This window comes from Variovorax sp. GW821-FHT09D04, assembly GCF_059416405.1.
In genome coordinates this window covers 722433-831227 of sequence record NZ_JBWKPA010000002.1, presented here as the reverse complement: position 1 = coordinate 831227, position 108795 = coordinate 722433, and the positions used below count along the sequence as shown (strand labels likewise).

Below are 108795 nucleotides of genomic sequence, written 5' to 3'. Positions count from 1 at the left end.
GACGTCGATGCCCGCGTGGCCCACGCCCAACGCCTCGAGCACCTGCGGCAGCAGGTCGACCACCACGCCGGTGGAGGTGCCCAGCCGCACGCGGCCCGTGCGGCCCTCGGCCTGGCGCTTGACGGCCTCCACCGCCTCGTCGGTGTCGCGCAGCAGCTTGCGCCCGCGCTCGACCAGCGCCGCGCCGGCCGCGGTGGGCGTGACGCGGCGGTTGCCGCGCACCACCAGCTGCGCGCCCAGGCGCGATTCGAGCTCGCTGATGTGCAGGCTCACGGTGGGCTGCGCCAGGTGCAGCGCCTGCGCCGCCGCCGAGAAGGTGCCCAGGTCGGCGATGGCGATGAGCGTGCGCAGTTGGTCGAGGTTGAGCTGTCGCATCAGGAATGCTGATTGAAGGTGTCAGAAATCTCAACTTCCACAATAGCATGCGCCGCCGGAAGATGAGCGCTCCCCTACCAGGAGCCCACCGTGACCGCGCCGAAGCCACCGTCTTTTCATCAACGCCTGCTGCATGCCCTGCACGACTGGCGCCGCCGCGCCGTGACACGCCGCCGCGCCCGCGACGACGTGCTGCTGCTGGCCGGCATGAGCGACCACGACCTGCGCGACCTGGGCATCGGCCGCAGCGAAGTGCCCGAACTGGTCGACCGCAGCCGCTACTGACCCGCTGGACCTCGCCTGCGGTTTCTTCAGGAAGCCGCGGACAATTTGAGGTTCAATCCGGGGCGTGCCCTCCACCGCCTCCCCTGCCCTTCTTTCCATCGAACTCACCTCGCCGCAGTCCGTCGACGGACGGCGCGCGGCCTTCCAGTCGCTGTGGCTGCTGGTGCGCATGCAGCACGCCCACGCGCACGGCGGCGGTGTCGTGCGGCTGGCCGACCTGCGCGGCGAGGTGTCCGACGCCAGCACGCTGCGGATGGTCGTGAGCCGCGCGTTCCGCGACTTCAAGGCCTGGGGCCTGGAGGTCGGCTGGGGCGAAGACCTGCAGCGCGAGCCGCGCTTTCTCAACGCCGAGCGGCGCAGCCAGGGTCCGTTCTGGCTGCCGGCCGCGCAAGCCAAGCGCCTGCGCCTGCTCGTGGACAACCGGCCGGCCACCGCCGCCGAGGTGGCGTCGTTCCTCGGCCTGCGCGCCCGCAAGGCGCAGGCCGCCGGCGCGATCACGCCGCCCGACGCCGTGCACCTGCAGGACGCCGCCTTCTGGAAGCAGCTGGTCGCCTCGCAGCAGGCCGCGCGGCAGGGCCGGCTGATGTCGCCGGTGGCAGGCGGCAACGGCAACGGCAGCGCGCTCGAAGCCATCCGCCTGGCCGGCACGCTGGCCGCGAGCGACTTCCAGCGCGCGCTGGTCACGCTCAACGAGGCGATGCTGTGGCGCCGGCTCGGCGACAACGAACAGGCCCGCCGGCGGCTGCAGGCGCTCAAGAAACAGCGGCTCGCGCACCACGTGGCGGGCAACGACTACCTGGGCGCGATGGAATGCATCGTCTCGGCCTGGTGCGCCTACACCGCGCGCGACCTGCCGCTGGCGCAGTCGCTGCTGGGCGGCATGGCGCAAGACCCGGCGCGCGCGCTGGTGCTGCGCCACCACCCCGACGTGCGCTTCGAGTGGTGCAACCTGTGGGCGCTGGCCTGCCGCTCGCGCGCCCTCGCGCTGGCCGCCGACGACCGCCCGGCCGCCGCCGCGCTCGCCGAAGAGTCGCTGCAGCGCTTCGGCGAGGCGCTGGCGGCGGCCTTCGAGTCGCACTCCTTCGACGCCGCGCAGCACGTGGCGGCCAACATGGGCATGGCCGCGTGGCTGTTCGACCGCGTGGGCCTGGGCGACCTGCCGGCGCTCGCGCACGACGGCCACCGGGCCGACACCACGCGCCGCGCGGTGCAATGGATCGCCTTCAGCGAATGGCTGTGCGGCCACACCGACGGCCAGGGCCGCTCGGCATGGAACGCGATCTACCTGATGCGCATCGCGCGCGGCCACTGCCGGCCCGACGCGCAACCCACGCTCGCGCAGTTCCGCGCGCAAAAGCCGCTCGACCCGGCCGCGATGTCGAAGCTCGCGGGTCCGCTCGCCGACGCCTTCGACACCGCGAACTGGCCCGCGCGCTGGGTCGACGTGGCGCAGGCGCGGCTGGCCGACCACCAGGCCGGGCGACGCCGCTACCCCGGCCTGCAGCAGGGCAGCCTGCTGTTCGAGCACGCGTGGTACGCGGCGCATGCGGGCGACCTGAAGGCGGCCGAGCACTCGCTGGGCCTGTTGCGCGAAGTGCTGCCGCAGCTGGTGCCGAGCGACCGCGCCTACTTCACCGAGTCGTGGAACGATGCGTTGCCGGCCGAGCTGGTGCTGGAGGCGAAGCCGCCGCGGCGGCCGGCGGCCCCTCGGAAAAAGGCGCGCTGAGCGCCTGCTGCACGCGCTCGCGCAGCACCGGCAACACATCGCGCTCGAACCACGGGTGGTGCTGGAACCACGCGGTGTTGCGCGGCGACGGATGCGGCAGCGGGACGAAGCGCGGCGCGTAGTCCGCAAAGGCCTCGACGGTTTCCGTCACGCCGCCGCGCGCGGTCTTGCCGAGGAAGTGGCGCTGCGCGTACTGGCCGATGAGCAGCGTCAACGCGATGTGCGGCATCTGCGCCAGCAGGCGGTCGTGCCACAGCGGCGCGCACTCCTTGCGCGGCGGCAGGTCGCCGCTGGTGCCTCGGCCCGGGTAGCAGTAGCCCATGGGCACGATCGCGATGCGCGTCGCGTCGTAGAACAGCTCGCGGTCGATGCCGAGCCAGCGGCGCAGCTGGTCGCCGCTCTTGTCGTTCCACGGCACGCCGGTCTGGTGCACCGTGAGGCTGGGCGCCTGGCCGACGATCAGCAGCCGCGCGCTCGCGCTGGCCTGCACGATCGGGCGCGGCCCGAGCGGCAGGTGCGCCTCGCATGCGCGGCAGGCGCGGATGTCGGCGAGCAGCGCATCCACGACGTTGGAGCTAGTCGGCGAACGGGCGGAAGAAGGCGTTCAGCTCGGTGCCCGGCGTGGCATCGGCAAAGCCGTCGAAGCGGCCCTCTTCGGCCAGCGTGCGCGCGGCGCGGATGAAGCCGCCCCAGGCCGCGCGCGCCATGCCGCCGCCCACGCTCACGCGGCGCACACCGAGCGCGGCGATGTCCGCCATCGTGAGCTCGCTGGTCGCGCCGACCAGCAGGTTGACCGGCTTGGGCGCGACGGCGGCCACCACGGCCGCGATCTGCTCGCGCGTCTTGATGCCGGGCGCGTAGAGGCAGTCGGCGCCGGCCTCGGCGTACGCACGCAGGCGCGCGATGGCGTCGTCCAGGTCGGGGCGGTTGGCAAAGAAGTTCTCGGCGCGGCCCACGAGCAGCGTGTCGCCGCCCGCCGCGTCGATGGCCCGGCGCGCGGCGCGCAGGCGCTCGACCGCGACGTCGATGGGAAACAGCGGATCGTCGGGGTTGCCCGTCGAATCCTCGATCGACAGGCCCGCCACGCCGGTCTCGACCGCGAGGCGCACGCTCTCGGCCACGCCCTGCGCGTCGGCGGCGAAGCCGTTCTCGAAATCGGCGTTCACCGGCAGGTCGGTGGCGGCCACGAGTTCACGCAGGTGCGCGAGGATCTGGTCGCGCGACAGGGCACCGTCGGCATGGCCCTGCGACCACGCGAAGCCGGAGCTGGTGGTGGCCAGCGCCTGGTAGCCCAGGCCTTCGAGGTAGCGCGCGCTGCCGGTGTCCCAGGGGTTGGGAATGACGAAGCAGCCTTGGGTGTGGAGCGCGCGAAAGTCTGCGCGCTTCTGCGCGATGGAGCGGGTCATGAGAGCCTCATCTTTCCTTCGGGGTTCAGGGAGGGGTGGCGGCCACAGGTGCGGGCACCGGTGCAGCCGCGAGGATGTGTGCCGCGAGCACGGCGAACTGGTCGGTGCGGACCTCGCTGCGTCGCAGCCAGCCCTTGCTGTTGTCGACACGGTGCACCACGACGAGGTCGCGCTTGCGATCGACCATCATGAACTGGCCGCCGGCACCCACGGCCAGGAGCAGCTGGTTGGGCCCGCGCTGCCAGAACGGAAAGCCCTTGAGCGGCACCCACCACAGATAGCCATAGCCGCTCCAGCCGGGTCCGACGGTCGTGTACGAGGTGGTGCTTTCGGTCACCCAGCCGGCCGGGACGATGCGCTTGTCGTGCCACATGCCGTCGCGCGCCATCAGCAGGCCGATGCGGGCCAGGTCGCGCGCCGACAGATGCATCACTTGGGCCGGGTGCTCGGAGCTGCGTTCGAGCCGGGACTCGGTGTCCTGCGGGTAGCGGAAATCCTGGAACTGCAGCGGTTCGGCCAGGTCGGTCTTCAGCGCCTCGAAGACGCTGCGTCCGGTGCGGCGTTCGAAGATGCTGCCCAGCACGTTGGCGTCCCAGTTGTTGTAGTACCAGAACTCGCCCGGCGCATGGCTGCCCCGGGCCGGTCGCTCGGCCTTGGCCTGGGCGGTCTCGTAGGCGGCCGGATGGTAGACACCCGAGCGCAGCTGCAGCAGCTGCCGCACGGTGGCCGTGCGTTCGGTGTCGCTGAGCCCGTCCTTGTCGCCGATGCCGAGCTGGCCCAGCGTCTGGTCCAGGTCGATCTCGCCGCGGCCGACGTGAATGCCGTAGAGCACGCTCTGCACGCTCTTGCGCACCGAGGCCAGGTTCATCGGCTTGTCGATGTCGCCGTAGGCATGCACGAGCACGCCCTTGTCGATCACGAGGTAGGCGTCGGACTTGATCGATGCGGCAAACGCGTCGGCCACCTTGAGCTTCGCTTCGGACCAGTGGCTCGGTTCAGCCGCGCTCGGGGTGGCCCACTGCGCGGCGGGGAACACGCCGGCCGCGGGCACGGCGTGCGCGGCGCACAGCAGCAGCACGGCAGACAGCGCGGTGCGCAACACGCCGGGCAAGAGACTGCGCGGAAGACCGGCCATGGGCATCTCGACTCCTGAAAGTCGTGCGCCTTGGAAACGACGTGGGAACCTGGGGGCTGCGGGGCCCGGCGCGACGAGCCTCGCATTCTGACGCAGCGACGCCAGCCTTGCTGCCTCAGCACTCCACCACGTTGACCGCGAGCCCCCCGAGCGAGGTCTCCTTGTAGGTGGACTTCATGTCCTCGCCGGTCTGCTTCATGGTGCGGATCACGGCGTCGAGCGAGACGTAGTGGCTGCCGTCGCCGCGCAGCGCCATGCGCGAGGCGTTGATGGCCTTCACGGCGCCCATCGCGTTGCGCTCCACGCAGGGAATCTGCACCATGCCGCCGACCGGGTCGCAGGTCAGGCCCAGGTTGTGTTCCATGCCGATCTCGGCCGCGTTCTCGACCTGCGCGGGCGTGGCGCCGAGCACCGCGGCGAGCGCGCCGGCCGCCATCGAACAGGCCACGCCGACCTCGCCCTGGCAGCCGACCTCGGCGCCCGAGATGGAGGCGTTGGTCTTGTAGAGCATGCCGATGGCCGCGGCGGTGAGCAGGAAGTCGACGATGCCCTCGTCGCTGGCCTGCGGCACGAAGCGCTGGTAGTAGTGCATCACGGCGGGCACCACGCCGGCCGCACCGTTGGTGGGCGCGGTGACGACACGGCCGCCGGCCGCGTTCTCCTCGTTCACCGCCATCGCGAAGGCGTTGACCCAGTCCATGGCCGCGAGCGGATCGGCGGCGCCGGCCTGCGCCAGCAGCTCGCGGTGCAGCTCGGGCGCGCGGCGGCGCATGCGCAGCGGGCCGGGCAGCGCCTGCGCGGCCAGCGGGTTGTCGATGCCGAAGCCGCGCTGCACGCACTGCTGCATCACGCCCCAGATGCGCAGCAGGCCCGCGCGCACCTCGGCCTCGGGCCGCCACACGCATTCGTTGCGCAGCACCAGCGTGGCCACGGAGATGCCGTGCGCGTGGCACTGCGCCATGAGTTCGTCGCCGGTCGTGAAGGGATGCGGCACGGCCGCTGCAGCGGCGGCCGTTTGCGCCACCGCCTGCCCGCCCTCGACGACGAAGCCGCCGCCGACCGAGAAGTAGGTGCCTTCGGCCAGCACGGCGCCGTCGGCCGCGAAGGCGGTGAAGCGCATCGCGTTCGGGTGCTCGGGCAGCGACTCTTCGCCGCGAAAGGCGATGTCGCGCACGCGGTCGAAGGCGATGGGCGTGGTGCCCAGCAGCGCGAGCTGGCCGGTGCGGCGCAGCGCGTCCAGGCGCGGCTGCACGGTCTCGGGCCGCACGGTGTCGGGGGCGTCGCCGAAGAGCCCGAGGATCACGCCCTGGTCGGTCGCGTGGCCGTGGCCGGTGGCGCCGAGCGAGCCGAACAGGTCGACGTGCAGGCGCGCCACCTGCGCGAGCAGGCCGCGCCGTTCGAGCGATTGCGCGAACAGCAGCGCGGCGCGCATCGGCCCGACGGTGTGCGAACTGGACGGCCCGATGCCGATCTTGAAGATGTCGAAGGCGGAGAGCATCAGCGCATCATGCGACCGGAAGCTGCTGTTTGACCAGCGCCACCCAGTAGGCCGCACCGAGCGGCAGGATGTTGTCGTTGAAGTCGTAGTACGGGTTGTGCACGTTCGGGTCGTTCGGGCCCTCGCCCGCGCCGATGCCGATGTAGGCGCCGGGGCGCTTTTGCAGCATGAAGGCGAAGTCTTCCGAGCCCATGGCGGGCGGGATGTCGGTGTGCACCTGCTCGATGTCGACCAGGCTGGCCGCCGCTGCGATGGCCGCGTCGGTCTCGGCCGGCGTGTTGACCACGCCGGGGTAGCCGCGGCGGTACTCCAGCGCCACCTTGGCGCCGTGCGTGGCGGCCACGCCGTCGCAGATCTGCTGCATCGCCGCCTGGGTCTTGTCCTGGATGGCGGCGTCGAGTGTGCGCACGGTGCCGCGCAGCACGACGGTTTCGGGAATGACGTTCCAGGTGTCGCCGCCGTGGATCTGCGTGACGCTGACCACGGCCGCGTCGGTGGCGCCGGTGCGCCGGCTCACGATGGTCTGCAGCGCGTTGATGAGCTGGGCCGAGATCACCACCGAGTCGATGCCGGTCTCGGGCATGGCGCCGTGGGCGCCCTTGCCGGTGATGACGATCTCGAAGGTGTCGAGAAAGGCCGTCATGGTGCCCTTGCGGATCGCGAAGCGCCCGCGCGGCAGGCTCGGGAAGTTGTGCATGCCGTAGACGGCGTCGGCCGGGAACTGCTCGAACAGGCCCTCTTCGACCATCACGCGGCCGCCGCCTTCGTTTTCCTCGGCAGGCTGGAACACGAAGTGCACCGTGCCCTGGAAGGGCTTGTGGCGCGACAGGTGCTCGGCCGCACCCAGCAGCATCGCCGTGTGGCCGTCGTGGCCGCAGGCGTGCATCTTGCCGACGCATTTGGAGGCATGCGCCTGCGTGCCGAGCTCCTGCATGTTGAGCGCGTCGAGGTCGGCGCGCAGCGCGATGCTGGGGCCCTCGCCGTTCTTCAGCGTGCCGACCACGCCGGTGCCGGCCAGGCCGCGGTGCACGGGCAGGCCCATGAGCATCAGCGCATTGGCCACCACGTTGGCGGTGCGGTGTTCCTCGAAGGCGGTCTCGGGGTTGGCGTGGATGTCGCGGCGCCAGCTGAGCATGCGGGCACGGGTGTCTTCGGCAATCTCGGGGTCGCGGTACATGGCGTGAATCTCGTGGAGTGGGATGAAACGAAACGGTCTTTTCGGGGAACACCGCGGAACCGGCTTTGCCGGGCCGCTGGTGTTGCCCCCGGTAGGGGGTTGGCGAAGCGACACGAAGTGCGCGTAGCCTGGGGGCGAGCTCTATTTCTAGTGGAAGAACTCGGCGATGAAGGTCGCGCCGAGGAAGGTGCCAGCCGTCGCGGTGAGCGACACCACCACGATGCGCCAGCCGAGGCGGCGGAACACGGGCAGGTCCTTGGCGACCGAGAAGCCGGCCAGCGCCAGCACCGGCGTCGTGAAGGCCAGGAAGTTGAGCTTGGCGGTGATCGCGATCAGCGCGTCGGAGAAGGGGAACAGCCCCGGGATGCCGACCACGGTGGCCACCACCGAGAGCACCAGCACCATCGGCAGGCGCGGCACGAAGCGCTTGATGGCTTCGACGGCGCCGGCAATCGCCACCACGGCGAGCACGCCTTCGAGCGACACCAGCACCGGCACCTTGTAGGTCACGGCATTGCCGATGAGCACGCCGCCGCCCACCACCAGCCAGGCCAGCAGCGTGTCGCGCAGCGAGGTCGGCGCGGCGTGGGCCACGTCGGCGCTCGAGACGTTCGCGCCCGCGTCCACGGCGGCGCCTTGTTGTGCGCCATGCTTTGAGAAGCGGCCCAGCACCGGCTCCAGCTTGCCGTAGAGCCACGAGCACAGCGGCAGCGACAGGAACAGCGTGAAGTAGAAGCCGGCCACGGTGGTCAGCAGGTTCGACGCGGCGGCAATCGCCGTGAGCTGCGGCAGCATCTCGGGCGGGCTCTGCGCGGCGATGGCGCCCAGCGCCGCCGCCATCAGGCTGCCCGAGCCCACGCCGGCGCCCATGGCCAGCGAGCGCGGGTCGAAGATGTGCAAGCTGGCGATGAAGCCCGCCAGCACCGCGATGAACAGCGCGCCCAGCACGGTGCCGGTGATGTACTCGGCCAGCACGCCGCGGCCTTCGGGCGAGGCCATGCCGTACTTCTCGCCGATGATCACGAGGTTGCCCTCGCGGCCCACCGAGAAGGTGGCGCCCACGGCCTCGCGCTTGATGCCCAGCAGCAGCGCCAGCGGCAGGCCCAGCGCCAGGGTGCCCAGCGCATGGCCGAACTCCTGGAACAGCAGCGCCCAGCCGGCCTGCTTGACCTGCGGCAGCGCGGCGCCGACCGTGAGGCCCAGCTTCACCACGAACAGCAGCAGGCCCGCGTTGAGCAGCCCGCCGGCCAGCGACTGCTGCGCCGTGGCCACGCGCACCACGCCCGGCACGCGCCGGTGCGCGATGCCCCAGGCGGCGGCCATGAGCAGCGCCCACAGCATCGGCAGCAGCACCACCTTGCCGGGGCCGACGCTGAACTGCGTCGGGCCGATGAGTTCGGCCACGGCCACGAGGACCAGGGTGACGACGAGGAGCTTGAGTTTGCCGGCGGCGGTGGACGGCGCGACGGCTGCAATCGTGGAGGCGGCGGAGGTCATGGGTGGGGCGGGATGGGCGTTTTCGAGGGGTGCCGACGAGTTTCGGGCGGCGAGCCTCTTGCATCAATGACCGCAAATAAGGATATTCGTTGCATTGAATGCAACACTCGGAGACGACCGCCATGGACGACAAGCTCGACACCCGCCGGGTGCGCTACTTCATGCAGGTGCTCGAGAGCGGCTCGGTGCGCGGCGCGGCCGACGTGCTCGACATGGACCCGTCGGCCGTGAGCCGCGCCATAGGCATCCTGGAGACCGAGTGCGGCCTGCCGCTGCTGGAGCGCCACGGACGCGGCGTGGTGCCCACCGACGCGGGCCAGCTGCTGGCCGGCTACGTGCGAAGGCAGCAGGGGCAGAAGCAGCACCTGCTGGCGCAGATGGACAGCATCCGCAAGATCGAGAGCGGCCACATCGACATCGTGGCCGGCGAAGGCTATGTCGACTGGCTCATGCGGCACAGCCTGCGCATCTTCATGGCCAGCCACCCGAAGATCACGGTGAACCTCGATGTGGCCAGCACCGACGAGATCGTGCGCCGCGTGATCGAGGAACGTGCCCACATCGGCATGCTGTTCCAGCCGCCGAAGGACGAGCGGCTCACCTCGCACCAGTCGCACGCGCAACCGATCCAGGCCATGGTGCTGGGCTCGCACCCACTCGCGCAGCTCGGGCGCCCGCTGAAGCTGGCCGACCTGCTGCCCTACCCCGGCGCCACGCTGCACCGCAATTTCGGCGTGCGCCAGCACATCGAGGCGGCCGAGATCAGTGAGGGCGTGCGGCTGCCCGCGCTGCTGACCACCACCTCGTTCAGCGCGCTGGGCCACTTCGTGTCGGCGGGCCTGGGCTACACGCTGGGCACGCGCATCTCGCTCACGCCCAACGCCGACCACCCGTCGCTGGTCGAGCTACCGATGAAGAACCCGCTGCTGTCGCAGGGGCGCTCGCACATCGTGTCGCGCCATGGCCGCCTGCTGCCGCCGGCCGCGGCGACGCTGCTGCGCCAGGTGGTGGCGGACATGAAGCGCTATGCCGATTCGATCGCGGGCACGGGCATCGGCAAACCCCGCGCGAGCACCCGCGGGCGCGGCGCGACAGGTTGAAGGGCATGGGGGCTTGCGTTGCATGCGCGCACGGTTCGGTGTTCTGATCGGAGCCCATGTCCTACCTCGCTCCCCTCTTCATTCACCTGCTGTGCGCCGCCTTCTGGGTCGGCGGCATGGCCGTCATGCACTTTGCGGTGCGCCCCGCCGCCGTCGCCACGCTGGAGCCGCCGCTGCGCCTGCGCATGATGGCCGCGACGCTGCGGCGTTTCTTCATCGGGGTGGACGCGTCGGTCACGCTGCTGTTCGTGAGCGGCTTCGCGATGATCCTCGCGACCGGCGGCTTTCGCGCCGTGCACTGGCGCGTCGAGGCCATGATGGGCATCGCGCTCGTGATGGCGGCGATCTACGTCTACATCCGCGCTTCGGTGTTCCGCGCCCTGCGCCGCGCGGTGGACGACAACGCCTGGCCCGTGGCGGCCGCGCGGCTCAATACCGTGCGCCAGCTGGTGACGCTGAACCTCGCGCTGGGCGTGGTGGTGTTCGCGGTGGCGGTGATGGGGCGCGGCGGCTAGCCGTTGCCGCGGTCGAATTCGACCTGCGGCTCGCCCGTGCAAAGCACGGAAACGCAGTCGGTGAATCCGGCCACCAGGTATTCGTGCACATCGCCGTAGAACAGCCCGACACAGCTGCCGGGCCGCGCCGACTCCTGCGACAGCCAGCCACCCGACTGAATGGAGAACACCCAGCCGTTCGGCAAGGAGCACGCGGGCCAGTACTCGCCGAGATCGCGCTCGTCCATGACGCGGTAGGCCACCACATCGTCGAAGCGGACCCGGAGGGACGCGTCGCTTTTTGCATCCTGGGCGACGACCGTGAGTTGCTTCACTGCATAGTCGACACGCACGATCTCCCAGGTGCCTGCACCATCGAATGCAGTGGTCACCGCGACGGCCTCGACCTGGACCGTTTCAGTCATCGCCCGACAGCCCTCAGCGTTCGCCCAGCACCGCGCCGTCCACCGGCTTCTGCAGCCACTGCGCGATGTCCTCGCCCAGCTTGTAGGTGACGACACCGACCATGCTGCAGGTGCTGCGCGGCATGCCGAAGTAGATGAACATCTGGCGCTGCGCCGTGAACTTGGCGGGCGCCGCGCCGTCGCGCTCCAGCGTGCCGCGCAGCTGGACGATCTTGGGGCCGCCGTAGAGGCCACCCGCATTCGCGAGCAGATCGGTGATCTCCAGCTTCAGCACGGGCGCGCCCTGCGCATTGGCGGGCAGCGGCGGTGCAAGCAGGAACTCGTAGGGCGCGAGCAGCTGGTCTTGCACGGCCTGGCGCAGCGAGGCGGGCACGTCGCACGAATCGTCCGCCTTCGACAGCGTGACGCCCTTGGCGGTGGTGCCGTAGGCCACGGGCGCCATGAGCACGCTGTTGCGCGCCGTGGCCTCGGGCGGCGGGGGTTCGGGGGCCGCAGGCTGGCGCGTGCCGCAGGCGGCCAGCAGCGAGGCGGCGCCCGCGAGCGCAAGAAGCCGCGCGGCAACGCGCGCGGTGAACGGATGTTCGGTCATGTGGAATCCCCCTGAATGATTTGTTCCGCGCCAGGTGGCGCGCGCCGATTCTGCGTCAGCGGCGGCGTGTCAACGCGACGCAGAGTCTAGGCCGCGGGGCCCTTCAGCTCGACGCCGTTGCCATCGGGGTCTTCGAGGTAGATCGAAGGACCACTGCCCTCGGCCCCGAAGTTGTTCTGCACCTCGCCCTGCACCGGCACGCCGTGCCGCGCCATGCGCGCGCGGATCGCGGCTTCATCGAAAGGCTCGATGCGCAGGCAGAGGTGATCGACGTTGCGCCCCTCGCGCCCGGCCAGCGCGCCGCCCTGGCGGCCCAGCTTGCCGTCGTGCGTGACGAGGTCGATGAGGCTGCTGCCGGCGCGCAGGTGCACGAGGCCGAGGTCGTCGCGGCGCTTCTCGAGCGTGCAGCCGAGCACGTCGCAGTAGAAGGCCATGGACCGCGCGGCATCGCGCACGCGCAGCACGACGTGGTCGATGCGCAGCACCGCGAACGGCGGCACATCGGCCATGGAAGAAGCTGGAGACGGAGCAGGCGGGCGCGTCATGCCCGCCAGTGTGTCAGACCACCCCGGCCGCGCGCAATGCCTCGAAGCGCGAGGCGTCGACGCCCATCTCGGCCAGCACCTCTTGCGTGTGCTGCCCGAGCGCGGGCGGTGCGCGGCGCAGCACCGGCGGCGTGGCCGTGAGGCGCAGCGGGCTCGCCACGCCGGTGATGCTGGCGATGCCGTCGCCCGCATCGCGCGGCAGCGTGACGGCCAGGCCGCGCGACTTGACCTGTGCGTCGTCGAAGGCCTGCGCGATGTCGTTGATGGGGCCGCAGGGCACGGCCTTGTCTTCGAGCAGCGCGACCCAGTCGGCGGTGGTGCGGGTGCGCGTGAGTTCTTCCATCATCGGGATCAGGACGCCGCGGTGTTTCACGCGCAGTGTGTTGGTCGCAAAGCGTTCGTCGGCGGCCCACCCGGCATGGCCGGCGGCTTCGCAGAAGCGCGCGAACTGGCCGTTGTTGCCGATGGCCAGCAGCATCGCGCCGTCCTGCGTCGGAAAGTCTTGATAAGGCGCGAGGCTCGGGTGCGTGTTGCCCTGGCGGCCCGGCGCCTTGCCGGTGTTGAGAAAAGCGCTCGCCTGGTTGGCGAGGATGGCCATGCCCACGTCGAGCAGCGCCATGTCGATGTGCTGGCCTTCGCCGGTGCGGTCGCGCACCTGCAGCGCCGCGAGGATGGCGGTGCTCGCATAGACGCCGGTGAAGAGATCGGTGAGCGCCACGCCCACGCGCAGCGGGCCGCCGCCGGGTTCGCCGTCGGGACGGCCGGTGATGCTCATCATGCCGGTCATGGCCTGGATCATCAGGTCGTAGCCGGCGCGCTCGGCGTAGGGGCCGTCGTGGCCGAAGCCGGTCACGCTGCAGTAGATGAGGCGCGGGTTGGCCGCGCGCAGGCTTTCCTGGTCGAGGCCGTATTGCTTCAGGCCGCCGGTCTTGAAGTTCTCGACCACGATGTCGGCCTGCGCCGCCATCTGCTGCAGCAGCGCCTGCCCTTCGGGCGTGGCCATGTCGATGGTGACCGAGCGCTTGTTGCGGTTGCAGGACGTGAAGTAGCTGGCCTGGTCGGTGTCGTGGCCGTTCGCGTCCTTCACGAAGGGCGGGCCCCAGGTGCGCGTGTCGTCGCCGACGCCGGGGCGTTCGATCTTGACGACATCGGCGCCCAGGTCCGCGAGGATCTGCGTGCACCACGGGCCCGCGAGCACGCGGGACAGATCGAGGACCTTGATGCCGTCGAGTGCAGCTGCCGGTTTGTTCATCGTCATCTACGTCGGTGTTGTCTCGCAGTTCGCGGGATGCCGCGGAACCGGCTTTGCCGGGCCGCTGGCATCGCCCCCTGGAAGGGGGTTGGCGTCTACACGAAGTGAGTAAGACTGGGGGTCAGTTTGAAAAAGCTGCGATGCCGGTGATGGCGCGGCCCAGGATGAGCGCGTGGATGTCGTGCGTGCCTTCGTAGGTGTTGACCACTTCGAGGTTCACCAGGTGGCGCGCCACGCCGAACTCGTCGCTGATGCCGTTGCCGCCCATCATGTCGCGCGCCATGCGGGCGATGTCCAGCGACTTGCCGCAGTTGTTGCGCTTCATGATCGAGGTGATTTCCACCGCGGCGATGCCTTCGTCCTTCATGCGGCCCAGGCGCAGGCTGCCTTGCAGGCCCAGCGTGATCTCGGTCTGCATGTCGGCCAGCTTCTTCTGAATGAGCTGGTTGGCGGCGAGCGGGCGACCGAACTGCTTGCGGTCCAGCGTGTATTGGCGGGCGCGGTGCCAGCAGTCTTCGGCGGCGCCGATCGCACCCCACGAGATGCCGTAGCGCGCGCTGTTCAGGCAGGTGAACGGGCCCTTGAGGCCTTGCACTTCGGGGAAGGCGTTTTCTTCGGGGCAGAACACGCCGTCCATGACGATCTCGCCGGTGATGCTGGCGCGCAGGCCCACCTTGCCGTGGATGGCGGGGGCGGTCAGGCCCTTCATGCCCTTTTCGAGCACGAAGCCGCGGATCGGGCCGACGGTGCCGCTTTCGCTGACTTCCTTGGCCCACACGACGAACACGTCGGCGATGGGCGAGTTGCTGATCCACATCTTCGAGCCGCTGAGCGAGTAGCCGCCCGGCACCTTCTTGGCGCGCGTGGCCATGCTGCCGGGGTCGGAGCCGTGGTCGGGTTCGGTCAGGCCGAAGCAGCCGATCCATTCGCCGGTGGCGAGCTTGGGCAGGAACTTCTGCTTCTGTGCTTCGGTGCCGAATTCGAAGATCGGCACCATCACCAGCGAGCTCTGCACGCTGGCCATCGAGCGGTAGCCCGAATCGACGCGCTCGACTTCGCGGGCGATCAGGCCGTAGGCCACGTAGTTCAGGCCGGGGCCGCCGTACTGCTCGGGGATCGTCGGGCCGAGCAGGCCGAGCGCGCCCATTTCGCGAAAGATCGCGGGGTCGGTTTCGCCAGTGCGGAAACCTTCGATGACGCGGGGCGCCAGGCGCTCCTGGCAGTAGGCGTTGGCCGCGTCGCGGATCATGCGTTCTTCGTCGGTCAGCTGCTGGTCGAGAAGAAGGGGGTCGTCCCAGTGGAATTGCGCTTTGGCGGCCATGTGGATGTCTCCGGAAAAGGAAGAAGAAACAAAAGAAGGGGGAATGCGGTCGATCGTAGCCACGCAGGAGGCCCGGCGCAAACGATGAATCCTCACCCAGATATGCGTCCGGCGCACATCTTGAGAGATACATCTTGTTGATTTACTGGTGAAACCAATCCGCCAGTCATACACTCCCGGCATACATGCGCCGCAAGATCCCGCCCCTGCAGACCCTCGTGTGCTTCGACGCCGCCGCACGCCACGAGAGCTACACCCGCGCCGCGCAGGAACTGGCGCTCACGCAGAGCGCGGTGTCGCGCCAGGTCGGGGCGCTCGAGGCCTTCCTGGGCGTGGCGCTGTTCCGCCGCACGCGGCACGGCGTGGCGCTCACGGCCAGCGGCGCCGCCTACGCGCGCCAGATCGCCCGCCGCCTGGAGGCCATGGAGCGCGACACGCTCGACGCCATGGCGCACCAGGGCGAAGGCGGGTCGCTGTCGCTGGCGGCGGTGCCCACCTTCGCCACGCGCTGGCTGGTGCCGCGCCTGCGCGGTTTTGCGGCGCTGCAGCCCGACGTGGTGGTGCACATCGAGACGCGCACCCGCCCCTTCCTCTTTGCCGACGCGGAGTTCGACGCCGCGCTGTACGCCGGCACGCCCGCGCAGGTCGAGAACTGGGCCGGCACGCGCGCGCTGCTGCTCATGCATGAAGACGTGGTGCCCGTGTGCAGCCCTTCGCTGCTGCCCCACGGCAAGGCCGTGTCGCCCGCGGCCATCGCGCAGATGCCGCTGCTGCAGCAGAGCACACGCCCCGACGGCTGGCGCCAGTGGTTCGACGCGCAGCAGGTCGACGCGCCCACCGCCCGCGGCGGCCCGCGCTACGAGCTGTTCTCGATCCTCGCCGCCGCCGCCTCGCACGGCCTGGGCGTGGCGCTCATGCCGACCATGCTGGTGGCCGACGAACTGGCGCGCGGCGAGCTGGTGGTGGCCTGCCCGCGGCCCTTGTCGGGCGAGCGCAATTACTACCTGGTGACGCCGGAGCGGGCGGACCAGCGGCCGTTGTTGAAGTTGTTCAGTGATTGGTTGCTGGGGCAGGCGCGCGAAGGTTGAAGTGGCCAAAAGTGCATCTCATACTGGACATTTTCTTAGGCTTGCCTAATATGAGATACACATATGCCATCCACCGCCCCTCCGACCTTGGACAAAGCCAACCGACGCCTTGAAGCGTTCGGCCGGCATATCCATGCCCGTCGGAAGTCGCTCAGGATCAGCGCCACCACGGCCGCCGAGGCGGCGGGCATGTCGCGCATGACGCTGCATCGCATCGAACGCGGCGAGCCCTCCGTCACGATGGGGGCCTACATGAACGCCCTGGCGGCACTGGGTCTGGATGTCGAAGTGACGGCGCCGATCGAAGGTATCGCCAAGGAGATGGCGGCGCCGGCCTCTTCGCGCACGCCGACGCAGACCGTCCGGGTGGGCGACTTCGCGCAGTTGCGCCGCCTCGCATGGCAATTGCCCGCGGACGCGGAGCTCACCCCCGAAGAAGCCTGGGGCACCTACGAGCGCAACTGGCGCCACGCCGATCCGTCCGCGCTCGAGGCCAACGAACGCCAGCTGCTGGCCGAGCTGGCCCGCCTGCTGGGCCGGAAGCCGCTGGATGTTTGAGCGCGCCCACCATCGCCAGGTGGCCGAGGTGCTCGCGGCGCTGAATGCACCCCTGCTGGCGGACAACCATTGCCTGTTCGGCGGCGGCACGGCCATCGCGCTGCGCCATGGCGAATACCGCGAGTCGGTGGACATCGACTTCCTCGTGTCCGATGTGGCGGGCTACCGTTGCCTGCGCCAGCTCGCCACCGGCAGCGAGGGACTGCGCGCGTTGGCCCGGGAAGGCGCGACCTTGCAGCAGGTCCGCGAGGTGCGCGCCGATCAATACGGCATCCGAAGCGCCGTTCGCGTGGGCGAGACGGACATCAAGTTCGAGATCGTGCTCGAGGCACGCATCGCACTCGAAGCTCCCGGCGCCGCAGACCGCATCGACGGCATCGCCACCCTCACGCCGCTGGACATGGCGGCAAGCAAGCTGCTCGCCAACTCCGACCGCTGGGCCGACGACAGCGTGTTCAGCCGCGACCTGATCGACCTGGCCATGATGCAGCCCGGCAAGCCCCTGCTGCAGCGCGCGGCAGGCAAGGCGCGGCTCGCCTACGGCGACAGCATCGATGCCGATCTTGCGAAGGCCGCCGATGCGCTGCTGGCGCGGCCCGGACGCATGGAGCGGTGCATGCACATGCTGCAGATGACCGCGATTGCGCCGGCCTTGCTGCGCAAGCACATCAAGGCCCTGCTGCCGCGCGCGAAGCGCGACCCCGGCACTTGAGAGACACCCGCTGCGATGTACGACCAGCGGCCGTTGCTGAAGCTGTTCAGTGACTGGTTGCTCGCGCAGGCCCGCCAAGGTTGAGAATGCGCGCCATGCCGCGCGACAGCCGCTCCGAGTACGAATGGCGCATGCACAAGGTGCTGACGCACATCGACGACCACCTGGACGAGGCACTCGATCTCGCGGCGCTGGCCGACGTGGCGCATTTCTCGGCGTACCACTTCCATCGCCTCTTCGCAGCCTGGGCCGGCGAGACGCTGGGCGACTACATCCGGCGCCGCCGCGTGGAGGTGGCCGCGCTGCGGCTTGCGACACAGCCGCGCCTGTCGGTGCTCGAGGCGGCGGTGTCGGTGGGCTTCGGTTCGGGTGAGGCGTTCACCCGCGCGTTCCGCGCGCATTTCGGCAGCGCGCCCAGCGCGTGGCGTGCATCGCACGACTGGGCGCTGCCCTGCGACGATCCCGCACGCAAGAGCAATCCTGATCAGATCGCCCTGCACGGCTTCACGAAGAATGGATCTCCAACGCGCAACGCCGCGCATCATCAGGAGCCACCCGTGAATGTCCAGCTGATCACCCGCTCTCCCGTCACCATCGCCTACCTGCGCTACACCGGCCCGTTCGGCGCGCCGGTGGGCGCGTTCTGGGCCGAGAAGGCCGCGCCCTGGATCGGCGCGCACAAGCTGTGGTCGCATGCGCGCTACGGCATCAGCCACGACGACCCGAGCATCACCGCACCCGAGCACTCGCGCTACGACGCCTGCGTGGAAGTGCCCGACGATTTCGTGCCCGATGGCGGCTTCCAGAAGACGGTGCTGCCGGGCGGACGCTATGCCGCGCTGAGGTTCCAGGGCCTGCCCGAAGAGATCAACGACGCATGGACGCGCCTCATGCGCGACTGGCTGCCCGCGAGCGGCTTCCAGTTCGACAGCCGGCCCGCGTTCGAGTACTACGCGCCCGACATGGCCTTCGACGAGAAGACGAGCGCGTTCGAATGCGACATCTGCATTCCGATCGCGCCGCTCTGAAAGGCGCGGGCTGGCAACTGGCTGGCGCGGCGTGATCAGCCCTTCGCGGGCCGGGCGCCTTCCCGCGCATAGGCTTCGATCATCGCCGGAAAGGCGTCCATCGCAGGCAAGGTGCCGAAGCTGTGCTTCGCGGGCGTCGTGGCCCACGGCAACTTCTCGTCGGTCCAGGTTTCCGCAAAGGGCGCGACCCATTCGTGCCGGTCGAGCATGGTGGCGCGCAGGTTGACGAAATAGTCCATGCCCTCGGTGCGCGTGAACATCCAGCTCTTGCAGTGCGGGCAGAAGAAGTGGTGCGACTCGTCGCCGTGCAGGCCGCCGATGACGGGCTCGCCCGACACCACTTCGAAGCCCGGCGCGGGGATGGCCAATGACAGCGAGAACGCACTGGCGCTCATGCGCTGGCAGCCTGTGCAGTGGCAGGCCATGGCCAGCAGCGGCGGTGCGGTGATCCGCAGGCGCACCTGGCCGCAGCGGCAGCCGCCGGTCCAGGGGAGTTGCCAGTCGTTGGCGGTGTCTTGGGGGGTGTGGTTCTGGGTGCTCATGGAATGCTTTCGGGCTGGGTCGTCAGGATGATCGCTCAAGCCGGGCCCGGCCCCACCGAAACCCGCGTCCGAAAACGGCGAGCCCCCATCCCGCCGCCGCGCGACACTGCCCGCATGAGTTCTTCCGTCGCCGCCCGCATCCATGCCCTCGACTGGCCCCGCATCGATGCCGACCTCGCTGCCCGCGGCTGTGCCATCACCGGGGCGTTGTTCACGCCCGCGGAATGCGCCGCGCTCACGGCCATGTACGACGAAGGCGCGCGCTTTCGCAGCCGCGTGGTCATGCAGCGCCACGGCTTCGGCCAGGGCGAGTACCAGTACTTCGCGAACCCGCTGCCGTCCAGGCTCGTGGCGTTTCGCAGCGCGCTGTACGAACGCCTCGCGCCGCTGGCCAATGCCTGGGCCACTGCGATGGGCCAGCCGGCCGACTACCCGCCGGACCACGCGGCCTACCTCGCGCGCTGCCACGCGGCGGGACAGCTGCGCCCCACCCCGCTGCTGCTGCGCTACGGCGAAGGCGACTACAACTGCCTTCACCAGGACCTGTACGGCGACCTGCAATTTCCGCTGCAGCTCACGGTGCTGTTGAGCCGGCCCGGCGAAGACTTCACGGGCGGCGAGTTCGTGCTGACCGAGCAGCGTCCGCGCATGCAGTCGCGCGCCGAGGTGGTGTCGCTCGCCCAGGGCGAGGCCGTGGTCTTCGCGGTGAACCAGCGGCCGGTGGCGGGCACGCGCGGCAGCTACCGCGTGACGATGCGCCACGGCGTGAGCCGCGTGCGCAGCGGACAGCGCCACACGCTGGGCCTGATATTTCACGACGCGCGCTGAATAGAACGAACGTCCGTTCGCAAGCAAGCCCTCGGGCGCAGCAACATCGCACCAAGCGTGCAAAGTTGCACACATGTACCAAATACAGGCGAAAATCCCGCGCGCATCCGGGGGATTGCCAGGATGGCCGGCGCACACGATCGGCCCCGCAACACCCTCCGGACGCCGGACCACGACCTCGTGAGGAGGAGCCGGGGTCCGTTCCGAGTTGTCGTCAGGGAGCTGTATGTACAAGGAATCGTCCGGGCCACCGGATGGGACGGGTCGCCCGTCTTTCGCGCACGTCACCACGCCGGTGCCACCATCCCCGTCCCCTTCCACCGCCGAGAGTCCGCCGCCCCGACGCCCGCGTCGCTTCCGGGTCGATGTCGGCTCCATCGTCAGTGCCGTGGCGCTCGCGCAGTCGCTGCTGCTGGTCACGCTGGGCTACTGGGGCTCGCAGCGGCTGGTGACGACGATCGGCACCTCGGCGCACAAGTCGAACCACGACCGCACCGAGGACAAGGTGCTGGCCTTCCTGGCCAAGGCCGAGTCGGCGGTCGGCGCGATCGGCAGCTCGCCCAGCCTCACGCCCGCGGGCGAGAACGTGGACCGCACGGCCGAGCTCCTGTGGACGCTGCTGCAGCAATCGCCCGAACTCGACAGCGTCTACGTGGCGAACGTCGAGGGCAAGATGCTGATGGCGCTGCGCTACCCCGTGCCGGCGATCCGCCACATCGCGCGCGGCGACGGCTTCACCACCGAGACCTGGCAGTACAAGCTGCCGCTGGGTTCCGAGGCCGACGTGCAGCAGCGCTTTGCCACGCAGCGCGTGGAAGCCTACCGCAGCAACTACAACCCGACGCAGCGCAGCTGGTTCGTGCAGGCGCGCAAGACGCAGGGTCCGGTCTGGACCGTCCCCTATGTGTTCGCCGCCGCGCAGGAACTGGGCGTGACCTACGCGCTGCCGAGCCAGCGCCGACAGGCCGAGGGCAGCCCGCAGGCGATGGTGGTGGCGGGCGACGTGTCGCTGGGCCGGCTGTCGGAGTTCGTGCGCCTGTTCAGCCGCAACGGCAACGGCAACAGCGCGCTGCTGAGCGCCGACCACAAGGTGCTCGCGCGCAGCGACATGCCCGGCGTGCTCCACACGCTGGAAGCGCCCACGGGCGCGCTCGGTGCGCTGGACGCGCAGATGACGGCCGACGGCATCGCCGGCAGCGGCAGCGACAAGGCCTTCGCCTTCAGCCACGAGGGGCGGCGCTACCTGGTGCAGGCCTCGCGCATTCCCGCCACCGGCTGGCAGCTGGTCAGCTGGGTGCCCGAAGACGTGCTGCTGGGCGGCCTGCGCCGCGCGGTGGCGTGGTCGCTGCTGCTGGCGCTGGTGTTCCTGGGGCTGGCGCTGTACATGTCGCTCAAGCTCTCGAAGCTGGTGACGGCGCCGGTCGAGAACCTCTCGCGCATCGCGCACCGCATCGGCCGGCTCGAACTCGACGACCTGCCGCGCGAGCCCAGCCGCGTGCTCGAGATCCAGCACCTGGACCAGGCGCTCGACGACTCGGCGCGCAGCCTCAAGGCCTTCAGCAAGTTCGTGCCGGTGAACGTGATCAACCAGCTGGTGGCACAGGGCCACGCGCTCGCACCCAACGGCTCGCCGCGCCAGGTGACGGTGATGTTCACCGACGTGGAAGGCTTCACGTCGATCTCCGAATCGATCGCGGCCGACGTGCTGGTGCGCCAGCTGACCGAGTACTTCAACCTCGCGGCCGCGGTGTTCGCGCGCCACGGCGGCGTGATCGACAAGTTCATCGGCGACGGCATCATGGTGCTGTGGGGCGCGCCGGCCGACCTGGAAGACGCCGAGTACAAGGCCTGCTGCGCCGCGCTCGAGCTGCACGCCGAGATGCACCAGCTCAACCGGCAGTGGGCCGAACAGGGCCTGCCCGAGTTCCGCACGCACATCGGCATTCACACGGGCGTGGTGGTGGCGGGGGTGCTGGGCTCGAACGACCGGCTGTCGTACACGGCGTTCGGCGACGTGGTGAATGTGGCCAGCCGCATCGAAGGCGCGAACCGCCAGCTGGGCACGCGCATGCTGATCTCGGAAGTCACCTACGCGGCGCTGAACGGCCGGCTGGCCACGCGGCGCATCGAAGAGCTGGTGGAGCTGCGCGGCCGGCAGACGCGCATGGTGCTCCACGAGTTGCTGACCTGATCCGCGCGAGCCTGTCGCGCGGGTTGGCGTCGATCAGCGCGAGGGGCGTGGCGGCGGCGGTGGCGTGGCCACGCGCACCAGCATCAGGTTGGCGGTGGTGCCGTTGCCCTGCGTGAGCACCGAATACTGCGTGTCGTTGATGAACAGCAGCTGCTCGCCGCGCGTGATGCGCGCCGCCACGGCATAACGCATGCGCGGGTCGATGCGCGCGGCATCGACGCTGAGCTCGAAGGCGAAGGGCGGCTGCTTGCCGTTGGCGGGAATGCGCTGCTCGGCGAGCACGACCGAGGGCGCGTCCATGCGCGACACGTCGAGCAGTTGCACGCGCACTTCGGCTGCGGGGTCGAGTGCGATGCGCTCGCGGTAGGCCACGGTGCCCGTCACGCGCAGCGGTGCGGCGGCGGGTTGGGCCGGCGTGCCCGGCGAGCCGCCCGCGCAAGCGCTCAGGACGGAGGCGCCGGCAACGGCGGAGAGCATGAGGAGGCTGGTGCGTCTTTTCATCGCCCCATTATGCGGAGGCCCGCTGTGCGGCGAAAGCCACATACCAGTCCAGGCTGCCGGGGTTTGCCATCGCCTCGCGGTTCACGACCTTCTCGATGGGCTGGCCCAGCAGCAGCTTCTTGATCGGCAGCTCCTGCTTCTTGCCCGAGAGCGTGCGCGGAATCTCGGCCACCTGGAAGATGTCGTTGGGCACGAAGCGCGGCGACAGCGAGGTCTTGATCGCATTGTTGATGCGCGTGCGCATCGCGTCGTCTAGCGCCACGCCGGGGCGCAGCACCACGAACAGCGGCATGTAGCTGTCGCGGCCCAGGTATTCGAGGTCGACCACCATCGAGTCGAGCACCTCGGGCAGGCCTTCGACCGCGCTGTAGATTTCGCTGGTGCCCATGCGCAGGCCCTGGCGGTTGATGGTGGCGTCGCTGCGGCCGTAGATGATGCAGCCGCCGTCGCTGCCGACCTTGATCCAGTCGCCGTGGCGCCACACGCCCGGATAGGTGTCGAAGTAGCTCGACACATAACGTGCGTTGCCTTCATCGCCCCAGAAGTACAGCGGCATCGACGGAATGGGCTGCGTGCACACCAGCTCGCCGACCTCGCCGATGACCGGCTGGCCCTGCTCGTTCCAGGCCTCGACCGCATGGCCGAGTTCGCGGCACTGCATCTGGCCCGGCACTTCGGGCAGCTCGCGGTTGCCGCCGACGAAGGCGCCGCAGAAGTCGGTGCCGCCGGAGATGTTGCACCACCAGACTTCCTTCGAGCCTGCGTCGAGGATCTGCTGCGAGCCCCAGCGCTGCACCTCGTCGGGCAGCGGCGAGCCGGTGCTGCCCAGGGCGCGCACGCGCGACAGGTCGCCGCAGTCTTTCGCGACGAGCCCCGCCTTCATGCAGTTGGTGAAGTAGGCCGCGCCCGCGCCGAAGAAGGTGACGCGGTGCTTCGCCACGAAGCGCCACAGCACGCCCCAGTCGGGCTTGTCCTTGCTGCCCGCCGGGTTGCCGTCGTAGATGCAGATGGTGGCGCCGAAGGCCAGGCCCGAGAGCTGCGAGTTCCACATCACCCAGCCCGTGGAGCTGTACCAGTGGTAGCGCTCGCCGAAGTTGTTGGCGCCGTAGCTCGCGCCCACGTCGTTGTGCAGGCCGCAGGCGTGCATGGTGAGCAGGATGCCGCCCTGCCCGTGCACGATGGGCTTGGGCAGGCCGGTGGTGCCGCTCGAATAGACGATCCAGATCGGGTGGTCGAAGGGCAGCCACTCGGGTTCGAAGGCTGCGACCTGCGCATCGTCGCGCGCGATGGCTTGTCGCCATTCGACGTCGTGCGCCACCGCGTTCGCAGCAAAGGGCGACTGCACGAGCAGCAGCTTCTGCACGCTCGGCAGCTGGCCGCGCAGCTCCTGCAACACGGTGCTGCGGTCCAGCGGCTTGCCGCCGTAGTGCACGCCGTCGACCGCGATCAGCAGCGTGGGTTCGATCTGGCGGAAGCGGTCGGCCACGGCGGCCGTGCCCATGTCGGGCGCGCACACGCTCCACACCGCGCCGATGCTGGAGCACGCGAGAAACGCCACCATGGTCTCGGGCACGTTCGGCATGTAGGCGGCCACGCGGTCGCCGCGGCGCACGCCGAGCGACTTCAGCGTGAGCGCCACCGAGGCCACCTGCCGGCGCAGCTCGGGCCACGACAGCTCGCGCACCTCGCCGCGTTCGTTGTCGCTCACGATGGCGGGCAGGCCGGCCGCATGGGCCGCATCGGCGTGGCGCAGCACCTCGCGCGTGTAGTTGACCTGCGCGCCGGGAAACCAGCGCGCGCCGGGCATGCGCCGTTCGGCGAGCACCGCGGTGTGCGGCGTGGGCGAGTGCAGGCCGGCGTAGTCCCAGATGCTCTGCCAGAAGGCATCGAGGTCGGTGACGGACCAGCGCCACAGCGCGTCGTAGCTGTCGAAGGCCAGGCCGCGCGTGTCGCGCAGCCAGTTCTGATAAAGGCGGATCTGGGGGATGTTGGGAGCGGGCATGCCACGAGCGTAGCGCCGCGAACGGCCGTGCTCAATGAGGGTTGACCTCAGGGTTTGTACGTGTGTTCAACATTTTTGTACAGCCGTTCAATACGCCCCCATGAACGCTCGCACACCGCCGGCCCGCAAACGCAGCGCCTCTCGAGGCTCAGGCCCCTCAGGCGCCCCGACCGTCGCGCCCGAGCCCGCGCGACCCGACCGCCGCCAGGCGATCCTGCTGGCGGCCGAGAAGCTCTTCGCGCAGCACGGCTACCACGCCGTGACGATCCGCCAGATCGCCGAAGAAGCCGGCGTGCCCCTCGCGCTGGTGGGCTACTACTTCGGCCCGAAGCACGAGCTGTTCCACGCGATCTTCGAACACTGGAGCCACAGCATCGACGAGCGGCTCGCGCGCCTCGCGGCCGTGACCATCGACCCCGACGACGCGCGCACGCTGCCGCGCATCATCGAAGCCTTCACCGCGCCCGTGCTGGCGCTGCGCGCGAGCACCGAGGGCGAGTACTACGCACTGCTGGTGGCACGCGAGCTGTACCACGCCACCGAAGAAGCCGACCGCGTGCTGCGCGGCTACTTCGATCCGCTGGCCGAGGCCTACATCGACGCACTGCACGTGGCGCTGCCGCACGCCACGCGCAGCCAGGTCGCATGGGGCTACCAGTTCGCGCTGGGCGCGCTGCTGCACCACCTGACCGACAGCCGCATCGAACGACTCTCGCGCGGCGAGAACACACGCGCCGACCCGGCCGTGGCGCCGATGCTCGTGAACTTCATCGCCGGCGGCCTGCGCGCCGCGCTGCCGAAACCGAAGGCGACGTCGAAGGCCCCCGCCGCCAAGTCCTCACGCACGAAAAAGACCATCCCCAGGAGACCCCAGCCATGATGAATAGACGCACCCTGCTGTCGGCGCTCGCGGCCGCATCGGCCACCGCCTCGTTGCCTTCGCGCGCCCAGCAGGCCCACCCGAAGATCGTGTTCGGCTACACGGCGGTGACCGACTTCGCCTCGGTCTTCGTGGCGGCCGAAGAGGGCTACTTCAAGAAGCGCAGCCTCGACGTGGAGCTGAAGTTCATTCCGCTCAACTCCACCATCCCGGCCGCGCTGCAGTCCGACTCGCTGCAGATCGGCGGGCCCACGCCCTCGGTGTTCCTGCAGGCGGTGGACGGCGGGCTCGACCTGGTGCTGGTGGCCGGCGGCGGCCTCACCTCGAAGACGATCACGGGCTTCGGCCTGGTGGCGCGCGCGGGCTCGGGCATCAAGAGCGCGCAGGACTGCGTGGGCAAGAAGATCGGCGTGCCGGGGCTCGGTGCCTTCCTGCACGTGACCTTCCGCGCGTGGCTGAAGGACAGCGGCGTCGACTACCGCAAGGTCAACTTCATCGAGGCCGCGTTCCCGCAGCATGCCGACCTGCTGCGCGGCGGCTCGGTCGATGCGGTGGTGTCGGCCGACCCGTTCATGAGCCGCATCACCGAGAGCGGCGCGGGCTACGTGGCCTCGTACTACTCGACCTTCCTGCCCGAGAACAACCAGACCATCGTGCATGCGGCCAAGCGCGAGTGGGTGGCGAAGAACCCCGCCACGGCGCGCGCCTTCCGCGAGGCGCTGGTCGAGGCCGGCGCCTTCATCCAGCAGCAGAAGAACGACGCGAAGGTGCGCACGGCCATCGGCAAGTACATCAAGCTGCCGCCCGAGGTGCTGGCCAAGGTGCAGGTCTCGCCGCCCGGCCCGGTCGTCACCGACAAGCAGCTGGGCTACTGGACCGGGCTCATGAAGGAGCAGGACATGCTCAAGACGAACATCGACGTTGCGAAGCTGATCGCCAAGTGAGCGCGGCCGCCGATTCCTTCTTGCGCTTCGACGGCGTCACCATCCGCCTCGGCGGGCGCGAGATCCTGTCGCCCACCTCGTTCGACGTGGCGCGCGGCGAGTTCGTCTGCATCGTCGGCCCGAGCGGCTGCGGCAAGACCACGCTGCTGCGCGCGGCCAGCGGCCTCGTCACGGCCAGCGCCGGCGAAGTGCGGCGAAAGGGCGTGCCGATGACGGCGCCCTCGCGCGAAGTGGCCTTCGTGTTCCAGGACTACGGCCGCGCACTGCTGCCGTGGCGCACGGTCGAAGGCAACGTGAGCCTGGCGCTCGAAGCGGCCGGCGTGCCCGCGACCGAGCGCGCGCCGCGCATCGCCGACGTGCTCGGCAAGGTCGGGCTCGCCAAGCATGCGCACAAGTTTCCGGTGCAGCTGTCGGGCGGCATGCAGCAGCGCGCGCAGATTGCGCGCTGCCTCGCGCAGAAGCCCGAGCTGATGATGATGGACGAGCCCTTCGGCGCGCTGGACGCGCTCACGCGCCAGAGCCTGCAGGACGAGCTCGCGCGGCTGGTGCGCGACGACGGGCTCACGGTGCTGTTCGTCACGCACGACCTGGAAGAAGCCATCTACCTCGGCGACCGCGTGATCGCGCTGCAGGCCAATCCCGGGCCGGGACGGCCGAGCCTGGCGCGGATGATCGACGTGAAGATCCCGCGTCCGCGCGACCAGCTCACGACGAAGGAGCATCCGGAATACCTGCAGTTGCGGCGTGAGCTGTTCGCCTTCATCGAGCAGGGCCATGACTGAAGGCCGCGTCTTCCGCTGGCTGCGGCCGTGGGTGTTTCCCGCGCTGCTGGTCGGCGCCTTCGAGTGGTACGCGCGGCGCGCGGCGGCGTTGGGCAGCGATGCGCTCGCACCACCGAGCGCGGCGGCCAAGGCCTTCGTCGGCGCGGCCATGGACGGCTCGCTCTGGCAGGCCACGGGCTTCACGCTCGGCACGGCGGCACTCGGCCTGCTGCTGGGTGCGGTGTTCGGCATTGCATTCGGGCTGGTGCTCGGGCTCTCGCGCCGTGCGGCGCAGCTGGGCGCCGTGTCCATCGAGGTGCTGCGCCCCGTGCCTTCCGTCGCGCTGATCCCGCTCGCGATGCTGGGCTTCGGTTTCGGCGTGCGCATGGAAGTGGCCATCGTCGCCTTCGCCACCTTCTGGCCGCTGCTGGTGCTGGTGCAGTCGGCGGTGCAGCAGATCGAGCCCCGGCTGCTCGAGCTGAGCCGCGTGCTCGGGCTGTCGGCGCGCGAACGTGCCTTCAAGATCGTGCTGCCGGCCATCGTGCCACGCCTGTTCGTCGCGCTGCGCCTCGGTGTGGCGGTGGCGCTGGTGGTGGCCGTGACGGTCGAAATCGCCGCCAATCCGCACGGCATGGGCTACGCGATGATGATCGCGCAGCAGAGCTTCGACCCCGCGCTGATGCTCGCGTGGCTGGGCTGGATCGGCGTGGTGGGCTTCGCGGTCAACGCGGGCATGGTGCGGCTGCAGGCCTGGGTCGCGCGCCGCATGGGGGTGCAGCCATGAACAACCGCAACGACCGACTGGGTCTGGGGTGGCTCGGCTCGGTGGGCGTGCTGCTCGCACTGGTCGCGCTGTGGTGGGTGGCGAGCAACGCGGGCTGGGTCAGCCGCGTGTTTTTGCCGACGCCGCAGGCCACGCTCGCGAGCCTGCTCGAAGGGCTCAATCTCTCTGCGGGCAACGATGGCAACGGCGAACTGCTCGCCTTCACGCAGGCCACGGTGGGCCGCATGGTCGAAGGCTGGCTGCTGGCGTCGCTGTTCGGCGTGCTGCTGGGCGCGGCCATCGGCGTGTCGCCCGCCGTGCGCGCGTGGGTGCAACCGACGCTGGAGTTCATCCGTCCGCTGCCTGCCTCGGCGCTGCTGCCGCTGGCCATTTCGATCTTCGGGCTGAACCCCGGCATGGTGCTCTTCGTGGTCGCCTTCGGCGCGATGTGGCCGGTGCTGCTGGCCACGGTGCACGGCTTCGCGGCGGTGGAGCCGCGCCTGTCGGAGGTGGCGCGCTGCCTGCAGATGTCGCGCACCGCGTACATCTGGAAGATGGGCCTGCCCAATGCCATGCCCGACATCCTGGCCGGCATGCGGCTGGCGCTGACCATCGCGCTGATCGTCGCGGTGGTGGGCGAAATGATCGCCTCGCAAAGCGGCCTGGGCCAGGCCATCCTGCTGGCGGCACGCGCCTTTCGTGCCAGCGATCTGTTCGCCGGCATCGTGCTGCTCGGGCTCATCGGCTTCGTGAGCAACGCGCTGCTGGCCTTGGCCGAGAAGCGCCTGCTGCGGTGGCAGCAACCCTGACCGATTCATTCGACCGATTCCTTCAAAACCTACACCCCACAAGGAGCCTCGCCATGCCACGCAAGTTCGTCGACCTGTCGATCTTTCTCGAAAACGACGTGCTGTCCGATCCGCCGGCCTTCGCGCCGAAGATCCAGTATTTCACGCACGAGCACACCTTCGAGCAGATCGAGCCCTTCTTTCCCGGCCTGAAGAAAGAAGACCTGCCCGACGGCGAAGGCTGGGCCGTGGAGCTGGTGCAGCTGTCCACGCACAACGGCACGCACCTCGACGCGCCCTATCACTTCCACTCGACCATGGACAAGGCGCTGGGCGAGAAGAAGCCCGCCATCGCCATCCACGACGTGCCGCTCGAATGGTGCTTCCAGCCCGGCGTGAAGCTCGACTTTCGCCACTTCGCCGACGGCTACGTGGTCACGGCTGCCGATGTCGAAGCCGAGCTGAAGCGCATCAACCACACGCTGAGCCCGCTGGAGATCGTGGTGGTCAACACGCGCGCCGGCTCGCGCTACGGCAACCCCGACTACGTGTCGGCCGGCGCGGGCATGGGCTACGAAGCGACGATGTACCTGCTGGAGCGCGGCGTGCGCCTCACGGGCACCGACGCGTGGAGCTGGGACGCGCCCTTCGTGCACACCGCCAAGAAGTACGGCGAGACACACGACGCCTCGCTCATCTGGGAAGGCCACAAGGCCGGGCGCGACATCGGCTATTGCCACATCGAGAAACTGCACAACCTCGAGGTGCTGCCGCCCACGGGCTTTTTCATCAGCTGCTTCCCGCACAAGATCCGCGGCGCGTCGGCGGGCTGGACGCGCGCGGTGGCGATCTTCGACGACGCGCTGATGGCGTCGGTGTGAACATGATCGAACTCAACCACACGCACGACGCCGGCGCCCGCAGCTGGGTCGCTTCGGCCAACGCCGCGGGCAGCGACTTTCCGATCCAGAACCTGCCGTATGCGATGTTCCGCCGCACCGGCAGCCCCGAGCCGTTTCGCGGCGGCGTGGCCATCGGCGACCAGGTGCTCGACCTCGCGGCGCTGGCCGCGGGCTCGCACGTCGACGGCCTGGCGCTCGATGCGGCGCGCGCCGCTGCCCTGCCCGCGCTGAACGATTTCTTCACGCTCGGCCCGCCCGCCTGGCAGGCGCTGCGCCATGCGGTCTTCGCGCTGCTGCACAGCGATGCGCCGGCCGCGACGGTGGACGACCTGCGCGGCTGCCTCGTGCCGCAGGCCGAGGTCGAATACACCGTGCCCGCGCGCATCGGCGACTACACCGACTTCTACACCTCGATCGACCACGCGCTGAACATCAGCCGCCTGATGAACCCCGACGGCGACGTCACGCCCAACTTCCGCTGGGTGCCGACGGCGTACCACGGGCGCGTGTCGACCATCGGCGTGAGCGGCCAGCGTTTTCACCGGCCGATGGGCCAGGCCATGGCGCCCGGCGCGAAGGCGCCGACCTACCAGGCCTGCGCGCGGCTCGACTACGAGCTGGAGCTGGGCGTGTGGATCGGCCAGGGCAATGCGCAGGGCGAGGCGATTCCACTCGCGCGCGCGGAAGACCACATCTTCGGTCTCTGCCTGCTCAACGACTGGTCGGCGCGCGACATCCAGTTCTGGGAAATGGCGCCGCTCGGGCCCTTCCTTGCAAAGAACTTCGCCACCACGATCTCGCCGTGGATCGTGACGATGGAAGCGCTGGCGCCCTACCGCCAGGCGTGGACGCGGCCCGTGAACGAGCCGCAACCGCTGGCCTACCTGGAGAGCAGCGCGAACCGCGAAGGCGGCGCGCTCGACATCCGGCTCGAGGTGTGGCTCGAAAGCGAAAAGGCGCGCGCGCAGAAGACCGGGCCGTCGCGCCTGTCGGGCACGAGCTTCAAGCACCAGTACTGGAGCGTGGCGCAGATGGTGGCGCACCACACGGTGGGCGGCTGCAGCCTGAACCCGGGCGACCTGTTCGGCAGCGGCACCATCTCGGGCCCCGGCGAGGGCGAGGCCGGCGCGATCATCGAGCTGACCCGCGCGGCCCAAACCCCGGTGACGCTGGCCAACGGCGAGACGCGCGGTTTCCTGGAGGACGGGGATGCGGTGCTGCTGCGCGGCTGGTGCGAGAAGCCCGGCCATGCGCGCATCGGTTTCGGCGAGAGCCGGGGGACCGTGCTGCCGGCGCGGGGCTGAACCCGGCGCGCCAATGAAAAAGGCCACCTGGTGAGGTGGCCTTTTCATGCGATTTGGAGCGGGAAAAGAGTCTCGAACTCTCGACCTCAACCTTGGCAAGGTTGCGCTCTACCAACTGAGCTATTCCCGCGTGAGCCTCAGATTATAGGGTGGTTTGAGGCGGTTTGCCATCTTCCCCCGAAAAAATTTGAAATCAGGCGCCGAACACCAGCGCGCGGTGCATCGACACCCCGGCGAACAGCCCGTCGGCCGAGGCCAGCGTGGCGTTGGAAAAAGCCATCGCCACATCGCCCGCGGCGTACACACCGGGCACCGTGGTCGTCTTCATCGCATCGACGCGCAGCACCGGGCCGGTGGGGCCGTCGTCGAACGCGCAGCCCAGCTGTTCGGCCAGCGGACTGGTCGGGCGCGTGTGCGGCGCCACGAACAGCGCTTCGATCGGCACGCGCCGGCCGTCTTCCAGGCGCACGGCCGCCAGGTCCGTCCCCTGCCCTTCGAGGCCGGCGATGCGCCCGGGCTCCACGGCCACGCCGCGTGATTGCAGTCGGGCGCGTGCCTCGGCATCTGGCCCTGCGTCGCCATTCAGGAAGAGCGTGGTCGGGCCCCACTCGGCGATCAGCAGCGCGTGGTCCGGCGGGTGCGCGCTGTGAAAGAGCACGCCCAGCGGACGGTCGCCGAACTCGTAGCCGTGGCAATAAGGACAGTGCAGCACGCTCTTGCCCCAGCGCTCGCCGAGGCCCGCGATGTCCGGCAGGCCGTCCTGCACGCCGAAGGCCAGCAGCAGCTTGCGCGTCGACAACTGTTCCCCACTGTTCAATGAGACCGTGAAGCCCTCTGCGCCATCGGCCGCTGCCGCAGTCACTGTGCCGTCGACGAAGGTGACCGACGGATAGGCGAGCAGCTTGTCGCGCGCGTCGGCAATCATCTGCAGCGGCGGCATGCCGTCCTGCCCGAAGAAGCCGTGCGAGGCCGCGGCGAAGCGGTTGCGCGGTGCGCCCGCGTCGACCACGCAGACCTTCCTGCGAGCACGCGCCAATTGCATGGCGGCGGAGAGGCCGGCAAAGCTGCCGCCCACGATGAGTGCGTCATGGCGCATGTGCGATGTCCTTCGCGGTGAAGCCGCCACCCGTCATGCGGCGATGAAAGTCCCTGGAAAGATCGGCCAGCGTGATCCCGTTGAGCCGCCGCAGCAGCAGCGCCTCGGCCTCCTGGCAGGCGCCGTCGAGCGCCGCGTTCACCGCCTGCTCGACGATGCAGCCCGGACTCTCGGTGCGGTTGCCCATGGCCAGCAGCGCGGGCGCGCCGACGGCGTTGTGGATGTCGCCCAGCGTCACCGAACTCAACGAGCACGACAGCACCCACCCGCCGCCATGCCCCTTGGCCGAGCTGACGAAGCCGGCCTGCCGCAGCCCCGCCATGAGCCGCCGCACGACCACGGGGTTGGTCTGCATCGCCGCGGCGAGCGCCTCGGAGGTGATGGGGGCGTCCAGCTCGGCCATGTGCAGCAGCACGTGGAGCACACCGGAAAGCTTGCTGTCTTGTTTCATGCAACATTATTTGTTGCATGACTTTTCACGGCACGCCGAAGGGTCTTTCGGTGCCCGGCACTCCGCGTCCGCTTGCCGCGGCGCAGGCACGAGAATCGGCCTCGCCATGACGCCCACCCCGACCACCCTGTTCGACACCGCCCTGCGCGGCGTGCTGCTGGCCTTGCTGCTCGTGCTCGCGTTGGTCCTCGGGCGCGACCGCCCTCGCCTGCCGGCCGCGCGTGCAGGTGCGCTGCTCGCGCTCGGCCTGTGCGTGCAGGTCATCGGCGCCACGCCGCTGTTCGAAGCGCTCGTGCCGCGCGGGTGGCAGGCACCGTTTGTCGCGGTGTCCGTCGGCAACGGCGTGCTGTTCTGGGTGTTCGTGCAGGCTTTGTTCGACGACGACTTCGTGCTGCGGCCGCTGCATGTCGTCACTTGGTTGGCGGTGGCCGCGGTGGCGGCGCTGAATTGCGCGCTGGTGGCGGGCAGCGCCTCGGTGCTTGCGCCGCTCACGATGGGTGTGCAGCGCGCGGTGCCGCTGGTGTTCGCGGTGCTGGCCGCGATGGCGGCGGCTTCGCAGTGGCGCGCCGACCTGGTGGAAGGACGGCGCCGGCTGCGTGTGTTCATCGTGGTGACGGGCGTCGGCTACAGCGTCGGGATGCTGGCGGTTCGTCTAGCCTCGCCGCGCGGACAGCTGTCGGACCTGTCGGCGACCGCGGACGTGGCGATGCTGCTGCTGATCGTCGCGGTGGTGGCGTGGCGGATGCTGCGGCTGGCGGGTTCGGAGCTGTTTCCGGCTGCGCAGGCGCCGGTCACGATGCCAGCCATGACGCCAGAAGCGCCACTGAAAGAAGAAGCGGTCGCACCGGCGCCGGTCGAAGCACCGCCGCCGCCGGCAGCAGCCGAGCCGCCTCCGCCACCTGAACCCGCCCCTGACGCCGACCCCGCCGAAGACCGCCTCGCCGAAGCCCTCCAGCACGCCATGGCCGTCGACCGCGTCTACCGCCGCGAAGATCTGAGCATCGCCAGCCTCGCCGCCCAGTTGTCCGTCCCCGAATACCGGCTGCGCCGCGTCATCAACCAGAGGCTCGGGCACCGCAACTTCAACGCCTTCGTCAACGGCTTCCGGCTGGCCGAGGCGATGGCAGCACTGGCCGATCGGTCGAAGCGCGAGCTGCCCGTGCTGACCCTCGCGCTGACCGCCGGCTTCCAGTCGATCGGCCCCTTCAACCGCGCCTTCAAGGCTGCCACGGGCCTCACGCCCACCGAATTCCGCAAACAGAAGCTGGCCGAATCCTGAAATCTCTGGCCGAAAGCCGCGCTTGCGGGTTTCGGCCAGACGCGGACACTGCCGCGCGGCATCGTCCATGTCGCCGAGGGCATGGGCCTTCGATGACAAGGAGTTCGATGCGAAGACGTCTGTATTTGATCTGCCTGCTGGCGCTGGGGGCCGGCTGGGTGCACGCCGCGATGGGGCTGGCGGAAATTCCCGCGGCTACCGGCGACGGCCCTGTCACCGTGTTCTATCCCTCCAGCGATCCGCCCCAGCCGGCACGGCGTGCGCGCTTCACGCTCGACGTGGCGGCGCAGGGAGCGCCCGTGCGCGGCAACGGCCGGCTGGTCGTGATCTCGCACGGCTCGGGCGGCGCGCCGTGGGTGCATGCGGACCTGGCGCGCAGCCTGGTCGACGCGGGCTTCGTCGTCGCCATGCCCGAGCACAGGGCCGACAACCACAAGGACGACAGCAACCCTGGCCCCGACAGCTGGACGATGCGCCCAGCCGAGGTGTCGCGCGCCATCGATGCGGTGGCTCGCGATGCACGCTTTGCGCCGCTGCTGCAGTTCGACAAAGTCGGCATGTACGGCATGTCGGCGGGGGGTCACACCGCGCTGAGCCTCGCGGGCGGGCGTTGGTCGCCGGCCGGATTCAAGCAGCACTGCGAGGCGAACCTGGTGGACGACTTCCAGTCGTGCGTGGGCCTGGTCACGCGGCTCACGGGCGGGCCGTTCGACGGCCTCAAGAAGTGGGTTGCACGGCTCGTCATCCGCCATCGCTTCAACGACGCCACGTGGCGCCTGCACACCGACCCGCGCATCGCCGCCATCGTGGCGGGCGTGCCCTCGTCAGCCGATTTCGACATGGCCTCACTGGCCACGCCCCACGTGCCGCTGGGCCTGATCACTGCGCAGCAAGACCGCTGGCTGGTCCCGCGCTTTCACAGCGACCGGGTCCTCGCGGCCTGCCTGCCGCGCTGCGAACTGATTGCGGACATGTCGACCGGCGGCCACGGTGCGCTGCTGTCGCCGCCGCCACCGAACCTCTCGGGCCTGATCGGCGACATGCTGAACGACCCGCCGGGCTTCGACCGCGCGGGCGTCCTGCCCGAGGTGAACCGCAAGACAACGGCCTTCTTCAGCGCGCATCTGCCGCCGCCCCGATCCGCAGACATGGCGGCGCCGCCCTAACGCACGACCCCTTCATTCCGCCGACGGCCGATTCCCACAGCGTCGAGCGAACGCGCCGCACATGGCGACAACCTGCCGGCCCGTCATGGTTGCCCCCGAATCGATCGAACCCCGGTCGGTTCTGCAAACCGTGACTCAGCAACGAAAGGAACTGTCACTCATGACTACACATGCAACCAACCGCATCTTCATCGGCGCCATGCTGGCGGGCCTGCTGGCCCTCGGCGGGACGGCCCAGGCGCAAGGCGTCGGGGTCGGCGTGGGGGTCAACGCCGATGTGAAGGCCTCGGGCAGCACCGGCGCGACGCAAGGCGGCGCCGCAGGCGCACGCACGCAGACCGGTGCGTCGGCCGATGCCAACGCGGACACCTCCACCTCCGGCGCGACCGGCGGCGTGGGCAATGCCGTCGGTGGCGTGCTCGGCACGGCCACGGGTGCGGTCGGCGGTGCCACCGGCGCCGTGGGCGGCGCGACGCAGGCCGTCGGCGGTGTGACCAACACCGTGGGCAGCACCGTGAACAGCGCGACCGGTGCCGCGGGCGCCGTGGGCGGCGCCGTGAAACCGGCCACGGCCGGCGCCAAGGCGAGCGGCAAGGCCCAAGGCTCGGGCGCGGTCGACCTGCACAAGAAGTAAGTCGCACCCCGCATGGTTGCAGCAGCCGGACGCGGCTGTTGCAGCGCATCGCTCCGCGAGAAATCAAGCCCGCAGTGCTAGCGCGTTGCGGGCTTGTGTCGTTCAGAGGTCGGGTGCCGGCAGCTTGAAGAGGCTGGTGACTTCGGTGTCGAGCACCACCAGCGCACGCTGGTTGAACAGCCGCCAGCGCCAGCGCAGGATGCCGAGCGTGGGGCGCTTTTCGGAGCGACGCACCTCGATCACGTCGGCCACGAGCCGCAGCGCATCGCCGGGCCGCACCGGGTTCGGCCAGCGCGCGTGCTCGAGCCCGGGCGACGCGAACGATTCGGAACCGGCCAGCGCCGCCTCGACCACCAGCCGCATCGCGATGGAGCAGGTGTGCCAGCCGCTCGCGATGAGCCCGCCGAAGGGGCTACCTGCCGCCGCCTCGGCGTCGGTGTGGAACCACTGCGGGTCGTAGGCCCGCGCGAACTGCACGAGTTCGGCTTCGGTGAGCACATAAGGCCCGGCCTCGATGACCTGGCCTGCGTGGAAGTCGGCGAACTGCATCCGCCGCAGCTTAGTACGTTTCGAGGTGCAGACGACCTTCGCGCTTGAGTTGCGCGCCGACGGTGTCCCAGTCGAGCCCCGCTTCCTTCGCCACGTCGCGCAGTGCGAGCACCACGCCCTCTTCCATGCTCTTGAGGCCGCACACGTAGAAGTGGCTGGCGCCGTCTTTCAGCAGCGCGGCCAGGTCGGCGGCGCGTTCGCGCATCAGGTCCTGCACATAGCGCTTGGGTTGGCCCGGCGTGCGCGAGAACGCGAAGTTGATGTCGATGAAGTCTTTCGGCAGCGACTGCAGCGGGCCGAAGTACGGCAGCTCCTGCTGCGTGCGCGCGCCGAAGAACAGCATGAGCTTGCCGCCTTCGAACTTGCCGCTCTTGCGCAGGCGGCGGCGCCATTCGGTCATGGCGCGCATGGGCGCGCTGCCGGTGCCGGTGCAGATCATCACGATGTGCGACTTGGGGTGGTTCGGCATCAGGAACGATGCGCCGAAGGGCCCCACCACCTGCACGGTGTCGCCCACCTTGAGGTCGCACACGTAGTTGGAGCACACGCCGCGCACCGGGTCGCCCTCGTGGTCCTCGGTGACGCGCTTCACGGTGAGCGAAACGTTGTTGTAGCCGGGCCGCTCGCCGTTGCGCGGGCTGGCCACCGAGTACTGGCGCGCATGGTGGCGCTTGCCGATGGCATCGACGCCCGGCGGCACGATGCCGATCGACTGGCCTTCGAGCACCGGGAACGGCACCACGCCGAAGTCGAGCACGATATGGTGGGTCTCGCTGTCGAAGCCGGCCTCGGTGCAGTTGAAGTTGCCCACCACGGTCGCGGTGGTCGGCGTCTTCGGCGGAAAGAGGTTGGTGTAGGCGTGCGCGGCCGACCAGGGCGGCACGCTGGCGCCGTACTGCGCGGAATTGAAGGCGGGCTCGGTGCCCTGCACGGCGGCCTGGGCCTGCGTCTGGGCAGGCACTTCCGCGGCCGAAGCGGCTGCGCCGGACACGCCCGCGGCTTCGAGTTCTTCGGGCGACAACTCGGCGGGAAGTTCTTCCCACGTGAGCTGCTCTTCGATGGTGTACGCGCGCACCAGCGGCATGGTGCGCCAGTTGTCGATCGAGCCCGTGGGGCACGGCGAGATGCAGGCCATGCAGCCATTGCAGACGTCCGCACGCACGACATAGTTGTTGTCGTCGTGCGTGATCGCGTTCACGGGGCAGGTCGCCTCGCAGGTGTTGCAGCGGATGCAGATCTCGGGGTCGATCAGGTGCTGCTTGATGACCCCGGCTTCAACGACCATGTCCATGTTGTTCTCCATGCCCTCGCCGTGGGGACGAGGGCTTCATATCCAGGTGCTCAGCCGAAACGCACGTACTCGAAATCGACGGGCTGGCGGTTGATGCCCATCACCGGCGGCGAGATCCAGCCTGCGAACTTGCCCGGCTCGATCACGCGGCCCATCAACGATGCCACGAAAGCAAAGTCTTCGGAACTCGGCAGCCATTCGTCGCGCTTGGCGGCCCATTCGATGTCGTTCACCACGCGGCCCTCGGGCGACATCTTGATGCCGGCGAGTGCGCCGATCTGGCGGTTGAAGGCCTTGTGCGGCACGACCAGGCGGGTGGGAATGCCGGCCTTCTCGAGCACCTTGTTCCAGCGGCCGACGCCGGCCACCGAGTCCTTGATGAAGTCGTCGCGCAGCACTTCATTCAGGGCGTTGAGCATCGGCACGTCCTTCTCGACGAGCTGGCCGTCCTTCACCTCGAGCACCTTGTAGGTCTGGCCCTTGAGCACGTGGTCGTCGTCGCGCTTGCCTTCTTCGTAGCGGCCCTTCAGGCCCGAGCTGTAGAAGATGGCGGCGTTGCTCGACTGGTCGGCGCCGAACAGGTCGATGGTCACCGAGTAGTGGAAGTTCAGGTAGCGCTGGATGGTGCCCAGGTCGATGCAGCCGGCGGCGCGGATCTTCTGCGCGTCGTCGGTCTTGAGCTCGTTCATGACCTGCGCGGTGCGCGCGATGACGCGCGACACGCCGCTCTCGCCCACGAACATGTGGTGCGCCTCTTCGGTCAGCATGAACTTCGTGGTGCGCGCCAGCGGGTCGAACGCGCTTTCGGCCAGCGCGGCCAGCTGGAACTTGCCGTCGCGGTCGGTGAAGTAGGTAAACATGAAGAACGCGAGCCAGTCGGGCGTCTTCTCGTTGAAGGCGCCCAGGATGCGCGGGTTGTTGGCGTCGCCCGAGGTGCGCTGCAGCAGCGCGTCGGCCTCTTCGCGGCCGTCACGGCCGAAGTGCTTCTGCAGCAGGTAGACCATGGCCCACAGGTGGCGGCCTTCTTCGACGTTGATCTGGAACAGGTTGCGCAGGTCGTACATCGACGGCGCCGTGAGGCCCAGGTGGCGCTGCTGCTCGACCGACGCGGGCTCGGTGTCGCCCTGCGTGACGATGATGCGGCGCAGGTTGGCGCGGTGTTCGCCGGGCACGTCCTGCCAGACCTTCTCGCCCTTGTGGTCGCCGAAGTGCACTTCGCGGTTGGCGTCGCCCGGGTTCAGGAAGATGCCCCAGCGGTAGTCGCGCATCTTCACGTGGCCGAACTGCGCCCAGCCTTGCGGGTCGACGCTCACGGCGGTGCGCAGGTACACCTCGTGGTTGGTCGAGCCTTCGGGGCCCACGTCGTCCCACCAGTTGATGAAGTTGGGCTGCCAGCCTTCGAGCGCGCGCTGCAGCGTGCGGTCTTCGCCGAGGTTGACGTTGTTGGGGATCTTCTCGCTGTAGTTGATCGTGCTCATCGTTGTTCCTTGGGTTGTGCGGACTGCTCTGTGCTCAAACGCGGTTCAGGTCGAAGCCGGCTTTCTGGCCGGTGCCGTAGACCTTCAGCGCGCCCTTCTCGCCGACGGCGTTGGGGCGGTTGAAGATCCAGTTCTGCCAGGCCGTGAGGCGGCCGAAGATGCGGGTGGCCATGTTCTCCTTGCTGGCGAAGCGCAGGTTGGCTTCGAGGCCGGTGAGCGCGTCGGGCGACATGGCGGCGCGCTCTTCGATGGCGATGCGGATCTCGTCGTCCCAGTCGATGTCGTCGGGTGCGGCGGTGACGAGGCCGAGCTTGACGGCCTCGTCGGCGTCGAGCGCCTGGCCGGCGGCGGCGCGCGCGGCTTCGAGCGGTGCGGCCTCTTCGTAGAAGCGGCGCTGCAGGCGGCTCTGGTCGTTCACCATCGGGAAGAAGCCGAAGTTGAATTCGTTGAGCGTGAGCTTGGGGGCGCGTGCGGCGTCGTCGGGCAGCGCGAGCATGTAGGTGCGGTCGGCCGCGAAGGCCAGCTCGGCCAGCGTGCCGGCGAAGCACGAGCCGGCCTCGACCAGCGCGAACAGGCTGCGCGACGACACATCGAGGCGCGCCAGCGTGCGGCGCAGCGCGCCGATGGTTTCGCGCACCAGCCAGTGGTCCTTGTTCGCGAACATCACGGCATCCGATGCGAGCACGGCGGCGGCATCGCCTTCGGTCTTGAGCAGCCAGGTGCCGACGTCGAGTTCGTTGGTGCGCAGGTTGAGGATGGCGTCGTCGAGCTCGCGGCACACGGCCAGCGGCCACCAGGCGGCGCCCGCGGCTTCGATGGCGGCGATGTCGGCCGGCTGCGCGCCGGTGGGCGCCTTCACGGTGATCGTCGCGGTGCGCTTGCTGCGGTCGATCTGCACGTTGACGTTGGCATACGCGATGCCGTCGGCGCTGTCGGTGCGCTCGACGCGGGTCAAGGCCACGCCCTTGGCGCCGGCGGGGCGGTCGCTGCCGGCGGCGAGTTGGGTGGCGCGTTCCTGCACGGCGGCGGGGAACTGTGCGGGCTTGGCCACGGCATCGACCAGGCGCCAGTCGACCGCGCGCTGGCCGCGCACGCCTTCGACGCTGGTGCAGAAGATGTCGGCGAGGTCATGGCGCACGTGGCGCTTGTCGGTCACGCGGGTCAGGCCGCCGGTGCCGGGCAGCACGCCGAGCAGGGGCACTTCGGGCAGCGAGACGGACGAGGAGCGGTCGTCGACCAGCAAAATTTCGTCGCAGGCCAGTGCCAGTTCGTAGCCGCCGCCGGCGCAGGCGCCGTTCACGGCCGCGAGGAACTTCAGGCCCGAGTGCTTCGAGGTGTCTTCCATGCCGTTGCGCGTCTCGTTGGTGAACTTGCAGAAGTTCACCTTCCAGGCGTGGCTGGAAACGCCGAGCATGAAGATGTTGGCGCCGGAGCAGAAGATGCGGTCCTTGCCGCTGGTGACGATCACGCTGCGCACTTCGGGGTGCTCGAAGCGGATGCGGTTGAGCGCGTCGTTCAGCTCGATGTCCACGCCCAGGTCGTAGCTGTTGAGCTTGAGCTTGTAGCCGGGGCGGATGCCGCCGTCTTCCGCGATGTCGAGCGTGAGGCGCGCAATGGCGCCGTCGAAGCTCAGCGACCAGTGGCGGTACTGGGCGGGTTCGATGCGGTAGTCGACGCGCTGGGGCGCCTGGAGCGTGGTGTCGGTCATGCGGAAGTCTCCTGTGGGGCTGTGTTCAGAAAACCGTGAACAGGAATAATAATGCACTTCCTTGTTCCGATGACATGCATCATGCTGCATGCAAACAGGCAAGTCAATGCCTGTTGTGCTTTTTTTCAGATTTCAGGCAGATGAGAGATCAGGGGGCGTGCACAGGACACCGGGTACTTCCCTCCGCGAATGTCCCCCGGGCTTCGCCCTCCTCCTTAATTTCGCTGCGGGAAGCACCCAGTGCCCTGCGCACGGGGCACGCGGTCGGGTCACGGCCGATCAACAACTGCTCTGAAATGCTCACGCCGATGGGGTGCCTTGCGCAGCGAAATCAAGGAGGAGGGGCGAAGCCCCGGGGGACATTCGCGGAGCAAGGTACCCCGTCGGCGGGAGCGTCGCCCTGAACAGCGAGCGCCCCAACGCCAGCAGCAAGAAACTCAGGCCAGCCCCATCGACTGCCGGGCAACCGCGCGCAGTGCCTGAAAGCTCTGCGGCAACGTCTTCCCACTGGTATCGACCGACAGATCAGCCTTCGAATAGAAAGCGGCGCGCCCGTTCAGGATGCGCCGCAGGTCTTCCATGGCTTCCTTGCTGGCCGCCATCGGGCGGGTGTCGCCCTGCGCGGCCACGCGGCCCATGTGCTCCTCGGGCGCGGCCTGCAGCCACACGGTGGTGCAGTGGGCCAGCAGCTCGTTGAACGTGGCCGGGTCGGACACGATGCCGCCGGGCGTGGCAATGACCACCTCGCTGTAGATCTGCACCGCCTCTTCCAGCGCGCGACGCTCGTAGCGGCGGTAGGCGTTGGTGCCGTACAGGTCGTGGATTTCGCGCACGCTGCAACCCGCCAGCTTCTCGATCTCGCGGCTCAGTTCGATGAACGGAATCTCCAGGTCTTCGGCCAGCATCTGCCCCAGCGTCGACTTGCCCGCGCCGCGCAGCCCCACCAGCGCGATGCGCCGGTGCCGCGCCGGGTCGACCGAGGCCGTGCCCAGCATCTCGCCGAGCGCCACGCGCACGCGGCGCAGGTCGGCCTCGCTGCGGTGCTCCAGCAGTTCGCGGATCAGCAGCCACTCGGGCGAGCTGGTCGTCACGTCGCCCACCAGCTCGGCCAGCGAGCAGTGCAGCGCCCCGGCCACCTGCTGCAGCACCAGGATCGATGCGTTGCCGATGCCGTATTCCAGGTTCGCCAGGTGGCGCTCCGACACGTCGGCCGACAGGGCCACCGCCTTGCGCGTGAGGCCGCGCTGCGCGCGCAGGTTGCGCACGCGGTCGCCCAGTGCCACCAGCAATGGGTTCTTGGCCTCCCCGGCCACGGCGGCGCCGTGGTTGCCGGTGCCGCCCTCGGGCGCGGTGGCCAGCACCGCGTCTACATGCTCGTTCATGCCATTCCTCGTTCTTCGCCGGGATTGTGCGCGCTCAGGGTAAACACCATAGATGCACTATATTGCTTGACACCTGTTGTCTCGCTGCTTATTGTTCGATCACACGCAAGATACTGCACACGCAGACTTCCTGCAAGAAGTCGATAGTTCATCCGTTCGAGGCCCACGATGTCCGACACCCCCACGCCCGCCACCGGCAAGGCGGCATTTCACCAGCTGATCGCCGACCTGACCGCCGAGATCGCCGGCCAGCCGCTGGACGCCACGCTCGACCAGTGGCTCAACGCCACCCACGGCGCCGGCAGCGCCCGTTTTGCGCAACTGCGTCAGGCCTGCATCGGCGGCGTCGCCGAAGGCTGGCTGTGCGATCGCGAAGGCGGCGGCATCAAGTACGGCCGCGTCTTCAAGGCCGAAGACGCGCTGCACCGCTTCTCGGTCGACGTGGTCGACATGCAGGACCTCGCCGGCCCGCACCACACGCACCCGAACGGCGAGATCGACCTGATCATGCCGCTGGACGACACCCCCGCCGCCACCTTCGACGGCCGGCCCGCGGGCTGGTGCGTCTACGGACCCGGCACCGCACACCGCCCGACCGTGGCCCAGGGCCGCGCGCTCGTCCTCTACCTGCTGCCCGAAGGGCAGATCAAGTTCACGGCATGAAGCACACCCCCAGGCTTGCCCACTGCGTGTGGCCTCCAACCCCCTTGCAGGGGGCAACACCAGCGGCCCGGCAAAGCCGGTTCCGCGGTGTTCCCCGATCGACCCCCATTGAGACCCTATCCAATGACTGAGCTTCTCGCCAACCACGTCGCCGGCCGCTGGCAAAGCGGCACGGGCGCCGGCACGCCCCTGTTCGACCCGGTGCTCGGCACCGAACTCGCGCGCGTCGACGCCACCGGCCTCGACCTGCCCGAGGCCTTTGCCTTCGCCCGCGACCAGGGCGGCCGCGCGCTGCGCGCCCTCACCTACCGCCAACGCGCCGGCCTGCTCGCTGCTCTCGTGAAGGTGCTGCAGGCGAACCGCGATGCGTACTACGAGATCGCCACCGCGAACTGCGGCACGGTGAAGAACGACTCGGCCGTCGACATCGACGGCGCGATCTTCACGCTGGGCCAGTACGCCAAGTGGGGCGACGCACTCGGCGACGTGCGCGCGCTGCGCGACGGCGAGGCCGTGAAGCTCGGCAAGGAGCCCGTGTTCCAGTCGCAGCACCTGCAGGTGCCGACGCACGGCGTGGCGCTGTTCATCAACGCCTTCAACTTCCCCTCGTGGGGCCTGTGGGAAAAGGCCGCACCCGCGCTGCTGTCGGGCGTGCCCGTGATCGTGAAGCCCGCCACGGCCACCGCCTGGCTCACGCAGCGCATGGTGAAAGACGTGGTCGATGCGGGCGTGCTGCCGGCCGGCGCGCTGTCGGTCATCTGCGGCAGCTCGGCCGGCCTGATGGACCAGCTGCAGCCTTTCGACGTGGTCTCGTTCACCGGCTCGGCCGAGACGGCCGCCATCATCCGTTCGCACCCGGCCGTGGCCGAGCGCTCGGTGCGCGTGAACATCGAGGCCGACAGCCTCAACAGCGCCCTGCTGCTGCCCGGCGCCGCGCCCGGCAGCGAGGCCTTCAACCTGCTGGTGCGCGAAGTGGTGCGCGAGATGACGGTCAAGTCGGGCCAGAAGTGCACCGCCATCCGCCGCATCCTGGTGCCGGCCGAGGTGTACGACGCCGCCGCCGAAGCCATCGGCGCGAAGCTCGCGGGCGTCACGGTCGGCAACCCGCGCAACGAGGGCGTGCGCATGGGCTCGCTCGTGAGCCGCGCGCAGCTGAACGCGGTGCGCGACGGCCTCGACGCCCTGGCCACGCAGACCACCGTGCTGCACGACAGCCGCAACAAGCCCCTCATCGACGCCGACCCCGCCGTGGCCGCCTGCATCGGCCCCGTGCTGCTGGGCGCGCGCGACGCCGACGCGGCGCAGCGCGTGCACGACGTCGAAGTGTTCGGCCCCGTCGCCACGCTGCTGCCCTACAACGACCTGGCACACGGCATCGCGCTCGCGCACCGTGGCCAGGGTTCGCTCGTCACATCGCTCTACGGCAGCGACGATGCCGCGCTCGCCCAGGCTGCGCTGTCGGTCGCGCCGAGCCATGGCCGCGTGCACGTCATCACGCCCGAGGTGGCGCAGGCCCACACCGGCCACGGCAACGTGATGCCGATGTCGCTGCACGGCGGCCCCGGCCGCGCGGGTGGCGGCGCCGAACTGGGCGGCCTGCGCGCGCTCGATTTCTATCACCGCAGGAGCGCGGTGCAGGCGAGCCCCGGCGTGCTCGCCGCCCTCGGCCTCTAGCGCCACGCACAGGCCCCAAGGAGACACACGATGAACAGCAGCCTGCCCGCACGATTCAACTTTGCCGAACACCTGTTCGCCCTCAACCGCGGCCGCGCCGCACGCGCCGCCTACATCGACGACCGCGGCACGCTGGGCTACGGCCAGCTCGAAGACCGCGCGCGCCGCCTGGCCGCCGCGCTGAAGGCCGCGGGCATCCGCCGCGAAGAGCGCGTGCTGCTGCTCATGCTCGACGGCAACGACTGGCCCGTGAGCTTCCTGGGGTGCCTGTACGCGGGCATCGTGCCCGTGGCCGTGAACACGCTGCTCACGCCCGACGAATACGCCTACATGCTCGACCACAGCCGCGCGCAGGCGGTGCTGGTGTCGGGCGCGCTGCTGCCGACCCTGCAAGATGCGATGGCGCGCGGCGGCCATGAAGTGCAGACGCTGTTCGTGTCGCAACCGACCGGTGCATTGCCCGAGGGCGCGCAAGAATTCGAGGCCGCGCTCGCCGCCGCCGAGCCCCTGCCCGCCCCCGCGCTCACCGCGTCGGACGACCCGGGCTTCTGGCTCTATTCCTCCGGCTCCACCGGCAAGCCCAAGGGCACGGTGCACACGCACGCCAACCTGTGGTGGACCGCCGAGCTCTACGGCAAGCCCGTGCTCGGCCTCACCGAAGGCGACGTGTGCTTCTCGGCCGCCAAGATGTACTTCGCGTACGGCCTGGGCAATGCGCTGACCTTCCCGCTGTCGGTGGGCGCCACCGTGGTGCTGATGGCCGAGCGGCCCACGCCCGATGCCACCTTCCGCCGCTGGACCGAGCACAAGCCCACCGTGTTCTTCGGCGCGCCCACCGGCTTCGCCGGCATGCTCGCCTCGCCGAAGCTGCCCGCGCGCGAGGCCGTGGCGCTGCGCATGTGCTCGTCGGCCGGCGAGGCGCTGCCCGGCGAGATCGCGCAGCGCTTCAAGGCGCACTTCGGCTGCGAGATCATCGACGGCATCGGCTCGACCGAGATGCTGCACATCTTCATCTCCAACCGCCCCGGCGACGTGCGCTACGGCACCACGGGCAAGCCGGTGGACGGCTATGAGGTCGAACTGCGGGGCGAGGACGGCCGCCCCGTGCCCGACGGCGAGGTGGGCGACCTGTACATCCGCGGCCCGAGCTCGGCGCTCATGTACTGGTGCAACCGCGAGAAGTCGCGCGACACCTTCCAGGGCGGCTGGACCAAGAGCGGCGACAAGTACACGCGCGACGCCGACGGCTACTTCACCTACGCCGGGCGCAGCGACGACATGCTCAAGGTCAGCGGCATCTACGTCTCGCCCTTCGAGGTCGAGGCCACGCTGATGCAGCACCCCGCCGTGCTCGAGGCCGCCGTCATCGGCAAGGACGACGCCGACGGGCTCACGAAGACCAAGGCCTTCGTCGTGCTGAAGGACGGCGCCGCCGCCACCGAGGACGAGCTCAAGGCCTTCGTGAAGGAGCGCCTGGCGCCCTACAAGTACCCGCGCTTTCTGGAGTTCGTGAGCGAGCTGCCGAAGACGGCCACCGGCAAGATCCAGCGCTTCCGGCTGCGCGAACGCGAGAAGCAGGCATGAGCACGCCGACGGTTGCCACCGACTTCGCCACCATCGACTGGCGCGGGCGCACCGTGCGCATCGAGTGCCGCTGGATCGCCCCCGAACGCGGCGCCGACACCCCGCTCATCGTGTTCCTGCACGAGGGCCTGGGCTCGGTCGCGATGTGGAAGGACTTCCCCGCCCAGGTCTGCGAAGCCGCTGGCGCGCGCGGGCTCGTGTTCTCGCGCCCCGGCTACGGCCGCTCCACGCCGCGCGCCGAGGACGAGATCTGGGACGTCGACTTCATGCACCGCCAGGCGCACGAGGTGCTGCCCGCGCTGTTCGACGCGCTGAAGCTCGGCGACGAAAAACCCTGGCTCTTCGGCCACAGCGACGGCGGCTCGATCTCGCTGCTGTACGCCTCGCGCTTTTCCGACAGGGTCGCGGGCCTCGTGGTGCTCGCGCCGCACATCTTCGTGGAAGACAAGACCGTCGCGAACATCGAGATCGCGCGCACCGCCTACCGCACGACCGACCTGCCCGCCAAGCTCGGCCGCTACCACGACAGCGCCGACTCGGCCTTCTGGGGCTGGAACCGCATCTGGCTGCACCCGCCTTTTCGCGACTGGAACATCGAGGCCGAGCTGGCCACGATCCGCTGCCCCGTGCTCGCGGTGCAGGGCATCGACGACGCGTACGGCACGCTCGCGCAGATCCGCGACATCGCACCGCGCGTCGGTGGGATTTGCGAGCTGCTCGAAATCCCTGAATGCGGGCATTCCCCGCATCGCGATCAGCCGGATCGTGTCATCGTCGCGACCGCTTCTTTCATCACCAACAACAGGAGACAGACACCATGACGAACCTTCGCACCGCGCGCCTGGCGCTCACGGCCATCGCCCTCGCCGCCCTGGCCTCCGCGGCCGGCGCACAGGGCACGGCAAAGCTCAAGGTCGGCCTCATGCTGCCCTACAGCGGTACCTACACCGCCCTGGGCGTGGCCATTGAAAACGGCTTCAAGCTCTACGTGGAACAGCAAGGCGGCAAGCTCGCCGGCCGCGAGATCGAATACTTCAAGGTCGACGACGAGTCCGACCCCGCCAAGGCCACCGACAACGTCAACAAGCTCATCAAGCGCGACAACGTCGACGTGATCGTGGGCACCGTGCACTCGGGCGTGGCGATGGCCATGGCCAAGGCCGCCAAGGAAAGCGGCACCGTGCTGATCGTGCCCAACGCCGGCGCCGACGCGGTGACGGGCCCGATGTGCGCGCCCAACATCTTCCGCAGCTCGTTCAGCAACTGGCAGCCGGCGTTCGCCATGGGCGAGGTGGCGGCCAAGCAGCAGGGCAAGAAGAAGGTCATGACCATCACCTGGAAGTACGCAGCCGGCGAAGAGTCGGTCAACGGCTTCAAGGAAGGCTTCGAGAAGAACGGCGGCAAGGTCGACAAGCAGCTCACCCTGCCCTTCCCCAACGTGGAGTTCCAGGCCCTGCTGACCGAGATCGCGGCGGCCAAGCCCGATGCGGTGTACGCCTTCTTCGCGGGCGGCGGCGCGGTGAAATTCGTCAAGGACTACCAGGCCGCCGGCCTGAACAAGACCATCCCGCTGTACGGCCCCGGCTTCCTGACCGACGGCACGCTCGACGCGCAGGGCGAATCGGCGCAAGGCATGCTCACCACGCTGCACTACGCCGACGGCCTGAACACCCCGCGCGACAACGCCTTCCGCGTGGCCTATGCCAAGTCCTTCAAGCTGCAGCCCGACGTGTACGCGGTGCAGGGCTACGACGCCGCGCAGATGCTGGGCGTGGGCCTGAATGCCACCAAGGGCGACATCTCGAAGAAGGCCGAGTTCACGGGCGCGATCGAGAAAGCGAAGATCGACAGCCCGCGCGGCACCTTCACGGTGAGCAAGTCGCACAACCCGGTGCAGGACATCTACCTGCGCAAGGTCGAGGGCAAGGAAAACAAGCTGGTGAGCACCGCGATCAAGGGTCTCTCGGACCCGGCTCGCGGCTGCCGGATGTAAGCAGCGGGCCCCAAGCCCCAGCGTTCGTCTCGTTCCCTCGCGGCCCCTGACCGAGTCATGGGGCTGCGAGCCGCCTTGCGGCAACCACAACCAACTGGGATCTCACGGTGGATTTCGGAACCTTTCTCGTGCAGTGCCTGAACTCCGTTCAGTACGGCCTGCTGCTCTTTCTCGTGGCCTCGGGGCTGACGCTGATCTTCGGGATCATGGGCGTCATCAACCTCGCGCACGGGAGCTTCTACATGATCGGCGCCTACATGGCGTTCTCGCTGGCGCCGCTGTTCGGCGACCAGTTCCTGCTGATGCTGGTGGCCGGCGTGGTGCTGGCCGCGATCTTCGGCTACGTCCTGGAGTGGGCCTTCTTCAGCTACCTCTACCAGCGCGACCACCTGCAGCAGGTGCTCATGACCTACGGGCTCATCCTGGTGTTCGAGGAGCTGCGCTCCATCTTCGTGGGCAACGACGTGCACGGCGTGAAGGTGCCCGCGTGGCTGGACGGCAGCTTCGCGCTGGGCAACGTCATGAGCTACCCGTGGTATCGCCTGTTTGCCTCGGCCGCCTGCATCGTGCTGGCCGTGGGCCTGTACTACGTGGTGAACCGCACGCGCCTGGGCATGATGATCCGCGCCGGCGCCAGCAACCGCGACATGGTGCGCGGCCTGGGCATCGACGTGAAGCGGCTGTACCGCATCGTGTTCGCGGCCGGCGTGGCGCTGGCGGCGCTGGCCGGCATGATCGCCGCGCCGATGTCCTCGGTGTACCCGAACATGGGCGCGAGCGTGCTCATCATCTGCTTCGTGCTGGTGGTGATCGGCGGCATCGGCTCGATCACCGGGGCGCTCGTGGCCTCGCTGCTGGTGGGTTTTGTCGACACCTTCGGCAAGGTGTTCTTCGCCGACCTGGCGGGCATCGGCATCTACCTCTTGATGGCCATCGTGCTGATCTGGAAGCCCGAAGGCTTGATGGGGAGGCGGCCATGAGCCCCGTGGTTGCATCCGCACCTTCGTCGCCGCGGCGTGGTGCCTTCATCGTGCCCGTGCTGTGCGCCATCGCCCTCGCCGTGGCCGGTCCGCTGCTGGGCAACTACGCGTCGGACTTCATCGTCAAGGTGATGATCCTGTCGATCTTCGCGCTCAGCCTGGAGCTGCTCGTGGGCATGACCGGGCTCGTGAGCCTGGGCCATGCGGCCTTCTACGGCATCGGGGCGTACGTCACCGTGCTGGCCTCGGGCAGCGAGGGCGGCAACTTCGCGGTGCTGCTGGTGCTGTCGATGGGCGCGGCGGCGCTGTATGCGCTGTTCGTCGGTGCGCTGAGCCTGCGCACGCGCGGCGTGTACTTCATCATGGTCACGCTGGCCTTTGCGCAGATGGCCTTCTTCGTGTTCCACGACACCAAGGTCGGCGGCGGCAGCGACGGCATCTACCTGTACGTGCGCCCGGCCTTCGGCGCGCTCGACATGGAGAACCGCACGGTGCTGTTCTACGTGGTGCTGGCGGCGCTGGTGTTCACCTACGGCCTGCTGGCGCTCATCCGCCGTTCGCGCTTCGGCGCGGCGCTCGCGGGCATCCGCGTGAACGAGCAGCGCATGCGCGCAGCGGGCTTCGCGGTGTACGGCTACAAGCTCGCGGCCTTCGTGCTCGCGGGCGCGCTGGCCGGGCTCGCGGGCTTTCTGCTGGCCTCGCGCGACGGCGTGGTCAACCCCGAGCTGATGGCCTGGCACAACTCGGGCGAGGTGCTGCTGATGGTGATCCTGGGCGGCCTCGGCCACCTGCGCGGCGCGGTGATCGGCGCCGTGGCCTTCACGCTGCTCAAGGAAATCTTCTCCACCCACGCCGTGATGGGCCCGCTGGCCGACCACTGGCAGCTCACGCTGGGCATCGCCATCATCGTGTTCGTGGCGCTGCTGCCCAAGGGGCTGATCGGCCTGGTGCAGCGCCTGTCGCCGAAGGGAGGCGCATGACCACCGCACTGCTGTCCGTCGACAAGCTCACGCGCCGCTTCGGCGGCCTCACCGCCGTCAACGCCGTCACGCTCGACCTGCACATCGGCGAGGTGCATGCGGTGATCGGCACCAACGGTGCCGGCAAGTCGACGCTCATCAACATGCTCTCGGGCGAGATCGAGGCCTCCGAAGGCCGCATCGCGCTCGACGGCGTGGACATCACCGCGCGCGCGCAGTCGCGCCGCGCCCGCGACGGCGTGGGCCGCAGCTACCAGCGCACCACCATCTTCCCGGAGTTCACCGTGCACGAGAACTGCCGCCTCGCCGCGCAGGCCGCCACGGCCAAACCGTGGGCGATCTGGCAGTCGTCGCAGCGCTGCGCCACCAGCAACGCCTCGGCCGACGCCGCGCTCGAAGCGGCCGGCCTCACGGCCGAAGCCCGGCGCGTCGCCGGCACGCTGAGCCACGGCGCGCAACGCCAGCTCGAAGTGGCGATGTGCCTGGCCACCCACCCGCGCGTGCTGCTGCTGGACGAACCACTCGCCGGCATGGGCGCCGAAGAGACCGACCGCATGCTCACGCTGCTCGCGCGGCTGAAGGCCACGCACGCCATCCTGCTGGTCGAGCACGACATGGACGCCGTGTTCCGCATCGCCGACCGCATCACGGTGATGGTGAACGGCACCGTCATCGCCACGGGCAACCCACAAGAAATTCGCGAGAACCCCGAGGTCCGCACCGCGTACCTCGGCGAGGAGCAACACTGATGCTGATCGTTCGCGACCTCAACACCTACTACGGCAACAGCCACATCCTGCGCGGCGTGCACGCCGGCATTCCGGCGGCGACCTCGGTTGGCCTGCTCGGGCGCAACGGCATGGGCAAGACCACGCTCATCCGCACCATCATGGGCTACGTGCGCCCGGCCTCCGGCGAGGTGCAGGTCGACGGCCGCACCGTCACCGGCCTGCCACCCGAGAAGATGGCGCGTCTGGGCATCGGCTATGTGCCCGAGGGGCGCGGCATCTTCCCGAACCTGTCGGTGCGCGAGAACCTCGTGATGAGCGAACGCGCCGGCATCGACGGCCAGCGCGCCTGGACCTTCGACCGCGTGATGGCCACCTTCCCGCGCCTGTCGGAACGGCTCACGCACGGCGGCCAGCAGCTGTCGGGCGGCGAGCAGCAGATGCTCTCCATCGGCCGCGCGCTCATGACCAACCCGCGCCTGCTGATCCTCGACGAAGCCACCGAAGGCCTCGCGCCGCTGATCGTGGCCGAGATCTGGCGCGTGATCAGCGAGATCCGCGCGACGGGCATCGCCACGCTGATCGTCGACCGCGACTACCGCAAGGTGCTCGCGCACACCGACCTGGCGGTGGTGATGGAGAAGGGGCAGATCGTGCGGCACGGGGCGTCGGCGGATCTGCTGGCCGAGCCGACGGTGCTGGAGGAATTGCTGGGCGTGTGAGCATGCGTGGCGGGCGTCACCCGGTCCGCTGCGCCATCAGGAAATCGATGAACACCCGCATGCGCAGTGGCACGTGGCGCCCGTCCGGGTACAGCAGCGTGTAGGGCCGCGAACGGCCCGCGAAGGGCTTCAGCACCTCGACGAGCGAGCCGTCCGCCAGTTCCTTCTCCACGACGAAGCGGTAGGTCTGGAACAACCCGGCGCCGCTTTTCGCGAGCGTGACGCCGCCGAGCACGTCGTCGGAGCAGCTGTAGGCGCTGTCCGCGAAGACTTGGCGGTCCTTGCCGTTCTCCTTGAAGAGCCACGAAATGCGGCGGCCACTGCTGGGCAGCTCGAACTGGATGCACTCGTGCGCGGCGAGATCGTCCAGCGTGCGCGGCGTGCCGGCCCTCTTCAGGTATTTGCGCGTGGCGACCACGACCAGGTCCGCATCCTCGAGGTGCCGCGCGATCAGCGTGGAGTCGGGCTGGGCCCGCACGCGCACGGCCATGTCGTAGCCCTCTTCCACGAAATCGATGTTGCGGTTGCTCAGGTGCACGTGCAGCCGGATGTCGGGAAAGCGTTCGCGAAACGCCGGCAGCATCGGCAGGATGCGGTGGTGGCCGTAGGTGGTCGGCACGCTGATGCGCAGCGTGCCCGAAGGCAGCGCCTGCTGGCCCATCACCTCGCGCTCGGCCTCGGCGAGCTGCGCCAGCGCCTGTCGGCACTGCGCAAAGTAGACACGGCCCGCGTCGGTGAGCCGCACGCTGCGCGTGGTGCGCACGAAAAGCCGCAACCCCAGCCGCTTCTCGAGCCGGGAGATCGATCGGCTCACGGCCGCCGGCGTCACACCGGCAGCAAGTGCCGCAGAGGTGAAGCCGCCGCTCTCCGCAGCGAGGCAGAACAACTCGATGCTGCCCAGAAGGATGTCGCCGAACTGCCGCTGCATGGATTGATTACCTTGTGTATCAAGTGAAGTTCGAGTCTAGTGATTTATCTGTTTCGCTGTCATCAATACAGTTCTCCCCACGTCATCAACTTCCCTGGAGAACCGACATGCAGGACAACTCTTCCCCCACCGTGGTCATCACCGGCGCCTCGAGCGGCATCGGCCTGGGCCTTGCGCAGGCGTACCTCGCGCGCGGCTTCAACGTAGTCGCAAATGCGCGCACCGAAGAGCGGCTCGCAGCCGCCGCGAAGCAGCTCGGCAACCCGGCGCGTCTTCTCGGCGTCGCGGGCGACATCGGCCGCCGCGACACGGCGCAGCAGCTCGTCGACCGCGCCGTGGCGCACTTCGGCCAGGTCGACGTGCTCGTCAACAACGCGGGCATCTTCAACGCGAAGCCTTTCGTCGACTACACCGAAGACGACCTCGAGCACATGGTGGCCACCAACCTCAAGGGCTTCGTCTACGCCTCGCAGGCCGCGGCGAAGCACATGGTCGCGCGCCGCCAGGGACACATCGTGAACATCACCGCGAGCATCGCGCTGCAGCCGAACCAGCAGGTGCCGGCCGTGTTGCCGGTGCTGATCAAGGGCGGCATCAATGCCGCGACGCGCGCGCTGGCGCTCGAACTCGCACCGCACAACGTCAAGGTGAATGCGGTGGCACCCGGCATCGTGGACACGCCGCTGTACACGCCCGAGCAGCACGGCTTCCTCAACGGCCTGGCGCCCGCCGGCCGCATCGCGACCGTGCAGGAGATCGCCGATGCGGTGCTCTACCTCACGAGCGCCGATTTCACGACCGGCGTCGTGCTGCCCGTGGATGGCGGCATGAGCACCGGCAAGTGGTAATCACCTCAGTCATTCACCCAAGGAGCACACCATGCCTTTCATCAACCTGAAGATCACCCGCGACGGCGTCACGCGCGAACAGAAGACCCAGGTCATTGCCGAGTTCACGGAGACGCTCGAACGGGTGCTGAAGAAGCCGCCGGAATGGACGCACATCGTGATCGAGGAGATCGACACCGACGACTGGGGCTTCGCGGGCCTGACGACCACCGAGTACCGCAAGCGGCTGGCCGAGCGTGCAAAGCCGCCGCAGTGAAGGAATGGCGCCGGATCGGGCCGCATTGCCCTCGGTGTGAGGGGGAGTAACACGTCCGTTCCACCGGGTTTCACCTCTGTCCTGCGACAGCGCGACAGCCGAATCATGTCCGGCTGCGCAGCCTCCACCAGTGCCGCGCCCACCCACGCACGAGGCTGCGCATGACGTCCCTGCAATCGCGCCACATCGACAACGTCTATTCGATCGCCACCGGCACGGCGTTGCGGGCCGATCCGGCGGCGAGCCTGGTGCACAAGTCGTGGGCGCGCTGCGTGCGCGACCACGGGCTCGATCCGTCGCGGCCGACGCCCGCGCGCATCCTGCCGGCGCAGGAGGTGCGCGTGCACCAGCAGCAGCTCGAGCACTTCCTGCGCGCCGCGCGTGCGGGCATGGAAGACATCTACCGCCGCGTGGCCGAGCTGGGCTACATGGTGCTGCTGACCGACGCCGAGGGCATCACGGTCGACTACATCGGCAACCCGGCCTGGGACGACCAGCTGCGCCGCGCCGGCCTGTACCTGGGCGCCGACTGGAACGAAGCCCACGCCGGCACCTGCGGCGTGGGCACCTGCCTCATCGAGCGCCAGCCGATGACCTGCCACCAGACCGAGCACTTCGACGCCACGCACATCGCGCTCACCTGCACGACGGCGCCGCTGTTCGACCACAGCGGCAAGCTCACGGCGATCCTCGACGTGTCGGCCCTGCGCTCGCCCGAGGCGCGCGAGAGCCAGCACCTGGTGCGGCACCTGGTGTCGATCTACGCGCGGATGATCGAGGACGCCGACTTCCTGCGGCACTTTCGCGGCCACTGGATCCTGCGGCTAGGCAGTGCCTTCGGGCTGGTCGACGTGGCGGGCGAGGTGATGCTGGCCTTCGACGAGGGCGGCACGGTGGTGGGCGCCAACGGGGGCGCGCGCGAGGTCTTCCTGGGGCGCCAGCCATCACTGTTGGGCGGCGCGGTGTCGGAGTTGCTGCACCTGCCGATGGACGCGATCTGGTGCCTGGGCAACGGCGGCGCGTCGGCCCTGCCCTTTGCGCACACGGTGCTGCTGCCCGGCGGCGGCGAGTACCACGCCTCGCTGATCGCGCCGCGCCTGCGGCGCTCGCCGGCCACCGCGCCCTCATCGCCGGCGCCCCAGCCTTCGGACCGCCTGCCACCGCTCGAACGCATCGCGGGCGACGACGACCCCACGATGCAGCAGCTGATCGCGCAGGCGCGCCGGCTGGTGGACCGCGGCATCCATGTGCTGGTCGAGGGCGAGACCGGCAGCGGCAAGGAGGTGCTGGCGCGCGCGCTGCATGGCGCGAGCCGGCGCGCGGCGCTGCCTTTCGTGGCGGTGAACTGCGCGGCCATTCCCGATTCGCTGATCGAGAGCGAGCTCTTCGGCTACACGCCCGGCAGCTTCACGGGCGGCCGCGCCAAGGGCATGAAGGGGCTGATCGCGCAGGCCGACCGCGGCACGCTGTTTCTCGACGAGATCGGCGACATGCCGATGGCGCTGCAGACGCGGCTGCTGCGCGTGCTGTCCGAAGGCGAGGTGCTGCCGCTGGGCGCCGAGTCGCCGCAGCGCGTGGACCTTGCGGTGGTGGCGGCCACGCACCGCGACCTGTCGGCGCTGGTCGCGGCCGGGCGCTTTCGCGAGGACCTGTACTACCGGCTGTGCGGCGCGGTGCTGAAGCTGCCGCCGCTGCGCGCGCGGCGCGACCGGCGCTACCTGATCGAGGCGATGTTCCATGAGGAGGCGGCGGCGATGGGCTCGGCGGCGCGGCTGTCGGAGGCGGCGATGCTGCGGCTGATGGCGCACGACTGGCCGGGCAACCTGCGCGAGTTGCGCAATGTGCTGCGGTTGGCGCTGGCGCTCTGCACGGGCGCGAGCATCACGCCCGAGGAGCTGCGCCTGGCGCCGCATCGTCCGTCGCTCGACCACCGCGACGCCATGCCTTCCACGGTCGACGCTGAAGACAGCGCCGCCGACGCCACGCGCCTGCTCGACGCGTTGCAGCGCCACCGCTGGCATGTGGCGCGGGCCGCGCAGGCGCTCGGCATCAGCCGCGCCACCGCGTACCGCCACATGAAGCGCTTCGGCATCGTGGCGCCGCAGCGCGGCTAACGCCTCAGGATTCGCTCGATCGCGCGCACGGCCGTGCCCAGGCCGTCTTCCGCGCGCATGCGTTCGCCCAGCGCCTGGGCCCGTGCGCGCACCTGCGGGTCGTGCGCGAAGGCGATGCCGCGCGCCAGGTCGTCCGCACCGAACCGGCCCCCCGCCACCGCGGGCGGTGCCACGCCCGCCTGCGCGAGGTGGTGCGCCCAGAACGCCTGGTCGCCCGCGAAGGGCACGACCACCGAGGGCACGCCCGCGCGCGCGGCCGAGTGGCTGGTGCCCGAGCCGCCGTGGTGCACCACCAGCGCCATCTGCGGAAACAGCCAGTCGTGCGGGGTGTCGCCGATGGCGTGGAAGTTCGGCGGCAGCTGCCCCACTTCGAGGCCGCTCCATCCGGGATGCAGCACCGCGCGCCGGCCGGCCATGCCGTCGACGAGGGCCGCGAGCAGCCGTGCCTTGTCGAAGCCCGTCATGCTGCCGAAGCCGATGTAGACGGGCGCCTCGCCGGCCGCGAGGAAGTCGCGCAGCGCCGCCGGCGGCTGCCAGTCGGGCACGGGCGCGAGCCACTGGCCGCACACGACGGCGTTGGCGGGCCAGTCGGCGGGGCGCGGCAGCAAGCTTGGCGAATAGCCGTAGAGCACCGGGTGCGTGGTCCACAGGCGGCGGCGCGGCGGCAGGCCGCAGACCTCGGCGCGCGCGGCATTCACGGCCGGCCGGAAGGCGCGCCAGAGCAACCCGTTGACGAGGTGGTGGCTCGCGCGGTTCAAAAAGCGCGGCACGCGCGCGGGCGGCAGGAAGGGCGAGGCGAACGCGGCCGTCGGCGTGAGCGGGAACATGCCCGCGCCGATGGCCGGCACGCCCAGCGCCTCGGCCGCCGACAGGCCCACGAAGGCCGCGAGCCCCGCGCAGACGATGGCGTCGCAGCCCTGCGCGGTCTCGACGGTCTGGCGCAGCCAGGGCGTGGCGTTGGCATTGGCGATGTCCGCCAGCGCCTTCGCGGCGGCGGCCGGCTTGTCGCCCTGCGCGATGACGCCGCCGAGCGCCTGCCGGATGTCGCCGGCCAGCGCCTGCGAGCGCACGCCGAGCCGTTCGGCCGCGCCGAGCGTGGTCGCGTCCGCCAGCAGCACCGACGCATGGCCCGCGTCGTCCAGCGCGCGGCACAGCGCAGCGAGCGGGCGGGCGTCGCCCTCGGTGCCGTAAGTGAGCACGGCGAGTTTCATGGGGTGCGCCTCCTTGCAGCGGGTGGCTTCGGGGCCGTGCGCGCGCCGCCGACGAAGAGGTCGACGACCACCGCGAACTCGTCGCGCAGCACGAGGCCGGGCAGCGTGAGCCAACGCATCAGCGCGCCGAAGTACAGGTGGTGCAGCAGGCTCGCGAGGTGCGCAGCCGAGACGTCGGTGCGCAGCGTGCCGGCCTGCTGGGCGGCGGCGATGAGCGCCTCGAACAGCCCCGAGAGGTCGCGCGGCGTGCCGCGGTCGCCGCCGCCGAGTTCGCTCTCGATGTTGAGAAAACGAAAGCGGAAGTAGTCGAGCAGGTAGGCGCGGTAGCGCTGGGACCAGTCGGCCGAGGCGTCGAGCAGGCCGGTGAGCTGCGCCGTGAAGCCGGCCTTCGGGTCGATGGCCTCGTGCAGGCGCTGCGCATCGACCACGAGTTCGAGGTGCACCCAGTGCGCCAGGATCGCTTCCTTGGTCGGGAAGTGGTTGTAGAGCGTGCCCTTGGCCACGTCGGACTGCTGGGCGATCTGCTCCATCGTCGTCGCGTCGTAGCCCTGGGCTTCGAACAGGCGCATGGCGGTGGCGGCGACGTGGTCGAGCGTCTGGGTGCGGCGGCGCTCGCGGCGGCCTGGGGGGTCTGGTTCGGTCACGGTTCGTAGCCCTTAAATTTGAACGTCGTCCAATTTTATACGTCGTTCAGATTCTCATGCATCGTCTCAGTCTCGGTGAGACAGCGACAGCCGCCTGCGACAAAACCCCCGCCAACCCCTTGATTCTTCGTCGCCCTCCGCACGGCACGAAAGCTGCGCCACGAACCCCGCGTGCGCCTTGCCGCGCCGCGATTCGATTCGTTCAACGACACAACGGAGACATGCAATGACAGACCCGACCACCGGCCCCACCCGGGCCGCCGCCCAATGGCTGGCCGACTTCGCCGCCGCGCTCGCACGCGGCGACATCGATGCGGCCGTCTCGCTGTTCGAGGCCGACAGCTACTGGCGCGACCTCGTCGCCTTCACCTGGAACATCCGCACGCAGGAAGGCGCGGGCGCCATCCGCGCGATGCTGCAGGCGCGCCTGGCCGACACGCAGCCCACGGCCTTCGCGCTCGAAGGCGAGGCGACCGAGGCCGACGGCGTGGTCGATGCGTGGTTCGGCTTCGAGACGCGCGTGGCGCGCGGGCGCGGCCACCTGCGCTTGCGCAATGGCAAGGCCTGGACGCTGCTCACCACGATGACCGAGCTGAAGGGCTTCGAGGAAAAGACCGGCGACAACCGCATCAAGGGCGCCGAGCACGGCGTGCACAAGGGCCGCAAGAACTGGCTTGAGAAGCGCCGCGACGAAGAGGCCGCGCTGGGCTACACCGAGCAGCCCGAGGTGGTGATCATCGGCGGCGGCCAGGGCGGCATCGCGCTGGGGGCGCGGCTGCGGCGGCTGGGCGTGCCGACGATCATCGTGGAGCGCAACGCCAAGGCCGGCGACTCCTGGCGCAAGCGCTACAAGTCGCTGTGCCTGCACGACCCGGTCTGGTACGACCACCTGCCCTACATGCCCTTCCCCGACGACTGGCCGGTGTTCGCGCCCAAGGACAAGATCGGCGACTGGCTCGAGATGTACACCAAGATCATGGAGCTCAACTACTGGAGTTCCACGAACGCGACCAAGGCGCGCTTCGACGAGGCCACGCAGCGCTGGGAGGTGCAGGTGGAGCGCGAAGGCAAGCCCGTGACGCTGCGCCCGAAGCAGCTGGTGTTCGCGCTCGGCGTGTCGGGCTACCCGAACGTGCCGAAGGTGGCGGGCGCCGAGAACTTCCTGGGCGACCAGCACCACTCCAGCCAGCACCCCGGGCCCGAGGCCTACGCCGGCAAGAAGTGCGTGGTGCTGGGCTCGAACAACTCGGCGCACGACATCTGCGCGGCGCTGTGGGAACACGGCGCCGACGTGACGATGGTGCAGCGCTCGTCCACGCACATCGCGCCGTCGCAGTCGCTCATGGAGCTGGCGCTGGGCGGGCTGTATTCCGAGCAGGCGGTGAAGAGCGGCATCGACCACCACAAGGGCGACCTGATCTTCGCCTCGGTGCCCTACAAGATCATGCACACCTTCCACATCCCGGTGTACGAGGAGATGAAGAAGCGCGACGCCGACCTGTATGCGCGCCTGGAAAAGGCCGGCTTCCTGCTCGACTTCGGCGTGGACGGCTCGGGCCTGTTCATGAAGTACCTGCGGCGCGGCTCGGGCTACTACATCGACGTGGGCGCCTCGGAGCTGGTGGCCAACGGCAGCATCCACCTCAAGAGCGGCGTGAACATCGAGCGCGTGAATGAACGCTCGGTCACGCTCACCGACGGCACCGAGCTGCCGGCCGACCTGCTGGTGTACGCCACGGGCTACGGCTCGATGAACGGCTGGCTGGCCGACCTGATCTCGCCCGAGATCGCCGACAAGGTCGGCAAGTGCTGGGGCCTGGGCTCCGACACGCCGAAGGACCCGGGTCCGTGGGAAGGCGAGCTGCGCAACATGTGGAAGCCGACGCAGGTGCCCCAGCTGTGGTTCCACGGCGGCAACCTGCACCAGTCGCGCCACTACTCGCAGTTCCTGGCGCTGCAGCTGAAGGCGCGCATGGAAGGGATCGACACGCCGGTGTACGAGCTGGCGGCGTCGCACCACAAGCGCTGAGCGGCTCCGGCTTCCTCTCCCCTCGGGGAGAGGGAGTCGTTCACTCCTGGATGAAGCGGCGCAAGCCTTCGAGGTCGGTCACGGTGATGCCGCCGTACTCGATGTGCAGGAACCCGGCCTCCTTCAGCCGGTTCAGCGCCGCGTTGCAGCGCTGGCGCGACACGCCCGACAGGTTGGCGATTTCTTCCTGCGAGGTCTGCAGGTGCGGCTCGCTGCCCGGGTGCAGCCAGGGGTGGAACAGGCCGGCCAGCGCGCGCGCCACCTGGCTGTCGGCGTCGAGCAGGCGGTGCGCCGCGTAGCTGCCCATGAACCAGTGCAGCCGCTCGTTGATCTGCTGCAGCAGGAAGTGATCGAAGCCGCGCTGCGTGCGGTGCAGCCACTCGAAGGTCTCCAGCGGCAGCTGCGCCACGCGGCTGGGCCGCAGCGCGATGATGTCGGCCGAGCGCGGCACGGCGCGCAGCAGCGTGCCCTCGCCGAACCAGCTGCCCACCGACAGCCCGCCCAGCGTGACCGAGCGGCCGTCGCTGGAGGTGATCGACCACTTGAGCAGCCCTTCGAGCGTGCCGTACCAGTGCAGCGGCGTGTCGCCGCGCCGGCACAGCGCGGCGCCGGCGGCCACCTCGACCTCGCGCATCTCGTCGAGCACGCGCTCGCCCGCGCCCACGTCGAGCAGCGGAAACCAGGCCGAGCCCTGCAGCAGCTGGGGAATGGTCAGGGAGGCCGCGGGGATCGCCGGCTTGGTCGGGGGCATGCTGTCTTTTTTGTTTACTGCGCGCCCTTGAGCTGCTGCAGCTCGGCCTGCGCCTCGTGCAGCTTCTTCTCGCGGTCGGCGATCTTGCTGGCACGTCCCTTCTCCTGCGCCGCGCGCAGGTCGCGCTCGCGCTCGGCCACCTTGCGCTCCTGGGCGCGGATGCGCTTCTGGTGCTCGGCCGCGAGCTTGGCGTCGGTGCAATTGCGGTTCACTTCGGCCAGCGCCGTCTCGAGCCCGCGCACGCGCTGCTTCTGGCCCTTGGACTTTGCCATCTCGATGTCGCGGCCGATGGCCTCGCGCTTGGCGTCGCAGGTGGCGGGGCCGGCGGGTTGCGCGGCGGCGCCGAGGGTGGTGAACGCGGCCGCGGCGGCCAGCACGAGGGGCAGAAATTTCATGGAGAGGTTCCTTGTGTGCGCAACGGCGCAGGGGCGACTTTAGCGGCTGGCGCCGCGTAAACCCTGCCCCGGAATGTCGTCGCGATGACTGAGTACGAACGCATCACAAAAAATAATGGCGCGCCCCCCTGACTGACTGACCGAACGACCGACCCCAGGAGCCCCGAGCATGTCGAAGCGCAAAGTGATCGTGACCATCGCCCCCACCGGCGGCATGGCGCACAAGTCGCAGACCCCCCACCTCCCCACCCAGCCCGCCGAGATCGCCGCCGACGTGCTGCGCTGCTGGAACGCCGGCGCCAGCGTGGTGGCCATCCACGCGCGCCGTCCCGACGACGGCGCCACCTGCAACGCCGAGGTGTACCGCGACATCAACAGCCGCATCCGCGCGGCCGGCTGCGACATCGTGCTGAACAACTCCACCGGCGGCGGCGTGCACGGCGACATGGTGAAGCCGCTGGCCGGTGATCGCTGGGAGATCGCGTGGGAAGAGCGCATCAAGGGCATGGACGCCGGCGCCGAGATGTGCACGCTGGACGCCACCACGCTCAACCTGAGCTTCGAGGGCAAGCAGATCCTGATGGACACGCCCATCACGCGCGGGCGCGAACTCGCCGCCGGCATGAAGGCGCGCGGCATCAAGCCCGAGTGGGAGGTGTTCAGCCCCACGCACATCCTGCAGGACACGACCACGCTGATCGAGGAAGGCCATGACGACGAGCCCTACTTCATCAACCTCGTGATGAACGTGCACCGCAACTTCCAGAACGCGATGCCGTACTCGCCGCGCAACCTGCAGATGATGGTCGACACGCTGCCCAAGGGCTCCATCTTCGGCGTGAGCGGCATCGGCATGTCGCAGCTCGAAGCCAACGTGGCGGCGCTGCTGCTGGGCGGCCATGCGCGCGTGGGGCTGGAAGACAACCTCTACTTCCGTCACGGCGAACTCGCCACCAACGTGCAGCTCACCGAGCGCATCGTGCGCGTGATCCGTGAACTCGACATGGAAGTGGCCACGCCGGCCGAGGCGCGCCAGATCATGGGCCTGCCGCGCGTGGGCGGCCCGCGGCCCGAGTTCGCGCTGGGCTGAAGACGCACGAGAACAACGAACGGAGACACGCACATGAATATTCCCCGCACCGCCCTGGCCCTCGCACTCGCCGCCGCATTCGCATCGGGCGCATCGGCCCAGGTGTCCGACGACACCATCCGCATCGGCTTCATCAGCGACATGTCGGGCCTGTACCGCGACTACGACGGCCCGGCCGGCGCCGAGGCGATCCGCATGGCCATCGCCGACATGGGCGGCGCCATCGACGGCAAGAAGATCGAGCTGGTCACGGCCGACCACCAGAACAAGCCCGACATCGCCGCGGCCAAGGCACGCGAATGGTTCGACGTGAACAAGGTCGACATGCTGATCGGCGGCGTGAACTCGGGCGCGGCCATTGCCATGGCCGGCGTGGCGGCCGACAAGAAGAAGCCGTACTTCGTGGTGGGCTCGGGCGCGTCGAGCCTCACCAACGAGTACTGCTCGCCCTACACCGTGCACTACGCCTACGACACCGTGGCCATGGCGCGCGGCACCGCGAGCGCGGTGGTCAAGGCCGGCGGCAAGAGCTGGTACTTCGTGGCGGCCGACTACGCCTTCGGCGCGGCGCTGCAAGGCGACGCCACCAAGACCGTGCAGGCCAGCGGCGGCACGGTGGCGGGTTCGGTGAAGCACCCGCTGGGCGCGAGCGACTTCTCGTCGTTCATGCTGCAGGCGCAAAGCTCGAAGGCGCAGGTGCTGGCGCTCGCAAATGCGGGCGGCGACACTGTGAACGCCATCAAGTCGGCGGCGGAGTTCGGCATCAGCAAGAACATGAAACTCGCCGGCATGATCATCACCATCAACGACGTGCACGCGCTGGGCCTGAAGGCTTCGCAGGGCATGTACCTCACCGACAGCTGGTACTGGAACCAGAGCCCCGAGTCGCGCGCCTGGGCGCGGCGCTTCTTCGACAAGCACAAGCGCATGCCCTCCTCCTTCCACGCCGGCGACTACTCGGCCGCGCTGCAGTACTTGCAGGCCGTGAAGGCCGCGGGCAGCGACGACGCCGACAAGGTGATGGCGCAGCTGCGCAAGACCAAGTTCAACGACATGTTCGTCAAGGGCGGCTGGCTGCGCGACGACGGCCTCATGGTGCACGACATGCACCTCATGCAGGTGAAGACGCCGGCCGAATCGAAGGAGCCGTGGGACTACTACAAGGTGATCGAGAACATCCCCGGCGAAGCCGCGTGGACCACCAAGACGGAGAGCCGCTGCGCGCGGTGGAAATCGGCATGAACCTCACCACCGACGTGAAGCGCGTCGCCGTCGTCGGCACCGGCGTGATCGGCGCGAGCTGGGCCGCGCACTTCCTCGCGCACGGTCTCGACGTGAACGCGACCGACCCCTCGCCCGGCGCCGAAGACCGGCTGCGCGCCGCCGTGGCGCAGCACTGGCCGACGCTGGAACGCTTCGGCCTCGCCGAGGGCGCCTCGGTCGACCGCCTGCGCTTTCACGACAGCCTGGAAGACGCCGTGGCCGTGGCCGACTTCGTGCAGGAGAACGGCCCCGAGCGCATGGATTTCAAGATCGACCTGTTCCGCCGCATGGACGCCGCCGCGCCGCCGGAGACGGTCCTCGCGTCGAGCTCGTCGGGCCTGGCGATCAGCGGCGTGCAGTCGGGTTGCGCGCACCCGCAGCGCGTGGTGCTGGGGCATCCGTTCAACCCGCCGCACCTGATTCCGCTGGTCGAGGTGATCGGCGGCGAGCAGACGTCGGCCGACACCATCGCCCGCACGATGGCCTTCTATGCCGCCATCGGCAAGCGGCCGATCCACGTGAAGCGCGAGGTGAAAGGCCACATCGCGAACCGGCTGCAGGCCGCGCTATGGCGCGAGGCGTTTCACCTCGTCAACGAAGGCGTGGCGAGCGTGGCCGACATCGACACCGCCATCGCGCACGGCCCCGGCCTGCGCTGGGCCGTGATGGGGCCGTTCATGAATCTGCACCTCTCAGGCGGTGCGGGCGGCATCGAGCACCTGCTCGCGCACCTGGGCGGGCCCATCGAAGACTGGTGGAAGGACCTGGGCGCGCCGTCGATGACGGACGCGTTGAAGCAGCAGGTGGTGCAAGGCGTGGACGACGCCCTGGGCACGCGCCACACCGCCGACCTCGAAGCCGCGCGCGACACCCTGCTGTTGAACCTGATTCGCGCCAAGGCCGAGACGGGTACGCTGGATTGACATGACCGACTTCCTTCTCGACGACACCCTGGTCGCACCGCCCCGCACGGTGCGCATCGACTTCGACGATGGCTCGTTCGTGCTGCGCTCGCCGACGGCGCTGCAGCCGTATGCGCGCTGCATCGGCGAATGGATCGAGCGCTGGGCGCGCGAGACGCCCGACGCGCTGGCGTTTGCCGAGCGCGACGACAGCGGCGAAAGCTGGCGCACCCTCGACTACCGCGCGCTGCGCGCCGCCGTCGGTGCGGTGGCGCAAGGCCTGCTCGACCTGGACCTGCCGCCGGGCCGGCCGGTCGTGATCCTCTCGGACAACGCCATCGACCACGCCGTGCTGATGCTCGCGACGATGCACATCGGCCGCACGGCCTGTTCGCTGTCGAGCGCCTACTCGCGCATGGCGAAAGACCCGTCACGGCTGCACGGCATGTTGAAGGCGCTGCAGCCCGGGCTGATCTACGCCTCCGACGCGAAGGTGTACGGCGCATCGCTCGCCGACTGCGGCGTCGAGGCGGTCACGGTGTTCAGCCGCCACGCCGACACGCATCCGGGCGCGCTGGCTTTCGACCAACTGCTCGACGCGAAGGAAACGCCCGCCGTCATGCAGGCCTTCGCCGCCGTGGGCCCCGACACGCACGCCAAGTACCTGCTGACCTCCGGCTCCACCGGCCAGCCCAAGGTGGTGATCAACACGCACCGCATGCTGTGCGCCAACCAGCAGATGATGGCGCAGACATGGCGCTTCCTCGCGCAGGAAAAGCCCGTGCTGGTCGACTGGCTGCCGTGGAGCCACACCTTCGGCGCGAACCACAACCTGCACATGGTGCTGTGCCACGGCGGCGCGCTCTACATCGACGAGGGTCGGCCCGCGCCGGGCCTGATCGAGAAGACCGTGCGCAACCTGCGCGAGGTGAAACCCACGCTGCTGTTCAACGTGCCGCGCGGCTTCGACATGCTGCTGCCCTTTCTCGAAGCCGACGACGCGCTCGCCGCCGAAGTGTTCTCGCGGCTGCGCCTGGCCTTCTACGCGGCGGCCGCGCTCGCGCCTTCGACCTGGCAACGGCTCGAAGCTGTGGCGCGGCGCGTGCGGCCCGCGCGCCCGCTGTGGCTCACGACCTCGTGGGGTGCCACCGAGACCTCGCCCGCCATCACCTCGGCGCACTGGCAGCTCGACGGCGCCGGCTGCATCGGCGCGCCGCTGCCGGGGCTGGAACTGAAGTTCGTGCCCAACGGCGAGAAGCTGGAGATGCGCGTCAAGGGCGTCTCGGTGTTCCCCGGCTACCGCGACGCGCCGCGCGAGACCGCCAGCGCCTTCGACGCCGAGGGCTACTACCGCATCGGCGACGCGGGCTTTCTTGCGAACCCCGGCGACCCGACGCAGGGCGTGATCTTCAACGGCCGCGTGGCGGAAGACTTCAAGCTCTCGACCGGCACCTGGGTGTCGGTGGGCACGCTGCGCGTGAAGCTGGTGTCGCTGCTGGCGCCGCATGTGCAGGACATCGTGCTCACCGGCCACGACCGCGACGCGATCGGCATGCTGGTGTTCGCCAGCCCGCAAGGCGCCGCCCTCGCGCCCGGGGCGCTGGCCGCGCGCATCGCCGAAGTGCTGCGCGCCCTGCGCGACGAGGGCGCGGGCTCGTCGCAGTGCCCGACCTGCGCGCTGGTGCTGGCCGAACCGCCCAGCCTCGACGCGGGCGAGATCACCGACAAGGGCTACATCAACCAGCGCGCGGTGCTCACGCGGCGCGCGGCCGAGGTGGCGCGGCTGCATGCGCCGACGCCGGGCGATGCGGACGTGATCCGCGCCACCTGAACGCGGCGGGGTTGGAGAACCCGGGAATGTTTTCTACGATGGCCGGGCCACCCGCCATTTCAACTTCCCGGAGACGCCGCCCATGTCCACCCCACCCTGCGTGACCTTCGAAGCGGACGGCCCCGTCTGCACGCTCACGCTGAACCGGCCCGACAAACGCAACGCCGTGGACGGCGTGGTCGCCGCCGCATTGCGCGCGGCCTTCGAACGCTTCGAGGCCGACGACGCGCTGCGCGTGGCCGTGCTGACGGGCGCGGGCGGCCATTTCTGCGCGGGTGCTGACCTGGGCGCGGTCGGTGATCCGGCACGCCGCAACGAGCTCGACCCCGACGGCGGCGGCGCCGGCCCGATGGGCCCGACGCGCATGGCACTGTCCAAGCCGCTGATCGCGGCGGTGAACGGCTACGCGGTGGCGGGCGGGCTCGAGCTGGCGCTGCTGGCCGACCTGCGCGTGGCCGACGACGACGCGGTGTTCGGCGTGTTCTGCCGCCGCTGGGGCGTGCCGCTGATCGACGGCGGCACCGTGCGGCTGCCGCGCCTCGTGGGCATGGGGCGTGCGCTCGACCTGATCCTCACGGGCCGGCCGGTGTCCGCCGCCGAGGCGCTGGCGATGGGCCTGGTGAACCGCACCACGCCACCGGGCGGTGCACTCGCCGCCGCGCAGGAGCTGGCGCGGCAGATCGCCGCCTTTCCGCAGCAATGCATGCTGGCCGACCGCCGCTCCGCCTTCGAACAGTGGGACCTCCCGCTGGCCGAGGCGCTGCGCCGCGAAGGCGCGCAGGGCGTGCCGATCGTTGCGGCCGAAGGCGAAGCCGGTGCCGCGCGCTTTGCCGGCGGCGCGGGCCGGCACGGCACCTTCAAGGGCTAGTTCAGGCGCGCCGCCGCAACGCGGTGCGCAGCGCCTTCGCAAAACGCGGGTCGGCCATGGCACCCACGTTGAAGCGCGACCAGCGCGAGACCTGCGTCGAGTCGACGCTGAAGATGCGCCCCGGCGCCATCACGATCTTGCGCGGCAGCAGTTCCTTCGCGAAGGCCAGCGAGTCGTCCACGCCGGGCAGCGCGGCCCAGATGTAGAGCGACTGCGGGCTGCGCGCGAAGACCTCGGCGTCCACGGCGTCGAACAGCTTCAGCGCGTCGCGCGTGGCCTCGCCCAGCCGCTGCTGCAACCGCTTGAGGTGCCGCTGGTAGTGGCCCTCGCTCAGGATGACGTCGACCGTGCGCTCGCTGTACTCCGAGCTGCTCACGTGGATCAGCGCCTTCAGGTCGGCCAGGTCGCTCGCCAGGTCCGCCCCGCAGGCGATGAAGCCCACGCGCAGCGCGGCCGAGAACGATTTCGAAAAGCTGCCGATGTAGATGGTGCGTTCGAGCTGATCGAGCGCCGAGAGCCGCGGCAGCGCCGTCGGCTTGAAGTCGGCCAGCGGGTCGTTCTCGACGATCAGCAGGTCGTACTTCTGCGCCAGCTGCAGCACGCGAAAGGCCTTGGCCGGCGAGATGTCGGAGCCCGTGGGGTTGTGCGCCAGCGACTGCGTGAAGAACAGGCGCGGCCGTTCGGCGATGAGCAGCTGCTCCAGCACCTCGAGGTCGGGCCCGTCGGCCAGGCGCGGCACGGCCAGCATCTGCGCGCCCGCGAGCTTGAGCTTGCCGAACAGCGGGTAATAGCCCGGGTCGTCGACCAGCACCTTGCCGCCGGGCGGCACGAAGTAGCGGATGACGATGTCCATCGCCTCATTGGCGCCGTGCGTGAGCACGATCTGCCGCGGCTCGGCGCCGATGCCGAAGTCCGCCAGCTTGCGCACGAGGTGGTCGCGCAGCGGCGCATAGCCGAAGCGGCTGCCGTAGCGGAACAGCGCACCGAGCCCCGTGCGCACAACCTTCGGGTGGTACTTGTCCAGCCGCACGTCGGCCAGCCATTCGACGGGCGGAAAACCGTCGCCCACGGCGACCGCATCGGGCTGGGTCTTGAGCTGCTCGCGCATGAGCCACACGATGTCCATCGCGCGGCCGAGGCTGCCCGCGTCGTCCTCGGCGGGCTTGGGCGTGGCCGTGGCCTGCGCGAGCACGTAGTAGCCCGAACCGCGCCGCGGCTCGACGAGGCCGCGCGACACCAGCAGCTCGAAAGCGGCCACCACGGTGTTCTTGGCATAGCCGTGCAGCTGTGCGAGTTCGCGCAGCGAGGGCAGCTTGTCGCCGGCCTTGTAGGCGCCGCTCGCGATCTGGCGCGCGAGGGTGTCGGCGAGCGAATCGGCGATCGTGGTCATGGGCTTCGACTGTGACACAGCGAGGCCTGGCGGCGCACCACTGTCCGCACTGTCCCGCCAAACTGTGCCTTCCGCGGGCGGTACAGCCGGCCTAAATTGCCTGCTCCCGAATTCACCTTCCGAAGAGACACGCACCGATGGCCGCCGATTCCCGCATTCCCAATTTCCGCGCACTGACGCCCGCCCAACGCCTGGCCCACATCGCACAGGCCGCCTCGCTCACCGACGACGAGGTGGCGCTACTCGCCCAGCCCGGCGCCCTGAGCGTGGACCGCGCCAACGGCATGGTCGAGAACGTGATCGGCACCTTCGAGCTGCCGCTGGGCGTGGCCGGCAATTTCACCGTGAACGGGCGCGACTACCTCGTGCCGATGGCGGTGGAAGAACCCTCGGTGGTGGCCGCCGCGTCGTTCATGGCCAAGCTGGCGCGCGAAGGCGGCGGCTTCGAGGCTTCGAGCACCGGGCCGCTGATGCGTGCGCAGGTGCAGGTGATCAACATCACCGATCCCTACGGCGCGCGGCTCGCGCTGCTGCGTGCGCGCGACGAGATCCTTGCCGTGGCGAACAGCCGCGACAAGGTACTGATCGATCTGGGCGGCGGTTGCCGCGACATCGAGGTGCATGTGTTCGGCGACACGCCGCGCGGCGCGATGGTGGTGATGCACCTGATCGTCGACGTGCGCGACGCGATGGGCGCGAACACCGTCAACACCATGGCCGAGGCGGTGTCGCCGCTGGTCGAGAAGCTCACGGGCGGCACGGTGCGCCTGCGCATCCTGTCGAACCTGGCGGACCTGCGGCTGGCGCGTGCGCGCGTGCGGCTCGCGCCCTCGGTGCTGGCCACGCGCGAGCGCAGCGGCGAAGAAGTGGTCGAGGGCGTGATCGACGCATACACCTTCGCGGCCATCGACCCCTACCGCGCGGCGACGCACAACAAGGGCATCATGAACGGCGTCGATCCGGTGATCGTCGCGACCGGCAACGACTGGCGCGCGGTGGAAGCCGGTGCGCATGCGTACGCCTGCCGCAGCGGGCGCTACAGCTCGTTGACCACGTGGGAGAAAGACACGACGGGCGCGCTGGTCGGCACCATCGAGATGCCGATGCCGGTGGGCCTGGTCGGCGGCGCCACCAAGACGCACCCGCTCGCTAGGCTCGCACTCAAGATCCTCGACGTGAAGTCCGCGCAGGAACTCGGCGAGGTCGCGGTGGCCGTGGGCCTCGCGCAGAACCTCGGTGCCTTGCGCGCGCTCGCCACCGAAGGCATCCAGCGCGGCCACATGGCGCTGCACGCCCGCAACATCGCGCTCGTCGCGGGCGCCACCGGCGCCGAGATCGACAGCATCGCCAAGCAGATGGCCGCAGAACACGACGTGCGCACCGACCGCGCCGTGGCACTGCTCGAAGCGCTGCGCAAGAAGTAAGCAGGCAAAGGCGGGAGCACCCCGCACAACGGACCGCGGCCGAAACCGCGGCGGCCGCGCAGGCGGCCGTCACATCACCACAGACGGAGACACACGACAAATGAACGCAGACAGTGCAACGCCCGCCCGTTGGCGGCTGGTGGAGATATGGGGCGACACGGCCGACCTGGGCCATCTCGCGTGGGCCATCGTCATCGGCGTCGCGGTGAGCCTCACGGGCTACCTCGTGGCCAGCCGCGTGCTGGCGAGCGCCGTGGGCACGCCCGAGCTGGCACGCGCCTACGCGATGCTCGCCGGCCTCGGCGGCTGCGTCGTCTCGGGCCTGATCTGCGCGAAGCTCTTCACGCCGAAGCGCGAGGTGGTCGAGGGCACGGACCCCGATCCGCGCTGGCGCGAAGAGGTGCTGGCCGAACTGGCCGGCGAGCACGGCGACCTGGGCTCGGTGGACGACCTGCCGCCGTCGGTGGTGCGCGAGATGAAGGAGCTGGAGATCTACGAGCTGTTCGCGTCGTACAAGCCCCAGGCCGCCAAGGCCGCCGAAGGAGCCGCCTCGTGATCGACGCCGCCCTCTTCAACCAGATCCTCGTCGCCACCGGCATGGGCCTCGTGGGTGCCATCGTGTTCGCGGCCATCGGCCTCGTCTCGGGCACCGACGAAACCACCACGCTCGCACCGCTCACCCTGCTGGTGGTGCTGCTGGGTGTGCCGCCCGAAGGCGTGTTCACCTTCTTCCTGGCGGCCGCCGTGGCCAAGCACATGACGCACGCGGTGCCCACCGCGCTGCTGGGCATTCCGGGCGACACCATGGCCACGCCGCTGCTGCAGGACGCGAACGTGCTGCGCAACCTGGGCGTGCCGCACATCGCGCTGCGCAAGATGGTGTCGGGCGCGATCATCGCGGCCTTTCTGGCGGTGCCGCTGGCCGTGCTGTTCGCGGTGCTGCTGGCGCCGTACGGCGCGGCCATCACCAAGGCGGCGCCGTGGATCTTCGTGGTGGCGGCCGTGGCCATTGCCTATTTCTCGAGCGGGCGCTGGGCCTCGGTGGCCACGCTGGTGCCGTTCGTGATGGTGATCGTGGCGCTGCAGGCGCTCACCGGCAAGTACGGCGTGAAGCTCAGCATCAGCTACTTCCTGGGCATCGCCATCGGGCCGCTGGTGGCCGACCTGTTCTCGGTGATCTCGCCGGCGGCGCGTGCGCGCATGAAGCGCGACAAGGTCCGCACCTTCTCGCTCGCACCCGACGTGAAGGGCTGGTCGGGCTACTTCCCCAACCCGTTCAAGGTGCTCGACCGCGGCCAGGTGAAGTGGACCTTCGCGACCGCCGCGATCTCCAGCGCCACCTTCGTGTTCAGCCCGGTCGCAATGACGGTGGTGCTGGGCGAGCTGGTCGGCTCGCGCATCAAGCATGCGTACCACCGCCTCACGACCACGCTGGCCGCGCGCAACGGCGTGACCGAGGCCACCTACATCGCCGAAGCGTTGATTCCGCTGATCGCCATCGGCCTGCCGTTGAGCCCCGTGGCGGCCGGCCCGGCGGCGCCGCTGTTCAACGCACCGCCGGTGTTCACCATCGACTCGGCCACGGGCCAGACCCACAACCTGCACAACCTGCTGAACCACTGGGAGTTCCTGGGCTACGGCATGTTGGCGGTGATCTTGGCCGCGCTGGTGGCCTATCCCTTCACGATGAACTTCGCGCGCCGCGCGGCGCTGTTCGTCTCGCGCAAGGTGAGCCACGAGGCAATCATCGCGACCTTCGTCGGCTTGATCGTGGTGATCAGCGTGTGGGAAGGCCAGCTGCTCGGCCTCCTGGTGATCCTCACGATGGGCCTGCTCGGCGGCCTGCTGTCACGCGCCATCGGCTTCAACACGGGCGTGCAGTTCATGGGCTACTACACGGCGGTGTTGACGGTGCCGGCGGTGATCAAGGCATTCTCCTGATCGGCCGGCCGCACACCAGCAGCGCGTCCATGTGCCCAGGACACTGGGTGCTTCCCGCAGCGGAATCAAGGAGGAGGCCGCAGGCCGGGGGACATTCGCGGAGGGAAGTACCCAGTGTCCTGGGCACACGCCCTGAACGCAACGGCAACCAGCCAGTCAACGCTGCGATGCAGAGGGTTTCGGCGGCGTCTTCTTCTTCGCCGGTTCATCCCCACCGAACAGCTTCTCCACCTGCTGCCCCACGCGCGCCCCGATCGCCGTGCCCACCCCCGGCAGCACCGCGCTGCCAACCGCCGCCCCCGCCAGCGCGCCGCCGGTCATCGACACCTCGGGCTCGGCCACGCTGCCGCCGATCTTCAGCGGCACGCCGACCACGCCATCGACCAGGTCCACCGCCATCTCGCCCGACATCTGCCGGTTGAACAGCCGCAGGTTGCCGCTCGCGGTGAGCACGCCCGAGCGCGCCTTGAGGTTCGTGTAGCGCATCACGATGCCGTCTTCGGTGCCCTGGGTGTCGAGCGTGCCGGTGAGCTCGTCCAGCGCCGTGGTGCCGCCGCGGCTGATGCCGGCGGTGGTCACGGCCTTGGCCAGGTCGAGGCGGGTCAGCGTGGCGGGCTGCACCGAGAAGGTGGTGCGGGTGTGCAGGCCGCGGATCAGCGCGCCCACCTCGCGGGCCTCGGCCACCAGCGAGGTGTGGCCCGAGACCTTGCCAGCCACCGCCGAGTGGCGCCCGAAGGCCTGCACCAGCCCCTCGATGTCGACCTGCCGCGGGTCGAGTTCGGCCGACACGCGCAAGCCCCGCCCTTCAGGCAGCACCTCGAGCCGCGATTCTCCGTTCCACGTGCCGCCCCCGGCGTCGATGCGGGTGCGCCAGCGGTCTTCCGTGCCCTCGCGGTCCAGCCGCAGGCGCACGGGCGATGCGGCGCCGGCGCGCTCCAGACGCAGGTTGCGAGGGCGCCAGTTGTCGTCGAAGGCCACCTCGCCGTCGTAGGCCAGCGCGATGTCGCGGCGGTCGATCCAGACCACGTCGCGCCAGCGCACGCGCTCCACCGGCACGGGCGCCAGGGTCCAGGGCGCGGGCAGCGGCACGATGCGCTCGCTTTCCTGCGGCTCGGGGCCCTTGTCCCGGAAGGCGCGCACCGAGGCGCGCGGCAGCACCAGGCTTTCGAGCGCGATCTCGTCGATGGCCACTTCGCGGCGCAGCAGCAGCGGCCACAGGTGCAGCCGCACGCTCACGCGGCGCAGGGTGATGGGCTGGGGCTGGTCGGTCGCCAGCTCGGACAGCGCCAGCACGGGCACCGGCCACAGCGACCAGTGGGCGCCGCCCACCGTCAGCTCGACGCCGTAACGCTGCGAGAAGCCGGCGGCGATGCGGGCCGCCACCTCTTCGTCGTCGGGCAGGCGCGCGGCCACCACGAGCACCAGCGCGCCGATGCCCAGCAGCAGCACCGCCGCCGAGCCCAGAAGCCACCGCCGCACCGAAGGGAAGGTCATCGACCCAAGGTAGCACGCAAAGGCGACTGCGGTTGTCAGCCGTCGTCGCTATAGTGCCCTCGCACCCCCTGTATCGGAGACCCCTGCATGCGTATCTGGAAGAAAGAGATCTCGGTCGAATCGCTGACCGCCAACCACGTGGGCACGGCCGTGGCCGCCCTGGGCATCGAATTCCTGGAGGTGGGCGACGACTTCATCCGCGCCCGCGTGCCGGTGGACGAGCGCACCCGCCAGCCCTACGGCATCCTGCACGGCGGCGTGTCGGTGGTGCTGGCCGAGACGCTGGGCTCCTGCGGCGCGCATTACTCGGCCCCCGAGGGCGACCGCGCCGTGGGCCTGGACATCAACGCCAACCACATCCGCTCGGCCACCAGCGGCTGGGTCATTGGCACGGCGCGGCCGGTGCACCGCGGGCGCACCACGCAGGTCTGGCAGATCGACCTGACGAACGAGGCGGGCGAGCTGACCTGCGTCTCGCGCATCACCATGGCGGTGCTGCAGCCGCGCTGAGCGCGGGCGCGCCCCCGGGGCGCTTCTTTTCTTTCTTCTCCCGCTGGTACGCCTCTTGCGGGTGGCACCCGTGTTCAGCACGGGGTGGATCGACCACAATCTCGCCCCAGGGAGCGCGTCGACCCCCCAAACACACACCAACCGAGGAGAAGAAAACACATGTTCAACTGGACTGAAAAGCCGGTGTCCACACTGGCCAACGGCGCGGTCATCGCGCCCGACGAGCGGCTGCCCTGGCTGCAGACCGGCGCGATGGGCATCCAGCACGTGATCGCCATGTTCGGCGCCACGGTGCTGGCGCCGATCCTGATGGGCTTCAACCCCAACATCGCGATCCTGATGAGCGGCATCGGCACGCTCATCTTCTATCTCGTGACGGGCGGCAAGGTGCCCAGCTACCTGGGCTCGAGCTTCGCCTTCATCGGCGTGGTGATCGCGGCCAGCGGCTATGCCGGCAAGGGGGCCAACGCCAACATCGCGGTGGCGCTGGGCGGCATCGTGGCCTGCGGGGTGGTCTACATCCTGATCGGCGCCATCGTGCAGGCCGTGGGCACGGGCTGGATCGAGCGCTTCATGCCGCCCGTGGTCACGGGCGCCGTGGTGGCGGTGATCGGGCTGAACCTGGCGGGCATTCCCATCAAGAACATGGCGGCCAGCAACTTCGACTCGTGGATGCAGGCCGTGACCTTCCTGTGCGTGGGCCTGGTGGCGGTGTTCACGCGCGGCATGGTGCAGCGCCTGTTGATCCTCATCGGCCTGATCCTGGCCACGCTGGTGTACGCCGCGCTCACCAACGGCATGGGCCTGGGCAAGCCGGTCGACCTGAGCGGCATCGCCAACGCGGCCTGGTTCGGCCTGCCGACCTTCACGGCGCCGGTGTTCACGGCCAACGCGATGCTGCTGATCGCGCCCGTGGCGATCATCCTGGTGGCGGAAAACCTCGGCCACCTGAAGGCCGTGACGGCCATGACCGGGCGCAACCTCGACCCGTACATGGGCCGCGCCTTCATCGGCGACGGCATCGCCACGGTGGTGAGCGGCGCCGCCGGCGGCACGGGCGTGACCACCTACGCCGAGAACATCGGCGTGATGGCAGCCACGCGCATCTACTCGACGGCGGTGTTCGTGGTGGCGGCTTTCATTGCGCTCATCCTGGGCTTCAGCCCCAAGTTCGGCGCGCTGATCCAGGCCATTCCACTGCCGGTGATGGGCGGCGTGAGCATCGTGGTGTTCGGCCTGATCGCCATTGCCGGCGCCAAGATCTGGGTCGACAACAAGGTCGATTTCTCGCAGAACAAGAACCTGATCGTGGCCGCGATCACGCTGATCATCGGCACCGGCGACTTCACGCTGAAGTTCGGCGACTTCGCGCTCGGCGGCATCGGAACCGCCACTTTCGGGGCCATCATCCTCTACGCCCTGCTGGGCCGTTCGCGCAACGCCTGAGCGCAGACAAAGTGAAACCTCGTGCAATAACTGTTGTGCGGGGTCAGTGAACGCGGCGCCGGTCACCGGGCTTTGGCCGGCGCCCGTTAGACTCCAACGCTTTTCGCACCGACGTTCACACACGTTTTCCAATGGCCGATGTTTCCGCCGCTCGTACCAAGGCGGTTTTCGAATTCAAGAGCGCCACACTGCCGCTGATCGCAGTGATCCTCAAGACAGCCGACCTCGACGTGCTGGCCGAGGCGCTCGACGCCCAGTTGGCGGATTCGCCCGACTTCTTCGAGCAGGAGCCGGTGGTGATCGACCTCTCGCTGCTGCAGGAACAGGCGGCCGAGGGCGGCACCGACGCCCCCGAAATCGACTTTGCCGCCCTGCGCAGCCTGCTGGCGCGCCACCAGACCCAGCCGATCGCCGTGCGCGGCGGCAGCCCCGAGCAGCATGCCGCGGCGCGTGAAGCCGGCCTGTCGGTGGCCGCCATGCCCTCGGCCCCCGCGCCCCGCCCGCCGGCCCCGCCCGCCGAGGCGCCTGCGGCTTCGGAAGCCCCGCAGATCGTGCGCGAGCTGCCGGTGCCGGCCAACGGCACGCTGCTGATCGACAAGCCGCTGCGCTCGGGCCAGCAGATCTACGCGCGTGGCGGCGACGTGGTGGTGACGGCCATCGTGAGCTTCGGCGCCGAAGTCATCGCCGACGGCAACGTGCATGTGTACGCGCCGCTGCGCGGCAAGGCCATTGCCGGCGCGCGCGGAAACACCGAGGCGCGGATCTTCTCGACCTGCATGGAAGCGCAGCTGGTGGCCATTGCGGGCATCTACCGCACGAACGAAGTGCCGCTGCCCGAGCCCGTGCTGGGCAAGCCCGCCCAGGTGCGCCTGGACGGCAAAAAAATAGCGATCGACGCGATTCCCTGATGAAAAACCAGGAACGCGGCAGCGCTGAGCATCAATCGACAACTGAATCGAAACAAGAAGGAATGGCGATGGCCAAAATTGTGGTGGTGACCTCGGGCAAGGGCGGCGTCGGCAAGACGACCACGAGCGCCAGCTTCGCGTCGGGCCTTGCGCTCGCCGGCAAGAAGACGGCCGTGATCGACTTCGACGTGGGCCTGCGCAATCTCGACCTGATCATGGGCTGCGAACGCCGCGTGGTGTACGACCTGATCAACGTGATCCAGGGCGAGGCCAACCTGAGCCAGGCGCTCATCAAGGACAAGCAGTGCGACAACCTGTTCGTGCTGGCCGCCTCGCAGACGCGCGACAAGGAAGCCCTGTCGCAGGACGGCGTGGAGAAGGTGCTGACCGACCTGGCCGCCATGGACTTCGACTACATCGTCTGCGACTCCCCCGCGGGCATCGAGACCGGCGCCATGATGGCGATGCACTTCGCCGACGAGGCGCTGATCGTCACCAACCCCGAAGTCTCTTCGGTGCGCGACTCGGACCGCATCCTGGGCATGCTCAGCAGCAAGACCAAGCGCGCCAAGGACGGCGGCGAGCCGATCAAGGAGCACCTGCTGATCACCCGCTACAACCCGAACCGGGTGGCCGGCGGCCAGATGCTCTCGCTGGAAGACATCCAGGACATCCTGCGCATCAAGCTGATCGGCGTGATCCCCGAGTCGGAAAGCGTGCTGCACGCCTCCAACCAGGGCGTGCCCGCCATCCACGACAAGGACACCGACGTGGCCCAGGCGTACAGCGACGTGGTCGCGCGCTTCCTTGGCGAAGACAAGCCGATGCGCTTTGTCGAAGCCGAGAAGCCGGGCTTCTTCAAACGGATTTTCGGGAGCAAGTAGGCATGTCGTTTCTTTCGTTCCTGCTTGGTGAGAAGAAGAAGACTGCGAGCGTCGCCAAGGAGCGCCTGCAGATCATCCTCGCTCACGAGCGCTCCAGCCTCAGCGGCAAGAAGCGCCCCGATTACCTGCCCGAGCTCCAGCGCGAGCTGGTGGCGGTGATTTCCAAGTACGTGTCGATCAACGCCGACGACATCAAGGTGCACCTGGAAACCCAGGACAACCTCGAAGTGCTGGACATCAAGATCGAACTGCCCGATCCGGTTCCGGCGCGCTGAGCGCCAGAACCTCGATCAACCGGCTCACGCCGGTTGATCCGGGGCCGCAGCGGGCAGCGCCTCCAGCCGCTGCGCCCACTCACGGGCCTTGTCCTCGTCGAAGAGCGGACTTTCGCGGTCGCCGTAGAACTGCGCCGCCAGAGATTCCACGCAGGCGCGCTGGCTCTCCAGGTTCTCTTCGCAGTCATCGAGCGCGGCGCCGGTGAGCAGCCAGCGCTCGGCGTCCGCAGCGTCTTCCGGCGCGCCCTGGCCCTGCATGCGCATCCAGCCCAGTTCGTAGCAGGCCCAGCCCTGCTGGCGTTGGGTGCCGTCTTCCGCCACCTTCTGCAGCGCGTAGAGGGCTTCGGCGTACAAGGCCTTCACTTGCGCTTCTCCCTGGCCCTGTTCGGCCAGCGCCCCTGCGTGCAGGCACAGCGTGCGGCCGAGCTGCATCGTGGCGCTGGTGTCACCGGCTTCGTGGCCGCGGCGGAAGTAGCCGATCGCACGGGCCAGGTCGGGCTCCCCCGGTTCGCCGAGCTTGTACGCCAGGCCGAGGTTGTAGAGCGCCATCGTGTTGTTCTGCTCGGCGGCCCGTTCGTAGTGCCGCATGCCGCCTTCCAGGTCGCGCTCGCCCCCCTCGCCTTCCGTCAGCATGTAGCCGAGATGGGCGTGCGTGGCGGCGTCGTCCTCGCCGCCGTGGGTGATGGCATGCAGCAGCCACGCGCGCGCCAGGGCGGGTTCGGCGCCGAGGCCCGCCGTGTCCCAGCGCAGCATCTTCGAGAGCTCGCACATCGCCACGGGCAGGCCCTCGGGTGACGCGGTTGCGGGGGCGTCGCCGGGTTCGCGCACACCGGCGGCGCGCGCCATCCAGCGCAGGGCTTCGCGCGGGTCGGCCTCGACGCCCTCGCCGTCGCGCAGGTGGCAGGCCAGCTCGTAGGCGGCCCGCAGGTCGCCTGCGGCATGGCGCGCGGCCATGTGCTCGGTGTGCGCCTGCTCGCGGCCGTCGGCGTGCAACCAGACGTACAGGCCGTTGTCGTTGCGCGCGGCCTGCACCGGCTCGCCCGCGCTCCAGCGCTTGCACAGCTGCGAGCGGACCGCGACGGCCATCCAGCCGTCAGCGACCGACAAGGCGGCGGTGATCCACGGGTAGGCCTGCGGGTGCAGCACGGCGCCATCGGCGCGCAACACGCCCACGGCGAGTTGCCCTTTCTCGACCTTCGCGCTGCGCGGCACCGGGTCGGCGACCAGCCAGCCGAAGTCCTGCGTGCCCCAGGCCAGCGGCTGGAGCGTGCGGTGCCGGCACGGCACCAGCTCGCGGCCGGCGGCCACGTCGTAGATGCCGCGCAGCCACGGCGCGTTCTTCGCCGTGCGCCCGCCCTTGGACGCCACGCGCACCAGGTCGCGCCGGACCATGGCGTGCCCGCGCTCCTGGCCGGTCAGCGGCTCCAGGGTCTCGAAGCGGCCGTAGTCGAAGGGCACGAGCGCGCGGCCCTGCCCGTCGAGCAAGCCGCACAGGCCGTCGGCGCGTTCCACGGCGAAGCGCTTCGGCCGGGCCGGGGCGCCGCGCTCGTTCGACGGATCGTTGTCTTCGCTCGTCAGGATCTCGATGGGGTATTCCTCGAGCAGGTCGACCTGTTCGTAGACCGGCTCGATCGCGACGCGGCCTTGCGCATCCAGCAGCCCGCTCTGGCCGTCGCGCTTGGCGTCGAAGCCCTCCCAGTCGTGGCGCCACTGAAGGCTTTCGAAATCCGGCGGCACGGCCCATTCGCCGTCCGCGCGCACCAGCCCCCAGCCGCCCTCGTCGCCGCGCGCGGGCGCGAGGCCGAAGGGCGTGAAGTCTTCGGCTTCTTCGAACCGCGGCGAAATCGTCCATTGGCCCTGCAGGTCGATGTACCCGATGCGCTCGCCCACGCGGGCGCGCACCCGGCCTTCGACAAAGCTCCAGACCTCGTCGACCGAGGGCGGGAGCAGCCAGCTGCCGTCGGTGCGCAGCAGGCCGACGTGGTCGCCGACCAGCGCCGTGGCGATGTCGTCCTCGAAGGCCCAGACCTCGTCGAGCTGCGGTTCGAGCAGCACGCGCGGCGCTTCGGCGTCGGCGAGCAGCAGGCCGGATTGCTCACCTTGCGAGATCCAGAGCAGGCGTGGGTCGCTCCCACCGGCGTAGCGGATGTCGTCCCACGCGGGCTCGACCACGGTGGTGCGATGGCTGGCGCCCTCGTCGTCGTACACCAGGCGCATCACGCCCCAGCGGCCGTCGACCTCGAAGCGCCAGAGGTCGCCGCCCAGGTGGTTGTCGTAGTCCGGACGCTCGTCGTCGTCCTCGTCTTCTTCGGGCTCGAAGTCGGCAAAGCGCTCGTCGCGCGGCGCTTCGTAGCCGTCAAAGTAGGGATGCGACAGGCTGCCGAAGCCGAACTCCCAGGCCCAGGACTCCCAGTCTGCGAAGCGCTTGATGCCCAGCGCCGCGTCGACACCCGGGTGGTTGCCGCTGTCGATGCAGCGGCGCACCTCGGCCCACAGTTCATTGCACTCGCGGCGGTTGCGTTCGATGAAGCCCTCGCCTTCCGTGTCTCCGCCCAGCCAGGACAGTTCGTCGAGGTTGGCGGAAAAGCGCGGCGCGCTGTCGTCCGGCGTGTCGTCGATCAGCTCGGCCAGGTGTTGCGCCACGGCCTCGAACTGCAGCGCGATCTGCGGCAGCGTGTGCAGCATCGGATGCCGCTCGACAAAGGCGTGCAGTTGCCGGATGCGCGCGAGCGCTGCGTGCGCGTCGCTGACCAGATTGTCGGTGCCGGCATCGCCGAAGACGCGCTGGTGGTCGATGGCATCGCCGGCCGCGCCATCGGCCAGCAGGAGCTGCCAGAGCACGGGGAAGTTGTTGTTGGCTTCGGCGATTTCATCAGCCGATGCTTCTTCGGTGTCGGGAAGACTGTGTTCGAGATAGAGCCAGGAACGATTGCCCATGTGTTGGTCGGTGCGTGTGTCGTCCATGGCGAAGGCCATGGGTGGCGCCCAGTTTAGGGGCGCCGTTTCACGCGCACGTGACCGCCGGCCGCTACGCCAGGAACTGCGTGACCTGCGCGAGCACGGCCTGCTCCTTGAGGATGCGGCGGTGGCCCCAGCCCTGCGTGGGAAAGAGCCGCGCGCCGGCGATCGCATCGCGAAAGGCCTCGGCGTCGGCGAAGCGGTTCACGCGGTCGTCGCGGTCATGCACGATGAGCGTCGGCTGCGCGATGCGCGGGCCCACGGCGGCGGGCTCCAGCTGCTGCATCAGGATGCCTTCGCGTGCCTCGATCAGGCGCTGCATGCCCGCGCGCGTGCGCTCGCTGAGGCCGAACACCTGCGCGAAGTAGCGCGTGTACTCGCGCGGCGAGGCCGGCGGCGCCAGCAGCACCAGCCGCTGCGCCGGCAGCCCGCGCCCCGCCGCATAGGCCAGCGCATTGGCCCCCAGCGAATGCGCGACCGCCGCGCGCAGCACGTGCCCGTCGGCGCCGAGGCGCGCCGCCACGTAGTCGATGGCGCGTGCGAACTGCGGCAGGTTGCTGGCCGTGCCCGCGCTTCGGCCGTGGGCCGGCATCTCCAGCAGCACGGGCCGCAGGCCTTGCGCAGCCACGGCCTGGGCCAGCGGCAGCATCTGGCCCGCATGGCCGCCCCAGCCGTGCACCAGCAGCACGACCGGTGCCGACTCGGCGCCCGCGTCCTGCGCGGCGAGGTGGTAGATGCCGAGGTTCGCGTCCTCGAACGCCCAGGCCTCGCGGCGCCAGTCGGCACCGGGCTGCTGGCCGCGGTACAGCCATTTGGGCGGCAGCGGCGTGCCGAACACGCGGTAGGCCGCGCGCACGCCGAGCGCGGGCCACAGGCGCTGCGATGCACCGAGGCCGAAGCGCATCGCGCGCATCAATGGACTGGCGCTGTAGTAGCCCACGGGGGCGGTGGTGTGGGTGGTGGTGGTCATGGGGAAGGCTTTCGTTCGGGGGCTCAGTACCAGACCCAGTCCTGGTTGCTGCGCGGCAGGCTGCGCAGCGTGTCCTGCACGCCGCGCACACCGAGGAGCACCGCGTAGGCGGCGATGAAGAGGGCAATGATCAGCATGGTGCTTTTCCTTTTTTATCGCACGGTGGTGCGAAATTAAGGCAAACGAAGAGGCGGTGGCCGTCGTCTGCGGGTGCGCCTCAGGCGCGGTAGCTGGAAAGAAGGCGCTGCCAGGTCTGGCCCGCGCGCTCGGCCGCATGCCCGTCGCGCAGGAAGCGCGCGTCGTGCAGCTGGTTCATCATGATCCCGTTGATCTCGCTCACGAGCTGGGCCGGGTCGGTGTCGGCCTGGAGCTCGCCGGTCTCGACCGCCTGCAGCACCGTGCGGCGCAGCGCGGCACGCCAGCGCGTGATCTCGTCGAAGAGCAGGTCGCGCAGCTCGCCTTCGCGGTCGTCGAACTCGAAGGCACCGGCCACGTAGAGGCAGCCGTTCTGCGCTTCGACGTCGCGCGTGCGGGCGATCCAGCGCGCGACGATGTCGTTCAGGCGGGGCAGGCCCTTGGGCTTCTGCATCGCGGGCACGAACACCTCGGCCAGGAAGCCGCGGCCGTACTCCTCGATGACGGCCTTCTGCAGCGCCTCGCGCGAGCCCACGCGCGAGAACACGCCGCTCTTGGACAGCCCGAGCCGGCTCGCCACGGCCTGCAGCGAGATGGCTTCCAGCCCTTCGGCCAGCGCGAGATGCATCGCCGCGCCGACGATGGCGGCACGGGTGAGTTCGCTTTTCTGGGTCTTGGCGTCCATGCGGCGAACTTTAGCACAGTCGTGCGAAATATCAATCTCCCCACGCAGAAGGGCTTCATAGATGTTTTGCTCATGTGGAACCAACAAACGCATCGTTCCCTGCATAAGCCCTTCTGCCGAGAATCGCCGGTCGGCCCCGACCCGGGGTCCGGACCTCTTTTCACCTCCTGCGCGCCCGATGAACTTTCAACAACTGCGCTCGGTACGCGAGGCCGTTCGTTGCGGCTTCAACCTGACCGAGGTCGCCCACACCCTTCACACCTCGCAGCCCGGCGTGAGCCGGCAGATCCGCGAACTCGAGGAAGAACTCGGCATCGAGCTCTTCGTGCGCGCCGGCAAGCGGCTCACGGGCCTCACCGAGCCCGGCGGGCACGTGCTGCCGATCATCGAGCGCATGCTGATGGAGAGCAGCAACCTCAAGCACGCGGGCCAGGAGTTCGTGGCGCAGCAAAGCGGCCTGCTCTCGGTGGCGGCCACGCACTCGCAGGCGCGCTATGCGATGCCGGTGGCGGTGCAGGAATTCCGCGCGCAGTTTCCGAACGTGAAACTGCACCTGCACCAGGGTTCGCCCAAGCAGATCGCGCAGATGCTGCTCGACGGCGAGGCCGACGTGGGCATTGCCACCGAGGCGCTGGGCGACTACCCGCAGCTGGTCGCCCTGCCCTGCTACCGCTGGACGCACTCGGTGATCGTGCCGCCAGGGCACCCGCTGCTCGACGCGCCGCTCACGCTGGAGGCGCTCACGCAGCATCCGCTGATCACCTACGACACGGGCTTCACGGGCCGCTCGCGCATCGACGAGGCCTTCGAGCAGCGCGGCCTGCAGCCCAACATCGTGCTGGCCGCGATGGACGCCGACGTCATCAAGACCTATGTGCAGCTGGGCCTGGGCGTGGGCATCGTGGCCGGCGTGGCCTACGAGGCCGAGCGCGACACGCAGCTGCGCGCGCTCGATGCGGGGCGGCTGTTCGGCATCAACCTCACCAAGCTGGCGGTGCGGCGCGGCACCTATCTGCGCAAATATGTCTACGCGTTCATCGAGTCGTTCGCGCCGACGTTGACGCGCGCGATTGTCGAGAAGGCCTTGGGCGACGAGGTCAAGGTGTCTCACTACGAGATTTAGCTCAAGCGCAACGAAATCGACACTTCCGGCTCCAGGGTTGAAAAGAATGCGCGCAGCTTCACACAAGCGGCGTACATTCGGGTTAATTCCTTGGCTTCCGGAACGGATCAGCAATGGCATCGACTTCGCAGCAGCAGCAACTACAGGCCACCCGGGCCGCCCAAAAGGCGGCCGATGCAGCGGAGAAGCGCGAACGCCTGAAACGTGCCCTGCCCGCCACGGTCGAGCTGCTGCAAAGCCGCCAGGCCGATCGCATCGACGATCGCGACATCGACGCCTACGTCGATCTCAACTGGCTCGAATGGCATGGCGGCGGTTTGCGCCTCACCATCACCGGGCGCAACGTGTGCGCCCAATCGGCCGCCACCGCGGTGGCCTGACAAGCCCCTCCCCCAGTTCCCCAAAGAAAAACCGCCACAGTCTCCTGTGGCGGTTTTTGCATGTGCGTGACGTGAACGCGGTGCGAAGGCTTACTGACCCGCGATGATCTGCGCGATGAGGCCGGTGGCAATGGCTGCGAGCACGTAGTCGCCACCCACGCCCACCCACTGGTAGCCGCGCGGCGGCTGCTGCAGGCGGTAGGCGCGCCAGTCGTTCACCACGTAGTTGCGGCCCCGGTATTCGGTCGGCACGCGGCCACCACGGCGCCACTCGCTGTGCGGCTGCGGGAAGCCCCGGCGGTCGAACTGGCGGCCGTCGCGGAAGTCCTGGTCGCCGCGGTAGCCGGCGTGAGGACCGCGATGCCCGCGATGGTCGTCGCGCTGGTCATAACGACCGCCGCCAGGACGGTGGTCATCGCGCTGCTCGTAGCGGCCGCCGCCCGGGCGGTGGTCGTCGCCCCGGCGATCTTGCGCCAGCGCGCTGCCTGCCGCCAGGGACATTGCGAGCGCCGCAACGGCGGCAGTGGTCAGGCGCTTGGTACGGAAGATCATCTGGAACTCCTTTTGTGTGTCTGTGATGACGCCTCCATTCTGTGCAGCGCGTGTGTCTGCTTCGGGTGCGTCAGGTCACCGTCAGATGAAATCCGGTAAGCGCAGGTATCTCCGCGGCGTGTTGTCCTGCACGCGCGTAACGTACTTCACGCGGGCGCGTAGCGGTTCACCACCATGCCGCAGTCGTAGGCCCTCGATCCGAGCAGGCGCAGCGCGTGGCCATGGCGCGTGTCGTGGAACACCGAGCGGCCCGCGCCGACGGCCGTGGGGTTCACGAAGAACTGGAACTCGTCGACCAGCCCCGCCGACGTGAGCGACGACGCAAAGCCGACACCGCCGATGGTGAGGATGTCCTGGCCCGGCTGGCGCTTGAGCGCGTTCACCTCATCGGCCATGGCACCGCGCGCGATGTCGGTGCGCTCCCAGCGCGACGCCTTCAGCTTGTTGGTAAGCACGACCTTGCGTGCGTCAACCACCCGCTGGGCAAAGGCGTAGTCGGGGTTCGCAGGAAAGCGCGTCGCGGCGCGGCCCCAGTGCTCGAGGTAGCCCTCTTCGATGATCTTGCGGCTCAGCAGGATCGTGTCGACGCCCGCGAACACGGCGTTGAAATCGCGCTTGAGCGCCGCGTCCCAGCGCCATCGGTCGCCCCAGCCCCACAGCTGCCAGTCGATGTCGCCGTTGGCCGGCGACACGAACCCGTCGACCGACATCTGCATTTGCACGATGAGCTTTCGCATCGGAATCTCCTTCAGGTCGCTTGTGCAAACCGATCTCGAAATGCAAGCAGTTTCAGTATTCTCAAACCAGTGCGAAAATGCAAGCAGTTTCTCGAACCAGCGGAATCCCGATGGCCATCCAGCAGAAGTCCCTGTGCCCGATCAACCTCGCGCTCGAAGTCGTCGGCGATCGCTGGAGCCTGCTGATCGTTCGCGACCTGATGTTTGCGGACAAGCGGCACTTTCGCGAGTTCCTGCAGTCCGAGGAAGGCATCTCCTCGAACATCCTCACCGAGCGGCTGAACTCGCTGGTCGCGCACGGCGTGCTCAGCAAGACTGACGACCCCACGCACAAGCAGAAGGCGCTCTACAGCCTCACGCCCGTGGGCATCGACCTGTTGCCGGTGATCACGCAGCTCGGCATCTGGGGGCGCAAGCACCGGCCCGTGACGGCCGAGAGCAGCGCGCCTGCGGCCGCGCTGGAAAAGGGCGGGCCGGCGCTGCAGAAGAAGATGCGGGCCGCGCTGCGCAAGGCGCACCTGGGCAGCCGCTAGGGCTGCGCCCTACCCGCCCACCGTGCTGCTCGCCGTGTCGGCGCGCACGCGGCCCTGCGCTTCCAGCGCGTCCACCGGCGGCAGGTCGAGCTCGATCCACGCGCCGTGCGCACGTGCAAGGTCGAAGGTGCCAGTCGACTGCGGCCGGTCGGTGTGCAGCACCAGCGCGTAAGGGCCCTCGCCGCGCACGGCGAGGCGCTGTGCGAGCGCGTCGCCGCCCAGCTCCGCCGCCGGGGCACGGTCGCGCGGCGACGACAGCACGAGCACGCTGCTGCCCAGCGCGATCACGGCCACGCGCACCTGGCTGGCAGGCACGGCCACGGGTTCGCCGATGTGCGTGCTCGTGTCGCCGGAGACCGTGCCCAGCAAGGCGCGGTAGCGCGCCAGCGTGGCGTCGAGGTCGCGCACGGCGATGGCCAGGCTGGCCACGCCGAGCACGCCGTTGGGATGCACGCGCGCGGCACCCTCGGGCACGCGCAGGGCGCGCCGCGTAAGGTCGCCGCACAGGAACGGCAGGTCGGCCGACGGCGCGCGCGCGGTCTGCCAGCGCAGGTGTTCGCCGTCGGGGCGCACGCGCCCGCCGTCGAGCGGGCCTTCGAGCACGAGGCCGCGCGCCTTCGCATCGGCCACGGTAACGGCCGTGTCGCGCGGCAACAGCGCGAAGTCGACGATGCCTTCGCCGTGCCGCTGCAGCAGCTGCCACCAGCGCTCGGCGGGCGCCGGGTCGCGCCATGCGATGAGTTCGAAGTAGCTGCCGTCGCTGAACACGACGAGCGCGTTGTGCGTGCTGCGGCCCGGATGGTCGCCGCCGCGCAGCACGTGGAAGCCGAGCGCGGCGTAGTCGGCGATGGCGCGTTCGAGGTCGTGCACGGCGATCACGACGTGGTCGAGGGTCAGGGGCATGGTGAAGGTCTTCCTCGCGGCAAAGGGGTCGTCGTGGTCAGGAGGCGGTGCGGGCGGCGCCCTCGCCGCCCAGGTAGGCATCGCGGATGCGTGCGTCGGCCAGCAGTGCGCGCGCCGGGCCCGAGAGCACGATGCGGCCCGTCTGCAGCACGTAGCCGTGGTGCGCGATCTGCAGCGCGAGGCTGGCGTTCTGCTCGACCATGAAGACCGAAACGCCCTGCGCGTTGATGCGCGCGATGAGCTCGAGCACCTTGTCGACGTACAGCGGCGACAGGCCCATGGTGGGCTCGTCCATGCACAGCAGCTGCGGCCGGCCCATGAGCGCGCGCGCCATGGCCACCATCTGCTGCTCGCCGCCCGAGAGCGTGCCGGCCAGGAAGCCCAGGCGTTGCGCCACGCGCGGGAACAGCTCGAGCATGCGTTCCAGGTCGTCGGCCACGGCCGCGCGGTCGCGGCGCGCATAGGCGCCCATGAGCAGGTTCTCGCGCACGGTCATCGCGGGGAACAGGCGGCGCGCCTCGGGCACCGAGCCGATGCCCTTGCGGATGATTTGCGGCGTGCTCAGGCCGAGTGTCGATTCGCCGTTGAAGCGGACCTCGCCCGAGCGCGGCTTGAGCAGCCCGAGCACGATCTTCATCGTGGTCGACTTGCCGCTGGCATTGCCGCCGAGCAGGCTGACGATCTGGCCCTTGCGCACTTCGATGTCGAGGTCGAAATGCGCCTGCACGGGGCCGTAGAAGCTGTTGACCTTCTGGAGCTGCAGCAGGGGCGCCACCGCACCCGCCGGCGTTTGTGTGATGGCGCGTTCAGGCAGATCGTCGTTTCTCCCCTCTCCCCAGAGGGAAGAAGGCGACAGGCCGGTGCGCGCGACGGTGGCGATCATGCGGGCACCGCTTCTTCCTGCGCTTGACCGACCTGGCGATGGCCGAGGTAGGCCTCGATCACCGCGGGGTCGTTGCGCACGTCGTCGGGCAGGCCTTCGGCGATCTTGCGGCCATCGTCGAGCACGGCCACGCGGTCGGACAGCTGCATCACGAGGTCCAGCTTGTGCTCGATCAGCAGGATGGTCTGGCCGCGCGCCTTGAGGCCGCGAATGATCTCCAGCATCTCGGCCGTCTCGCTCTCGTTCATGCCGGCGGTGGGCTCGTCGAGCAGCAGCAGGCGCGGCCGCAGCGCGAGCGCGCGCGCGATCTCCACGCGGCGGCGGTTGGCGTACGAGAGGCTGTAGGCCGGATGGTCGGTGCGCGGCGTAAGCCGTTCGCCGAAGAGCGCGATGATCTCGCGCGCCTCGTCGCGCAGCGCTTCTTCCTCGCGCCGCACCGCCCCCGGCTGCACCAGCGCAAGCGCCAGCTCGGCCAGCGCCCCGAGGCCCGGCACACCGCCGACACGTGGTTTCACGGCGCGCAGCCGCGTGTGTGCGCCGACCAGCACGTTGTCGAGCACCGAGAGGTTCGCGAACACGCGCCCATGCTGGAAGGTGCGCGCGAGGCCGCGCTGCGCGAGCTCTTGCGCGGGCAGGCCGGTGATGTCGTGGCCGTCGAAGCGCACCTGCCCGGCATCGGGCTTGTCGAGGCCGGTGACGAGGTTGAACAGCGTGGTCTTGCCGGCACCGTTCGGGCCGATCACGCTCAGCAGTTCGCCCTCGCCCACCTGCAGGTCGACGGCGTTGACGGCCGTGAGCCCGCCGAAGCGGCGCACGAGGCCGCGGACCTCAAGCAGCGACGGCATCGGCGACCTTCGCCTTCGAGTTCACGAGCTTCACCTCGGCGCGAATGGCCTGCGGGTTGCGCAGCAGATTGAGGATGGGGCAGTTGCGCTCCACCGCTTCGAACAGCGCGTCGATCTCCTCGCGGCTGGCGGGCGAATCGATGTGCACGGTGTAGCCGATCTCGTGCGGCCAGATCGGCGTCTGCTCGTGGCCCGGCTTGCCGCCGCGCGGATCGATGACGCCGGTCACCTCGACCTCGAGGCTTTCGAGCGGCACCTGGCGTTCGGCCGCCTGGATCAGGAAGATGTGCGTCACGCAAGTGCCAAGCACGCCCAGCTGCAGCTCGGGCGAGCTCGGGCCGAGGTTGTAGCCCGCGAAATCGGGCGGGCTGTCGCTGATCACCTGGTGCTCGCGGATGCGCAGGCGGCGCACGCCGCTGCGGCCTTCGGCGCGCACGCTGGCCTTGAGTTGCGAGGGCTGTGCGGTGCCGGCCGCGACGGCGGCGTTGCGGGCCAGCACGGCGGTGCGTTTCTCGGCGAGGTAGTCGTTGAGGTGGCTCATGAGATGGGGTTCTTTCAGACGGTGCCGAGCAGGCCTTGGGGACGGAAGCGGATGAGAAGCAGGAGCGCAACGCCGTAGATCAACATGCGGTACTCGGCCGTCACGCGGAACAGCTCCGGCAGGCTCACGAGCGCGACCGCACCCAGCAGTGCGCCGCTGATGTTCCCGAGTCCGCCGAGGATCACCATCGTGAGCGCGAGGATCGAGATCTGCGAGCCGAAGGTCTCGTGGTTGATGTACGAGTACATGTGCGCGGTGAAGGCGCCGCTCACGCCCGCCGCGAAGCCGCCGAAGCCGAAGGCCAGCGCCTTGTAGCGGTCGGGGCTCACGCCGTAGGCGCGCGCAGCGACCTCGTCTTCGCGCACGGCGCGGAAGGTGCGGCCCAGGTGCGAACGCAGCAGGCGCCACTGCAGCAGAGCCAGCAGCACCAGCGCACCGAACGAGGCCCAGTAGATCGCCTCGTTCGACGACGCATCGCGCCCGAACAGCGACAGCGGCGGAATGCCCGACACGCCGATGGGCCCGCGCGTGAGGCTTTCCCAGTTGAGGATGGTGAGCGCCACGATCTCGCCGATGCCCAGCGTGGCGATCGACACGTAGTGCCCGCGCAGCCGGAAGGCCGGGAAGATCAGCGCCGTGCCGATCAGCGAGGTGAGCACGCCCGCGGCCACGATGCCCGTGCCCACGGGCAGGTGCAGGTCGAGCACCAGCAGCGACGAGGCATACGCACCGATGGCCAGCAGCCCCGCATGGCCCAGCGAGATCTGGCCGATGGTGCCGGCCACCAGCGTGAGGCTCAGTGCGAGCGCACCGTAGAGCCACGCGTTGGTGAGCGTCTGCAGCACATAGGGCGACGGATCGAACAGCGGCAGCAGCACGGCCGCGGCGAACAGCGCGAGCAGCAGGCGCGGCGGCACGCGCCACGGCTTGCTCGGTGCGATGAAGGTGCCGGTGAGCGGCTCGGGCGGCAGCGCGCGCTGGCGGCCGAACAAGCCATTGGGCTTCCACACCAGGATGACCAGCAGCAGCGCGAAGGCAAACAGGTTGCGGTACGGCGTGCCGAGAATGGCCACGCCGTAGCTTTCGATGAGCCCCAGCAGCAGGCTGCCGACGATGGCGCCGGGCACGTTGCCCACGCCGCCGACCACGGTGGCCACCACGCCCTTGAGCGTGGCCTGGAAGCTCATCGCCGGGCTGATGTTGTTGTAGTACATGCCCACCAGCAGGCCCGAGAGCCCGCCCAGTGCGGCCGCGATGGCGAACACGGTCTGGTTCACGCGGTTCACGTCCACGCCCATCTGCTGTGCGGCGTCGCGGTCCTGCGCGGTGGCGCGCACGGCCCAGCCCAGCTTCGTGAAACGCAGGAAGCCGAACAGCACGGCCGCGCTGGTGATGCCGATGCCTGCGATCAGCAGGTCGAGCGCGCCGATGGTGCCGGTGCCGATCTGCAGGCGCCAGTCGGGCAGCTGCGTGGGCAGCGCGCGCGGGTCGGGGCTGAACACCAGCTGCACGAGGATGTCGAGCACGAAGCTGATGCCGATGGTGGCCAGCAGTGGCGCGATGCGCGCGGCGCCCTGCAGTGGCCGCAGCCCCACGCGCTCGATGAGCATGCCCAGCGCCCCCGAGCCGATCACCACCAGCGCGATGGTGATGGGCAGTGGCGTGTGCAGGTAGGTGATGCTCGCCCAGCCGATGTACGCGCCCACGGTGTAGACCGAGCCGTGCGCGAAGTTGATGAGGTGCGAGACGCCGAAGATCAGCGCGAGCCCGACCGCCAGCAACGCATAGATGTTGCCGATGATCAGGCCGTTGACCGTGTGGTCGAAGAAGGAGGTGAAGCTCATCTACTTGGCCGATGCCAGCGCCGCCGCCTTCTCGTCGATCTGCGCCCACTTGCCGTCCTTCACCACCAGGTTGACGCTCTTCACGCCGATCACGCGGCGCGTCTGCGCATCGAAGGTGGCCTTGCCGAAGATGACGCTGGGCACGTCCTTGATCTTGTAGAACGCATCGCGCACGGCCTTGCGGTCGGCCTTGGGGCCGGCTTCGCGCAGCGCGGCGGCCGCATACACCACGGCGTCGTAGGCATAGGCGTTGAAGGCGTCGGGTTCCTTGCTGTACTTGGCGCGGAAGCTCTTCACGAAGGCCTGCACTTCGGTGCGCGGCTCCTCGGGAAAGAAGGCGGTGTTGGTGTGGATGCCGTTCACGGCCGCGCCGCCGAGCTCGATGAACTTGGGCGAGTAGACCGAGCCCACCGCGGCGATGGGCTGCTTCAGGCCCACGCTGCGCACCTGGCCGGCGATGAGCGCGCCGTCGGGGTAGTACGAGATGAGCACCACGCCATCGGGGTTGGCGTCGCGCACGCGCACCAGAGTCGAACGGAAATCTTTCTCGTCGGGCTGGTAGCCCTCGGCAATGGCGAGCTGCGCGCCGCGCTCCTGCGCGGCCTTCACGAGCACGTCCTTGCTGGTGCGGCCCCAGTCGGTGTTCAGGAACAGCACGGCGATGCGCTTGAAGCCCAGCGTCTTCACGGCGAGGTCGGCCAGCAGCGGCTGCGCGTCGGCCTGGCTGATCGAGGGGCTCCAGATGTAGTCGCCGCCCTTGGTGAAGTCGGGGTGCGAGTTGGTGAAGCCCAGCTGCACGAGGCCCGCGCGCTGGTAGATGGGCGAGGCGGCCATCGAGGCGGGGCTGGAGAAGTCGCCCAGCTCGATGAGCACGCGCTTGTCGTTCACGAGCTTCTGCGCAATGGCGACGGACTGGCGCGGGTCGCTCTGGCTGTCCTCGAAGTTGTAGGCCAGCGGACGGCCATGGATGCCGCCCTGCGCGTTGATGTGCTCGAGCGCGAGGTCGAAGCCGGCCTTCCACTGCGCGCCGTACTGCGCGTTCTGTCCGGTGAGCGGACCGCTCACGCCGAACCACACGGGCTCGCCGCTGGCAGGCGCGGCCCAGGCCGCGAGCGGCGCGGTGAGCAAGGCGGCGGACAGTGCGACCGCATGGCGCAGGAAACGATGGCGGGTGAACAGCGGCGGCAGCATGGCGTCGGACCTCGGTGGCAGTGAAGGGATGTGCAGGGCCGCGATTCTTCGCCGCTGTCCCGTCGCCGGGAAGGAACGAAAACGGAGAGGCTTATGCGCTTTCCGAGCAAGCGAAGGGGCAAGCGCCAACGGCCGCGCGGCCTCGTTTAAGCTGCGCGCCACATGAAGCGACGCCACCTCCTCCAGATGCTCGCCGGCGTGCCGGCCTCCGCCCTGCTGCTCTCCGCATGCGGCAAACGAAAGGCCTCAGCCAACGCGTTGAAGCCCGATGCCCGCGTGCTGGCGCTGGGCGACAGCCTGACCTTCGGCTACGGCGCATCGCCCGAGACGGCGTGGCCCGCGAAGCTGGGCGAGCTCACGGGCTGGCAGGTCGAGAACGCGGGCGTCAACGGCGACACCTCGGCAGGTGCGCTGGAACGCCTGCCCGCGCTGCTGTCCGCCGGCAGCTACGACGCGATCCTGATCGGCATCGGCGGCAACGACATGCTGCGCGGCGTGTCGCCCGCCAGCACGCGCGAGAACCTTGCCGCACTGATCGAGCAGGCGCGCGCGCACACCTCGCACGTGGCGGTGCTGGCCACGCCGGCGCCCGATGCGATGCGCGCGGTGGTCGGCTCGCTCAGCGATGCGCCGTTCTACGAAGAGGTCGCGAAGTCGGGGCAGGCGCTGCTGGTCGCCGGTGTGTATTCGGGCGTGCTGTCGGATGCGGCCCTGCGCTCGGACCGCATCCATGCGAACGCTAAGGGCTACGCCAAGGTGGCGGAGCAATTGGCCGAGCAGCTCAAGGCTGCGGGCTGGCGCTGAGGTTTGTTGCGCTGTTGGAGCGCATCGGTGCGCCTGCTGTGGCACTGCGCACCGGCAGGCTCTCGAGCACGCCGAACAGCAGTTCCATCGCGGTGAAGCCGAGGATGATCAGGCTGGCGCCCTGCGTCACGGCGTAAACCTGCCAGGTCGCGAACAGGAAGCGCGCCACGGCGTCGTAGCGGCCATAGCGCAGGCGCGGATCGCGGATGCGCAGCACGGCCCAGACGGTGACCACCGAGCCGAGCAGGTTGGCCATCAGCATGTGCACAGGGTCGAAGGCCGGAAAGCTGCCCGGCAGCTGCAGCGTCTGGATGGTCCACAGCAGCAAGGTGTGCACGGCGGCAAAGGTCCACGGCGTGGCGAAGCCGATGGTCACCACGAGGTCGTACCAGGCGCTGGCGCGGACGATGCGTTGGTAGGTGGGAAGCGCGATCATGAAGAAGAGCCCTGCAGGGAGTGAAGAAGCCCCGGAAGCTAAAGCCTCGGGTACGCTCCAGGGTCAAGCACATTCTTCGGCGAAGGAACCACGACCATGCAGATCGGCCAGCTGGCTTCGGCGACGGGCTTGAGCCGCGACACGCTGCGCTTCTACGAAGAGCGCGGCCTGATCCGCGCGCAACGCGGCAGCAACGGCTACCGGGTCTATGCGAAGGAAACCGTGCAGATGGTGGGCTACATCCGCACCGCGCAGAAGCTCGGCTTCAGCCTCCACGAGATCGGCGACAACCTGCCCGCGGTGTGGGAGTCGGCCGCGCCCGACCAGGCGATTGCGGCGCTGTTGGCCGACAAGGTCTCGGTCATCGACCAGAAGATCGCCGAGCTGAACGCGCTGCGGCAAGACCTGCTGGCGCGCGTGCCCGCGGGCTGTCCGATGGCTCAGGCGGCCTGCGCGCGCAACAGGTCGACGTAGGCGCCCTGCACCAGTTGGCTTTCGGCTTGCTCGGCGCAGCGTGCCTCCAGTCGTTCAGGCACCACGCTGTGAAGCAAAGAGAATCTTGATGGCGTCCAGGAAATGAGACATCTCGGGCTCCTTCGTGTTGAGGCTTCGTCCGCCATCGTCTTCGAGTCTGACCGTTGAGTTGCCCGATTCCAATTGGTCCACCAGCCACTCCAGAAAGGCCGCAACAGAACTCGCGACGACGAACTTCTCGTCTTCGTCTCGCCCGAAGTTGATGACTTGCCCGATCGTTCCACGTGGTCCCGGGTCCAGATCAACTCCGAGGTAGTTGCCACCGTGGTCGTACGCGAACGGAATCCAGTACGCGTTCGCGTAGATCTCCTTGACGGTGCCCGCCGATGCCGACTTCGAGAACATGCTTGCTCCCTCCATGACCTCAGGCGAGGTCTCGTCGGCGATCTTCTTCCAGTCGATCCAGTGGCCCTTCGACTGCGCCATCGACAAGAACGACAAGCCATAGAACGGCCCGGTGTTGGCAGTCCCTGCCTGCCCGTCGTGTGCTCTGTACAAGTCTTTCAGCGACGCGGGAAAGCTCCTGCCGACTTCGCGCTCGAACTCAGCGATGGCCGCCTCTGTGCATCCTGGTGCCAGGTCTGCGTGCACCTCCTGGAGGTTGATCTCGAGCCATTTCTCGAGACGCTCCCTCGCAGTTGCTCCCGCCTTGGAAGGCGCGGCCTGCGCGCGCAACAGGTCGACGTAGGCGCCCTGCACCAGTTGGTCTTCAGCGACGCCGAGCCGGGCCATGAGCGCATGGGCTTCGGCCACGCCGGCGTCGGCGGGCTCGCCGTCTTGCAGCACCACTTCGAGTTCGAGGAATTCACCGAGGCCTTCGACGCGGTCGAGGTGCACGCGCGTGCGGCCCACGAGGAACAGGCGGCGCTGCTTGCGCACGCGGCCGGCCTGGCCCCAGGCGAGCGTGAGCGATTCGCGCAGCGCGTCGGGCGTGGCGGTGGGCGTGATCAGGTAGAACGATTCCTTCGGGCCGGTGCTGTCGGCGCGACGGTAGAAGATGAGTTCGGCGCGGTCGGGCGCGAAGGTGCGTAGCTTGAGGCGGTCGGCGCTGTGCTCGCAGCGGAAGAAGGTGTCGTCTTGCGCGATCTCGATGGGGCCCTGGTCGGCGAGCGTTGCGACGATTTCTGCGATGCGGTCGACGCTGTCGATGTGGGCCTTGATCTCTATGTTTCTTGCCATGTCTTCTCGTTTTCTTGAGGCTGGATTCGGGGCGCGTGCACAGGCCACCGGGTACTTCCCTCCGCGAATGTCCCCCGGCCTGCGGCCTCCTCCTTGATTTCGCTGCGGGAAGCACCCAGTGTCCTGCGCACGGGAAGCGGCGCTGGTGTGCGGCCGATCAACGACCGCACTGCCCAGCGCTCACGCCGATGCGGTGCCTTGCGCAGCGAAATCAAGGAGGAGGCCGCAGGCCGGGGGACATTCGCGGAGCAAGGTACCGCGTCGGCGGGAGCGTCGCCCTGAGCGAACAACAGCAAAGACTCAGGGCGCGTTGCCCTGCGGCCCCACAGGCGGCGGTGCCGCGCGCCCACTCGAGCCCGGTGCCAGCTTGCGTCCGAAGGACTCGCCCACGTTGCGAACGGGCCGGCTGGCTTTTTCCGACACGTTGCTCACACCGCGCCGCGTGGCCGCATCGGCGCGGTTGACGCCGCGGCCGGCGGCGTTGGTGCCGCGTTGCACGCTGCCCACCACCTTGCCGCTGCGCGAGGGCGACTTGATCGTGTGGGCGCGTTCGGCCTGGGGCGGGTTGTCGGCGCTCTGCGCCTGCGCAGTGACGGGCAGCCAGAGCGCGGCAGCGATGGCGGCGAGCGATGCGGTGGTGATGTGAAGCTTCTTCATGGCGTCGTCCCCTGGGAGTGGTCTTCGGATTCGGCGGCGGCCGCGCGGGCCATGCGTTCGCTCTTCCAGTACACGTCGTCGCCGCCGTTCATGCGGTTGAGCACGCGTGCGAGCACGAAGAGCAGGTCGCTGAGCCGGTTGAGGTACTGGCGCGGCGCATCGTTGAGTTCGGTGGTGGCACCCAGCGACACCACCGCGCGCTCGGCACGCCGCGCCACGGTGCGGCACACGTGCGCGAGCGAGGCGGCGCGCGTGCCGGCGGGCAGGATGAATTCGGCCAGGCGCGGCAAGGCGGCGTTGTGGTCGGCCAGCGCGTTGTCGATCTGCAGCAGCGCCTCGGGCTTGAGCAGCGTGAAACCGGGCATCGAGAGTTCGCCGCCGAGGTTGAAGAGCTGGTGCTGCACATCGACCAGCAGCTCGCGCACGGGCTCTGGCAGCGGTTCGCACAGCAGCACGCCGATGTGCGAGTTGAGTTCGTCCACATCGCCCATCGCGTGCACGCGCAGGTGGTCCTTGGGCACGCGGGTGTTGTCGCCCAGGCCGGTGGTGCCGTCGTCGCCGGTGCGGGTGGCGATCTGGGAAAGTCGGTTGCCCATGGGCGCTCCTCGGTTCAGGTCGAAAGGCCGGCGGCGTCGATCTTGCCGGCCAGCCATTGCAGTCCGGCCAGATGCTGATGGTCGTGGCTGCACAGGTAGTGGATGAGGCTGCGCATCGTGAGCGGGCCGTAGCCCTCGAACACGGCCGTGCGCGCGAGCTGCGCGTCGCTCAGCTGCGAGATGATTTCCATCGTCTGCACGCGCGCCTGGCGGAACTCGGCGAGCACCGCTGCAGGGTCGGCCGCGCCGTAATGGCGCTCGATGGCCAGCGGCTCGCTGTCGATCGATGCGAGCGTCGGATGGGTTTCGGCGAGCGTGCGGCGAAAGCGCACGTGGTAGCCCTCGATCTCGATGTCGCGCACATGGCACAGCTGCTCGATGGCGGTGAAGGCTTCGCTGGGCACGCCCTCCCATGAAGGCGGCGCCCAATGCCGGAAGGCTTTGGGAATGGCCGCGTAGTGAGCTTCGAGCTGCGAGGGAAAGGCCGCGAGGGCTGCAAGGGTCGTGGGGTTCATGTCTTTTACCGAAGCGCATTATGGTGCGCGCTCCGTAAAATGGCCGATCCCCCTCAGCCCCTCCAGGAGACGCCCGATGAACGCCCCGACTTCCACCTCGCACCTGATGCCGGCGTTTCATCTGCGCGACGTTCCCGCGGCCCTGATCGACGGGCTGAAGGCGCGCTTCGGCGACAACTGTTCCACGGCGATGGCGGTGCGCACGCAGCACGGGCGCGACGAGTCGTCGTTCGACGCACCGCCACCCGCGGCCGTGGTGTTCGCCGAAAGCACGCAGGATGTTGCCGATGCCGTGAAGCTCGCCAGCGAGCACAGCGTGCCGGTCATTCCCTTCGGCGTGGGTTCTTCGCTCGAAGGCCACCTGCTCGCGGTGCAAGGTGGCATCAGCATCGACGTGTCGCGCATGAACCAGGTGCTGTCGATCAACGCCGACGACCTCACGGTGACGGTGCAGCCGGGCGTCACGCGCAAGCAGCTCAACGAAGAGATCAAGAGCACGGGCCTGTTCTTTCCCATCGACCCGGGCGCGGACGCCTCCATCGGCGGCATGACGGCCACGCGCGCCAGCGGCACGAACGCGGTGCGCTACGGCACGATGCGCGAGAACGTGCTGGCGCTCGAAGTGGTCACGGCCAGCGGCGACATCATCCGCACCGGCACGCGCGCGAAGAAGTCGTCGGCCGGCTATGACCTCACGCGCCTCATGGTGGGCAGCGAAGGCACGCTGGGCGTGGTCACCGAGGTCACGCTGCGCATCTACCCGCTGCCCGAGGCGGTGTCGGCGGCGATCTGCTCGTTCCCGAGCATCGAGGCCGCGGTGCGCACCACCATCGAGACGATCCAGCTGGGCGTGCCGATCGCGCGCGTGGAGCTCATCGACGTGAACACGGTGCGCATGGTGAACGCCTACGCCAAGCTCAACCTGCGCGAAGAGCCGATGCTGCTGATGGAATTCCACGGCTCGCCCGCCGGCGTGAAGGAGCAGGCCGAGACGGTGCAGGAACTCGCGAGCGGCCACGGCGGCAACGCCTTCGAATGGGCCAGCACGCCGGAAGAACGCACGCGCCTGTGGACCGCGCGGCACAACAGCTACTTCGCGGCCGTGCAGTCGCGCCCGGGCTGCCGCGTGATCTCGACCGACACCTGCGTGCCGATCTCGCGCCTGGCCGACTGCCTGCTCGACTCGGTGGCCGAAGCCGATGCCAGCGGCATCCCCTACTTCCTCGTCGGCCACGTGGGCGACGGCAACTTCCACTTCGGCTACCTGCTCGATCCGAACATCCCCGAAGAGCGCGTGAAGGCCGAAGAGCTGAACCACGCGCTGGTGAGCCGCGCGCTGGCGCTCGAAGGCACCTGCACCGGTGAGCACGGCGTGGGCCTGCACAAGATGGACTTCCTGGTGACCGAAGCGGGCGTGGGCGCGATCGACATGATGCGCACGATCAAGCGCGCGCTCGATCCGAAGAACATCATGAACCCGGGCAAGATCTTCAGCCTCTGATCCCTCGCGATCACGCATCAATGAAAAAGCCCGGCGGCTCGCAAGAGCGCCGGGCTTTTTCGTGGCCCGAAGGCCCGCGTTTTGTTCTTACCTGCGGCGACGTGCCGGTGCCGGCTCCGGCGGTACGTAGGTCTGCGAAGGCGCGGCGCCACCGTCGACGCCCAAGCGGCCACCGCCACCCAGGCCCTGGCCGCGCACCGTCTGCGCCTTGTAGTTGCGCAGCGAACGGACCATCTGGTTGAAGGCGTCCATGAAGGCTGCCGCAATCACCTTGCCCTGCGCCGTGTTGGTGTAGCCGCCGAGGCCACCGGCACCGCTGCGGCCGGCCAGGCCGCCGAAGGCGCCGAAGTCGGTCTTGGAGGCGCTGCCCTCGGCTGCTGCGACCTGCACGCCCGAGCGGTTGTCGATGAGCGTCAGCAGCGCGCTGGCTTCCTTGGTCTGCAGGCTGCCGCCGACGGCCGCGATGGCGCGGCCACGGCCACCACCCACGAGGCCGCCGAGCGCGCCGCCGATGCCGCCGGCATCGCTGTTGCTGAACACGATCTCGGGCGACAGGCCGTAGTCGGAGGCCACCATCTGGCCGCGGCCGAAGTTGCTGCCGCCGCGCATCTCGCCCGACTGCTGCAGCGCGCGTTCACGCGTCATCGCGTTCATGCCGGCCGCGCCGCGCTCGACCACGATGAAGCAGTTCGACTGCTGCACCAGCAAACGCAACAGATTTGCAGTAGGCGGCAGGCGGTACTCGCCCGTGAGGATGGTGTACCAGCCGGCGTTGACGTTCTCGACCAGCGACACCGTCCCGAGCGGCGATTCGCAGCGCTCGAGCTGGCTGCTCTCGCCCGAGGTGGCACCGCCGGCGGCGCTGCCCGTGGCCATGGTCTTGGCCGACTGGCTGCCCATCTGCATGTCGGTGGTGGCGCAGCCCGTGAGCAGCAGTGCGCCGACGGCGATTGCGGCGAGCGGGAACTTGGTGGCGAAGAACGGCATGGTCGACTCCCTCGTTTCGATGGTGGTGGTCTTGCAGGGCTGAAAGAAAAACCGCGATCGAGGATACGCGCAAAGGATTGCAGGAATCAATCAAACGAACGCTGGGGTCCGTCTTCGCAACACAAGCGGAACTAGGCCGTTCGGCGGATGCGCTCGATGAGTCCGTTGAGCGCCTCGATGGAGCCGAAGTGGATCGCCAGCTCGCCGCTTTCGCCGCGCTTCGTGCGCTTCTTGATGCGCACCTCGACCTCGGCCGTGAGCAGGTCGGCCAGCTCTTCTTCCACGCGCTGCAGGTCGCGCGATTTCTCGCCGGCATTGCCGCGCCGCGAGGGCGTGAGCGTGAACTCGGCTGCGAGCTTCTTCACCAGCGCCTCGGCCTCGCGCACCGACATCTTCTTGGCGGCGATCTGGTTGGCGGCGGTGATCTGCGTGCCGCGGTCGAGCGACAGCAGCGCGCGCGCATGGCCCATGTCGATGTCGCCGGCCATCAGCATCAGCTGCGCGGGCTCGGCCAGGTTCAGCAGGCGCAGCAGATTGCTGGCGGCACTGCGCGAACGGCCGACGGCCTGGGCCGCCATTTCGTGAGTGAGCCCAAACTCGGTCACCAGGCGTTGCAGGCCTTGGGCCTCTTCCAGCGGATTGAGGTCTTCGCGCTGGATGTTCTCGATGAGCGACATGGCCGCTGCGGCCTCGTTGGGCACGTCGCGCACCAGCACCGGCACGGTGTCCAGGCCGGCGAGCCGGGCGGCACGGAAGCGCCGCTCGCCCGCGATGATTTCGTACTCGGCGTTCTTGGCCGCGGCCGATTCGGCGTCGAGCCGGCGCACCAGGATCGGCTGCATGATGCCCTGCACCTTGATGCTCTCGGCCAGCTCGTACAGCGCGCCCTCGTCCATGCGGGTGCGCGGCTGGTAGACGCCGGCCACCATCTGGTCGAGCTTCAGGGTGTTGGGGTTCTGCGGGGCGCCGCCCTCTTCCGTGGCGCGGTCACCGCCATTGCCGAGCGGATCGGCGGAGGGTGCGGCCGTCGGGCCGAGCAGCGCTTCGAGGCCGCGGCCCAGGCCCTTGGGTTTCTTGGTCGCCATCAGTGCGTGTCTTTCGAGAGGTCGTTCAGGAGTTTCCGGCCTTCGGGCCAGTCGCCCAGGCCGGATTCGGCGTTCAGGTGGCCACCGGTGCCGGCATCGATGAAGCGTGCGCCCCAGTCGCGGGCCAGCTGCTTGGAGCGTGAGGCTTCGCAGTACGGGTCGTCGTTGGCGGCGATGAGCACGGCCGGAAACGGCAGCGGCTGGCGCACGATGGGCGCCCAGCCGGGAATCAATTGGCGCAGGTCGTCGCGCTCCAGGTCGCCGGGCGCCACCAGCAGCGCGCCGCGCACCTTGTGCGTGTTGCGCGAATGGGCCGCCCAGGCGGCGGTGAGGATGCAGCCGAGGCTGTGGGCAGCCAGCACCACGGCGCCCGGCGCGGCCAGCACTTCTTCTTCGAGGCGGATCGACCAGTCGCCGCGCAGCGGGCGCATCCACTCGTGCTGGTCGACGCGGCGGTCGCCGTAGACCGACTCCCAGCGGGTCTGCCAATGGCCGGGGCCGCTGTTCTGCCATCCGGGCAGCAGCAGGATGCGGGGTTCACTCATGGCTGGTTGCTACGAACTTGATAGCGCCTGCCGCCCATCGGGCGAGCATCAGACGGGGTTTTGGTCGGTGTCGGCGACGGAAGCGGAAGGCGCGGCGGCCAGCACATCGTCGGGAATCGGCAGGTCGGGCACCACGCGCGGCGGGGGCGTGACCGGCGGTGCCACCGCGCCCGAGGCGAAGGCGCTCGCGGGCGGCATCTTGGCGACCAGCTCTTCGGCGAAGGCGATGAAGGCCTGGCTGCCGCGGGCGGACGGGTCGAACACCACGCCCGGCAGGCCGTAGCTCGGCGCTTCGGCCAGGCGCACATTGCGCGGGATCACGGTGTCGAACACCTTGTCGCCGAAGTGGGACTTGAGCTGCTCGCTCACCTGCTGCTGCAGCGTGATGCGCGGATCGAACATCACGCGCAGCAGGCCGATGATCTGCAGGTTCTTGTTGAGGTTGGCGTGCACCTGCTTGATGGTGTTGACCAGGTCCGTGAGCCCTTCGAGCGCGAAGTACTCGCACTGCATCGGCACGATCACGCCGTGGGCCGCGCACAGGCCGTTGAGCGTCAGCAGGCTCAGGCTCGGCGGGCAGTCGATCAACACGAAGTCGTACTCGGCGCCGACCGCCGCCAGCGCGGTGCGCAGGCGTTTTTCGCGGCGGTCGAGTGCCACCATTTCGACTTCGGCGCCGGCCAGCTCACGGTTGGCGCCCAGCACGTCGTAGCTGGCCTCGGCCTCCACGAGTTTGTCGGACTTCACCCGCGCCTCGGCCACCGAGGCCGACTCGAGCAGCACGTCGTACACCGTGAGCTCCAGCTGGCGCTTGTCGATGCCCGAACCCATGGTGGCGTTGCCCTGGGGATCGAGGTCGATCATCAGCACGCGCTGGCCCACCTTGGCCAGGCCGGCGGCGAGATTGACAGTGGTGGTGGTCTTGCCGACGCCGCCCTTCTGGTTGGCGATGCAGAAAATCTTGGCCATGTGTCGTCAGTGCGGGTCGTCGGGGTCGGTCAGCGCGAGATCGCGAGCTTGATGCCGAAGGCAATCAGGAAGGTGCCGGCCAGCTTTTCGAGCGTGGCCGAGATGCGGGGATTGGCGCGGATGCGCTCGGCCAGGAAGTGCGTGAGCAGCGTCGAGGTCAGGCCGTACAGGAAGGTCAGCGCGGCGATGGTCACGGCCATGGCGCCGAAGGTGATGACACCCTGGTGGCGCGCCGGATCGACGAACAGCGGGAAGAAGGCCATGTAGAACACGATCGCCTTGGGGTTCAGCAAGGTGATCGTCAGCGCCTGGCGCAGGAAATGGCTCGGGCGGATGTTCAGGATCGGCGCCGCGCCGGGCTTGGCCAGGAGCATCTTGAGACCGAGCCACGCCAGGTAGGCGGCGCCCAGCCACTGCACCGCCTTGAAGGCCGCCGGGTAAGCGGCCAGCACGGCCGACACGCCCGCCACCGCCGCCCACATCAGGACCTGGTCTCCCAGGATCACGCCGAAGGTCGCTGCCAGGCCGCCACGAATGCCGCCTTTGCTGGTCGAAGTGATCAGCGCCAGATTGCCCGGGCCGGGAATCAGAAGGAACAGGACGATGGCGGCGACGAATGCGCCGTAGTCAGCGATGCCGAACATGGGATGTGCCTCGAAAAAGAGAGCCAGGGGGAGGCTTCGAGTCTAAGGCAGGCCAGCGCCGGGAAGATTGCTCCGGCACCGGCTTTTGCCGGCGCCGTCGCATCTTTTACGAAATCAGGCGGCCTCTTTGCGCGCCCAGACGATGCAACGCTCGGCGTCCAGGCCCGGCACCGTCAGTTGTTCCACGTGAAACACTGCGACGCCGGCCGGCAAGACGGCCAGTTCGTCGGTCGGCACCTTGCCCTTCATGGCCAGCCAGACGCCGCCCGGTGCCAGCAGATGCATCGAGCCGTTGAAGAAATCGGGCAGCGACGCGAAGGCGCGCGAGCTGATCACCTCGTAGCTGCCGGCCAGCGATTCGACCCGCGCGTGCAGGCCACGCAGGTTCGGCAGCTCCAGTTCGGCCGCCACCTGCTGCACAAAGGCCGCCTTCTTGGCGACGGCATCGAGGCAGCTGACCTCGATGTCGGGTCGCATGATGGCGATCACCACGCCCGGCAGACCGCCGCCGGAGCCGACGTCGAGCAGCCTGCCCTTCCCTGCCCACTCGCGCTGCAGCGGTGCGACGGCCGCGAGGCTGTCGAGCAGGTGGTGCGTCATGACGCCGGCCGGGTCGCGCACGGCCGTCAGGTTGTAGACCTTGTTCCACTTGAGCATCAGCGTGCCGTAGGCCAGCAGCTGTTCGCCCTGCGTGTCGGACAGGGCCACGCCCAAGGCGGCTGCGCCTGCACGCAGCGTGTCGAGGGGGGTCGCGCTCATGGTGCGGTGTGCGGCTCGGTGGCTGCAGCTTCGGTGGTTTCGGCGGGCGCGGCGGGCGCGGCGGTATCGACGGCATCGCGGGCGAAGGCCTTGTGCCCGCCCTTGCGCAGGTGAATCATCAGCAGCGAGATCGCGGCGGGCGTGACGCCCGAGATGCGCGATGCCAGCCCCAGCGTTTCGGGCCGGTGCTTGTCCAGCTTCTGGCGCACCTCGAAGCTCAGGGCCTTGACCTGGCCGTAGTCGAAATCGACCGGCAGCTTCAGGTTCTCGAAGTGGGCGGCGCGCTCCACTTCGTCGTGCTGGCGCTCGATGTAGCCGGAGTACTTGGAGGAGATCTCGATCTGCTCGATCTCGGAAGCGCTCAGCGCCGACGACGGTCCGTACTTGCCGCCGTCCAGCGACATCAGGGTTTCGTAGTTCACGTCGGGCCGGCGCAGCAGGTCGGCCAGGTTGTATTCGTGCTCGATGGCCTTGCCCAGCACCCGGGCCGACTCGGTCGCCGGCAGGTTGCGCGGGTTCACCCAGATCGACTTGAGCCGCTCTGTTTCACGTGAAACAGCGTCGCGCTTGCGGCTGAAAGCGTCCCAGCGCGCGTCGTCCACGAGGCCCAGCTTGCGCCCTGCTTCGGTCAGGCGCATGTCGGCGTTGTCCTCGCGCAGCTGCAGCCGGAACTCGGCGCGGCTGGTGAACATGCGGTACGGCTCGGTCACGCCCTTGGTGATCAGGTCGTCGACCAGCACACCCAGGTAGGCCTCGTCGCGGCGCGGCAGCCAGGCGTCTTCGCCCCGGCACTGCAACGCGGCATTGATGCCGGCGAACAGGCCCTGGGCCGCGGCTTCTTCGTAGCCGGTGGTGCCGTTGATCTGTCCGGCAAAGAACAGGCCGCGGATCGCACGGGTCTCGAAGCTGCTCTTGAGCTCGCGCGGATCGAAGTAGTCGTACTCGATGGCGTAGCCCGGGCGCAGGATGTGGGCGTTTTCCAGGCCCGGCATCGAACGCACCAGCTGGTACTGGATGTCGAACGGCAGGCTGGTCGAGATCCCGTTCGGGTAGTACTCGTTGGTCGTCAGGCCTTCGGGCTCGAGAAAGATCTGATGGCTGTCCTTGTCGGCGAAGCGGTTGATCTTGTCTTCCACGCTCGGGCAGTAGCGCGGACCGACGCCGTCGATCTTGCCGGTGAACATCGGGCTGCGGTCGAAGCCCGAGCGGATGATGTCGTGCGTACGCTGGTTGGTGTGCGTCACCCAGCACGGCATCTGCTGCGGGTGCATCTCGACCTTGCCCATGAAGCTGAACACCGGCATCGGCCCTGCCCCACCGGGCATGCCGTCGCCGGGTTGTTCGGTGCACTTCGAGAAGTCGATGCTGCGCCCGTCCAGGCGCGGCGGCGTGCCGGTCTTCAGTCGGCCCTGCGGCAGCTTGAGTTCCTTCAGGCGCGCCGACAGGCTGATCGCCGGCGGGTCGCCCGCGCGGCCGGCCTGGTAGTTGTCGAGGCCGACGTGGATGCGACCGTCGAGGAACGTGCCCGCGGTCAGCACCACGGTGCGCGCGCGGAAAGAAATGCCCACCTGCGTGACGGCACCGACGACGCGGTCGCCTTCGATCATCAGGTCGTCGACGGCCTGCTGGAACAGGCTGAGGTTCGGCTGGTTTTCCAGGCGGTGGCGGATCGCGGCCTTGTACAGCACGCGGTCGGCCTGCGCCCGCGTGGCGCGCACGGCCGGGCCCTTGCTCGAGTTGAGGATGCGGAACTGGATGCCCGCCTCGTCCGTGGCAATGGCCATCGCGCCGCCGAGCGCGTCGACCTCCTTCACGAGGTGGCCCTTGCCGATGCCGCCGATCGACGGGTTGCAGCTCATCTGCCCCAGCGTCTCGATGTTGTGGGAGAGCAGCAGCGTCTTGGCGCCCATGCGTGCGGAAGCGAGCGCGGCTTCGGTGCCGGCATGGCCACCGCCGACGACGATCACATCGAATTCTTCGGGGTACAGCATTGGAAAAAGGAGCGCACCACAGGACGCGTGCGCGGCGCAAAAAAGGGCACTAATTTTAAGCGGCGATGCCCTGCCGCAACCCCTGTGTGGACAAGCTAGGGGGCCACGCCAAAATCGGTCCAGAGCCTCGCCGTCATTGCGCAGGATGCTATATATTTAATAGCAAACAACCCGCATCGGGCGGTCACTTGGGAGGGTCAGAGCACCGGTTCGGGCTTCTCGATGCCCCGCAGCTCGCCACTGGGTGCCGGCGTGCGCGGCGCAATGGCCCGCTCGTCCTGCAATTCGCGCACGGCGAGCTTCTTGTCGGTCATGCGCACCGCGCCGAAGATCGTGGAGAAGGCCACGTCCTTCGCGTCGCGCCCCGTGCCCACGCGCACCAGCCGGTCGACGGGCGCCATGCGCGTTGGATCGAACAGCACCCACTGCCCACCCAGCCATGCTTCGAACACGGCATGGAAGTCCTGCGGCGGTTCGTCGAACCACACATAGCCCACCACCAGCCGCGCCGGAATGTTGAGCGCGCGGCAGAAGGTGATGCCCAGGTGCGCGAAGTCGCGGCACACGCCCGCGCGCTGCACGAACACTTCGCGCGCGGTGGTGGTCGAGTCGCTGCTGCCCGGCACGTAGACGATGCTGTCGTGGATCCAGTCGGCAATCGCCTGCACGCGGCCGATGCCCGGCGGCAGGTCGCCGAAGAGCTGCTGCGCGCAGCGCGCCAGCAGGTCCGACTCGCAATAGCGCGTGGGCAGCAGGTCGCCCAGCACCGCGTCGGGCAGCTGGCTCACCGGCACCTCGGGCAAGGTGGCCGGCACATGCACCACCGGGCGCCGCACCGTCGCGCGGTAGGCGATGGTCAGCGGGCCGGGCGTCGCGTCGAAGCGCACGAAGCGGTTGCCGCTGTCGGGCTCGCAGCCCACCCGCAGCCGCACGGGCGGCTCGATGGTGAGCGTCTCGGCCAGCACCGCCTGCGCACCCGTGCGCGCGGCCTCGATGTTCAGCCGCAGGTGCGCCGGGGCGTCCACCTCGTAGTCCAGGCGCAGGTCGACGTGCGACAGGTGCATGGCATGGGGCAAGGCGGTCAATCGAGCGCCTTCTTCACCGCGCCCACGCCAAGTGCGGCCAGCACCACGAACAGCACCGCCAGCACGAGGAACAGGCCGAACAGCAGCTTGGCGATGCCCGCCGCGCCGGCCGCCACGCCGCCAAAGCCCAGCAGACCCGCCACGAGCGAGATGACCGCAAAAATGATCGCGTACTTGAGCATGGTGAACCACTCCTTGGTTGCTTTGCGGCGGGCATGCGCCGCCGTGTCCGGACTGTAGGAAGCCCCGCCGCGCCGCCCGATAGTCGCCACGCGCGAGCCGCCGTAGGACAAAAACGCGATGCAGCCAAACCCGCTAGCATCCCTTTCGGTCGCACAGATCTTTTCCTTCTATCCATTGGAGTTTTTTCGAATGAAGCTGTACTACTCGCCCGGCGCCTGCTCGCTCTCCCCCCACATCGCGCTGCACGAAGCGGGCATCGCCTTCGAGCCGGTGCTGGCCAGCACCAAGAGCCACAAGCTGCAGGACGGCACCGACTACTACGGCATCAACCCGCTGGGCTACGTGCCGATGCTCGAGCTCGACGACGGCACCCGCCTGCGTGAAGGCCCGGCCATCGTCCAGTACATTGCCGACCTCGCCCCCACCAAGAACCTCGCGCCCGCCAACGGCACCATGCCGCGCTACCGCCTGCAGGAATGGCTGACCTTCATCGGCACCGAGATGCACAAGGGCTTCAGCCCGCTGTTCAACCCGGCCATGCCCGAGGAAGCCAAGTCCATCTCCAAGGACAAGCTCAAGGCCCGCTTCCAGTGGCTCGACGGCGAACTCGCCGCCAAGCAGTACCTGATGGGCGAGCATTTCAGCGTGGCCGACGGCTACCTGTTCACCGTCACCAACTGGACCAAGCCCACCGGCGTGGACATCTCGGACTTCCCCAACGTGCTCGCCTGGCACGCCCGCGTCGCCGCCCGCCCCGCCGTCCAGGAAGCGATGAAGGCCGAAGGCCTGCTGAAGTAAGCAAAAGCGCGCAGAACGCGACGCCAGCGACGATCCGGGCCACCCAAGGGAAAACCCGGATCGCCGCAGCCACAAGCCGCATGCCGCGGCTTTTTTTTCGGGCGACGCTACGGCATCCGTCACCAGGAAGCCGAGCCGCCCATGTCCGAATCCCCTCCCCCTTCTTCCCCGTCCCCCGTCGAGCTGCGCGAAGAGATGCGCGGGCCCGTCATGTGGCTCACCATCGATCGCCAGGAACGCCGCAACGCCATCAACGCGGCCGTGCTCGAGGGCCTGTCCGATGCACTGGCCCGCGCCAACCGCGACACCGCCGTGCGCGCCGTGGTCCTCACCGGCGCCGGCACGCGCGCCTTCTGCGCCGGCGCCGACCTGCAAAGCGGCACCTCGTTCAAGTTCGACTACGCCGCGCCCTACCAGGGCATGGCCGACCTCTTTCGCCAGGCGCGGCAATCGACCGTGCCGCTGATCGCGCGTGTCAACGGCGCCTGCATGGCGGGCGGCATGGGCCTCATGGCGATGTGCGACCTGGCCGTGGCCAGCCGCCAGGCCGTGTTCGGCCTGCCCGAGGTGAAGGTCGGCGTGTTTCCCGCACAGGTGCTCAGCGTGCTCGGCGGCCTGCTGCCGCGCCGCGTGCTGGCCGAGATGTGCATCACCGGCGAGCCGATCGACGCCGCGCAGGCGCTCGAACTGAAGCTGGTCAACCGCGTGAGCGACGACGTCGACGAGAGCGTCGACTGGCTGCTGGGTCGCCTGCTCGACAAGTCGCCCGCTGCCATCCGCCGCGGCCTGTACACGATGAAGAAGATCGAGGCCATGGCCTTCGAGGAATCGATGGCGTTCACCGAAAGCCAGATCGGCCTGTTCGCGCTCACCGAAGACGCGGCCGAAGGCCAACTCGCCTTCCGCGAGAAGCGCAAGCCGCAATGGAGCGGACGATGAACAGCAGCAACAGCAACAACCCCAACGGTCGCGTCGTCCGCATCGGCGGTGCCTCCGGCTTCTGGGGCGACAGCAGCGTGGGCGCGCCGCAGCTCGTGGCCAGCGGGCAGATCGACTACCTCGTGTTCGACTACCTCGCCGAGCTCACCATGTCGATCCTCGCGGGCGCGCGGCTGAAGAAGCCCGAGCTGGGCTACGCGACCGACTTCGTGGCCGTCGCGATGAAGTCCGTGCTGAAAGACGTCGTGAAACAAGGCATCCGCGTCGTGAGCAACGCGGGCGGCGTCAACCCGCAAGGCTGCGCCGATGCGCTCGCGGCACTGGCCGCCGAGCAAGGCATCACGCTGAAGATCGCCGTGGTCAGCGGCGACGACGTGTCGCCGCTGCTGCCCGAACTGCGCGCTTCGCAACCGCCCGTGCGCGAACTGCAGAGCGGCGCGCCGCTGCCCGAGCGCGTGCTCAGCGCCAATGCCTACCTGGGCGCGCGCCCGGTCCAGGCCGCGCTCGACGCGGGCGCGCAGGTCGTCATCACCGGCCGCTGCGTCGACTCGGCCGTCACGCTCGGCGTGCTCATGCATGAATTCCAATGGCAGCCCGGCGACCACGACCTGCTTGCCGCGGGCAGCCTCGCGGGCCACATCATCGAGTGCGGCTGCCAGGCCACCGGCGGCCTGCACACCGACTGGGACACCGTGCCCGACTGGCCGAACATCGGCTACCCCATCGTCGAATGCAGCGCCGACGGCAGCTTCGTCGTCACCAAGCCCGCGGGCACCGGCGGCAAGCTCACGCCCGCCGTGGTCGGCGAGCAGATGCTCTACGAAATCGGCGACCCCGCCGCCTACCTGCTGCCCGACGTGGTGGCCGACTTCACGCAGGTGCGCATCGAACAGGCGGGCGAACACCGCGTGCGCGTGCACGGCGCGCGCGGCCGCGCACCCACCGGCAGCTACAAGGTCTGCGCCACGTATGTCGACGGCTTCAAGACCGCGGCGCAGCTCACGATCGTCGGCTTCGACGCGGTGGCCAAGGCGCGGCGCACCGGCGAAGCGATCCTCGCGCGCACCGGCGCCCTCTTCGCGCAACAGGGCCTCGGGCCCTACAGCGGCACGCAACTCGAAGTGCTCGGCGCCGAGTCCTGCTACGGCCCGCACGCGCAGACACAGGCACAGCAGATCCGCGAGGCCGTGCTGCGGCTCGCCGTGACGCATCCGCGCAAGGACGCGCTGGAGCTGTTCGCGCGCGAGGTCGCGCCGGCCGGCACCTCGTGGGCGCCCGGCACCACGGGCGCGGGCGGCGGGCGCGCCTCGGTGTCGCCGTCGATCCGGCAGTACGCGTTCCTGCTCGACAAGGCGCGCGTGAGCCCGCAGGTGCGCGTCGATGGGCAGGCCGTCGATGTGCCCGCGACGCACGCCACCAGCGACGACCCACCCGCTGTGCGCACCAACGATGAACTGCCCCTGGCCACGCCCGGCGACGACGCCATCGACGTCCCGCTGATCCGCCTCGCGTGGGCCCGCAGCGGCGACAAGGGCGACACCTCGAACATCGGCGTCATCGCGCGCCATCCCGAGCTGCTGCCGCTGCTGCGCGCGCAACTCACCGAGGCGCGCGTGGCCGCATGGCTCGCGCACCTGGTGCAGGGCCGCGTCACGCGCCACGAGGTGCCCGGCATCCACGCCTTCAACTTCGTCTGCGAACAGGCGCTGGGCGGCGGCGGCATGGCCTCGCTGCGCAACGACCCGCTCGGCAAGGGCATGGGACAGATCCTGCTGGCGCTGCCCGTGCGCGTGAGCCCGGCGTTGCTGGCGCGGCTGCTTCCTTAGCACCAATCGGGACAACCGTGCGACAGCAGGGTTGAGACGGGCGGCTTAGCCTTGCGCCTGTTTCAACTCTGCCCCCTCAATCCGCGATGTCCACCCTTTTCGACC

General features: G+C 69.2%; 110 protein-coding genes, 1 tRNA gene and 1 pseudogene (2 of these 112 running past the window's edge). 56 read left to right on the top strand and 56 right to left on the bottom strand.

Annotation, left to right across the window (positions count from 1 at the left end; translation table 11 throughout):
* A protein-coding gene (locus tag AC07O4_RS10155; RefSeq protein ID WP_495304439.1) for a LysR family transcriptional regulator crosses the window boundary here: on the bottom strand, window positions 1-375 show its beginning. The gene continues 516 nt to the left of window position 1, outside the view; the window shows 375 of its 891 coding nt (coding positions 1-375); it begins with the start codon at window positions 373-375; its stop codon lies off the left edge, out of view.
* Window positions 376-465: 90 nt separating this feature from the next.
* On the opposite strand from AC07O4_RS10155, the gene AC07O4_RS10150 reads away from it, so the two are divergent.
* Window positions 466-660 carry a YjiS-like domain-containing protein gene (locus AC07O4_RS10150; protein WP_070061368.1) on the top strand — a complete coding sequence of 65 codons (195 nt, stop codon included), beginning with the start codon at window positions 466-468 and terminating at the stop codon, window positions 658-660.
* Window positions 661-724: 64 nt separating this feature from the next.
* Window positions 725-2386: a hypothetical protein gene (locus AC07O4_RS10145; protein WP_495304438.1), complete on the top strand. Its 1662-nt coding sequence runs from the start codon at window positions 725-727 to the stop codon at window positions 2384-2386.
* Here AC07O4_RS10145 and AC07O4_RS10140 read toward each other — a convergent pair.
* From AC07O4_RS10140 to AC07O4_RS10115, 6 genes are all read right to left on the bottom strand, one after another.
* Window positions 2292-2951, bottom strand: coding sequence for a uracil-DNA glycosylase family protein (locus tag AC07O4_RS10140; RefSeq protein WP_495304437.1), 660 nt, complete (start codon window positions 2949-2951; stop codon window positions 2292-2294). The two genes, AC07O4_RS10145 and AC07O4_RS10140, sit on opposite strands and share 95 nt — an antisense overlap.
* A 10-nt stretch (window positions 2952-2961) precedes the next feature.
* Window positions 2962-3792, bottom strand: a complete 831-nt coding sequence (locus tag AC07O4_RS10135) for an isocitrate lyase/PEP mutase family protein (protein WP_369645807.1) — start codon at window positions 3790-3792, stop codon at window positions 2962-2964.
* Window positions 3793-3817: 25 nt separating this feature from the next.
* Window positions 3818-4927: a serine hydrolase domain-containing protein gene (locus tag AC07O4_RS10130; protein ID WP_495304436.1), complete on the bottom strand. Its 1110-nt coding sequence runs from the start codon at window positions 4925-4927 to the stop codon at window positions 3818-3820.
* 115 nt (window positions 4928-5042) lie between these two features.
* A complete protein-coding gene (locus tag AC07O4_RS10125) occupies window positions 5043-6428 on the bottom strand; it encodes an L-serine ammonia-lyase (protein WP_495304467.1) in 1386 nt (461 codons plus the stop codon).
* A gap of 4 nt (window positions 6429-6432) precedes the next feature.
* Entirely contained in the window at window positions 6433-7602 is a 1170-nt protein-coding gene (locus tag AC07O4_RS10120) for a M20 aminoacylase family protein (protein WP_070061374.1), read from the bottom strand.
* A 147-nt stretch (window positions 7603-7749) separates the two neighbouring features.
* Entirely contained in the window at window positions 7750-9099 is a 1350-nt protein-coding gene (locus tag AC07O4_RS10115; protein ID WP_095743098.1) for a DUF3100 domain-containing protein, read from the bottom strand.
* Window positions 9100-9221: 122 nt separating this feature from the next.
* Between AC07O4_RS10115 and AC07O4_RS10110 the strand changes: the two genes are divergently transcribed.
* Window positions 9222-10199 carry a LysR family transcriptional regulator gene (locus AC07O4_RS10110; protein ID WP_495304435.1) on the top strand — a complete coding sequence of 326 codons (978 nt, stop codon included), beginning with the start codon at window positions 9222-9224 and terminating at the stop codon, window positions 10197-10199.
* A 56-nt stretch (window positions 10200-10255) separates the two neighbouring features.
* Window positions 10256-10714 carry a CopD family protein gene (locus AC07O4_RS10105; RefSeq protein WP_139703501.1) on the top strand — a complete coding sequence of 153 codons (459 nt, stop codon included), beginning with the start codon at window positions 10256-10258 and terminating at the stop codon, window positions 10712-10714.
* On the opposite strand, the gene AC07O4_RS10100 is transcribed toward AC07O4_RS10105, so the two are convergent.
* The 5 genes from AC07O4_RS10100 to AC07O4_RS10080 all read right to left on the bottom strand — a co-directional run bounded on the left by AC07O4_RS10100 (window position 10711) and on the right by AC07O4_RS10080 (window position 14825).
* Window positions 10711-11118, bottom strand: coding sequence for a hypothetical protein (locus tag AC07O4_RS10100; protein ID WP_495304434.1), 408 nt, complete (start codon window positions 11116-11118; stop codon window positions 10711-10713). The genes AC07O4_RS10105 and AC07O4_RS10100 overlap by 4 nt on opposite strands.
* Before the next feature lie 13 nt (window positions 11119-11131).
* Window positions 11132-11707: a hypothetical protein gene (locus AC07O4_RS10095; protein ID WP_495304433.1), complete on the bottom strand. Its 576-nt coding sequence runs from the start codon at window positions 11705-11707 to the stop codon at window positions 11132-11134.
* An 86-nt stretch (window positions 11708-11793) separates the two neighbouring features.
* A complete protein-coding gene (locus AC07O4_RS10090) occupies window positions 11794-12216 on the bottom strand; it encodes a VOC family protein (protein WP_495304432.1) in 423 nt (140 codons plus the stop codon).
* Between the two features lie 49 nt (window positions 12217-12265).
* A complete protein-coding gene (locus AC07O4_RS10085) occupies window positions 12266-13510 on the bottom strand; it encodes a CaiB/BaiF CoA transferase family protein (protein ID WP_495304431.1) in 1245 nt (414 codons plus the stop codon).
* A gap of 115 nt (window positions 13511-13625) precedes the next feature.
* Window positions 13626-14825: an acyl-CoA dehydrogenase gene (locus tag AC07O4_RS10080; RefSeq protein WP_495304430.1), complete on the bottom strand. Its 1200-nt coding sequence runs from the start codon at window positions 14823-14825 to the stop codon at window positions 13626-13628.
* 185 nt (window positions 14826-15010) lie between these two features.
* On the opposite strand from AC07O4_RS10080, the gene AC07O4_RS10075 reads away from it, so the two are divergent.
* The 4 genes from AC07O4_RS10075 to AC07O4_RS10060 all read left to right on the top strand — a co-directional run bounded on the left by AC07O4_RS10075 (window position 15011) and on the right by AC07O4_RS10060 (window position 18211).
* The gene (locus tag AC07O4_RS10075; protein ID WP_495304429.1) at window positions 15011-15913 is read left to right on the top strand and encodes a LysR substrate-binding domain-containing protein; all 903 of its coding nucleotides are present in this window, start codon (window positions 15011-15013) and stop codon (window positions 15911-15913) included.
* A gap of 87 nt (window positions 15914-16000) precedes the next feature.
* Window positions 16001-16471, top strand: coding sequence for a helix-turn-helix domain-containing protein (locus AC07O4_RS10070; protein WP_495304428.1), 471 nt, complete (start codon window positions 16001-16003; stop codon window positions 16469-16471).
* A complete protein-coding gene (locus AC07O4_RS10065) occupies window positions 16464-17183 on the top strand; it encodes a nucleotidyl transferase AbiEii/AbiGii toxin family protein (RefSeq protein ID WP_495304427.1) in 720 nt (239 codons plus the stop codon). Before AC07O4_RS10070 ends, AC07O4_RS10065 begins: the two co-directional genes overlap by 8 nt.
* Window positions 17184-17278: 95 nt before the next feature.
* Window positions 17279-18211, top strand: a complete 933-nt coding sequence (locus tag AC07O4_RS10060; protein ID WP_495304426.1) for an AraC family transcriptional regulator — start codon at window positions 17279-17281, stop codon at window positions 18209-18211.
* 35 nt (window positions 18212-18246) lie between these two features.
* Here AC07O4_RS10060 and AC07O4_RS10055 read toward each other — a convergent pair whose 3' ends face one another.
* Window positions 18247-18753 carry a GFA family protein gene (locus AC07O4_RS10055; RefSeq protein WP_495304425.1) on the bottom strand — a complete coding sequence of 169 codons (507 nt, stop codon included), beginning with the start codon at window positions 18751-18753 and terminating at the stop codon, window positions 18247-18249.
* Window positions 18754-18867: 114 nt separating this feature from the next.
* Here AC07O4_RS10055 and AC07O4_RS10050 point away from each other — a divergent pair, with 114 nt between their 5' ends.
* Window positions 18868-19581 (top strand): 2OG-Fe(II) oxygenase, encoded by a 714-nt coding sequence (locus tag AC07O4_RS10050; protein WP_495304424.1) that lies wholly within the window; start codon window positions 18868-18870, stop codon window positions 19579-19581.
* A 226-nt stretch (window positions 19582-19807) separates the two neighbouring features.
* A complete protein-coding gene (locus AC07O4_RS10045) occupies window positions 19808-21772 on the top strand; it encodes an adenylate/guanylate cyclase domain-containing protein (RefSeq protein WP_495304423.1) in 1965 nt (654 codons plus the stop codon).
* A gap of 33 nt (window positions 21773-21805) precedes the next feature.
* On the opposite strand, the gene AC07O4_RS10040 is transcribed toward AC07O4_RS10045, so the two are convergent.
* Window positions 21806-22273 carry a YbaY family lipoprotein gene (locus AC07O4_RS10040; protein WP_070061382.1) on the bottom strand — a complete coding sequence of 156 codons (468 nt, stop codon included), beginning with the start codon at window positions 22271-22273 and terminating at the stop codon, window positions 21806-21808.
* Window positions 22274-22280: 7 nt separating this feature from the next.
* The gene (locus AC07O4_RS10035) at window positions 22281-24275 is read right to left on the bottom strand and encodes an acetoacetate--CoA ligase (protein ID WP_495304422.1); all 1995 of its coding nucleotides are present in this window, start codon (window positions 24273-24275) and stop codon (window positions 22281-22283) included.
* A gap of 100 nt (window positions 24276-24375) precedes the next feature.
* Between AC07O4_RS10035 and AC07O4_RS10030 the strand changes: the two genes are divergently transcribed.
* Genes AC07O4_RS10030 through fahA form a run of 7 tightly spaced genes read left to right on the top strand, consistent with a single transcriptional unit; the run spans window position 24376 to window position 30617 of the window.
* Window positions 24376-25155 carry a TetR/AcrR family transcriptional regulator gene (locus tag AC07O4_RS10030; RefSeq protein ID WP_495304421.1) on the top strand — a complete coding sequence of 260 codons (780 nt, stop codon included), beginning with the start codon at window positions 24376-24378 and terminating at the stop codon, window positions 25153-25155.
* Window positions 25152-26099 carry an ABC transporter substrate-binding protein gene (locus AC07O4_RS10025; protein ID WP_495304420.1) on the top strand — a complete coding sequence of 316 codons (948 nt, stop codon included), beginning with the start codon at window positions 25152-25154 and terminating at the stop codon, window positions 26097-26099. Before AC07O4_RS10030 ends, AC07O4_RS10025 begins: the two co-directional genes overlap by 4 nt.
* Complete coding sequence (locus AC07O4_RS10020; RefSeq protein ID WP_070061385.1) at window positions 26096-26881, top strand: ABC transporter ATP-binding protein; 786 nt, start codon at window positions 26096-26098, stop codon at window positions 26879-26881. Before AC07O4_RS10025 ends, AC07O4_RS10020 begins: the two co-directional genes overlap by 4 nt.
* Window positions 26874-27644: an ABC transporter permease gene (locus tag AC07O4_RS10015; protein WP_495304419.1), complete on the top strand. Its 771-nt coding sequence runs from the start codon at window positions 26874-26876 to the stop codon at window positions 27642-27644. Before AC07O4_RS10020 ends, AC07O4_RS10015 begins: the two co-directional genes overlap by 8 nt.
* On the top strand, window positions 27641-28432 hold the full coding sequence (locus tag AC07O4_RS10010; protein WP_492729942.1) for an ABC transporter permease: 792 nt from the start codon (window positions 27641-27643) through the stop codon (window positions 28430-28432). Before AC07O4_RS10015 ends, AC07O4_RS10010 begins: the two co-directional genes overlap by 4 nt.
* Window positions 28433-28485: 53 nt before the next feature.
* The gene (locus AC07O4_RS10005) at window positions 28486-29292 is read left to right on the top strand and encodes a cyclase family protein (RefSeq protein ID WP_095743084.1); all 807 of its coding nucleotides are present in this window, start codon (window positions 28486-28488) and stop codon (window positions 29290-29292) included.
* A 2-nt stretch (window positions 29293-29294) separates the two neighbouring features.
* Window positions 29295-30617, top strand: coding sequence for a fumarylacetoacetase (gene fahA, locus AC07O4_RS10000; protein WP_495304418.1), 1323 nt, complete (start codon window positions 29295-29297; stop codon window positions 30615-30617).
* Window positions 30618-30671: 54 nt separating this feature from the next.
* Here the strand turns inward: fahA and AC07O4_RS09995 are convergent.
* The 3 genes from AC07O4_RS09995 to AC07O4_RS09985 form a co-directional block, all read right to left on the bottom strand.
* Window positions 30672-30747, bottom strand: a tRNA-Gly gene (locus AC07O4_RS09995).
* A 63-nt stretch (window positions 30748-30810) separates the two neighbouring features.
* Window positions 30811-31713: an NAD(P)/FAD-dependent oxidoreductase gene (locus tag AC07O4_RS09990; RefSeq protein ID WP_495304417.1), complete on the bottom strand. Its 903-nt coding sequence runs from the start codon at window positions 31711-31713 to the stop codon at window positions 30811-30813.
* Window positions 31703-32164: an Rrf2 family transcriptional regulator gene (locus AC07O4_RS09985; protein ID WP_495304416.1), complete on the bottom strand. Its 462-nt coding sequence runs from the start codon at window positions 32162-32164 to the stop codon at window positions 31703-31705. Before AC07O4_RS09985 ends, AC07O4_RS09990 begins: the two co-directional genes overlap by 11 nt.
* Window positions 32165-32270: 106 nt before the next feature.
* Between AC07O4_RS09985 and AC07O4_RS09980 the strand changes: the two genes are divergently transcribed.
* The 3 genes from AC07O4_RS09980 (at window position 32271) to AC07O4_RS09970 (ending at window position 35243) form a co-directional block, all read left to right on the top strand.
* Window positions 32271-33443, top strand: coding sequence for an AraC family transcriptional regulator (locus AC07O4_RS09980; RefSeq protein WP_495304415.1), 1173 nt, complete (start codon window positions 32271-32273; stop codon window positions 33441-33443).
* Between the two features lie 107 nt (window positions 33444-33550).
* Window positions 33551-34609 (top strand): alpha/beta hydrolase family protein, encoded by a 1059-nt coding sequence (locus AC07O4_RS09975; protein ID WP_495304414.1) that lies wholly within the window; start codon window positions 33551-33553, stop codon window positions 34607-34609.
* Window positions 34610-34769: 160 nt separating this feature from the next.
* Window positions 34770-35243 carry an adhesin gene (locus AC07O4_RS09970; protein ID WP_307582592.1) on the top strand — a complete coding sequence of 158 codons (474 nt, stop codon included), beginning with the start codon at window positions 34770-34772 and terminating at the stop codon, window positions 35241-35243.
* A 102-nt stretch (window positions 35244-35345) separates the two neighbouring features.
* On the opposite strand, the gene AC07O4_RS09965 is transcribed toward AC07O4_RS09970, so the two are convergent.
* The 5 genes from AC07O4_RS09965 to AC07O4_RS09945 form a co-directional block, all read right to left on the bottom strand.
* Window positions 35346-35792: a MaoC family dehydratase gene (locus AC07O4_RS09965; protein ID WP_495304413.1), complete on the bottom strand. Its 447-nt coding sequence runs from the start codon at window positions 35790-35792 to the stop codon at window positions 35346-35348.
* Window positions 35793-35802: 10 nt separating this feature from the next.
* The gene (gene boxA, locus AC07O4_RS09960) at window positions 35803-37083 is read right to left on the bottom strand and encodes a benzoyl-CoA 2,3-epoxidase subunit BoxA (protein WP_495304412.1); all 1281 of its coding nucleotides are present in this window, start codon (window positions 37081-37083) and stop codon (window positions 35803-35805) included.
* Window positions 37084-37133: 50 nt separating this feature from the next.
* The gene (gene boxB / locus AC07O4_RS09955; RefSeq protein WP_062470322.1) at window positions 37134-38561 is read right to left on the bottom strand and encodes a benzoyl-CoA 2,3-epoxidase subunit BoxB; all 1428 of its coding nucleotides are present in this window, start codon (window positions 38559-38561) and stop codon (window positions 37134-37136) included.
* A 34-nt stretch (window positions 38562-38595) separates the two neighbouring features.
* Window positions 38596-40269 (bottom strand): 2,3-epoxybenzoyl-CoA dihydrolase, encoded by a 1674-nt coding sequence (gene boxC, locus AC07O4_RS09950; RefSeq protein WP_062470320.1) that lies wholly within the window; start codon window positions 40267-40269, stop codon window positions 38596-38598.
* 437 nt (window positions 40270-40706) lie between these two features.
* Window positions 40707-41651 (bottom strand): helix-turn-helix transcriptional regulator, encoded by a 945-nt coding sequence (locus tag AC07O4_RS09945; protein ID WP_062470316.1) that lies wholly within the window; start codon window positions 41649-41651, stop codon window positions 40707-40709.
* A 168-nt stretch (window positions 41652-41819) separates the two neighbouring features.
* Here AC07O4_RS09945 and AC07O4_RS09940 point away from each other — a divergent pair, with 168 nt between their 5' ends.
* From AC07O4_RS09940 to AC07O4_RS09900, 9 genes are all read left to right on the top strand, one after another.
* Window positions 41820-42314, top strand: a complete 495-nt coding sequence (locus tag AC07O4_RS09940) for a 4-hydroxylaminobenzoate lyase (RefSeq protein ID WP_307582583.1) — start codon at window positions 41820-41822, stop codon at window positions 42312-42314.
* Window positions 42315-42437: 123 nt separating this feature from the next.
* Complete coding sequence (locus tag AC07O4_RS09935) at window positions 42438-43988, top strand: 3,4-dehydroadipyl-CoA semialdehyde dehydrogenase (protein ID WP_495304411.1); 1551 nt, start codon at window positions 42438-42440, stop codon at window positions 43986-43988.
* A 30-nt stretch (window positions 43989-44018) separates the two neighbouring features.
* Window positions 44019-45572 (top strand): benzoate-CoA ligase family protein, encoded by a 1554-nt coding sequence (locus AC07O4_RS09930; RefSeq protein WP_495304410.1) that lies wholly within the window; start codon window positions 44019-44021, stop codon window positions 45570-45572.
* Window positions 45569-46393, top strand: coding sequence for an alpha/beta fold hydrolase (locus AC07O4_RS09925; RefSeq protein ID WP_495304409.1), 825 nt, complete (start codon window positions 45569-45571; stop codon window positions 46391-46393). The genes AC07O4_RS09930 and AC07O4_RS09925 overlap by 4 nt, the downstream gene beginning before the upstream one ends.
* Window positions 46390-47565, top strand: coding sequence for an ABC transporter substrate-binding protein (locus tag AC07O4_RS09920; protein ID WP_139703460.1), 1176 nt, complete (start codon window positions 46390-46392; stop codon window positions 47563-47565). Before AC07O4_RS09925 ends, AC07O4_RS09920 begins: the two co-directional genes overlap by 4 nt.
* 107 nt (window positions 47566-47672) lie before the next feature.
* Window positions 47673-48545: a branched-chain amino acid ABC transporter permease gene (locus AC07O4_RS09915; protein WP_062470301.1), complete on the top strand. Its 873-nt coding sequence runs from the start codon at window positions 47673-47675 to the stop codon at window positions 48543-48545.
* On the top strand, window positions 48542-49525 hold the full coding sequence (locus AC07O4_RS09910) for a branched-chain amino acid ABC transporter permease (protein ID WP_495304408.1): 984 nt from the start codon (window positions 48542-48544) through the stop codon (window positions 49523-49525). Before AC07O4_RS09915 ends, AC07O4_RS09910 begins: the two co-directional genes overlap by 4 nt.
* Window positions 49522-50274 carry an ABC transporter ATP-binding protein gene (locus AC07O4_RS09905; RefSeq protein ID WP_095743073.1) on the top strand — a complete coding sequence of 251 codons (753 nt, stop codon included), beginning with the start codon at window positions 49522-49524 and terminating at the stop codon, window positions 50272-50274. Before AC07O4_RS09910 ends, AC07O4_RS09905 begins: the two co-directional genes overlap by 4 nt.
* Complete coding sequence (locus AC07O4_RS09900) at window positions 50274-50975, top strand: ABC transporter ATP-binding protein (RefSeq protein ID WP_369630800.1); 702 nt, start codon at window positions 50274-50276, stop codon at window positions 50973-50975. The genes AC07O4_RS09905 and AC07O4_RS09900 overlap by 1 nt, the downstream gene beginning before the upstream one ends.
* A gap of 16 nt (window positions 50976-50991) precedes the next feature.
* Here the strand turns inward: AC07O4_RS09900 and AC07O4_RS09895 are convergent, their stop codons facing one another.
* Complete coding sequence (locus AC07O4_RS09895; RefSeq protein WP_495304407.1) at window positions 50992-51903, bottom strand: LysR family transcriptional regulator; 912 nt, start codon at window positions 51901-51903, stop codon at window positions 50992-50994.
* Window positions 51904-52010: 107 nt separating this feature from the next.
* Here AC07O4_RS09895 and AC07O4_RS09890 point away from each other — a divergent pair, with 107 nt between their 5' ends.
* The 3 genes from AC07O4_RS09890 (at window position 52011) to AC07O4_RS09880 (ending at window position 55121) form a co-directional block, all read left to right on the top strand.
* Entirely contained in the window at window positions 52011-52751 is a 741-nt protein-coding gene (locus AC07O4_RS09890; protein ID WP_495304406.1) for an SDR family NAD(P)-dependent oxidoreductase, read from the top strand.
* A gap of 31 nt (window positions 52752-52782) precedes the next feature.
* Complete coding sequence (locus tag AC07O4_RS09885; RefSeq protein WP_070061404.1) at window positions 52783-53007, top strand: tautomerase family protein; 225 nt, start codon at window positions 52783-52785, stop codon at window positions 53005-53007.
* A 161-nt stretch (window positions 53008-53168) separates the two neighbouring features.
* Window positions 53169-55121 (top strand): sigma-54-dependent Fis family transcriptional regulator, encoded by a 1953-nt coding sequence (locus AC07O4_RS09880; RefSeq protein WP_495304405.1) that lies wholly within the window; start codon window positions 53169-53171, stop codon window positions 55119-55121.
* Here AC07O4_RS09880 and AC07O4_RS09875 read toward each other — a convergent pair.
* Both AC07O4_RS09875 and AC07O4_RS09870 read right to left on the bottom strand, forming a co-directional pair.
* Complete coding sequence (locus tag AC07O4_RS09875) at window positions 55118-56332, bottom strand: glycosyltransferase (RefSeq protein ID WP_495304404.1); 1215 nt, start codon at window positions 56330-56332, stop codon at window positions 55118-55120. The two genes, AC07O4_RS09880 and AC07O4_RS09875, sit on opposite strands and share 4 nt — an antisense overlap.
* Entirely contained in the window at window positions 56329-56976 is a 648-nt protein-coding gene (locus AC07O4_RS09870; protein WP_495304403.1) for a TetR/AcrR family transcriptional regulator, read from the bottom strand. Before AC07O4_RS09870 ends, AC07O4_RS09875 begins: the two co-directional genes overlap by 4 nt.
* A gap of 226 nt (window positions 56977-57202) precedes the next feature.
* On the opposite strand from AC07O4_RS09870, the gene AC07O4_RS09865 reads away from it, so the two are divergent.
* Window positions 57203-59005 carry an NAD(P)-binding domain-containing protein gene (locus AC07O4_RS09865; RefSeq protein WP_495304402.1) on the top strand — a complete coding sequence of 601 codons (1803 nt, stop codon included), beginning with the start codon at window positions 57203-57205 and terminating at the stop codon, window positions 59003-59005.
* Between the two features lie 40 nt (window positions 59006-59045).
* On the opposite strand, the gene AC07O4_RS09860 is transcribed toward AC07O4_RS09865, so the two are convergent.
* Both AC07O4_RS09860 and AC07O4_RS09855 read right to left on the bottom strand, forming a co-directional pair.
* Window positions 59046-59756: a Crp/Fnr family transcriptional regulator gene (locus AC07O4_RS09860; protein WP_070061409.1), complete on the bottom strand. Its 711-nt coding sequence runs from the start codon at window positions 59754-59756 to the stop codon at window positions 59046-59048.
* Window positions 59757-59770: 14 nt separating this feature from the next.
* Window positions 59771-60151: a DUF1090 domain-containing protein gene (locus AC07O4_RS09855; RefSeq protein WP_487850390.1), complete on the bottom strand. Its 381-nt coding sequence runs from the start codon at window positions 60149-60151 to the stop codon at window positions 59771-59773.
* A 169-nt stretch (window positions 60152-60320) separates the two neighbouring features.
* Here AC07O4_RS09855 and AC07O4_RS09850 point away from each other — a divergent pair, with 169 nt between their 5' ends.
* The 5 genes from AC07O4_RS09850 (at window position 60321) to AC07O4_RS09830 (ending at window position 66105) form a co-directional block, all read left to right on the top strand.
* The gene (locus AC07O4_RS09850; RefSeq protein WP_495304401.1) at window positions 60321-61241 is read left to right on the top strand and encodes a beta-keto acid cleavage family enzyme; all 921 of its coding nucleotides are present in this window, start codon (window positions 60321-60323) and stop codon (window positions 61239-61241) included.
* A 33-nt stretch (window positions 61242-61274) separates the two neighbouring features.
* Entirely contained in the window at window positions 61275-62483 is a 1209-nt protein-coding gene (locus tag AC07O4_RS09845; RefSeq protein ID WP_369645772.1) for an ABC transporter substrate-binding protein, read from the top strand.
* Window positions 62480-63427 carry a 3-hydroxyacyl-CoA dehydrogenase NAD-binding domain-containing protein gene (locus AC07O4_RS09840; RefSeq protein ID WP_495304400.1) on the top strand — a complete coding sequence of 316 codons (948 nt, stop codon included), beginning with the start codon at window positions 62480-62482 and terminating at the stop codon, window positions 63425-63427. Before AC07O4_RS09845 ends, AC07O4_RS09840 begins: the two co-directional genes overlap by 4 nt.
* 1 nt (window position 63428) lies before the next feature.
* Window positions 63429-65237: a feruloyl-CoA synthase gene (locus AC07O4_RS09835; protein ID WP_495304399.1), complete on the top strand. Its 1809-nt coding sequence runs from the start codon at window positions 63429-63431 to the stop codon at window positions 65235-65237.
* A gap of 82 nt (window positions 65238-65319) precedes the next feature.
* Window positions 65320-66105: a crotonase/enoyl-CoA hydratase family protein gene (locus tag AC07O4_RS09830; protein WP_139704744.1), complete on the top strand. Its 786-nt coding sequence runs from the start codon at window positions 65320-65322 to the stop codon at window positions 66103-66105.
* A gap of 1 nt (window position 66106) precedes the next feature.
* Here the strand turns inward: AC07O4_RS09830 and AC07O4_RS09825 are convergent, their stop codons facing one another.
* Window positions 66107-67495, bottom strand: coding sequence for an aminotransferase-like domain-containing protein (locus AC07O4_RS09825; RefSeq protein ID WP_062481803.1), 1389 nt, complete (start codon window positions 67493-67495; stop codon window positions 66107-66109).
* A 137-nt stretch (window positions 67496-67632) separates the two neighbouring features.
* Between AC07O4_RS09825 and AC07O4_RS09820 the strand changes: the two genes are divergently transcribed.
* From AC07O4_RS09820 to AC07O4_RS09810, 3 genes are all read left to right on the top strand, one after another.
* Entirely contained in the window at window positions 67633-68919 is a 1287-nt protein-coding gene (locus AC07O4_RS09820) for a hydroxymethylglutaryl-CoA reductase, degradative (protein WP_495304398.1), read from the top strand.
* 100 nt (window positions 68920-69019) lie between these two features.
* Entirely contained in the window at window positions 69020-69475 is a 456-nt protein-coding gene (locus AC07O4_RS09815) for a hypothetical protein (RefSeq protein ID WP_495304397.1), read from the top strand.
* Between the two features lie 41 nt (window positions 69476-69516).
* Window positions 69517-70860 carry a tripartite tricarboxylate transporter permease gene (locus tag AC07O4_RS09810; protein WP_369647818.1) on the top strand — a complete coding sequence of 448 codons (1344 nt, stop codon included), beginning with the start codon at window positions 69517-69519 and terminating at the stop codon, window positions 70858-70860.
* A 156-nt stretch (window positions 70861-71016) separates the two neighbouring features.
* On the opposite strand, the gene AC07O4_RS09805 is transcribed toward AC07O4_RS09810, so the two are convergent.
* Window positions 71017-72354 (bottom strand): AsmA family protein, encoded by a 1338-nt coding sequence (locus AC07O4_RS09805; RefSeq protein ID WP_495304396.1) that lies wholly within the window; start codon window positions 72352-72354, stop codon window positions 71017-71019.
* 87 nt (window positions 72355-72441) lie between these two features.
* On the opposite strand from AC07O4_RS09805, the gene AC07O4_RS09800 reads away from it, so the two are divergent.
* From AC07O4_RS09800 to minE, 5 genes are all read left to right on the top strand, one after another.
* The gene (locus tag AC07O4_RS09800) at window positions 72442-72864 is read left to right on the top strand and encodes a hotdog fold thioesterase (RefSeq protein WP_095948453.1); all 423 of its coding nucleotides are present in this window, start codon (window positions 72442-72444) and stop codon (window positions 72862-72864) included.
* Window positions 72865-73023: 159 nt separating this feature from the next.
* On the top strand, window positions 73024-74310 hold the full coding sequence (locus AC07O4_RS09795) for a solute carrier family 23 protein (protein WP_070061419.1): 1287 nt from the start codon (window positions 73024-73026) through the stop codon (window positions 74308-74310).
* Between the two features lie 131 nt (window positions 74311-74441).
* Window positions 74442-75218: a septum site-determining protein MinC gene (gene minC / locus AC07O4_RS09790; RefSeq protein WP_495304395.1), complete on the top strand. Its 777-nt coding sequence runs from the start codon at window positions 74442-74444 to the stop codon at window positions 75216-75218.
* Between the two features lie 68 nt (window positions 75219-75286).
* The gene (gene minD, locus AC07O4_RS09785) at window positions 75287-76102 is read left to right on the top strand and encodes a septum site-determining protein MinD (protein ID WP_062481817.1); all 816 of its coding nucleotides are present in this window, start codon (window positions 75287-75289) and stop codon (window positions 76100-76102) included.
* 2 nt (window positions 76103-76104) lie between these two features.
* The gene (gene minE / locus AC07O4_RS09780; RefSeq protein WP_056574726.1) at window positions 76105-76377 is read left to right on the top strand and encodes a cell division topological specificity factor MinE; all 273 of its coding nucleotides are present in this window, start codon (window positions 76105-76107) and stop codon (window positions 76375-76377) included.
* A 24-nt stretch (window positions 76378-76401) separates the two neighbouring features.
* Here the strand turns inward: minE and AC07O4_RS09775 are convergent, their stop codons facing one another.
* The 3 genes from AC07O4_RS09775 to AC07O4_RS09765 form a co-directional block, all read right to left on the bottom strand.
* Window positions 76402-79341 (bottom strand): SEL1-like repeat protein, encoded by a 2940-nt coding sequence (locus tag AC07O4_RS09775; RefSeq protein ID WP_495304394.1) that lies wholly within the window; start codon window positions 79339-79341, stop codon window positions 76402-76404.
* Window positions 79342-79405: 64 nt separating this feature from the next.
* A complete protein-coding gene (locus tag AC07O4_RS09770) occupies window positions 79406-80305 on the bottom strand; it encodes an alpha/beta fold hydrolase (RefSeq protein WP_495304393.1) in 900 nt (299 codons plus the stop codon).
* A gap of 217 nt (window positions 80306-80522) precedes the next feature.
* On the bottom strand, window positions 80523-81125 hold the full coding sequence (locus AC07O4_RS09765; protein ID WP_062473724.1) for a TetR/AcrR family transcriptional regulator: 603 nt from the start codon (window positions 81123-81125) through the stop codon (window positions 80523-80525).
* Between the two features lie 178 nt (window positions 81126-81303).
* On the opposite strand from AC07O4_RS09765, the gene AC07O4_RS09760 reads away from it, so the two are divergent.
* A complete protein-coding gene (locus tag AC07O4_RS09760) occupies window positions 81304-82248 on the top strand; it encodes a CysB family HTH-type transcriptional regulator (protein ID WP_062473726.1) in 945 nt (314 codons plus the stop codon).
* 113 nt (window positions 82249-82361) lie between these two features.
* Window positions 82362-82628 carry a hypothetical protein gene (locus tag AC07O4_RS09755; RefSeq protein WP_062473728.1) on the top strand — a complete coding sequence of 89 codons (267 nt, stop codon included), beginning with the start codon at window positions 82362-82364 and terminating at the stop codon, window positions 82626-82628.
* 90 nt (window positions 82629-82718) lie between these two features.
* Here AC07O4_RS09755 and AC07O4_RS09750 read toward each other — a convergent pair whose 3' ends face one another.
* Both AC07O4_RS09750 and AC07O4_RS09745 read right to left on the bottom strand, forming a co-directional pair.
* The gene (locus AC07O4_RS09750) at window positions 82719-83180 is read right to left on the bottom strand and encodes an RcnB family protein (protein ID WP_159279047.1); all 462 of its coding nucleotides are present in this window, start codon (window positions 83178-83180) and stop codon (window positions 82719-82721) included.
* Between the two features lie 146 nt (window positions 83181-83326).
* Window positions 83327-83917 carry a dihydrofolate reductase family protein gene (locus AC07O4_RS09745; protein ID WP_495304392.1) on the bottom strand — a complete coding sequence of 197 codons (591 nt, stop codon included), beginning with the start codon at window positions 83915-83917 and terminating at the stop codon, window positions 83327-83329.
* Window positions 83918-84027: 110 nt separating this feature from the next.
* Between AC07O4_RS09745 and AC07O4_RS09740 the strand changes: the two genes are divergently transcribed.
* Window positions 84028-84450 carry a winged helix-turn-helix transcriptional regulator gene (locus tag AC07O4_RS09740; protein WP_495304391.1) on the top strand — a complete coding sequence of 141 codons (423 nt, stop codon included), beginning with the start codon at window positions 84028-84030 and terminating at the stop codon, window positions 84448-84450.
* A gap of 9 nt (window positions 84451-84459) precedes the next feature.
* On the opposite strand, the gene AC07O4_RS09735 is transcribed toward AC07O4_RS09740, so the two are convergent.
* From AC07O4_RS09735 to AC07O4_RS09710, 6 genes are read right to left on the bottom strand one after another with little or no spacing between them, the layout of a single operon-like run.
* On the bottom strand, window positions 84460-85353 hold the full coding sequence (locus AC07O4_RS09735) for a VOC family protein (RefSeq protein ID WP_495304390.1): 894 nt from the start codon (window positions 85351-85353) through the stop codon (window positions 84460-84462).
* Between the two features lie 37 nt (window positions 85354-85390).
* Window positions 85391-86236, bottom strand: a complete 846-nt coding sequence (locus AC07O4_RS09730; protein WP_495304389.1) for an ABC transporter ATP-binding protein — start codon at window positions 86234-86236, stop codon at window positions 85391-85393.
* The gene (locus AC07O4_RS09725; RefSeq protein WP_495304388.1) at window positions 86233-87081 is read right to left on the bottom strand and encodes an ABC transporter ATP-binding protein; all 849 of its coding nucleotides are present in this window, start codon (window positions 87079-87081) and stop codon (window positions 86233-86235) included. The genes AC07O4_RS09730 and AC07O4_RS09725 overlap by 4 nt, the downstream gene beginning before the upstream one ends.
* Window positions 87065-87622: an OsmC family protein gene (locus AC07O4_RS09720; protein ID WP_489062294.1), complete on the bottom strand. Its 558-nt coding sequence runs from the start codon at window positions 87620-87622 to the stop codon at window positions 87065-87067. Before AC07O4_RS09720 ends, AC07O4_RS09725 begins: the two co-directional genes overlap by 17 nt.
* A 14-nt stretch (window positions 87623-87636) precedes the next feature.
* Window positions 87637-89466 carry an ABC transporter permease gene (locus tag AC07O4_RS09715; protein ID WP_495304387.1) on the bottom strand — a complete coding sequence of 610 codons (1830 nt, stop codon included), beginning with the start codon at window positions 89464-89466 and terminating at the stop codon, window positions 87637-87639.
* The gene (locus AC07O4_RS09710; protein ID WP_307582521.1) at window positions 89467-90657 is read right to left on the bottom strand and encodes an ABC transporter substrate-binding protein; all 1191 of its coding nucleotides are present in this window, start codon (window positions 90655-90657) and stop codon (window positions 89467-89469) included.
* 162 nt (window positions 90658-90819) lie between these two features.
* Here AC07O4_RS09710 and AC07O4_RS09705 point away from each other — a divergent pair, with 162 nt between their 5' ends.
* Window positions 90820-91461: a GDSL-type esterase/lipase family protein gene (locus AC07O4_RS09705; protein ID WP_495304386.1), complete on the top strand. Its 642-nt coding sequence runs from the start codon at window positions 90820-90822 to the stop codon at window positions 91459-91461.
* Here the strand turns inward: AC07O4_RS09705 and AC07O4_RS09700 are convergent.
* Window positions 91439-91897: a hypothetical protein gene (locus AC07O4_RS09700; RefSeq protein WP_095948440.1), complete on the bottom strand. Its 459-nt coding sequence runs from the start codon at window positions 91895-91897 to the stop codon at window positions 91439-91441. The genes AC07O4_RS09705 and AC07O4_RS09700 overlap by 23 nt on opposite strands.
* 96 nt (window positions 91898-91993) lie before the next feature.
* Here AC07O4_RS09700 and AC07O4_RS09695 point away from each other — a divergent pair, with 96 nt between their 5' ends.
* Window positions 91994-92371: a MerR family transcriptional regulator gene (locus AC07O4_RS09695; protein WP_095948439.1), complete on the top strand. Its 378-nt coding sequence runs from the start codon at window positions 91994-91996 to the stop codon at window positions 92369-92371.
* A 54-nt stretch (window positions 92372-92425) separates the two neighbouring features.
* Here AC07O4_RS09695 and AC07O4_RS09690 read toward each other — a convergent pair whose 3' ends face one another.
* The 5 genes and pseudogenes from AC07O4_RS09690 to AC07O4_RS09670 form a co-directional block, all read right to left on the bottom strand.
* Window positions 92426-93022, bottom strand: coding sequence for an SMI1/KNR4 family protein (locus AC07O4_RS09690; RefSeq protein ID WP_492743015.1), 597 nt, complete (start codon window positions 93020-93022; stop codon window positions 92426-92428).
* 75 nt (window positions 93023-93097) lie between these two features.
* Window positions 93098-93610, bottom strand: a pseudogene (locus AC07O4_RS09685) (class IV adenylate cyclase); the annotation flags it as partial.
* Window positions 93611-93910: 300 nt separating this feature from the next.
* Window positions 93911-94267, bottom strand: coding sequence for a hypothetical protein (locus AC07O4_RS09680; RefSeq protein ID WP_307582518.1), 357 nt, complete (start codon window positions 94265-94267; stop codon window positions 93911-93913).
* Window positions 94264-94863 carry a cob(I)yrinic acid a,c-diamide adenosyltransferase gene (locus tag AC07O4_RS09675; protein WP_062473752.1) on the bottom strand — a complete coding sequence of 200 codons (600 nt, stop codon included), beginning with the start codon at window positions 94861-94863 and terminating at the stop codon, window positions 94264-94266. The genes AC07O4_RS09680 and AC07O4_RS09675 overlap by 4 nt, the downstream gene beginning before the upstream one ends.
* Before the next feature lie 14 nt (window positions 94864-94877).
* Complete coding sequence (locus AC07O4_RS09670) at window positions 94878-95378, bottom strand: DinB family protein (protein ID WP_095948436.1); 501 nt, start codon at window positions 95376-95378, stop codon at window positions 94878-94880.
* A 76-nt stretch (window positions 95379-95454) separates the two neighbouring features.
* Here AC07O4_RS09670 and AC07O4_RS09665 point away from each other — a divergent pair, with 76 nt between their 5' ends.
* Window positions 95455-96879: an FAD-binding oxidoreductase gene (locus tag AC07O4_RS09665; RefSeq protein WP_495304385.1), complete on the top strand. Its 1425-nt coding sequence runs from the start codon at window positions 95455-95457 to the stop codon at window positions 96877-96879.
* 87 nt (window positions 96880-96966) lie between these two features.
* Here AC07O4_RS09665 and AC07O4_RS09660 read toward each other — a convergent pair whose 3' ends face one another.
* From AC07O4_RS09660 to AC07O4_RS09620, 9 genes are all read right to left on the bottom strand, one after another.
* Window positions 96967-97866, bottom strand: coding sequence for a CsgG/HfaB family protein (locus tag AC07O4_RS09660; protein ID WP_495304384.1), 900 nt, complete (start codon window positions 97864-97866; stop codon window positions 96967-96969).
* Between the two features lie 131 nt (window positions 97867-97997).
* Window positions 97998-98951: a ParB/RepB/Spo0J family partition protein gene (locus tag AC07O4_RS09655; protein WP_062473760.1), complete on the bottom strand. Its 954-nt coding sequence runs from the start codon at window positions 98949-98951 to the stop codon at window positions 97998-98000.
* Window positions 98951-99496, bottom strand: a complete 546-nt coding sequence (locus tag AC07O4_RS09650; RefSeq protein ID WP_492742990.1) for an RBBP9/YdeN family alpha/beta hydrolase — start codon at window positions 99494-99496, stop codon at window positions 98951-98953. Before AC07O4_RS09650 ends, AC07O4_RS09655 begins: the two co-directional genes overlap by 1 nt.
* 48 nt (window positions 99497-99544) lie before the next feature.
* Window positions 99545-100465 carry a ParA family protein gene (locus AC07O4_RS09645; protein ID WP_062473764.1) on the bottom strand — a complete coding sequence of 307 codons (921 nt, stop codon included), beginning with the start codon at window positions 100463-100465 and terminating at the stop codon, window positions 99545-99547.
* Window positions 100466-100494: 29 nt separating this feature from the next.
* Window positions 100495-101109 (bottom strand): LysE family transporter, encoded by a 615-nt coding sequence (locus AC07O4_RS09640; protein ID WP_095743039.1) that lies wholly within the window; start codon window positions 101107-101109, stop codon window positions 100495-100497.
* Between the two features lie 114 nt (window positions 101110-101223).
* Window positions 101224-101868 carry a 16S rRNA (guanine(527)-N(7))-methyltransferase RsmG gene (gene rsmG, locus AC07O4_RS09635; protein ID WP_495304383.1) on the bottom strand — a complete coding sequence of 215 codons (645 nt, stop codon included), beginning with the start codon at window positions 101866-101868 and terminating at the stop codon, window positions 101224-101226.
* Window positions 101865-103859 carry a tRNA uridine-5-carboxymethylaminomethyl(34) synthesis enzyme MnmG gene (mnmG, locus tag AC07O4_RS09630; protein WP_495304382.1) on the bottom strand — a complete coding sequence of 665 codons (1995 nt, stop codon included), beginning with the start codon at window positions 103857-103859 and terminating at the stop codon, window positions 101865-101867. The genes rsmG and mnmG overlap by 4 nt, the downstream gene beginning before the upstream one ends.
* A gap of 197 nt (window positions 103860-104056) precedes the next feature.
* Window positions 104057-104944: a transglutaminase-like domain-containing protein gene (locus AC07O4_RS09625; protein ID WP_492742986.1), complete on the bottom strand. Its 888-nt coding sequence runs from the start codon at window positions 104942-104944 to the stop codon at window positions 104057-104059.
* Window positions 104941-105126 (bottom strand): DUF1328 family protein, encoded by a 186-nt coding sequence (locus tag AC07O4_RS09620; protein ID WP_013538518.1) that lies wholly within the window; start codon window positions 105124-105126, stop codon window positions 104941-104943. Before AC07O4_RS09620 ends, AC07O4_RS09625 begins: the two co-directional genes overlap by 4 nt.
* A 190-nt stretch (window positions 105127-105316) precedes the next feature.
* On the opposite strand from AC07O4_RS09620, the gene gstA reads away from it, so the two are divergent.
* From gstA to AC07O4_RS09600, 4 genes are all read left to right on the top strand, one after another.
* The gene (gene gstA, locus AC07O4_RS09615) at window positions 105317-105925 is read left to right on the top strand and encodes a glutathione transferase GstA (protein WP_095948432.1); all 609 of its coding nucleotides are present in this window, start codon (window positions 105317-105319) and stop codon (window positions 105923-105925) included.
* A gap of 141 nt (window positions 105926-106066) precedes the next feature.
* Window positions 106067-106864 carry an enoyl-CoA hydratase/isomerase family protein gene (locus tag AC07O4_RS09610; protein WP_495304381.1) on the top strand — a complete coding sequence of 266 codons (798 nt, stop codon included), beginning with the start codon at window positions 106067-106069 and terminating at the stop codon, window positions 106862-106864.
* Window positions 106861-108690: an acyclic terpene utilization AtuA family protein gene (locus tag AC07O4_RS09605; protein ID WP_495304380.1), complete on the top strand. Its 1830-nt coding sequence runs from the start codon at window positions 106861-106863 to the stop codon at window positions 108688-108690. The genes AC07O4_RS09610 and AC07O4_RS09605 overlap by 4 nt, the downstream gene beginning before the upstream one ends.
* Before the next feature lie 86 nt (window positions 108691-108776).
* Window positions 108777-108795, top strand: the start of a protein-coding gene (locus AC07O4_RS09600) for an alkene reductase (protein WP_307696841.1). 1085 nt of this gene lie beyond the right edge of the window; only the first 19 of its 1104 coding nucleotides appear in the window; its start codon is at window positions 108777-108779; its stop codon lies off the right edge, out of view.

Bases quoted from the DNA above. Each gene is read 5' to 3' on its own strand.
- AC07O4_RS10135 (WP_369645807.1), bottom strand. From the start codon at position 3,792: ATGACCCGCTCCATCGCGCAGAAGCGCGCAGACTTTCGCGCGCTCCAC.
- AC07O4_RS10130 (WP_495304436.1), bottom strand. From the start codon at position 4,927: ATGGCCGGTCTTCCGCGCAGTCTCTTGCCCGGCGTGTTGCGCACCGCG.
- AC07O4_RS10120 (WP_070061374.1), bottom strand. From the start codon at position 7,602: ATGTACCGCGACCCCGAGATTGCCGAAGACACCCGTGCCCGCATGCTC.
- AC07O4_RS10115 (WP_095743098.1), bottom strand. From the start codon at position 9,099: ATGACCTCCGCCGCCTCCACGATTGCAGCCGTCGCGCCGTCCACCGCC.
- AC07O4_RS10110 (WP_495304435.1), top strand. From the start codon at position 9,222: ATGGACGACAAGCTCGACACCCGCCGGGTGCGCTACTTCATGCAGGTG.
- AC07O4_RS10105 (WP_139703501.1), top strand. From the start codon at position 10,256: ATGTCCTACCTCGCTCCCCTCTTCATTCACCTGCTGTGCGCCGCCTTC.
- AC07O4_RS10100 (WP_495304434.1), bottom strand. From the start codon at position 11,118: ATGACTGAAACGGTCCAGGTCGAGGCCGTCGCGGTGACCACTGCATTC.
- AC07O4_RS10095 (WP_495304433.1), bottom strand. From the start codon at position 11,707: ATGACCGAACATCCGTTCACCGCGCGCGTTGCCGCGCGGCTTCTTGCG.
- AC07O4_RS10090 (WP_495304432.1), bottom strand. From the start codon at position 12,216: ATGGCCGATGTGCCGCCGTTCGCGGTGCTGCGCATCGACCACGTCGTG.
- AC07O4_RS10085 (WP_495304431.1), bottom strand. From the start codon at position 13,510: ATGACGATGAACAAACCGGCAGCTGCACTCGACGGCATCAAGGTCCTC.
- AC07O4_RS10080 (WP_495304430.1), bottom strand. From the start codon at position 14,825: ATGGCCGCCAAAGCGCAATTCCACTGGGACGACCCCCTTCTTCTCGAC.
- AC07O4_RS10075 (WP_495304429.1), top strand. From the start codon at position 15,011: ATGCGCCGCAAGATCCCGCCCCTGCAGACCCTCGTGTGCTTCGACGCC.
- AC07O4_RS10065 (WP_495304427.1), top strand. From the start codon at position 16,464: ATGTTTGAGCGCGCCCACCATCGCCAGGTGGCCGAGGTGCTCGCGGCG.
- AC07O4_RS10060 (WP_495304426.1), top strand. From the start codon at position 17,279: ATGCCGCGCGACAGCCGCTCCGAGTACGAATGGCGCATGCACAAGGTG.
- AC07O4_RS10055 (WP_495304425.1), bottom strand. From the start codon at position 18,753: ATGAGCACCCAGAACCACACCCCCCAAGACACCGCCAACGACTGGCAA.
- AC07O4_RS10050 (WP_495304424.1), top strand. From the start codon at position 18,868: ATGAGTTCTTCCGTCGCCGCCCGCATCCATGCCCTCGACTGGCCCCGC.
- AC07O4_RS10045 (WP_495304423.1), top strand. From the start codon at position 19,808: ATGTACAAGGAATCGTCCGGGCCACCGGATGGGACGGGTCGCCCGTCT.
- AC07O4_RS10040 (WP_070061382.1), bottom strand. From the start codon at position 22,273: ATGAAAAGACGCACCAGCCTCCTCATGCTCTCCGCCGTTGCCGGCGCC.
- AC07O4_RS10035 (WP_495304422.1), bottom strand. From the start codon at position 24,275: ATGCCCGCTCCCAACATCCCCCAGATCCGCCTTTATCAGAACTGGCTG.
- AC07O4_RS10030 (WP_495304421.1), top strand. From the start codon at position 24,376: ATGAACGCTCGCACACCGCCGGCCCGCAAACGCAGCGCCTCTCGAGGC.
- AC07O4_RS10025 (WP_495304420.1), top strand. From the start codon at position 25,152: ATGATGAATAGACGCACCCTGCTGTCGGCGCTCGCGGCCGCATCGGCC.
- AC07O4_RS10015 (WP_495304419.1), top strand. From the start codon at position 26,874: ATGACTGAAGGCCGCGTCTTCCGCTGGCTGCGGCCGTGGGTGTTTCCC.
- AC07O4_RS10010 (WP_492729942.1), top strand. From the start codon at position 27,641: ATGAACAACCGCAACGACCGACTGGGTCTGGGGTGGCTCGGCTCGGTG.
- AC07O4_RS10005 (WP_095743084.1), top strand. From the start codon at position 28,486: ATGCCACGCAAGTTCGTCGACCTGTCGATCTTTCTCGAAAACGACGTG.
- fahA (WP_495304418.1), top strand. From the start codon at position 29,295: ATGATCGAACTCAACCACACGCACGACGCCGGCGCCCGCAGCTGGGTC.
- AC07O4_RS09990 (WP_495304417.1), bottom strand. From the start codon at position 31,713: ATGCGCCATGACGCACTCATCGTGGGCGGCAGCTTTGCCGGCCTCTCC.
- AC07O4_RS09985 (WP_495304416.1), bottom strand. From the start codon at position 32,164: ATGAAACAAGACAGCAAGCTTTCCGGTGTGCTCCACGTGCTGCTGCAC.
- AC07O4_RS09980 (WP_495304415.1), top strand. From the start codon at position 32,271: ATGACGCCCACCCCGACCACCCTGTTCGACACCGCCCTGCGCGGCGTG.
- AC07O4_RS09975 (WP_495304414.1), top strand. From the start codon at position 33,551: ATGCGAAGACGTCTGTATTTGATCTGCCTGCTGGCGCTGGGGGCCGGC.
- AC07O4_RS09970 (WP_307582592.1), top strand. From the start codon at position 34,770: ATGACTACACATGCAACCAACCGCATCTTCATCGGCGCCATGCTGGCG.
- AC07O4_RS09965 (WP_495304413.1), bottom strand. From the start codon at position 35,792: ATGCAGTTCGCCGACTTCCACGCAGGCCAGGTCATCGAGGCCGGGCCT.
- boxA (WP_495304412.1), bottom strand. From the start codon at position 37,083: ATGGACATGGTCGTTGAAGCCGGGGTCATCAAGCAGCACCTGATCGAC.
- boxB (WP_062470322.1), bottom strand. From the start codon at position 38,561: ATGAGCACGATCAACTACAGCGAGAAGATCCCCAACAACGTCAACCTC.
- boxC (WP_062470320.1), bottom strand. From the start codon at position 40,269: ATGACCGACACCACGCTCCAGGCGCCCCAGCGCGTCGACTACCGCATC.
- AC07O4_RS09945 (WP_062470316.1), bottom strand. From the start codon at position 41,651: ATGAACGAGCATGTAGACGCGGTGCTGGCCACCGCGCCCGAGGGCGGC.
- AC07O4_RS09940 (WP_307582583.1), top strand. From the start codon at position 41,820: ATGTCCGACACCCCCACGCCCGCCACCGGCAAGGCGGCATTTCACCAG.
- AC07O4_RS09935 (WP_495304411.1), top strand. From the start codon at position 42,438: ATGACTGAGCTTCTCGCCAACCACGTCGCCGGCCGCTGGCAAAGCGGC.
- AC07O4_RS09930 (WP_495304410.1), top strand. From the start codon at position 44,019: ATGAACAGCAGCCTGCCCGCACGATTCAACTTTGCCGAACACCTGTTC.
- AC07O4_RS09925 (WP_495304409.1), top strand. From the start codon at position 45,569: ATGAGCACGCCGACGGTTGCCACCGACTTCGCCACCATCGACTGGCGC.
- AC07O4_RS09920 (WP_139703460.1), top strand. From the start codon at position 46,390: ATGACGAACCTTCGCACCGCGCGCCTGGCGCTCACGGCCATCGCCCTC.
- AC07O4_RS09910 (WP_495304408.1), top strand. From the start codon at position 48,542: ATGAGCCCCGTGGTTGCATCCGCACCTTCGTCGCCGCGGCGTGGTGCC.
- AC07O4_RS09905 (WP_095743073.1), top strand. From the start codon at position 49,522: ATGACCACCGCACTGCTGTCCGTCGACAAGCTCACGCGCCGCTTCGGC.
- AC07O4_RS09900 (WP_369630800.1), top strand. From the start codon at position 50,274: ATGCTGATCGTTCGCGACCTCAACACCTACTACGGCAACAGCCACATC.
- AC07O4_RS09895 (WP_495304407.1), bottom strand. From the start codon at position 51,903: ATGCAGCGGCAGTTCGGCGACATCCTTCTGGGCAGCATCGAGTTGTTC.
- AC07O4_RS09890 (WP_495304406.1), top strand. From the start codon at position 52,011: ATGCAGGACAACTCTTCCCCCACCGTGGTCATCACCGGCGCCTCGAGC.
- AC07O4_RS09885 (WP_070061404.1), top strand. From the start codon at position 52,783: ATGCCTTTCATCAACCTGAAGATCACCCGCGACGGCGTCACGCGCGAA.
- AC07O4_RS09880 (WP_495304405.1), top strand. From the start codon at position 53,169: ATGACGTCCCTGCAATCGCGCCACATCGACAACGTCTATTCGATCGCC.
- AC07O4_RS09875 (WP_495304404.1), bottom strand. From the start codon at position 56,332: ATGAAACTCGCCGTGCTCACTTACGGCACCGAGGGCGACGCCCGCCCG.
- AC07O4_RS09865 (WP_495304402.1), top strand. From the start codon at position 57,203: ATGACAGACCCGACCACCGGCCCCACCCGGGCCGCCGCCCAATGGCTG.
- AC07O4_RS09860 (WP_070061409.1), bottom strand. From the start codon at position 59,756: ATGCCCCCGACCAAGCCGGCGATCCCCGCGGCCTCCCTGACCATTCCC.
- AC07O4_RS09855 (WP_487850390.1), bottom strand. From the start codon at position 60,151: ATGAAATTTCTGCCCCTCGTGCTGGCCGCCGCGGCCGCGTTCACCACC.
- AC07O4_RS09850 (WP_495304401.1), top strand. From the start codon at position 60,321: ATGTCGAAGCGCAAAGTGATCGTGACCATCGCCCCCACCGGCGGCATG.
- AC07O4_RS09845 (WP_369645772.1), top strand. From the start codon at position 61,275: ATGAATATTCCCCGCACCGCCCTGGCCCTCGCACTCGCCGCCGCATTC.
- AC07O4_RS09840 (WP_495304400.1), top strand. From the start codon at position 62,480: ATGAACCTCACCACCGACGTGAAGCGCGTCGCCGTCGTCGGCACCGGC.
- AC07O4_RS09835 (WP_495304399.1), top strand. From the start codon at position 63,429: ATGACCGACTTCCTTCTCGACGACACCCTGGTCGCACCGCCCCGCACG.
- AC07O4_RS09830 (WP_139704744.1), top strand. From the start codon at position 65,320: ATGTCCACCCCACCCTGCGTGACCTTCGAAGCGGACGGCCCCGTCTGC.
- AC07O4_RS09825 (WP_062481803.1), bottom strand. From the start codon at position 67,495: ATGACCACGATCGCCGATTCGCTCGCCGACACCCTCGCGCGCCAGATC.
- AC07O4_RS09820 (WP_495304398.1), top strand. From the start codon at position 67,633: ATGGCCGCCGATTCCCGCATTCCCAATTTCCGCGCACTGACGCCCGCC.
- AC07O4_RS09815 (WP_495304397.1), top strand. From the start codon at position 69,020: ATGAACGCAGACAGTGCAACGCCCGCCCGTTGGCGGCTGGTGGAGATA.
- AC07O4_RS09810 (WP_369647818.1), top strand. From the start codon at position 69,517: ATGGGCCTCGTGGGTGCCATCGTGTTCGCGGCCATCGGCCTCGTCTCG.
- AC07O4_RS09805 (WP_495304396.1), bottom strand. From the start codon at position 72,354: ATGACCTTCCCTTCGGTGCGGCGGTGGCTTCTGGGCTCGGCGGCGGTG.
- AC07O4_RS09800 (WP_095948453.1), top strand. From the start codon at position 72,442: ATGCGTATCTGGAAGAAAGAGATCTCGGTCGAATCGCTGACCGCCAAC.
- AC07O4_RS09795 (WP_070061419.1), top strand. From the start codon at position 73,024: ATGTTCAACTGGACTGAAAAGCCGGTGTCCACACTGGCCAACGGCGCG.
- minC (WP_495304395.1), top strand. From the start codon at position 74,442: ATGGCCGATGTTTCCGCCGCTCGTACCAAGGCGGTTTTCGAATTCAAG.
- minD (WP_062481817.1), top strand. From the start codon at position 75,287: ATGGCCAAAATTGTGGTGGTGACCTCGGGCAAGGGCGGCGTCGGCAAG.
- minE (WP_056574726.1), top strand. From the start codon at position 76,105: ATGTCGTTTCTTTCGTTCCTGCTTGGTGAGAAGAAGAAGACTGCGAGC.
- AC07O4_RS09775 (WP_495304394.1), bottom strand. From the start codon at position 79,341: ATGGACGACACACGCACCGACCAACACATGGGCAATCGTTCCTGGCTC.
- AC07O4_RS09770 (WP_495304393.1), bottom strand. From the start codon at position 80,305: ATGACCACCACCACCCACACCACCGCCCCCGTGGGCTACTACAGCGCC.
- AC07O4_RS09765 (WP_062473724.1), bottom strand. From the start codon at position 81,125: ATGGACGCCAAGACCCAGAAAAGCGAACTCACCCGTGCCGCCATCGTC.
- AC07O4_RS09760 (WP_062473726.1), top strand. From the start codon at position 81,304: ATGAACTTTCAACAACTGCGCTCGGTACGCGAGGCCGTTCGTTGCGGC.
- AC07O4_RS09755 (WP_062473728.1), top strand. From the start codon at position 82,362: ATGGCATCGACTTCGCAGCAGCAGCAACTACAGGCCACCCGGGCCGCC.
- AC07O4_RS09750 (WP_159279047.1), bottom strand. From the start codon at position 83,180: ATGATCTTCCGTACCAAGCGCCTGACCACTGCCGCCGTTGCGGCGCTC.
- AC07O4_RS09745 (WP_495304392.1), bottom strand. From the start codon at position 83,917: ATGCGAAAGCTCATCGTGCAAATGCAGATGTCGGTCGACGGGTTCGTG.
- AC07O4_RS09740 (WP_495304391.1), top strand. From the start codon at position 84,028: ATGGCCATCCAGCAGAAGTCCCTGTGCCCGATCAACCTCGCGCTCGAA.
- AC07O4_RS09735 (WP_495304390.1), bottom strand. From the start codon at position 85,353: ATGCCCCTGACCCTCGACCACGTCGTGATCGCCGTGCACGACCTCGAA.
- AC07O4_RS09730 (WP_495304389.1), bottom strand. From the start codon at position 86,236: ATGATCGCCACCGTCGCGCGCACCGGCCTGTCGCCTTCTTCCCTCTGG.
- AC07O4_RS09725 (WP_495304388.1), bottom strand. From the start codon at position 87,081: ATGCCGTCGCTGCTTGAGGTCCGCGGCCTCGTGCGCCGCTTCGGCGGG.
- AC07O4_RS09720 (WP_489062294.1), bottom strand. From the start codon at position 87,622: ATGAGCCACCTCAACGACTACCTCGCCGAGAAACGCACCGCCGTGCTG.
- AC07O4_RS09715 (WP_495304387.1), bottom strand. From the start codon at position 89,466: ATGAGCTTCACCTCCTTCTTCGACCACACGGTCAACGGCCTGATCATC.
- AC07O4_RS09710 (WP_307582521.1), bottom strand. From the start codon at position 90,657: ATGCTGCCGCCGCTGTTCACCCGCCATCGTTTCCTGCGCCATGCGGTC.
- AC07O4_RS09705 (WP_495304386.1), top strand. From the start codon at position 90,820: ATGAAGCGACGCCACCTCCTCCAGATGCTCGCCGGCGTGCCGGCCTCC.
- AC07O4_RS09700 (WP_095948440.1), bottom strand. From the start codon at position 91,897: ATGATCGCGCTTCCCACCTACCAACGCATCGTCCGCGCCAGCGCCTGG.
- AC07O4_RS09695 (WP_095948439.1), top strand. From the start codon at position 91,994: ATGCAGATCGGCCAGCTGGCTTCGGCGACGGGCTTGAGCCGCGACACG.
- AC07O4_RS09680 (WP_307582518.1), bottom strand. From the start codon at position 94,267: ATGAAGAAGCTTCACATCACCACCGCATCGCTCGCCGCCATCGCTGCC.
- AC07O4_RS09675 (WP_062473752.1), bottom strand. From the start codon at position 94,863: ATGGGCAACCGACTTTCCCAGATCGCCACCCGCACCGGCGACGACGGC.
- AC07O4_RS09670 (WP_095948436.1), bottom strand. From the start codon at position 95,378: ATGAACCCCACGACCCTTGCAGCCCTCGCGGCCTTTCCCTCGCAGCTC.
- AC07O4_RS09665 (WP_495304385.1), top strand. From the start codon at position 95,455: ATGAACGCCCCGACTTCCACCTCGCACCTGATGCCGGCGTTTCATCTG.
- AC07O4_RS09660 (WP_495304384.1), bottom strand. From the start codon at position 97,866: ATGCCGTTCTTCGCCACCAAGTTCCCGCTCGCCGCAATCGCCGTCGGC.
- AC07O4_RS09655 (WP_062473760.1), bottom strand. From the start codon at position 98,951: ATGGCGACCAAGAAACCCAAGGGCCTGGGCCGCGGCCTCGAAGCGCTG.
- AC07O4_RS09650 (WP_492742990.1), bottom strand. From the start codon at position 99,496: ATGAGTGAACCCCGCATCCTGCTGCTGCCCGGATGGCAGAACAGCGGC.
- AC07O4_RS09645 (WP_062473764.1), bottom strand. From the start codon at position 100,465: ATGGCCAAGATTTTCTGCATCGCCAACCAGAAGGGCGGCGTCGGCAAG.
- AC07O4_RS09640 (WP_095743039.1), bottom strand. From the start codon at position 101,109: ATGTTCGGCATCGCTGACTACGGCGCATTCGTCGCCGCCATCGTCCTG.
- rsmG (WP_495304383.1), bottom strand. From the start codon at position 101,868: ATGAGCGCGACCCCCCTCGACACGCTGCGTGCAGGCGCAGCCGCCTTG.
- mnmG (WP_495304382.1), bottom strand. From the start codon at position 103,859: ATGCTGTACCCCGAAGAATTCGATGTGATCGTCGTCGGCGGTGGCCAT.
- AC07O4_RS09620 (WP_013538518.1), bottom strand. From the start codon at position 105,126: ATGCTCAAGTACGCGATCATTTTTGCGGTCATCTCGCTCGTGGCGGGT.
- gstA (WP_095948432.1), top strand. From the start codon at position 105,317: ATGAAGCTGTACTACTCGCCCGGCGCCTGCTCGCTCTCCCCCCACATC.
- AC07O4_RS09610 (WP_495304381.1), top strand. From the start codon at position 106,067: ATGTCCGAATCCCCTCCCCCTTCTTCCCCGTCCCCCGTCGAGCTGCGC.
- AC07O4_RS09605 (WP_495304380.1), top strand. From the start codon at position 106,861: ATGAACAGCAGCAACAGCAACAACCCCAACGGTCGCGTCGTCCGCATC.